Source organism: Amycolatopsis sp. NBC_01488, from assembly GCF_036227105.1.
Classification (GTDB): Bacteria; Actinomycetota; Actinomycetes; order Mycobacteriales; family Pseudonocardiaceae; genus Amycolatopsis.
Window position 1 is genome coordinate 5,920,172 of sequence record NZ_CP109434.1, and the last position, 110,846, is coordinate 6,031,017.

General features: G+C 72.4%; 114 protein-coding genes and 1 pseudogene (2 of these 115 running past the window's edge). 53 read left to right on the plus strand and 62 right to left on the minus strand.

Features of this window, described 5'->3' with window-relative positions:
- From OG738_RS28070 to OG738_RS28080, 3 genes are all read right to left on the minus strand, one after another.
- Window positions 1-8, minus strand: the 5' portion of a protein-coding gene (locus OG738_RS28070) for an AraC family transcriptional regulator (protein WP_329045338.1). The gene continues 868 nt to the left of window position 1, outside the view; 8 of the gene's 876 nt are visible here — the first part of the coding sequence; it begins with the start codon at window positions 6-8; its stop codon lies beyond the left edge, outside the window.
- Window positions 9-175: 167 nt separating this feature from the next.
- Entirely contained in the window at window positions 176-1,069 is an 894-nt protein-coding gene (locus OG738_RS28075; protein WP_329045341.1) for a phosphotransferase, read from the minus strand.
- Window positions 1,066-1,644 (minus strand): response regulator transcription factor, encoded by a 579-nt coding sequence (locus tag OG738_RS28080; protein ID WP_329045343.1) that lies wholly within the window; start codon window positions 1,642-1,644, stop codon window positions 1,066-1,068. Before OG738_RS28080 ends, OG738_RS28075 begins: the two co-directional genes overlap by 4 nt.
- A gap of 38 nt (window positions 1,645-1,682) precedes the next feature.
- On the opposite strand from OG738_RS28080, the gene OG738_RS28085 reads away from it, so the two are divergent.
- Entirely contained in the window at window positions 1,683-2,672 is a 990-nt protein-coding gene (locus OG738_RS28085; RefSeq protein WP_329045345.1) for a histidine kinase, read from the plus strand.
- On the opposite strand, the gene OG738_RS28090 is transcribed toward OG738_RS28085, so the two are convergent.
- The 3 genes from OG738_RS28090 to OG738_RS28100 all read right to left on the minus strand — a co-directional run bounded on the left by OG738_RS28090 (window position 2,614) and on the right by OG738_RS28100 (window position 5,064).
- The gene (locus tag OG738_RS28090; protein ID WP_329045346.1) at window positions 2,614-3,345 is read right to left on the minus strand and encodes a polysaccharide deacetylase family protein; all 732 of its coding nucleotides are present in this window, start codon (window positions 3,343-3,345) and stop codon (window positions 2,614-2,616) included. The two genes, OG738_RS28085 and OG738_RS28090, sit on opposite strands and share 59 nt — an antisense overlap.
- A 76-nt stretch (window positions 3,346-3,421) precedes the next feature.
- A complete protein-coding gene (locus OG738_RS28095; protein ID WP_329045349.1) occupies window positions 3,422-4,228 on the minus strand; it encodes an NAD-dependent epimerase/dehydratase family protein in 807 nt (268 codons plus the stop codon).
- A gap of 26 nt (window positions 4,229-4,254) precedes the next feature.
- Window positions 4,255-5,064: an IclR family transcriptional regulator gene (locus OG738_RS28100; RefSeq protein WP_329045351.1), complete on the minus strand. Its 810-nt coding sequence runs from the start codon at window positions 5,062-5,064 to the stop codon at window positions 4,255-4,257.
- Between the two features lie 157 nt (window positions 5,065-5,221).
- Here OG738_RS28100 and OG738_RS28105 point away from each other — a divergent pair, with 157 nt between their 5' ends.
- From OG738_RS28105 to OG738_RS28135, 7 genes are all read left to right on the plus strand, one after another.
- Window positions 5,222-5,500, plus strand: coding sequence for a hypothetical protein (locus OG738_RS28105; protein WP_329045353.1), 279 nt, complete (start codon window positions 5,222-5,224; stop codon window positions 5,498-5,500).
- Window positions 5,501-5,591: 91 nt separating this feature from the next.
- Entirely contained in the window at window positions 5,592-6,527 is a 936-nt protein-coding gene (locus OG738_RS28110; protein WP_329045355.1) for a 5-dehydro-4-deoxyglucarate dehydratase, read from the plus strand.
- Window positions 6,527-7,783, plus strand: coding sequence for a glucarate dehydratase family protein (locus OG738_RS28115; RefSeq protein ID WP_329045356.1), 1,257 nt, complete (start codon window positions 6,527-6,529; stop codon window positions 7,781-7,783). Before OG738_RS28110 ends, OG738_RS28115 begins: the two co-directional genes overlap by 1 nt.
- 4 nt (window positions 7,784-7,787) lie before the next feature.
- The gene (locus OG738_RS28120) at window positions 7,788-8,921 is read left to right on the plus strand and encodes a hypothetical protein (protein ID WP_329045358.1); all 1,134 of its coding nucleotides are present in this window, start codon (window positions 7,788-7,790) and stop codon (window positions 8,919-8,921) included.
- Window positions 8,922-8,936: 15 nt separating this feature from the next.
- Window positions 8,937-10,391 (plus strand): aldehyde dehydrogenase (NADP(+)), encoded by a 1,455-nt coding sequence (locus tag OG738_RS28125; protein WP_329045359.1) that lies wholly within the window; start codon window positions 8,937-8,939, stop codon window positions 10,389-10,391.
- Window positions 10,392-10,544: 153 nt separating this feature from the next.
- Entirely contained in the window at window positions 10,545-12,920 is a 2,376-nt protein-coding gene (locus tag OG738_RS28130) for a polysaccharide lyase 8 family protein (protein WP_329045360.1), read from the plus strand.
- A 71-nt stretch (window positions 12,921-12,991) separates the two neighbouring features.
- On the plus strand, window positions 12,992-14,473 hold the full coding sequence (locus tag OG738_RS28135) for a flavin-containing monooxygenase (RefSeq protein ID WP_329045361.1): 1,482 nt from the start codon (window positions 12,992-12,994) through the stop codon (window positions 14,471-14,473).
- Here OG738_RS28135 and rpmJ read toward each other — a convergent pair.
- The 6 genes from rpmJ to OG738_RS28165 all read right to left on the minus strand — a co-directional run bounded on the left by rpmJ (window position 14,464) and on the right by OG738_RS28165 (window position 21,815).
- Entirely contained in the window at window positions 14,464-14,586 is a 123-nt protein-coding gene (gene rpmJ, locus OG738_RS28140; RefSeq protein WP_329045362.1) for a 50S ribosomal protein L36, read from the minus strand. The two genes, OG738_RS28135 and rpmJ, sit on opposite strands and share 10 nt — an antisense overlap.
- A 73-nt stretch (window positions 14,587-14,659) precedes the next feature.
- On the minus strand, window positions 14,660-15,829 hold the full coding sequence (locus OG738_RS28145; RefSeq protein WP_329045364.1) for a VWA domain-containing protein: 1,170 nt from the start codon (window positions 15,827-15,829) through the stop codon (window positions 14,660-14,662).
- Complete coding sequence (locus OG738_RS28150) at window positions 15,826-18,006, minus strand: DUF5682 family protein (protein ID WP_329045365.1); 2,181 nt, start codon at window positions 18,004-18,006, stop codon at window positions 15,826-15,828. Before OG738_RS28150 ends, OG738_RS28145 begins: the two co-directional genes overlap by 4 nt.
- Window positions 18,003-19,088, minus strand: coding sequence for an ATP-binding protein (locus OG738_RS28155; protein ID WP_329045366.1), 1,086 nt, complete (start codon window positions 19,086-19,088; stop codon window positions 18,003-18,005). The genes OG738_RS28150 and OG738_RS28155 overlap by 4 nt, the downstream gene beginning before the upstream one ends.
- Window positions 19,085-20,470: a DUF5691 domain-containing protein gene (locus OG738_RS28160; RefSeq protein WP_329045367.1), complete on the minus strand. Its 1,386-nt coding sequence runs from the start codon at window positions 20,468-20,470 to the stop codon at window positions 19,085-19,087. Before OG738_RS28160 ends, OG738_RS28155 begins: the two co-directional genes overlap by 4 nt.
- 40 nt (window positions 20,471-20,510) lie before the next feature.
- Window positions 20,511-21,815 (minus strand): SWIM zinc finger family protein, encoded by a 1,305-nt coding sequence (locus OG738_RS28165; RefSeq protein WP_329045369.1) that lies wholly within the window; start codon window positions 21,813-21,815, stop codon window positions 20,511-20,513.
- A gap of 117 nt (window positions 21,816-21,932) precedes the next feature.
- Here OG738_RS28165 and OG738_RS28170 point away from each other — a divergent pair, with 117 nt between their 5' ends.
- Both OG738_RS28170 and OG738_RS28175 read left to right on the plus strand, forming a co-directional pair.
- Entirely contained in the window at window positions 21,933-22,442 is a 510-nt protein-coding gene (locus OG738_RS28170) for a PadR family transcriptional regulator (protein ID WP_329045370.1), read from the plus strand.
- Entirely contained in the window at window positions 22,442-23,041 is a 600-nt protein-coding gene (locus OG738_RS28175) for a GyrI-like domain-containing protein (RefSeq protein ID WP_329045371.1), read from the plus strand. The genes OG738_RS28170 and OG738_RS28175 overlap by 1 nt, the downstream gene beginning before the upstream one ends.
- A 14-nt stretch (window positions 23,042-23,055) precedes the next feature.
- Here OG738_RS28175 and OG738_RS28180 read toward each other — a convergent pair whose 3' ends face one another.
- Window positions 23,056-25,122, minus strand: coding sequence for an AMP-binding protein (locus OG738_RS28180; protein ID WP_329045373.1), 2,067 nt, complete (start codon window positions 25,120-25,122; stop codon window positions 23,056-23,058).
- Window positions 25,123-25,440: 318 nt separating this feature from the next.
- Window positions 25,441-26,382, minus strand: coding sequence for a helix-turn-helix transcriptional regulator (locus OG738_RS28185; RefSeq protein ID WP_329045374.1), 942 nt, complete (start codon window positions 26,380-26,382; stop codon window positions 25,441-25,443).
- Between the two features lie 83 nt (window positions 26,383-26,465).
- On the opposite strand from OG738_RS28185, the gene OG738_RS28190 reads away from it, so the two are divergent.
- Window positions 26,466-26,858 carry a VOC family protein gene (locus tag OG738_RS28190; RefSeq protein ID WP_329045375.1) on the plus strand — a complete coding sequence of 131 codons (393 nt, stop codon included), beginning with the start codon at window positions 26,466-26,468 and terminating at the stop codon, window positions 26,856-26,858.
- Here OG738_RS28190 and OG738_RS28195 read toward each other — a convergent pair.
- Window positions 26,812-27,252, minus strand: coding sequence for a hypothetical protein (locus OG738_RS28195; protein ID WP_329045376.1), 441 nt, complete (start codon window positions 27,250-27,252; stop codon window positions 26,812-26,814). The genes OG738_RS28190 and OG738_RS28195 overlap by 47 nt on opposite strands.
- An 87-nt stretch (window positions 27,253-27,339) precedes the next feature.
- Here OG738_RS28195 and OG738_RS28200 point away from each other — a divergent pair, with 87 nt between their 5' ends.
- From OG738_RS28200 to OG738_RS28220, 5 genes are read left to right on the plus strand one after another with little or no spacing between them, the layout of a single operon-like run.
- Window positions 27,340-28,206, plus strand: coding sequence for a helix-turn-helix domain-containing protein (locus tag OG738_RS28200; RefSeq protein ID WP_329045377.1), 867 nt, complete (start codon window positions 27,340-27,342; stop codon window positions 28,204-28,206).
- The gene (locus OG738_RS28205) at window positions 28,184-28,369 is read left to right on the plus strand and encodes a DUF397 domain-containing protein (RefSeq protein ID WP_329045378.1); all 186 of its coding nucleotides are present in this window, start codon (window positions 28,184-28,186) and stop codon (window positions 28,367-28,369) included. Before OG738_RS28200 ends, OG738_RS28205 begins: the two co-directional genes overlap by 23 nt.
- A gap of 49 nt (window positions 28,370-28,418) precedes the next feature.
- The gene (locus OG738_RS28210) at window positions 28,419-29,168 is read left to right on the plus strand and encodes a 3-hydroxybutyrate dehydrogenase (RefSeq protein ID WP_329045380.1); all 750 of its coding nucleotides are present in this window, start codon (window positions 28,419-28,421) and stop codon (window positions 29,166-29,168) included.
- A gap of 43 nt (window positions 29,169-29,211) precedes the next feature.
- Window positions 29,212-30,540 carry an MFS transporter gene (locus OG738_RS28215; RefSeq protein WP_329045382.1) on the plus strand — a complete coding sequence of 443 codons (1,329 nt, stop codon included), beginning with the start codon at window positions 29,212-29,214 and terminating at the stop codon, window positions 30,538-30,540.
- A 1-nt stretch (window position 30,541) separates the two neighbouring features.
- Entirely contained in the window at window positions 30,542-32,413 is a 1,872-nt protein-coding gene (locus tag OG738_RS28220; RefSeq protein ID WP_329045383.1) for a helix-turn-helix domain-containing protein, read from the plus strand.
- Window positions 32,414-32,506: 93 nt separating this feature from the next.
- On the opposite strand, the gene OG738_RS28225 is transcribed toward OG738_RS28220, so the two are convergent.
- Window positions 32,507-33,652, minus strand: coding sequence for an MFS transporter (locus OG738_RS28225; RefSeq protein WP_329045384.1), 1,146 nt, complete (start codon window positions 33,650-33,652; stop codon window positions 32,507-32,509).
- 30 nt (window positions 33,653-33,682) lie between these two features.
- Here OG738_RS28225 and OG738_RS28230 point away from each other — a divergent pair, with 30 nt between their 5' ends.
- Window positions 33,683-34,693, plus strand: a complete 1,011-nt coding sequence (locus OG738_RS28230) for a LacI family DNA-binding transcriptional regulator (protein WP_329045386.1) — start codon at window positions 33,683-33,685, stop codon at window positions 34,691-34,693.
- Between the two features lie 22 nt (window positions 34,694-34,715).
- Here OG738_RS28230 and OG738_RS28235 read toward each other — a convergent pair.
- Window positions 34,716-35,105: pseudogene (locus OG738_RS28235) on the minus strand (alcohol dehydrogenase catalytic domain-containing protein); the annotation flags it as partial.
- A 70-nt stretch (window positions 35,106-35,175) separates the two neighbouring features.
- On the opposite strand from OG738_RS28235, the gene OG738_RS28240 reads away from it, so the two are divergent.
- Window positions 35,176-35,745, plus strand: coding sequence for a TetR/AcrR family transcriptional regulator (locus OG738_RS28240; protein ID WP_329045388.1), 570 nt, complete (start codon window positions 35,176-35,178; stop codon window positions 35,743-35,745).
- 42 nt (window positions 35,746-35,787) lie between these two features.
- Here OG738_RS28240 and OG738_RS28245 read toward each other — a convergent pair whose 3' ends face one another.
- Window positions 35,788-36,981: an extracellular catalytic domain type 1 short-chain-length polyhydroxyalkanoate depolymerase gene (locus OG738_RS28245; protein WP_329045390.1), complete on the minus strand. Its 1,194-nt coding sequence runs from the start codon at window positions 36,979-36,981 to the stop codon at window positions 35,788-35,790.
- Between the two features lie 190 nt (window positions 36,982-37,171).
- Between OG738_RS28245 and OG738_RS28250 the strand changes: the two genes are divergently transcribed.
- The 3 genes from OG738_RS28250 (at window position 37,172) to OG738_RS28260 (ending at window position 39,929) form a co-directional block, all read left to right on the plus strand.
- Window positions 37,172-38,512, plus strand: a complete 1,341-nt coding sequence (locus OG738_RS28250; protein WP_329056863.1) for a 3-hydroxybutyrate oligomer hydrolase family protein — start codon at window positions 37,172-37,174, stop codon at window positions 38,510-38,512.
- Window positions 38,513-38,872: 360 nt separating this feature from the next.
- The gene (locus tag OG738_RS28255) at window positions 38,873-39,274 is read left to right on the plus strand and encodes a hypothetical protein (protein ID WP_329045392.1); all 402 of its coding nucleotides are present in this window, start codon (window positions 38,873-38,875) and stop codon (window positions 39,272-39,274) included.
- 70 nt (window positions 39,275-39,344) lie between these two features.
- On the plus strand, window positions 39,345-39,929 hold the full coding sequence (locus OG738_RS28260) for a dihydrofolate reductase family protein (RefSeq protein WP_329045394.1): 585 nt from the start codon (window positions 39,345-39,347) through the stop codon (window positions 39,927-39,929).
- Here OG738_RS28260 and OG738_RS28265 read toward each other — a convergent pair.
- The 3 genes from OG738_RS28265 to OG738_RS28275 are packed head-to-tail and all read right to left on the minus strand — an operon-like array spanning window position 39,904 to window position 43,014.
- Entirely contained in the window at window positions 39,904-40,899 is a 996-nt protein-coding gene (locus OG738_RS28265) for a TolB family protein (RefSeq protein WP_329045395.1), read from the minus strand. The genes OG738_RS28260 and OG738_RS28265 overlap by 26 nt on opposite strands.
- Complete coding sequence (locus OG738_RS28270; protein ID WP_329045397.1) at window positions 40,896-42,137, minus strand: MFS transporter; 1,242 nt, start codon at window positions 42,135-42,137, stop codon at window positions 40,896-40,898. The genes OG738_RS28265 and OG738_RS28270 overlap by 4 nt, the downstream gene beginning before the upstream one ends.
- Before the next feature lie 4 nt (window positions 42,138-42,141).
- On the minus strand, window positions 42,142-43,014 hold the full coding sequence (locus OG738_RS28275) for an alkaline phosphatase family protein (protein ID WP_329045398.1): 873 nt from the start codon (window positions 43,012-43,014) through the stop codon (window positions 42,142-42,144).
- Between the two features lie 236 nt (window positions 43,015-43,250).
- On the opposite strand from OG738_RS28275, the gene OG738_RS28280 reads away from it, so the two are divergent.
- Entirely contained in the window at window positions 43,251-43,517 is a 267-nt protein-coding gene (locus OG738_RS28280; protein ID WP_329045400.1) for a hypothetical protein, read from the plus strand.
- On the plus strand, window positions 43,514-43,963 hold the full coding sequence (locus OG738_RS28285; protein WP_329045402.1) for an FAD:protein FMN transferase: 450 nt from the start codon (window positions 43,514-43,516) through the stop codon (window positions 43,961-43,963). Before OG738_RS28280 ends, OG738_RS28285 begins: the two co-directional genes overlap by 4 nt.
- On the opposite strand, the gene OG738_RS28290 is transcribed toward OG738_RS28285, so the two are convergent.
- Window positions 43,921-45,072: an IS481 family transposase gene (locus OG738_RS28290; RefSeq protein ID WP_329045404.1), complete on the minus strand. Its 1,152-nt coding sequence runs from the start codon at window positions 45,070-45,072 to the stop codon at window positions 43,921-43,923. The two genes, OG738_RS28285 and OG738_RS28290, sit on opposite strands and share 43 nt — an antisense overlap.
- A 173-nt stretch (window positions 45,073-45,245) precedes the next feature.
- Here OG738_RS28290 and OG738_RS28295 point away from each other — a divergent pair, with 173 nt between their 5' ends.
- From OG738_RS28295 to OG738_RS28310, 4 genes are read left to right on the plus strand one after another with little or no spacing between them, the layout of a single operon-like run.
- Complete coding sequence (locus OG738_RS28295; protein ID WP_329045406.1) at window positions 45,246-45,818, plus strand: FAD:protein FMN transferase; 573 nt, start codon at window positions 45,246-45,248, stop codon at window positions 45,816-45,818.
- The gene (locus OG738_RS28300; protein ID WP_329045408.1) at window positions 45,815-46,384 is read left to right on the plus strand and encodes a ferric reductase-like transmembrane domain-containing protein; all 570 of its coding nucleotides are present in this window, start codon (window positions 45,815-45,817) and stop codon (window positions 46,382-46,384) included. The genes OG738_RS28295 and OG738_RS28300 overlap by 4 nt, the downstream gene beginning before the upstream one ends.
- Complete coding sequence (locus OG738_RS28305; RefSeq protein WP_329045409.1) at window positions 46,381-47,511, plus strand: NADH-ubiquinone oxidoreductase-F iron-sulfur binding region domain-containing protein; 1,131 nt, start codon at window positions 46,381-46,383, stop codon at window positions 47,509-47,511. The genes OG738_RS28300 and OG738_RS28305 overlap by 4 nt, the downstream gene beginning before the upstream one ends.
- The gene (locus OG738_RS28310) at window positions 47,508-47,735 is read left to right on the plus strand and encodes a ferredoxin (protein WP_329045411.1); all 228 of its coding nucleotides are present in this window, start codon (window positions 47,508-47,510) and stop codon (window positions 47,733-47,735) included. Before OG738_RS28305 ends, OG738_RS28310 begins: the two co-directional genes overlap by 4 nt.
- Window positions 47,736-47,851: 116 nt before the next feature.
- On the opposite strand, the gene OG738_RS28315 is transcribed toward OG738_RS28310, so the two are convergent.
- The 4 genes from OG738_RS28315 to OG738_RS28330 all read right to left on the minus strand — a co-directional run bounded on the left by OG738_RS28315 (window position 47,852) and on the right by OG738_RS28330 (window position 52,603).
- Window positions 47,852-49,057 carry a glycosyltransferase gene (locus OG738_RS28315; RefSeq protein ID WP_329045413.1) on the minus strand — a complete coding sequence of 402 codons (1,206 nt, stop codon included), beginning with the start codon at window positions 49,055-49,057 and terminating at the stop codon, window positions 47,852-47,854.
- 208 nt (window positions 49,058-49,265) lie between these two features.
- The gene (locus OG738_RS28320; protein WP_329045414.1) at window positions 49,266-49,577 is read right to left on the minus strand and encodes a hypothetical protein; all 312 of its coding nucleotides are present in this window, start codon (window positions 49,575-49,577) and stop codon (window positions 49,266-49,268) included.
- A 234-nt stretch (window positions 49,578-49,811) separates the two neighbouring features.
- Window positions 49,812-51,599: a serine/threonine-protein kinase gene (locus tag OG738_RS28325; RefSeq protein ID WP_329045415.1), complete on the minus strand. Its 1,788-nt coding sequence runs from the start codon at window positions 51,597-51,599 to the stop codon at window positions 49,812-49,814.
- A 44-nt stretch (window positions 51,600-51,643) separates the two neighbouring features.
- Entirely contained in the window at window positions 51,644-52,603 is a 960-nt protein-coding gene (locus tag OG738_RS28330; RefSeq protein WP_329045416.1) for an SDR family NAD(P)-dependent oxidoreductase, read from the minus strand.
- Between the two features lie 105 nt (window positions 52,604-52,708).
- On the opposite strand from OG738_RS28330, the gene OG738_RS28335 reads away from it, so the two are divergent.
- Both OG738_RS28335 and OG738_RS28340 read left to right on the plus strand, forming a co-directional pair.
- Window positions 52,709-53,245 carry a DUF6069 family protein gene (locus OG738_RS28335; RefSeq protein WP_329045418.1) on the plus strand — a complete coding sequence of 179 codons (537 nt, stop codon included), beginning with the start codon at window positions 52,709-52,711 and terminating at the stop codon, window positions 53,243-53,245.
- 2 nt (window positions 53,246-53,247) lie between these two features.
- A complete protein-coding gene (locus tag OG738_RS28340) occupies window positions 53,248-53,664 on the plus strand; it encodes a nitroreductase/quinone reductase family protein (protein WP_329056865.1) in 417 nt (138 codons plus the stop codon).
- Between the two features lie 21 nt (window positions 53,665-53,685).
- On the opposite strand, the gene OG738_RS28345 is transcribed toward OG738_RS28340, so the two are convergent.
- The 6 genes from OG738_RS28345 to OG738_RS28370 all read right to left on the minus strand — a co-directional run bounded on the left by OG738_RS28345 (window position 53,686) and on the right by OG738_RS28370 (window position 59,528).
- Window positions 53,686-54,489, minus strand: coding sequence for an ABC transporter permease (locus OG738_RS28345; RefSeq protein ID WP_329045419.1), 804 nt, complete (start codon window positions 54,487-54,489; stop codon window positions 53,686-53,688).
- Window positions 54,486-55,457 carry an ATP-binding cassette domain-containing protein gene (locus OG738_RS28350; protein ID WP_329045421.1) on the minus strand — a complete coding sequence of 324 codons (972 nt, stop codon included), beginning with the start codon at window positions 55,455-55,457 and terminating at the stop codon, window positions 54,486-54,488. The genes OG738_RS28345 and OG738_RS28350 overlap by 4 nt, the downstream gene beginning before the upstream one ends.
- Window positions 55,458-55,536: 79 nt before the next feature.
- Window positions 55,537-56,046: an OsmC family protein gene (locus OG738_RS28355; protein WP_329045423.1), complete on the minus strand. Its 510-nt coding sequence runs from the start codon at window positions 56,044-56,046 to the stop codon at window positions 55,537-55,539.
- 74 nt (window positions 56,047-56,120) lie between these two features.
- A complete protein-coding gene (locus OG738_RS28360; RefSeq protein ID WP_329045425.1) occupies window positions 56,121-58,397 on the minus strand; it encodes a M4 family metallopeptidase in 2,277 nt (758 codons plus the stop codon).
- Window positions 58,398-58,714: 317 nt separating this feature from the next.
- Window positions 58,715-59,230 carry a peptide-methionine (S)-S-oxide reductase MsrA gene (gene msrA, locus OG738_RS28365; RefSeq protein ID WP_329045426.1) on the minus strand — a complete coding sequence of 172 codons (516 nt, stop codon included), beginning with the start codon at window positions 59,228-59,230 and terminating at the stop codon, window positions 58,715-58,717.
- A 91-nt stretch (window positions 59,231-59,321) separates the two neighbouring features.
- Window positions 59,322-59,528, minus strand: coding sequence for a 4-oxalocrotonate tautomerase family protein (locus OG738_RS28370; RefSeq protein ID WP_329045427.1), 207 nt, complete (start codon window positions 59,526-59,528; stop codon window positions 59,322-59,324).
- A gap of 117 nt (window positions 59,529-59,645) precedes the next feature.
- Here OG738_RS28370 and OG738_RS28375 point away from each other — a divergent pair, with 117 nt between their 5' ends.
- Both OG738_RS28375 and OG738_RS28380 read left to right on the plus strand, forming a co-directional pair.
- Window positions 59,646-60,323 (plus strand): TetR/AcrR family transcriptional regulator, encoded by a 678-nt coding sequence (locus tag OG738_RS28375; RefSeq protein ID WP_329045429.1) that lies wholly within the window; start codon window positions 59,646-59,648, stop codon window positions 60,321-60,323.
- A gap of 132 nt (window positions 60,324-60,455) precedes the next feature.
- On the plus strand, window positions 60,456-60,839 hold the full coding sequence (locus OG738_RS28380; RefSeq protein ID WP_329045431.1) for an STAS domain-containing protein: 384 nt from the start codon (window positions 60,456-60,458) through the stop codon (window positions 60,837-60,839).
- 258 nt (window positions 60,840-61,097) lie between these two features.
- Here OG738_RS28380 and OG738_RS28385 read toward each other — a convergent pair whose 3' ends face one another.
- Together OG738_RS28385 and OG738_RS28390 are read right to left on the minus strand one after the other, a co-directional pair.
- Window positions 61,098-61,403 (minus strand): hypothetical protein, encoded by a 306-nt coding sequence (locus OG738_RS28385; RefSeq protein ID WP_329045432.1) that lies wholly within the window; start codon window positions 61,401-61,403, stop codon window positions 61,098-61,100.
- A 9-nt stretch (window positions 61,404-61,412) separates the two neighbouring features.
- A complete protein-coding gene (locus tag OG738_RS28390; RefSeq protein WP_329045434.1) occupies window positions 61,413-61,649 on the minus strand; it encodes a three-helix bundle dimerization domain-containing protein in 237 nt (78 codons plus the stop codon).
- Between the two features lie 148 nt (window positions 61,650-61,797).
- Between OG738_RS28390 and OG738_RS28395 the strand changes: the two genes are divergently transcribed.
- Both OG738_RS28395 and OG738_RS28400 read left to right on the plus strand, forming a co-directional pair.
- On the plus strand, window positions 61,798-62,721 hold the full coding sequence (locus OG738_RS28395; RefSeq protein WP_329045435.1) for a hypothetical protein: 924 nt from the start codon (window positions 61,798-61,800) through the stop codon (window positions 62,719-62,721).
- Window positions 62,722-62,786: 65 nt separating this feature from the next.
- Window positions 62,787-63,224, plus strand: coding sequence for a L,D-transpeptidase (locus OG738_RS28400; protein ID WP_329045436.1), 438 nt, complete (start codon window positions 62,787-62,789; stop codon window positions 63,222-63,224).
- Here OG738_RS28400 and OG738_RS28405 read toward each other — a convergent pair.
- On the minus strand, window positions 63,179-63,676 hold the full coding sequence (locus OG738_RS28405) for a hypothetical protein (protein WP_329045439.1): 498 nt from the start codon (window positions 63,674-63,676) through the stop codon (window positions 63,179-63,181). The genes OG738_RS28400 and OG738_RS28405 overlap by 46 nt on opposite strands.
- A gap of 11 nt (window positions 63,677-63,687) precedes the next feature.
- Window positions 63,688-64,128, minus strand: a complete 441-nt coding sequence (locus OG738_RS28410; RefSeq protein ID WP_329045440.1) for a hypothetical protein — start codon at window positions 64,126-64,128, stop codon at window positions 63,688-63,690.
- A 111-nt stretch (window positions 64,129-64,239) separates the two neighbouring features.
- On the opposite strand from OG738_RS28410, the gene OG738_RS28415 reads away from it, so the two are divergent.
- A complete protein-coding gene (locus OG738_RS28415) occupies window positions 64,240-65,601 on the plus strand; it encodes an NAD-dependent succinate-semialdehyde dehydrogenase (RefSeq protein ID WP_329045442.1) in 1,362 nt (453 codons plus the stop codon).
- A 67-nt stretch (window positions 65,602-65,668) separates the two neighbouring features.
- Here the strand turns inward: OG738_RS28415 and OG738_RS28420 are convergent, their stop codons facing one another.
- The gene (locus OG738_RS28420; protein ID WP_329045443.1) at window positions 65,669-66,955 is read right to left on the minus strand and encodes an ABC transporter substrate-binding protein; all 1,287 of its coding nucleotides are present in this window, start codon (window positions 66,953-66,955) and stop codon (window positions 65,669-65,671) included.
- Between the two features lie 126 nt (window positions 66,956-67,081).
- On the opposite strand from OG738_RS28420, the gene OG738_RS28425 reads away from it, so the two are divergent.
- The gene (locus OG738_RS28425; RefSeq protein ID WP_329045444.1) at window positions 67,082-68,104 is read left to right on the plus strand and encodes a LacI family DNA-binding transcriptional regulator; all 1,023 of its coding nucleotides are present in this window, start codon (window positions 67,082-67,084) and stop codon (window positions 68,102-68,104) included.
- A gap of 102 nt (window positions 68,105-68,206) precedes the next feature.
- A complete protein-coding gene (locus OG738_RS28430) occupies window positions 68,207-68,575 on the plus strand; it encodes a DUF742 domain-containing protein (RefSeq protein WP_329045447.1) in 369 nt (122 codons plus the stop codon).
- Here OG738_RS28430 and OG738_RS28435 read toward each other — a convergent pair.
- Both OG738_RS28435 and OG738_RS28440 read right to left on the minus strand, forming a co-directional pair.
- Window positions 68,562-69,392, minus strand: coding sequence for an alpha/beta fold hydrolase (locus OG738_RS28435; RefSeq protein WP_329045448.1), 831 nt, complete (start codon window positions 69,390-69,392; stop codon window positions 68,562-68,564). The two genes, OG738_RS28430 and OG738_RS28435, sit on opposite strands and share 14 nt — an antisense overlap.
- 63 nt (window positions 69,393-69,455) lie before the next feature.
- Window positions 69,456-70,061, minus strand: a complete 606-nt coding sequence (locus OG738_RS28440) for a TetR/AcrR family transcriptional regulator (protein WP_329045449.1) — start codon at window positions 70,059-70,061, stop codon at window positions 69,456-69,458.
- A gap of 32 nt (window positions 70,062-70,093) precedes the next feature.
- Between OG738_RS28440 and OG738_RS28445 the strand changes: the two genes are divergently transcribed.
- From OG738_RS28445 to OG738_RS28480, 8 genes are all read left to right on the plus strand, one after another.
- The gene (locus OG738_RS28445; protein WP_329045450.1) at window positions 70,094-70,954 is read left to right on the plus strand and encodes an SDR family NAD(P)-dependent oxidoreductase; all 861 of its coding nucleotides are present in this window, start codon (window positions 70,094-70,096) and stop codon (window positions 70,952-70,954) included.
- A gap of 105 nt (window positions 70,955-71,059) precedes the next feature.
- Window positions 71,060-72,385 carry a purine-cytosine permease family protein gene (locus tag OG738_RS28450; RefSeq protein ID WP_329045452.1) on the plus strand — a complete coding sequence of 442 codons (1,326 nt, stop codon included), beginning with the start codon at window positions 71,060-71,062 and terminating at the stop codon, window positions 72,383-72,385.
- Window positions 72,386-72,404: 19 nt separating this feature from the next.
- Window positions 72,405-73,946 carry a hydantoinase/oxoprolinase family protein gene (locus OG738_RS28455; protein ID WP_329045453.1) on the plus strand — a complete coding sequence of 514 codons (1,542 nt, stop codon included), beginning with the start codon at window positions 72,405-72,407 and terminating at the stop codon, window positions 73,944-73,946.
- Window positions 73,946-75,016, plus strand: coding sequence for a DUF917 domain-containing protein (locus OG738_RS28460; RefSeq protein ID WP_329056867.1), 1,071 nt, complete (start codon window positions 73,946-73,948; stop codon window positions 75,014-75,016). Before OG738_RS28455 ends, OG738_RS28460 begins: the two co-directional genes overlap by 1 nt.
- Window positions 75,013-76,107 carry a DUF917 domain-containing protein gene (locus tag OG738_RS28465; protein WP_329045455.1) on the plus strand — a complete coding sequence of 365 codons (1,095 nt, stop codon included), beginning with the start codon at window positions 75,013-75,015 and terminating at the stop codon, window positions 76,105-76,107. The genes OG738_RS28460 and OG738_RS28465 overlap by 4 nt, the downstream gene beginning before the upstream one ends.
- A 57-nt stretch (window positions 76,108-76,164) precedes the next feature.
- Entirely contained in the window at window positions 76,165-76,455 is a 291-nt protein-coding gene (locus OG738_RS28470) for an SDR family oxidoreductase (protein ID WP_329056869.1), read from the plus strand.
- 21 nt (window positions 76,456-76,476) lie between these two features.
- Window positions 76,477-77,547, plus strand: coding sequence for a DUF917 domain-containing protein (locus OG738_RS28475; RefSeq protein ID WP_329045456.1), 1,071 nt, complete (start codon window positions 76,477-76,479; stop codon window positions 77,545-77,547).
- 234 nt (window positions 77,548-77,781) lie between these two features.
- Window positions 77,782-79,260 carry a helix-turn-helix domain-containing protein gene (locus tag OG738_RS28480; protein ID WP_329045458.1) on the plus strand — a complete coding sequence of 493 codons (1,479 nt, stop codon included), beginning with the start codon at window positions 77,782-77,784 and terminating at the stop codon, window positions 79,258-79,260.
- Here the strand turns inward: OG738_RS28480 and OG738_RS28485 are convergent, their stop codons facing one another.
- The 5 genes from OG738_RS28485 to OG738_RS28505 all read right to left on the minus strand — a co-directional run bounded on the left by OG738_RS28485 (window position 79,261) and on the right by OG738_RS28505 (window position 85,821).
- Window positions 79,261-80,763 (minus strand): WXG100 family type VII secretion target, encoded by a 1,503-nt coding sequence (locus OG738_RS28485; RefSeq protein WP_329045460.1) that lies wholly within the window; start codon window positions 80,761-80,763, stop codon window positions 79,261-79,263.
- Window positions 80,763-81,077, minus strand: a complete 315-nt coding sequence (locus OG738_RS28490) for a hypothetical protein (protein WP_329045461.1) — start codon at window positions 81,075-81,077, stop codon at window positions 80,763-80,765. Before OG738_RS28490 ends, OG738_RS28485 begins: the two co-directional genes overlap by 1 nt.
- On the minus strand, window positions 81,074-81,574 hold the full coding sequence (locus tag OG738_RS28495) for a YbaB/EbfC family nucleoid-associated protein (protein ID WP_329045462.1): 501 nt from the start codon (window positions 81,572-81,574) through the stop codon (window positions 81,074-81,076). The genes OG738_RS28490 and OG738_RS28495 overlap by 4 nt, the downstream gene beginning before the upstream one ends.
- A gap of 398 nt (window positions 81,575-81,972) precedes the next feature.
- A complete protein-coding gene (locus OG738_RS28500) occupies window positions 81,973-82,533 on the minus strand; it encodes a DinB family protein (RefSeq protein ID WP_329045464.1) in 561 nt (186 codons plus the stop codon).
- An 18-nt stretch (window positions 82,534-82,551) separates the two neighbouring features.
- Window positions 82,552-85,821, minus strand: coding sequence for a glucodextranase DOMON-like domain-containing protein (locus OG738_RS28505; protein ID WP_329045465.1), 3,270 nt, complete (start codon window positions 85,819-85,821; stop codon window positions 82,552-82,554).
- Window positions 85,822-85,944: 123 nt separating this feature from the next.
- Between OG738_RS28505 and OG738_RS28510 the strand changes: the two genes are divergently transcribed.
- Window positions 85,945-86,355, plus strand: a complete 411-nt coding sequence (locus OG738_RS28510) for an ATP-binding protein (protein WP_329045467.1) — start codon at window positions 85,945-85,947, stop codon at window positions 86,353-86,355.
- 3 nt (window positions 86,356-86,358) lie between these two features.
- Here OG738_RS28510 and OG738_RS28515 read toward each other — a convergent pair whose 3' ends face one another.
- From OG738_RS28515 to OG738_RS28540, 6 genes are all read right to left on the minus strand, one after another.
- Window positions 86,359-87,078, minus strand: coding sequence for a GAF and ANTAR domain-containing protein (locus tag OG738_RS28515; RefSeq protein WP_329045468.1), 720 nt, complete (start codon window positions 87,076-87,078; stop codon window positions 86,359-86,361).
- A gap of 209 nt (window positions 87,079-87,287) precedes the next feature.
- Window positions 87,288-87,590: an STAS domain-containing protein gene (locus OG738_RS28520; protein ID WP_329045469.1), complete on the minus strand. Its 303-nt coding sequence runs from the start codon at window positions 87,588-87,590 to the stop codon at window positions 87,288-87,290.
- Window positions 87,587-91,657 (minus strand): SpoIIE family protein phosphatase, encoded by a 4,071-nt coding sequence (locus OG738_RS28525; RefSeq protein WP_329045470.1) that lies wholly within the window; start codon window positions 91,655-91,657, stop codon window positions 87,587-87,589. Before OG738_RS28525 ends, OG738_RS28520 begins: the two co-directional genes overlap by 4 nt.
- Before the next feature lie 61 nt (window positions 91,658-91,718).
- Window positions 91,719-92,132 carry an ATP-binding protein gene (locus tag OG738_RS28530; protein ID WP_329045471.1) on the minus strand — a complete coding sequence of 138 codons (414 nt, stop codon included), beginning with the start codon at window positions 92,130-92,132 and terminating at the stop codon, window positions 91,719-91,721.
- Window positions 92,129-93,703: a PP2C family protein-serine/threonine phosphatase gene (locus tag OG738_RS28535; protein WP_329045473.1), complete on the minus strand. Its 1,575-nt coding sequence runs from the start codon at window positions 93,701-93,703 to the stop codon at window positions 92,129-92,131. Before OG738_RS28535 ends, OG738_RS28530 begins: the two co-directional genes overlap by 4 nt.
- Window positions 93,700-94,083 (minus strand): STAS domain-containing protein, encoded by a 384-nt coding sequence (locus OG738_RS28540; protein WP_329045474.1) that lies wholly within the window; start codon window positions 94,081-94,083, stop codon window positions 93,700-93,702. Before OG738_RS28540 ends, OG738_RS28535 begins: the two co-directional genes overlap by 4 nt.
- 168 nt (window positions 94,084-94,251) lie before the next feature.
- On the opposite strand from OG738_RS28540, the gene OG738_RS28545 reads away from it, so the two are divergent.
- Window positions 94,252-94,635, plus strand: coding sequence for an STAS domain-containing protein (locus OG738_RS28545; RefSeq protein WP_329045475.1), 384 nt, complete (start codon window positions 94,252-94,254; stop codon window positions 94,633-94,635).
- 19 nt (window positions 94,636-94,654) lie between these two features.
- Here OG738_RS28545 and OG738_RS28550 read toward each other — a convergent pair whose 3' ends face one another.
- Window positions 94,655-95,875, minus strand: coding sequence for a PP2C family protein-serine/threonine phosphatase (locus tag OG738_RS28550; RefSeq protein ID WP_329045477.1), 1,221 nt, complete (start codon window positions 95,873-95,875; stop codon window positions 94,655-94,657).
- Window positions 95,876-95,958: 83 nt separating this feature from the next.
- On the opposite strand from OG738_RS28550, the gene OG738_RS28555 reads away from it, so the two are divergent.
- Together OG738_RS28555 and OG738_RS28560 are read left to right on the plus strand one after the other, a co-directional pair.
- Window positions 95,959-96,678 carry a histidine phosphatase family protein gene (locus OG738_RS28555; protein WP_329045478.1) on the plus strand — a complete coding sequence of 240 codons (720 nt, stop codon included), beginning with the start codon at window positions 95,959-95,961 and terminating at the stop codon, window positions 96,676-96,678.
- Window positions 96,656-97,525 carry an NAD(P)H-hydrate dehydratase gene (locus OG738_RS28560; RefSeq protein WP_329045480.1) on the plus strand — a complete coding sequence of 290 codons (870 nt, stop codon included), beginning with the start codon at window positions 96,656-96,658 and terminating at the stop codon, window positions 97,523-97,525. Before OG738_RS28555 ends, OG738_RS28560 begins: the two co-directional genes overlap by 23 nt.
- A gap of 3 nt (window positions 97,526-97,528) precedes the next feature.
- Here the strand turns inward: OG738_RS28560 and OG738_RS28565 are convergent, their stop codons facing one another.
- The 3 genes from OG738_RS28565 to OG738_RS28575 are packed head-to-tail and all read right to left on the minus strand — an operon-like array spanning window position 97,529 to window position 99,955.
- Complete coding sequence (locus tag OG738_RS28565) at window positions 97,529-98,248, minus strand: SDR family oxidoreductase (RefSeq protein WP_329045481.1); 720 nt, start codon at window positions 98,246-98,248, stop codon at window positions 97,529-97,531.
- Window positions 98,245-99,090, minus strand: coding sequence for an oxidoreductase (locus OG738_RS28570; RefSeq protein WP_329045482.1), 846 nt, complete (start codon window positions 99,088-99,090; stop codon window positions 98,245-98,247). Before OG738_RS28570 ends, OG738_RS28565 begins: the two co-directional genes overlap by 4 nt.
- A gap of 43 nt (window positions 99,091-99,133) precedes the next feature.
- Window positions 99,134-99,955 (minus strand): helix-turn-helix transcriptional regulator, encoded by an 822-nt coding sequence (locus tag OG738_RS28575; protein WP_329045484.1) that lies wholly within the window; start codon window positions 99,953-99,955, stop codon window positions 99,134-99,136.
- A gap of 207 nt (window positions 99,956-100,162) precedes the next feature.
- Between OG738_RS28575 and OG738_RS28580 the strand changes: the two genes are divergently transcribed.
- Window positions 100,163-102,388, plus strand: a complete 2,226-nt coding sequence (locus tag OG738_RS28580) for an extracellular catalytic domain type 1 short-chain-length polyhydroxyalkanoate depolymerase (RefSeq protein WP_329045486.1) — start codon at window positions 100,163-100,165, stop codon at window positions 102,386-102,388.
- Here the strand turns inward: OG738_RS28580 and OG738_RS28585 are convergent.
- The gene (locus OG738_RS28585; protein ID WP_329045488.1) at window positions 102,385-102,879 is read right to left on the minus strand and encodes a methylated-DNA--[protein]-cysteine S-methyltransferase; all 495 of its coding nucleotides are present in this window, start codon (window positions 102,877-102,879) and stop codon (window positions 102,385-102,387) included. The two genes, OG738_RS28580 and OG738_RS28585, sit on opposite strands and share 4 nt — an antisense overlap.
- A gap of 17 nt (window positions 102,880-102,896) precedes the next feature.
- Entirely contained in the window at window positions 102,897-103,793 is an 897-nt protein-coding gene (locus tag OG738_RS28590; RefSeq protein ID WP_329045489.1) for a glycoside hydrolase family 16 protein, read from the minus strand.
- Window positions 103,794-104,116: 323 nt separating this feature from the next.
- Here OG738_RS28590 and OG738_RS28595 point away from each other — a divergent pair, with 323 nt between their 5' ends.
- Both OG738_RS28595 and OG738_RS28600 read left to right on the plus strand, forming a co-directional pair.
- The gene (locus tag OG738_RS28595; RefSeq protein WP_329045491.1) at window positions 104,117-105,280 is read left to right on the plus strand and encodes a glycoside hydrolase family 64 protein; all 1,164 of its coding nucleotides are present in this window, start codon (window positions 104,117-104,119) and stop codon (window positions 105,278-105,280) included.
- A gap of 43 nt (window positions 105,281-105,323) precedes the next feature.
- Window positions 105,324-105,536: a hypothetical protein gene (locus OG738_RS28600; protein ID WP_329045493.1), complete on the plus strand. Its 213-nt coding sequence runs from the start codon at window positions 105,324-105,326 to the stop codon at window positions 105,534-105,536.
- A gap of 399 nt (window positions 105,537-105,935) precedes the next feature.
- Here the strand turns inward: OG738_RS28600 and OG738_RS28605 are convergent, their stop codons facing one another.
- On the minus strand, window positions 105,936-106,451 hold the full coding sequence (locus OG738_RS28605) for an ATP-binding protein (RefSeq protein WP_329045495.1): 516 nt from the start codon (window positions 106,449-106,451) through the stop codon (window positions 105,936-105,938).
- A 227-nt stretch (window positions 106,452-106,678) separates the two neighbouring features.
- On the opposite strand from OG738_RS28605, the gene rho reads away from it, so the two are divergent.
- The gene (gene rho, locus OG738_RS28610) at window positions 106,679-107,740 is read left to right on the plus strand and encodes a transcription termination factor Rho (protein WP_329045497.1); all 1,062 of its coding nucleotides are present in this window, start codon (window positions 106,679-106,681) and stop codon (window positions 107,738-107,740) included.
- Here the strand turns inward: rho and OG738_RS28615 are convergent.
- From OG738_RS28615 to OG738_RS28635, 5 genes are all read right to left on the minus strand, one after another.
- On the minus strand, window positions 107,737-107,910 hold the full coding sequence (locus OG738_RS28615) for a hypothetical protein (protein WP_329045499.1): 174 nt from the start codon (window positions 107,908-107,910) through the stop codon (window positions 107,737-107,739). The two genes, rho and OG738_RS28615, sit on opposite strands and share 4 nt — an antisense overlap.
- Window positions 107,911-107,939: 29 nt before the next feature.
- Entirely contained in the window at window positions 107,940-108,218 is a 279-nt protein-coding gene (locus tag OG738_RS28620; RefSeq protein WP_329045501.1) for a hypothetical protein, read from the minus strand.
- 339 nt (window positions 108,219-108,557) lie between these two features.
- Window positions 108,558-108,758 (minus strand): DUF3072 domain-containing protein, encoded by a 201-nt coding sequence (locus OG738_RS28625; RefSeq protein WP_329045502.1) that lies wholly within the window; start codon window positions 108,756-108,758, stop codon window positions 108,558-108,560.
- Window positions 108,759-108,824: 66 nt separating this feature from the next.
- Window positions 108,825-109,247: a hypothetical protein gene (locus OG738_RS28630; protein WP_329045504.1), complete on the minus strand. Its 423-nt coding sequence runs from the start codon at window positions 109,245-109,247 to the stop codon at window positions 108,825-108,827.
- A 72-nt stretch (window positions 109,248-109,319) separates the two neighbouring features.
- Window positions 109,320-110,372 (minus strand): C40 family peptidase, encoded by a 1,053-nt coding sequence (locus tag OG738_RS28635; RefSeq protein ID WP_329045505.1) that lies wholly within the window; start codon window positions 110,370-110,372, stop codon window positions 109,320-109,322.
- A gap of 444 nt (window positions 110,373-110,816) precedes the next feature.
- On the opposite strand from OG738_RS28635, the gene OG738_RS28640 reads away from it, so the two are divergent.
- Window positions 110,817-110,846 carry the 5' portion of a peptidoglycan-binding domain-containing protein gene (locus OG738_RS28640; protein WP_329045507.1) on the plus strand. The gene runs 810 nt beyond the window's last position, so the window shows 30 of its 840 coding nt (coding positions 1-30); its start codon is at window positions 110,817-110,819; its stop codon lies off the right edge, out of view.

The window sequence follows — 110,846 nt, forward strand, 5'->3', positions numbered from 1 at the left end:
TCGCCCACGCCTGCCTCCTCGACGTCGAGGCTGCCCGCGATGGTACGCGTACCCAGCCGGACGCCTCGCGTACCCGGACGGACGGCTCGCGTACCTGGGGGACCGCTCGCGCGTCAGATGTCCAGCACCAGCCGCGGCGAGGAAACCCGCGACACGCACGCGTACGGGCGCCAGCTCACGGGTTCGCCCGGCGCAGGCGTTCGGCGGCCTGGGCGCGGACCGCGTCGCCGCACACCGGCGGATCGCCGTGCAGGGCCTCCCAGCGGGCGTTGTGCAGTGCCGGCCAGAGCGACGCCGCCCACGCGATCTCCCGCTCCTGCGCGGTGAACCGGCGGCCGCGGAGGTCCTGGTAGGTAACCAGGAACGCCGCTGAGCTCTCGATCGGGGCGAGCGTGGACGGCGAGTCGCCGGCGAACGTCCCGGAGGCGGCGCCCACGAGGGCCGCCTCCGGCTGCCACGCCAGGCTGTCCCAGTCGTGCACCGCCCAGACGTCGTCGTGCCAGCGGAGGTTCTGCGCCTCGAAGTCCGCGTGGCCCAGCACGCACGGCAGGTCCGCGACCAGCAGCCGCGCCCGGGCCCGGACCGCCGCCGCGACGACGTACGCCGGCACCACGCCCTGGTCCCGCTCGTCGAGGAAGCCGATGGCGGGCCACAACCCGGGATCCCGGTGGTCCCAGCGTGCCCAGCGCGGGTTCGGCAGCGGCGGCGCGACCGGGATCCCGGCCAGCTCGGTCATCAGCCGCGCGAACACCGCCGCGTAGCGCGCGGCGACGTCCGGCGAGTCACCGCGCAGTACCGCCCCGCCGGGCCGGTACTCCTCGGCGTGCACGGCCAGGCCGTCGGCGACGGACACCGCGGTGAGCGGCCGCGGACACGGAAACCCGCGCTCCGCCAGCCGTTCCTGGGCGGCGACGCACGACGCGGCCCGGCCGTCGTGCTCGCGGGCCTTCACCACGACCTCGCGGCCGTCGGCCAGCCGCAGCCCGACCACCTCCGACAGCGAACGGCGCTCGAAGAGCACCTCGACCGGGACGCTCCCGAGGTGCTCCGCGCACCACGACGAAATCACCGGTCCCTGGCCACGAGCGCGGCCTGCGTGCGGCTGGTGACGCCCAGCTTGGCCAGCACGTTCCCGACGTGCACCTTCACCGTCCGCTCGGCCAGCCGCAGCCGCGCCGCGATGTCCCGATTGGACAGTCCTTCGCCGAGCAGCTCCAGCACGTCCCGTTCCCGCGGGGTCAGGATGCCGCCCGCGGTCAGCGCGGCCGCCGCCGCGGGGCTCAGCGCGGTCACGCCCTGGTGCGCGGCCCGGACGGCGGCCGCCAGCTCGTCGCCGCCGGCGTCCTTGAGCACGAACCCGGCCGCACCCGCGGTGAGCGCCTCGCGCATCTCGCGGGGCCGGCCGCCCGTGGTCAGCATGAGCACGCGCGGCGCCGGGGGCCGCAGCCGGCGCAGGACCTCGAGGCCGTCCATGCCGGGCAGGTTGAGGTCGAGCAGCACGACGTCGGCCTCGACGGTCGAGCCGAGCAGCTCCGGGCCGCTCGCGTACTGCGCGACGACGTCGAGGTCCGGTCGCGCGCCCAGGATCAGGGCGATGCCCTCGCGCACCAGCGCGTGGTCGTCGACGACCTGAACCCTGATCATGCTCGGCACTCTAGTGTCCCGAAGTTACTGTCGGGCACATGCGCCAGTCCCTCGTCACGACGGCCGCGGCCGCGGCGGTGTTCTTCGCCGGCGGCGCCTGGAGCCCGCACCAGGGCTGGGTCGCGGCGCTGCTCAGCGCGGTGCAACTCGTCCCGTTGCTGTGGTCACGCCGCGCGCCCGCCGCCGTGCTGGTGGCCGTCACCCTCGCGACGGCCGGGCACCTGCTGCTCGACCACCCGCGCAACACGATGTACGTGCCGGTGCTGCTCGCCCTCTACAGCACGCCGCAGCGCGCGCTCGCCGCCGCGGCGGCGCTCGTGGTCGGTGGCGCCGTGTTGCCGGCGAAGGGGCCGCTCGACGGCACCGTCCTGGCCGTGACGATCTGCGCGGTCGCCTGGCTGCTCGGCGCCGAACGCCGGCGCGCGCTCGCCGACCGGGCCGAACGCGCGGCCCGGCGGCTGCACGACACGCTCGCCCAGACCACGGCCGTGATGCTGGTGCAGGCCGAGACGCTGCGCGCGGTCGGCGACCTGACCGACGCCGACCGCGAACGCCTCGACACGCTGCTGGCGGCGGGCCGCGGCGGGCTGACGCTCGTCCGCCGCACGCTCGACGACCTGCGCGACGACGCCGAACGTGGCCCGGACCTCGCGGAGGTGCTGGCCCGGCTGCGCACCGCGGGCCTGGTCCTCGACCGCGACCCGGTCCTGCCCGCGCTGGCGCGTCCGGTGCGGGAGCTGGCCGAGCGGTTCGTCGCGGAGACGGCGGTGAACGCGCTGCGGCACAACGGCCCCGGCGTCCGGCTGCGGCTCGACGTCGAGGTGCGGGACCGGCTCACGATCACCGCCCGCAACCCGGTGAAAGGAACTCCACGGGCCGGCGAGGGGTACGGGCTGGCGGGGCTGGCAGAGCAGGCCGCGGCGGCCGGGGGAGTGCTGACCCACGGGCCGCGAGACGGCGAGTGGGTCGTCAGCGTCGAGCTGCCAGCAGCTGCGACACGGTCACGAACCGGTAGCCGCGCTGCTTGAGCTGGTCGACGACCGGCCCGATCGCCTGCCGGGTCTGCTCGCGGGAGGCGTACATCGCGTGCAGCAGCACGATCGAGCCGGGCCGGACCTGGCTCACCGTCGCCGCGATGACCGTCGCGGCGTCCGGGGTGCCGTCGGAGTCCGGTTCGACGTCCCAGGTGATCGTGGTGCGGTCGTGCGACGCCAGGTAGTGCGGCAGGGCGAAGAGCTTCTTGCCGTTCGGCGGCCGGAACAGGATCTCGCCGGAGTAGCCCGTGGTGCGGATGAGGGCGTCGGTGGCCTCGACCTCGTCGGCCACCCAGGCGGGGGTCACGCCGATCATCCGGTCGTGGCTGAAGCTGTGGTTGCCGATTTCGTGGCCCGCGGCGGCGATGTCGTGGGCGAGGTCCGGGTGCGCGGCGATCTCGCGGCCGATGAGGAAGAAGGTCGCGGGCACCTGGCGGCTCTTCAGCGTGTCGAGGATCGCTTGGGTCCCGGCGGGGTCCGGGCCGTCGTCGAAGGTGAGCGCGACGACCTTTTCCGTGGTGTCGACGCGGTTCACGAGCGTGCCGAAGAACTGGAAGGTCCGCGAATCCGCGACCTGCAGCAGCACGTACGCACCGGCGATGACGACGACCAGCACGCTCGCCACGACGATCGTCCACTTCCGCGCGCGGCCGGATCTCGAGATCATGCGGCCACCCTGGCGGCGGCCCGGACGACGGGGAAGCCGCGAAGGTACTAGTACCTCCGCGGCTTCCGCAAGATCGTCAGAGCGGGTTGAAGACGCCCAGGGGAGCGGTGCAGAACGGGCCGCCGACGTACTCGGCCGCCGCGCCGGTGGGCGCGGGCTGCGAAGCCAGCTGGTCCGCGTACACCTCGGCGTCGTCGTACGACTTGTAGCCGAGCGCTTCGGCTTCCTTCAGGGAGTAGATCCGGCGCGTGTTGTCCGAGACGCCCCAGATCAGCCGGTAGCCCGGCGACGGCGCGGAGAGGCAGGCTTCGAAGAGCCGGGCGCCGTCGTCGGGGGAGAGCCACGTCGTCAGGCCGCGCGGGCCCAGCGGCAACGGCGTCTCGAAGCACGAGCCGATCCGGATCACGATCACGTCCATGCCGAACCGCGAGTGGTACAGACTGCCCAGCGCCTCGATCGCCGCCTTGCTGACGCCGTAGTACGTGTCCGGGCGCGGGGACGAGTCGGCGGGGAGGTCGGAGTCGTTCCGCCGGAAGCCGACCGCGTGGTTGCTCGACGCCAGGATGACCCGGGAGATCCCCGCCTCCCGCGCGGCTTCCAGCACCGTGTGCGTGCCGTTGACGTTGACGTCGAGGGTCGCTTCCCACGAGTTCTCGCGGCTGTGGCCGCCGAGGTGGATCAGCGCGTCGACGCCTTCGCACGCCGACGCCATCGCCGCCGGGTCGGTCACCGACGCCGTCACGATCTCTTCGGAGGCGTCCGACGCCGTCTGCGGAGCCAGGTCGAGCAGGCGCAGCACGCGGCCTTCGCGCTTGAGGCGGGGGCGCATCAGGGTGCCGACGACCCCCGCCGACCCGGTGATGAGCACACGCTGGTCCGTCATGGAATTCCTCTCGGTAAGGGCGGCGGTCAGCGAATTCCGGCCCGGCGCAGCTGCTGCCCGAGCTCGGCGGTGACTTCGGCGAGCAGCTCGCCGACGCGCTGGGCGTCGGCGTCGGTCACCTGGGAGATCGGCATCGAGCAGCTGATCGCGTCGGTGCCCGGGATCCGGTAGGGGATCACCGCGGCGACGCACCGGACGCCCAGCGTGCCTTCCTCGATCTCGGCGGCGTACCCGCGCTCGCGGGTCGCGGCGCACTCGGCGTGCAGGGCGTCGAGCGTGGTGATCGTGTTCGGGGTCAGCGCGGTCAGCGACGCCGGCATCAGCTTCTCGATCTCGTCGTGCGTCAGCTCGGCCAGCAGCGCCTTGCCCAGTGCCGTCGCGTGCGTGGGCAGCGTGCGCCCGACGCGGGAGACGAGGTGCGTGGACCGCTGCGATTCGCGCGTCTCCAGATAGACGACCTCGGTGCCGTTGCGGCGCGCGAAGTGCGCGGTGAAGCCCGTCTTCTCCCGGATGCGCTCCAGGGCTTCGGTGGCGAACGGGACGACGGCGTCGCGGTCCAGGTAGGCCGTGCCGCAGATCAGGGCCCGGACGCCGAGGCGGTAGCGGGCGGTGTTGGCGTCCGCCTCCAGCCAGCCGGCCTCCAGCAGCGTCCGCAGCAGGCCGTGCAGGGACGAGCGCGGAAAGCCCGTGCGCGCGTGGAGGTCCGAAAGGGACAGCCAGACGTCGTTCGCCGCGAAGGTCTCGATGAGGTCGACGGCCCGGCGTGCGGACTTCACTCCCGACGACTCGGCGGGAGCGCCGTCGACCGCTACCGGGTTGTCCACCTTCTGCGGCATGTGCGCGCCTCCGTCCGGCCGTTGACTTGTGACTCCGGCCATATTAGCGTCCCGAACGACGTTCTTATGGATGAACATAGTCACCATAACAGACTCCGTTCATAGATGTGAACATGGTTGCCGAGGCCTCACCATCGTGGACGCGGAAGGAGCCGCGGTGCCCGCACTCGACCGAACGCGCACCCGCGCGGGGACGACCGTGCCCGGCCGGCGGTCGCCCGACCGCGTCGGCGCCGTGAAGGACTCCTTCGCCGCCGGCGGCCGGCTGCCGACCGGATTCTGCTCGCGCACCGTGGCGATGGTTTCGCTCGCCCGCTCCGTCGGCCTCGGGCCGGCCGCGCCCGAGCGTGGCGCGGTCACCGATGGGATCGTCGACACCGTGAACTCCGACGACGACGTCGACCGCAGGAAGGCGGGCACGACCGTGCCCGCCTGACCGACGCGTGCCGGGTCCGCTTCCGCGCGGGGCGGCCCGGACGCTGGCCACACCCGGCCGCAACCGAAAAAGGACGAGAGAGCAGAAACTGATGGTACAGAACGAGATCGAGCTGGACGGCCTGCTGGCGTTCCCCCTCACCCCGTTCACCGAGGACCTCGAGGTCAACCTCGACGCGCTCGCGGAGAACGTGGAGAGCCACATCGCGGCGGGTGCCGGTGCGCTGTTCGTGGCGTGTGGCACCGGCGAGTTCAGCTCGCTCTCGCCCGCCGAGCACGCCTCGGTGCTCACCCGGTCCCGGGAGGTGGCCGCCGGCCGCGTCCCGGTCTGGGTGGGTGCCGGCGGCGGCGCGGCGTCGGCGCGGGCCGGCGTCGCGGCGGCCCAGGCCGGGGGCGCGGACGGCGTCCTGCTGCTGCCGCCGTACCTCGTTTCCGGGCCGCAGGCGGGGCTGGTCGACTTCGTTCGCTACGCCGTCGGCGACTCGTCGGTGCCGGTGATCGTCTACCACCGCGGCACCGGCGTGTTCGGTGCGCCGGCCGCGGCTTCGCTGCTCGACATTCCCTCGATCGTGGGCCTCAAGGACGGCTACGGCGACGTCGAGGTGATGACGCGGATCGTCACCACGATCCGGTCGCTCGACACCGAGCGGGCCCGGAACTTCCTGTTCTTCAACGGCTTGCCGACCGCGGAGGTCTCCGCCAAGGCGTACGCCTCGATCGGCGTCGCCCGGTACTCCTCGGCAGTGCACTGCTTCGCGCCCGAGATCGCGCACCGCTTCCACCGCGCGCTCGGCGAGGGCGACACCCGCGTGATGGACGCCCTGCTGACCGGCTTCTACCTGCCGCTGGTGGCGCTGCGGGACGAGACGCCCGGCTTCGCCGTGTCCCTGGTCAAGGCCGCCGCCCGGCTGCGCGGCGACAAGGTCGGCCCGGTCCGCCCGCCGCTGGTCGAGCCGACGCCCGAGCAGATCCACCGGCTCGAGAAGGTCGTGGAGGACGGCTTCGTGACGCTGAAGGCGCTGGGCTGATGAAGATCCTCGATGTGGTGCTGACGCCGGTCGCGTTCGCCGACCCGCCGCTGCTCAACGTCATGGGCGTGCACGAGCCGTTCGCGCTGCGCAGCGTCGTGCAGGTGAAGTGCGAGGACGGCCTCGTCGGGCTCGGTGAGTCCTACGGCGACGACGCGTTCCTCGGCGAGGTCCGCAAGGTGCTGCCGCTGCTGCGCGGCCACGACGTGTTCGACCTGCCCGGCCTGCAGCGGCTGGTCGCCCGGGCGCTGTCGGGCACGGTGCTGACCGACGCGCACGGGCTGATCGGCGGGTTCTCCATCCGCAAGACCGTCGCGAGCGTCTACTCGCTGTTCGAGGTCGCGTGCCTGGACGTGCAGGGGCAGTACCTCGGCCGCCCGGTCACCGACCTGCTCGGCGGCAAGGCGCGCGACGCCGTCGAGTTCTCGGCGTACCTGTTCTACAAGTACGGCAAGCACGTCGACGGCCGGGAAGACTCCTGGGGCGAGATCACCACGCCGGAAACCCTGGTGGGCTCGGCGAAGCGGATGATCGACGAGTACGGCTTCCGCTCGATCAAGCTGAAGGGCGGGGTCTTCGAGCCCGGCCAGGAGGTCGACGGGATCCGCGCGCTGGCCGACGCGTTCCCCGGGCACCCGCTGCGGATCGACCCGAACGGCGCGTGGACGCCTCAGACCGGCATCCGGGTGGCGGCCGAACTGGACGGCGTCCTGGAGTACCTCGAAGACCCGACGCCGGGCATCGAGGGCATGGCCCGGGTCGCCGAACAGGCGTCGATGCCCTTGGCCACCAACATGTGCGTGGTGAACTTCGGCGACATCGACCCGGGCTTCCGGGCGCGCGCGATCGGTGTGCTGCTGTCCGATCACCACTTCTGGGGCGGCCTGCGCGCGACGCAGTCGCTCTCGACGACGTGCGAGAGCTTCGGCGTCGGCCTGTCGATGCACTCCAACAGCCACCTCGGCATCAGCCTGGCCGCGATGGTGCAGGTCGCCGCGGCGACGCCGCACCTGACCTACGCCTGCGACACGCACTGGCCGTGGAAAGTGGAGGACGTCATCGAGCCGGGCGTGCTGGCGTTCCGCGACGGCGCCGTGCCCGTGCCGACGACCCCGGGTCTCGGCGTCAAGCTGGACGAGGACGCGCTGGCGCGCCTGCACGAAAACTACGTCCGATGTGGACTGACCAAGCGGGACGACGTGACCTACATGCGCAGGTACGTCGAGGGTTTCGAGCCGAACACGACGAGGTGGTGACCCGGTGAAGGTGACGGGATACGCCTACCCGTGGGACGTCCTGGAGGCCGGGTTCGCCTCGCGCGCCCGGGATCTGGGGGTCGACGAGGTGGCCGTGGCGCTGTCGTACCACAGCGCCCGCGCGGCGACGCCGTGGTCGGCTTCGCGCACGGCCGTCGTGGCTCGGCACGCGGCGTTCTACCGGCCGGTGCGGCCGGACGCGTGGGGCGCGCTTCGACCGTCCACTCCGGACTGGATTTCTGGGGAGGACTCCGGCGGCGACGCCGTCCGGCTGCTCAACGAGGCCGGGATACCGGCCGCCGCCTGGATCGTGCTGACCCACAACTCGCAGCTCGGTTACGAGCACCCGGACGTCGTGGTGCGCAACTGCTTCGGCGAGAGCTATCCGTGGGCGCTGTGCCCCTCGCAGCCCGCCGTGCGCGAGTACGCGGCGAAGCTGACCGCGGAGTCCGTCGCGGGCCTCGAGCTGTCGTCGGTGATCCTCGAGGCCTGCGGTCCGCTCGGCGCGGTGCACCAGCACCAGCACGAGAAGACCGACGGCGTGTGGGCGCCCGCGGTGGCCCGGCTGCTGTCGATCTGCTGCTGCGACGCCTGCGCTTCTTCGTGGGACGTCGATGCGGACACCGTCCGGGCCCAGCTCGTCGAGGAGGTCCGGCGGCTGCTCGCGACCGGCGACCTCGGCGTGACGGCCGATGGGTTGCCGCCATCGTTGACTCACAAGCTTCTGTCCACCAGGCAGAAGGCGACCGACGAACTGCGGGCCGCCGTGCTCGCCCAGCTGCCGCCGGGCGTCCGGATCGTGCTGCACGGCGCGCTCGACCCCTGGGTCACCGGCGCGCTGCCCGGGCTGACGCCGTCCGCGCCGGACGACGTCGACGCGGTCGTCCTGTTCGGCTGGGCCCCGGCCACGGGGGCCGAGGCCGTCTCGGCGGCCCGGGAAGCCCTGCCCGAGCGCGTGGCGATCGGCAGCTACATCACCGCGGTCGCCGCCGCGCCGGTGCCGGACATCGCCGCGTACGCCGGCGAGCTGGCCAAGGCGGGGGCCGCGGAGCTGCACCTGTACCACCTCGGCTTGGCCGGCCCGGGTCGCTGGAGCGACCTGGCCGCGGCCACCGCCGCCGCCCACGAGAGTGATTGAGGAGTTGTTCCACCCATGAGCCAGGCCACTGACGCCGCCACGCTCGAGAAGATCCTGGCGGGGGCCGCTGCGGCCGCCCGTCCTGCCGCCGCGGCCACCCCCGCCGAGCGCGCCCGCTGGCTCGTCGCGGCCGCCGACGCCCTCGACGCCGCCGCGGACGACCTCGTCCCGCTCGCGCACGCCGAGACGCACCTGCCGGCCACCCCGCGGCTGGCCGGTGAGCTGAAGCGCACGACGTTCCAGCTGCGCCTGTTCGGCGAGGTGCTCACCGACGGCGAGTACCTCGGCGCCACCGTCGACCACGCCGACCCGGACTGGCCGATGGGCCCGCGGCCGGACATCCGCCGCGTCAAGACCGCGATCGGGCCGGTGCTGGTGTTCGCGGCCAGCAACTTCCCGTTCGCGTTCAGCGTCGCGGGCGGCGACACCGCGTCCGCGCTCGCCGCGGGCTGCCCGGTGGTCCTCAAGGCCCACCCCGGGCACCCCGAGCTGTCCGCGCTGACCGGCCGGATCGTGCGGGAGGCCCTGATCGGCGCGGGCGCGCCCGACGGCATCTTCGACGTCGTCTTCGGGCAGGACGAAGGCGTCACCGCGTTGAAGGACCCGCGGATCGCGGCGGCGTCGTTCACCGGCTCCATCCCCGGTGGCCGGGCGCTGTTCGACATCGCGAACGCGCGGCCGCGGCCGATCCCGTTCTACGGCGAGCTCGGCAGCGTCAACCCCGTCGTCGTCACCGAGGCCGCCATCGCCGCGCGCGGGGAAGCCGTCGCGAAGGGCTACGCCGGGTCGTTCACCCTCGGTGCCGGCCAGTTCTGCACCAAGCCGGGCCTGCTGTTCCTGCCCGAGGACCACAACCTGACCGAGACGCTGAAGGACGCGCTGGACGGCGCCGCGGCCCAGCCGATGCTCAACGACCGCATCGCCGCCGGCTACGCCGACAAGCTGGCGCAGCTGCGGGAGGTGCCGGGCGTCGACGTCGTGTCGGAGGCGGCGTCCGACTCGCCGGCGTTCACGCCGACGCTGCTCGCCACCAGCGGCAAGCAGTTCCTCGAAGGCGGCGACGCGGTGCACGAAGAGTGCTTCGGGCCGGCGTCGCTGATCGTCACCTACGCCGACCAGGCGGAGCTGCTGCGCCTGCTCGACGTCATCGAACCGGGGCTCACCGCCACGATCCACGGCGAGGAGTCCGATGCGGACTGGCTCCGGCCGGTGCTGCCGGCACTGGCCCGCATCGCCGGCCGGCTGCTGTGGAACGACTGGCCCACCGGCGTCACGGTGAGCTGGGCCCAGCAGCACGGCGGCCCCTACCCGGCCACGACGGCCCCGACCACGACGTCCGTCGGCACCGCGGCGATCGAGCGGTTCCTCCGCCCGATCGCGTGGCAGGGCTTCCCGGACGCCCTGCTGCCCGAACCCCTGCAGGAGGCCAACCCCTGGCAGCTGCCCCGCCGCACCGACGGCTCCCGCTGACCCCGCGGGGGCGCCCCCCGTTTTCCACGCTACCGCCCGGCACCGACAGTTTCGGTACCGGGCGAGCCGAGACCCTGCTTCCGCCGCCGCACAACTGAATCCCGTTCCCCCATCCCGCAAGCCAAGGATGTCTTGATCCTGGGAGGCATTGTCATGCCCGTGAACCGGAGAAACGCCCTGCGCGGCGGCGCCATGGCGGCCGCTTCCACCGTGTTCCTCACCCGTCCCGCGTTCGCTTCGGCCGCCACTCCGGCGGCCGCGGCGGCGCCCGCGTCGAGCGCGGTACCCGCCGCGACCGCGCCGATCGTCGCCGCCTACCGGCAGCTGCAGACCGGCATCAACCGGCCGTCGCCGGAACGCACCGAAGCGCTCGCCAACCTCGGCCGCGTCGCCAAGGCCTACAACGCGAGCATGTCCGTCGCCGGCGGCGGCGCTCCACTGTGGACGGACCTGCCGCTCGGCCCGGGCAGCGACTACACGACGTCGATGTACGCCCGGCTGCGCGCGATCGCCGTCGACTGGGGCACGCCGGGCGGCGCGCTGTCGGGCGACCCGGTGGTGCTCGACCGGATCAAGGCGGCGCTCGAGCTGATCTACGCGAGCCAGTACAACCCGCAGGTCGGCGAGATCGGCAACTGGTACACCTACGAGATCGGCGTCCCGTACTACGTGCTGCACACGCTTTCGGTGGTCGCCGACCAGCTGACCGCCGATCAGCTGGCCCGGTACGTCAGCCCGATCAAGCGGTTCGTCGGCAACCCGAACGTCCGCGCGAACAACACATCGGTCGTCGAGACCGGCGCCAACCGGGCCGACAAGGCCCTGATCTCGATCGTCGCCGGGGCGCTGATCGGCGACACGGCGTGGATCAAGACGGGCATCGACGCGCTCACCGACGTCGCGGGCGGGGGCGCGGCGAGCGTCGTCGCCAAGCTGGACCGCGCGGCCGGCGACGGCTTCCACGTCGACGGCTCGTTCATCCAGCACGACACCATCCCGTACCCCGGCCACTACGGCATCGTCCTGCTCACCGCGCTCGCCGGCGCCATCCACGTCACGCAGGGCACCGAGTACGCCCTGCCGCAGGCATTGAAGGACAAGATCTACGCGCTGGTCGCGGACAGCTACGCGCCCTTCGTCTACGCGGGCGCGCTGATGGAGCCGGTCCGCGGCCGGATGCTCTCCCGGCAGGGCGAGACCGGGCACGACATCGGTCACCAGCTGACCGTCGCGACGCTGGTCCTGGCCCGCACGGCGTCGGGCAAGACGAAGACCGATCTGAACGCCCTCGCCGCGAAGTGGATCAAGGAAGGCACGTACGCGCCGTTCCTGAAGATCCCCGACCCCGAGCGGTTCGCGCCCGGCCCGGACCTGGTGGCGACGCCGGGCATCGAGTTCGCGCAGGACATGCTGGCCTCGGGTGCGCGCCCGGCGCGGGTCGTCGCCACGCACCGCGACTTCGGCCAGCAGGACCGGATGGTGCACGTCACCGACGACTGGTCGGCGTCGCTGGGCGTCAGCTCGACGCGGATCTCGCGCTACGAGTCCATCAACGGCCAGAACCTCAAGGGCTATTACGTCGGCGACGGCGTGCTCTACACCTTCCTGCCGAACGCCAAGGGTCACTACACCGACGCGTACTGGCCGACGGTCGACCCGCTGCTGCTGCCGGGCACGACCGAGAACGACGGCCCGGTCGACCCGAAGTTCGGCGGCGTGCCGGTCGGCCCGAACGCGCACACCGGCGGCGTCCGCTGGGACGACAAGCACGGCGCCTTCGCGATGGACTTCAAGTCCTGGGACGGGTCGCTCGTGGCGAAGAAGTCGTGGTTCTTCACGCCGTCGGGGATCGTGTGCCTCGGCGCGGGCATCACGTCCGGCTCGGAGTACGCGGTACGCACGACGATCGAGAACCGCAACCTCGGCGAAGGCGGCCGTGGCGCACTGCTCGCGGACGGCCGGCTCGTCGGAACGGACCTCGGGAAGGCTTCCGCGCTGCGGCGGCCGCGCTGGGTGCACCTGGAGAACGTCGGCGGGTACGTGCTCCTCGACGACGCGTCGGTGACGGCGCTGCGCGAGGACCGGACCGGCGCGTGGCGCGACATCGACACCGGCGCCAACACCAAGGGCACCACGACGCCGAACACGCGCCGGTACCAGAAGCTGGTGCTGGAGCACGGGGTCAAGCCGACGGACGCGAAGTACGCCTACGCGGTGCTGCCCGGGGCGTCGGTCCTCGGGACGCTCGGCGCGTCCTGGGCGTGGCAGGTGCGGGCCAACACCGCGACGGTCCAGGCGGTCCAGGTCGGCGAGACGCTGCTGGCGAACTTCTTCGCGGCCGGGTCGGTCGACGGCGTGAGCGTGTCCGGGCCCGCGTCAGTCGCGATCGGGCGGTGCGGCTGGGGCCGGCAGCTCGCCGTGTCGGATCCGACGCAGACGCAGGACAGCGTCACGGTGACCGTGCACGGCAAGTCCGTGACGGTGCCGCTCAAGGGCTCCTTCGGCGCGACGAAGGTCGTGCCTTTGTGAGTGGTCCTCCCCGCCGGGCCGGTGCCCCGACCCGGTCCGGCGGGGTCCCCACCTCGGTTAGGCTGGCGTTCATGACCACCGTCGAGCACGTGGACGTCCTGATCGTGGGCGCCGGCCTGTCCGGCGTCGGCGCGGCCTGCCGGCTGCAGGAGCGGCTGCCGGGCAAGACGTACGCCGTGCTCGAGGCGCGTGACACGATCGGCGGCACGTGGGACCTGTTCCGCTACCCCGGTATCCGGTCCGATTCGGACATGTTCACCCTCGGCTACCCGTTCCGGCCGTGGAAGGACCCGAAGGCGATCGCCGACGGCCCGTCGATCCTGGCCTACATCCGTTCGACGGCCGAGGCTTTCGGGGTGACTTCACGGATCCGCTTCGGCCACCGGGTCGTGCGGGCGTCGTGGTCGTCGTCCTCGGCGCGGTGGACGGTCTCGACCGCGCACGGCAAGACGTTCACCTGCCGGTTCCTGTACCTGTGCAGTGGTTACTACTCGTACGAGAGCGGGCACGTCGTCGACTTCCCGGGCCGCTCGGAGTTCGCGGGGGAGATCGTGCACCCGCAGCACTGGCCCTCGTCGCTGGACTACACGGGCAAGCGGGTCGTGGTGATCGGCAGCGGCGCGACGGCGGTGACGCTGGTCCCGGCCATGGCGTCGACTGCCGCCCGCGTGACGATGCTGCAGCGCTCGCCGTCGTACATCGTGGCCCGGCCGGGGCGCGACGCGCTCGCCGACCGGATTCGCGCGCTGCTGCCCGAAAATCTCGCGCACCGCGTGGTGCGGGGCAAGAACGTGGTCATGGGGACGCTGTTCTTCCAGCTGATGCGGCGGCTGCCCGAGCGGGCGTCTTCGGCGCTGCGCAAGCGCGTGGCGGCGCAGCTGCCGGCGTCGATCCCGGTGGACCCGCACTTCGTGCCGTCGTACGACCCGTGGGACCAGCGGCTGTGCCTCGTGCCGGATGCGGACCTGTTCCGCGCGCTGCGCTCGGGCAAGGCCGACATCGTGACGGACCGGATTTCCCGGTTCACGGCGTCCGGCGTGCTCCTGGAGTCGGGCCGCTCTTTGCCCGCGGACGTCATCGTGACGGCGACCGGCCTTCGCCTGGTGGCGTTCGGCGGGATCGCGCTGACGGTCGACGGGCGCGAGATCTCACCCGGCGACCAGCGGGCGTACAAGGGCATGATGTTCGGCGGGATCCCGAACCTGGCGTGGTGCGTGGGGTACACGAACAACTCGTGGACGCTCCGGGCGGACCTGACGTCCCAGTACGTGTGCCGCCTGCTGGCGTACCTGGATCGGCGGGGTTTCGCTTCGTGCACACCGGACCCGGCGTCGGCTTCCTCGGCGGGCCGGCCGCGCCCGATCGTCGACCTGGCGTCGGGGTACATCAAGAGGGCCGCCCCCGGCCTGCCGAAGCAGGGCGAGCGGCGGCCCTGGATGATGCGCCAGAACTACCTGCTGGACCTCGCGGACATGCGGTTCAACCGCGTGGACGACGGGGTGATGCGCTTCGGCCGCGCGGAAGACCTCGCGGCCGCGTCGAGTCAGCCCTGACGAGCCTTCAGGCGCGGGTTGTCCTTGTTGATCACGAACACGCGGGTGCCGCGCCGGATCACCTGGGCACCCGGCTGGCGGGCCAGCGAACGGACCGAACTGCGGACCTTCATGGCGAGCCGTCCTTCCTGCGGGTTCGACCCCGCACCCTCGTCAACCGGACGCCGGTCGGTTTCATTCCGCAACTCAGCTGGTCTCGCGCGCGACCCAGGCCTGCAGGTCGGCACCGCGGACAGCGGCCGCCATCAGCTCCGGGAACTGGTCCGGCGTGCACGCGAACGCCGGGACGCCCAGCTCCGCCAGCGCCGCCGCGTTCTCGTGGTCGTACGACGGCGCGCCCGAGTCGGACAGGGCCAGCAGCGTCACCACCTGGACGCCCGCGCCGACCAGCTCGGCGATCCGGTGGAGCAGCTCGTCCTCGTCGCCGCCCTCGTACAGGTCGCTGATCAGCACGAGCAGCGTCTGCTCGGGCCGGCCGACCAGGCCCTGGCAGTACGCGATCGCCCGGTTGATGTCGGTGCCGCCGCCCAGCTGGGTGCCGAACAGCACGTCGACCGGGTCGGCCAGGTGATCGGTGAGGTCGGCGACCTCGGTGTCGAACGCGACGAACGACGTCTTCAACGCCCGCATCGACGCCAGCACCGCGCCGAACAGCCCCGAGTACACCACCGACTCCGCCATCGACCCCGACTGGTCGACGGCCAGGATGACGTCCCGCTGCACCGACTGCCGGCGCCGGCCGAAGCCGATCAGCCGTTCCGGCACGATCGTGCGCAGCTCGGGGGAGTAGTGCTTGAGGTTCGCGTGGATCGTGCGCGCCCAGTCGACGTCGCCGGGGCGGGGCCGGTGGGTGCGCGACGCCTTGTCCAGCGCGCCCCTGATCGCTGCGCGCGTGCGCTCGGCGAGCCGTTCCTCCAGCTCCTCGACGACCTTGCGGACGACCTCGCGCGCGGTCTCCTTCGTCTCTTCCGGCAGCACGCCGTTGAGCGAGAGCAGGGTCCCGACCAGGTGGACGTCCGGTTCGACCGCCGAAAGCAGCTCTTTTTCCAGCAGCATCCGGGTCAGGCCCAGCCGGTCGACGGCGTCGCGCTGCATCACCTGCACGACGGTGCTCGGGAAGTAGCGCCGGATGTCCCCCAGCCACCGCGCGACCCGCGGCGCCGACGCGCCCAGGTTCGCACTACGCGGCCCACCGGCGGCGTCCTCGTCCGGCTTGTCGTAGAGCGCGGCGAGCACGGAGTCGACCCCACTGTCCTCATCGGACAGTTGCGCGTCGGCCAGCCCGGAGCCGGGGCCTGCGCCTTCGGCGCCCAGCACCAGCCGCCAGCGCCGCGTGCGTTCGGTGTCCGCGCTCATGCTCCCACCCCCAGCAGCGTCGCGAGGACCGGCAGCACGCGCTCCGCTCGGTCCTCGTCCAGTTCTTCGGCGAGCGCGACCACCGCCGCCGGGCCGGTGAGGCCGGCCGCGCGGTGGCCGATTGCTCGCTTCTCCGGTCCGCTGAACGCGCCGAATGTGCGGCGCAGCAACGGGAGCACCTCGGTGAACACGTCGTCGTGGATGGCCGCGAGCCAGGCGTCGATCACCCGCAGCAGGCCCTCGTCGTGCACCAGCAGCAGCGCGCCGCCGTCGAAGAAGCCCTCCACGTACGCCGCGCCCGCCGCGGGGGTGATGCCCGGCGTGAGTGCGCGGCCGAGGCGCAGCTCGATGTCCAGTGCGTCGAGCAGCCCCGCGTCGTGCAGGATCCGGGTGAGCCGGCCGGCCAGCAACGGGGGCAGCGACGGCCGTTCGGCCAGCCGCGCCAGCGCCGCGAGCCAGCGCTCCTTGGCCTCCTCGCCCAGCAGGGACGTCGCGTCGTGCACGCCGTCGACCAGCTGGGCCATCCGGGCCGCCGCGTCGTCGTCGATGCCGTGGGTCGCCGGGGGCAGCCCGGCGCAGATGCGGTCGAGCATGCGGTCGGCGACCGCGCGCAACGCGGCCGTGTCGGTGCCGCGCACGTTCCCGTAGCGGGTCGCCCGGGCCAGTGCGGGCAGCGCCGACATCAGCCGGGCGACGTCCGCGTCCGCCGCCGCCCGCGCGTCGAGTGCCGCCAGCGCTTCGGGCAGCGCCTCCGGGAGGTCGGCCAGCAAGCAGTTCTCGACGGCCGTGGTCACCTCGTCCAGCGGGGGCGTGCCCTCGACGGTGTCGCGGACCGCGGCCGTGGCCGCCGACGGCACGGTGGTGCCGTGCACCGCCGCCGCGACCAGGTCGACCTCGAACGCCGGCTCCCAGCACAGCGCCCACGTCTCCCGGAACGTGCCCTTGTTCCGCCGCGCCGACGCCTCCCGGCTGCCCCATTCGATGCCGAGGATCCGCAGCCGGTGCAGCAGCTTCGACCGGTCGAGCCCGCCGGGCGTGCGCAGGTCGAGGTCGAGTTCCTTGACCATCGGGTCCTTCTTGAGCCGCAAGCGTTTCGCCGTCGCCGTCAGGTCCGCGGCCAGCGGCGGCTGCGGCACCCGGTCGGGCACCTCGCCGAGCCGTTCGCCGACCACCAGCCGCCGCGTGACCAGCTCGACCTGCACCTCGTCACCGCCGCAGAGCACGGACCGGGTGGCTTCGGTGACCTCGGCCAGCCCGGCCGACGACCGCCCGCGCAGCGTGGCCAGCGTTTCGGCCAGCCGGACCGCCTCGATGACGTGCGCGGTCGACACGGGCAGGTCCTCCTCCCGCAGCACCGCCGCGACGCCGGTCAGCCAGCGCGTCGTGACGTCCTCGGCCGTGGTGAAGAGGTGGTGGTACCAGCCGGGCGAGCGGACGCCCGTGCCGTAGCCGCTGGCGGTCGCGAGCCTGCCGTGCGTCCACGGCACCCAGGTGCACGCGACCTTCCGCTTCGGCAGTCCTTTGAGGACGGTCTGGTCGTGCGACGCCGGCGGCAGCGGGTCGGCCAGCGCGGGCACGTGCCACGCACCGCAGACGACGGCGATGTTCTCGAAACCGTCCTTGCGGGTGCGGCGCAGCACCGAGCGCATGTAGGCCTCGCGCCGGGCTTCGTTGCCGCGCGGCGGTTCCTCGTCCTCGCGCACCGCGGTCATCGCGTCCGCGATCACCTCGAACGGGTTTTCGCTGTCCCGCCGGGACTCGACGACGTCGTCCCACCAGCGTTCCGGGTCGTCGTAGCCCCCGGCCGAGGCCAGCAGCGCCAGCGGGTCGACCGGCGCGCCCGCGTGCTCGTCCGGCCCCGCGGCGAAGGTGTTCGCGGCCGGGAGGTCGCAGAACCGCACCGGAATCCCGGCTTCCCGCGCGTAGGCGAGCGCCTGCCACTCCGGGCTGAAGACGGCGAACGGCCAGAACGCCGCGCGCGAGACGTCGTCGGTCGCGTACGCCAGCAGCGCGACCGGCGGCGCCATCGCCGGGTCTTCGGTCAGCTCGACCAGCGCGTCGGCTTCCGGTGGACCCTCGATCAGCACGACGTCGGGCTCCAGTTCGGCGAGCCGCGTCGCCACGGCGCGGGCCGACCCCGGGCCGTGGTGGCGGATGCCGAGGAGATGGGTCGTCACGAAATCTCCTGGCCCGCCCGGTAGAAGTCGGCCCAGCCGTCGCGCTCGCGGACGACCGTCTCGAGGTACTCGATCCAGATCGCGCGGTCGGCCACCGGGTCCTTGACGACGGCGCCGTGGATGCCGGCCGCGATGTCGTGCGGGCGCAGGACGCCGTCGCCGAAGTGCGCCGCCAGCGCGAGGCCACCGGTCAGGACGCTGATCGCCTCGGCCGTCGAGAGCGTGCCGGACGGCGACTTCACCGCCGTGCGGCCGTCTTCGGTGCGGCCGGAGCGCAGCTCGCGGAACACCGTGACCACCCGGCGGATCTCCGCCAGCTCGGCGGCTTCCACGGGCAGCTGCAGCGAGCTGCCCAGCTCGGCAACCCGCCTGCTGACGATCTCGACCTCCGCGTCGGCGCTGTCCGGCAGCGGCAGCACGACGGTGTTGAACCGCCGCCGCAACGCGCTCGACAGCTCGTTGACGCCCTTGTCGCGGTTGTTCGCCGTCGCGATCAGGTTGAAGCCCGGCCGCGCCTGCACCTCGGTGCCCAGCTCCGGGATGGGCAGCGTCTTCTCGGACAGGATCGTGATCAGCGAGTCCTGGACGTCGGCCGGGATGCGGGTCAGCTCTTCGAGGCGGGCGAGCTTGCCGTCGCGCATCGCCCGCAGCACCGGGCTTTCGACCAGCGCGGCGGCGCTCGGGCCCTCGGCGATCAGCCGGGCGTAGTTCCAGCCGTAGCGGATCGACTCCTCCGACGTGCCCGCCGTGCCCTGCACCAGCAGCGTCGAGTCGCCGCTGATCGCGGCGGAGAGGTGCTCGGACACCCATGTCTTCGCCGTGCCGGGGACGCCGAGCAGCAGGAGCGCGCGGTCGGTGGCCAGCGTCGCGACGGCGACCTCGACCAGCCGCCGCGGGCCGACGTACTTCGGCGTGATCACGGTGCCGTCCGGCAGGGTGCCGCCGAGCAGGTACTCGACCACGGCCCACGGCGAGAGGTTCCAGTTGGGCGGCTTGGCCCGGTCGTCGGCGGCGGCCAGCGCGGCCAGCTCGGCGGCGTGGTCCTGCTCGGCGTGCGGCCGGAGGACGGTGGGGGCGGTCATGCGAGCTCCTCGTACATTTCGCGGCGGAAGTTCAGCGTTTCGGTGAGCGCCCGGCGCCACGGACCGGCGTCCATGGTCAGGCGGGTGGTGGCCAGGGGGTGCCGCAGGCATTGCGCGGGGACCGCGCGGGCGATCACGACGGCGGCGTGCGAGACGAGGCGGTGGTCGTCCTGGCGGGCGATCCAGTCGAGCAGGGCGGTGCCGAGCTCCTTCGTCCACGGCCGGGGCAGCTCGTGCACCAGCCGCGCGAACGACTCGACCGGCAGCCGGCTCACCAGGTGCCCGACGGTGGCGGCCTGGCTCGCGGGGCTCAGCACGCCGAGCAGGGGCGGGGTGGTGCGGCCGCCCGGGTCGGCGCCGATCAGGGCCTGCGCCCAGGTTTCGTCGCGCTGGCGCAGGGCCGCGGTGGCCCAGGAGTCGCGCAGCACGCCGGCCGGGCAGCCCTCGACGGTCATCCGCACGACCTCGGCGGGCGGCCCGAACTCGGTCCAGAACGCGAGCGGCGCGGCGGCGGCGAGGGTGCGCAGCCGGACGGTGCCTTCGCCGTGTTCGCCCTGGGGCACCGAGACTTCGAGCACCCGGCCTTTCCGCCGGACGAGGGGTCGTAGCCGGTCGGCCATCGTCTCGCCGTAGCGCGTGCCGGGCAGCCGGCCGAGCAGGTCGGCGGCCCGTTCGCGGACGGCGGCCGCGCGATCGGTGAGAGCGGCTTCGAGGAAGGCTTCGTCCTCGGGGCGCACGTGCTCGGCCAGCACGCCGAGGAAGTCCGACCGGACGTCGGCCGGTTCGCTCTTCCAGGAACCGTGGAGGGCTTCGCGGGCCGCGGCGGGGTCGTCGGCGAGCTTGGTGGCGAGCCAGCGGCGGCGCTGGGCGAGGCTGCCGAACTGCCAGACGTCGCCGGATTCCTCGGGAGGCGCGGAGAGGAAGGCCCAGTCGGGGTTCCGCTGCCCGAGCCACGCCCCGACGGACCCGGCGACGGCGACGAGCGGCCCCCGCAGCGCGACCTTGCTGCGCGCGGCTTCGGCGAGCAGGGGGAGCGTTTCCGGCGGGACGCGGTAGTCCGTGCCGGCGACGATGCCGAGCCACTCCAGGAGCAGGTCGGGATGGCTCGCGGCGAGCAGCCGCGCGAGTCGTTCCCGCGCGAGGGGCGGGACGAAGGTGCGGTCATCGACGGCCGCCATCGGGAGAGGGCGGACGTCGTGGAGCGGCCGGCGCCCGGCGCGCCGGTAGGTGGTGAGCACGGCGGCCGCGGCGAGCAGCTGGTCGGCGGGCTCGGCGCGGTCCGCGATGAGGTCTTGGACCGCGGGCGGCTGGGTGGCGGGGTCGAGCGTGCGCCGGCGGGTGCCGAGGAGCGCGGTGCCGACGAGGTCTTCCCAGGCTTTCACGGCTGCACCTCCTGCTCGTGGTTGCGGTACCGGGGAAAGTTCACAGCCGCACCGCCCGGTCCTCCTGCCAGCACGTCAGCGGCCGGAACCCGGACTGGCCCCACTCGCCCGCCACCGTCACCGGCCTGCCCGCCGACATCGCCAGCAGTGACCACGGGAACGCGTACGGCACCAGCGGCAGCGCGGTACCGTCCTTTTCGGACAGACACCACCCGTCGGCGTGTTCCGCGGGCGTGACGCCCGACAACAGCACCGGCCAGCGCTCCAGCCACGGATCCGCCGCCATCGCCCGCGCGTACGCCGCCAACGCGTCCGAGATCGACCCGCCCTCGGCCATCGGCGCGGGCAGCGGAATGCCGCGCTCGGCCACCAGCGCCCGCAGGGGCGCCGCGCCCGGGTAGAACGCCAGCTCCGCCGTCAGGAAATGCCCGGGCGGCAAGGACGAATCCAGCGGACGGCCCGGTGGCGCGAACGACAACACGAGCGCGTCCCGGCCCGACCGGCGCCCGCGCAACCACGTGCGGCGGGTGAGCAGCCGGTCGTTCTCCTCGTCCGCCGCACCCGTGATCAGCCACTCGTCCGCGACGCGCTCGCCATCCGCGAGGACCCGGGCGGTCTCCACCGAAAAACCCAGCCGCGTGCGGACGGTCTCCGCCAACGGAACGGGCAGCGAGTCCAGCCGGGTCGCCGCGTCCGCCAGCAGGTACAGCAACGACAGCTCGCCGAGCAGCGACTCCGGCCAGTCGCGGCGGCCGACGATCCCCGCCGCCCGGCGCAGGCCGCCCGCCAGGCCGGACGCCTGGGCGTCGACCATTCGCGCGGCGACCGTGCGCAGCTCTTCGCCGCCGCTGCGCTCGAAGCCGGCGAAACCGGCGCCGATCCGGTCGGTCAGCCAGATCTTCAGCTCCGCCACACCGCCTTCGACGCGCGCCGCCCGCTCCGAAACGCGGCGCGCGGCCGCTTCCTCGTCCTTGGGGCCAGCCGACTCCACGCGCTTCTCCGCCCGGCGGGCCCGGTCGGCGCGTTCGGCGAGCCACGTGTGCACCCACTCGGGCGCCGGTGCCGCGTCGATCTGCCCGGCCGCCCACAGCAGCAACAGCCCGAGCGCGTGCTTGCACGGGAACTTCCGGCTGGGACAGGAACACCGGAACGCGGGCTCGTCGAACTCGACGCACGTCTGGTACGGCTTCTTGCCACTGCCCTGGCAGAAGCCCCACACGGCGTCTTCGGACGCACCCGCACCCGACCACTTCGCCGGCGCGGCCAGCGCCCGGCCCGCCTGCTCCGAAGCGGGATCCGGCGCCAGCCCGGCCACGTGTTCCGCGGTCCACGGCACCGCCGTCACCACCTGTCCCCCCACTGTCCGCCCTCGCTTTCCGGTACTCGCTGAAGCATGCCAGCACCCACCGACAATTTCCGGAAGCCTTGACGAACGCGCCTATTCTAGTCCTAGAATACCGCCGTGCTGACCGACGCGGAACTCACGGTGCTCGGCCTCGTGACCGAGCGGCCGAGACACGGCTACGAGCTGGACGAAGTCGTCTCGGAACGCGGCATGCGCGACTGGACCGCCCTCGGCTTCAGCTCGATCTACTACGTGCTCGGCAAACTGCGCGACCGCGGCCTGGTCGCCGAGGTCGCGGGGGAGCGCGCGCACGCCAAGGCCAAGAAGACGTTCACGGCGACCGACGCGGGCCGTCGTGCGTGCGCGGCGGCCGCGGAGGCGGCCATCGCCGAACTGCGCCCGGTGCACCCGCCGGTGCTGGTCGGGCTGGCGAACAGCCCGGCGATCCCGCCCGGCCGCCTCGCGAACGCGCTGGTCCGGCGCGCCGAAGCGGTCGAGGAGCGGCTGGCCGAAGTCCGCCGCGCGGCGGCCGCGCAACCCACGGCTCCGCCGTTCGTCCGGACGATCTTCGACTACTCGATCGGCCAGCTCGAGGCGGAAGCCGAGTGGCTGACGGGAATGCTCTGATGCCCTACGACGTCAAGAAGGACCTGAAGCAGCTGTACGCACCGAAGAACACCGACTGGGCGCTGCTCGACGTGCCCGAGCAGCAGTTCCACGCGATCGACGGCCGCGGCAACCCGAACACCGCCGAGAGCTACCGGAAAGCCGTCGAAGCGCTCTACGCCTTCGCCTACACGATCAAGATGACGGCGAAGCGAGCCGGTGACGACTTCGTCGTCGGACCGCTCGAAGGCCTGTGGTGGGCCGAGGACTACGCCGCGTTCACCGTGCGCGCCAAGGACTCCTGGCAGTGGACCATGCTGGTCTCGCTGCCGCGACACCTCGGCGAGGACGCCGTCGAAGAGGCCCGGGAATCCGTGCGGCGCAAGAAGAAGATCGACGCGTCCGTCCGGCTCGAGAAGCTGCACGAGGGCCGGTGCGCGCAGGTGCTCCACATCGGCTCGTACGACGACGAAGCCCCGCTGCTCGCCCGCCTGCACGGCGAGTTCCTGGAGCGCGAAGGGCTCGAGCCCACCGGCCTGCACCACGAGGTCTACCTCGGCGACCCGCGGCGGACCGAGCCCGCGAAGCTCAGGACCGTGCTGCGTCAGCCGGTCGGCTGAGCCACGGCTTCGCATCAGTACTCGGAGGTCACCGGCCAGCTGTCGTCGTGCAGCAGGCGCTTGAGGATCTTGCCCGTCGCGTTGCGCGGGAGGTCCGGCACGAAGTACACGTCACGCGGCACGGCGAACCGGGCCAGCCGCTGGTGGATGTAGGCGCGGATGTCCTCGGCGTGCAGCGAGGCGCCGCGCCGCGGGACGACGTACGCCGCGAGGCGCTGGCCCCATTCCGCGTCCGCCACCCCGACCACCGCCGCGTCGTGCACGCCCGGCAGCGCCACCAGTGCTTCTTCGACCGGCCGGGGGAACACGTTCTCGCCGCCGGACACGATCATCTCGTCGGCGCGGCCGGTGACGAACAGGCGGCCCGCCGCGTCGAGGAAGCCGACGTCGCCGGTGGCCATCAGGTCCGCCGCGCGCGCCGGGTCCTTGCCGTTCGTGTAGCCGTCGAACAGCATGTCGTTGCCGACGAAGATCTGGCCCTCACCGCCCGGCGGGACGGGCTTGCGGTCCTCGTCGAGGATCGCGACGCGCGTGCCGAGCGGGCAGCGGCCGGCTGTGGTCGGCGCCGCGCGCAGGTCGGCCGGGTCGGCGATGCTCGCCCAGGACACCTCGGTCGAGCCGTAGAAGTTGTAGAGGACATCGCCGAAGGTGTCCATGAACTGCGTGACGAACGCCCCCGACATCGCCGAGCCGCTGCTCGCGACGATCCGCAGCGAAGACAGGTCGTAGCGCCCACGCACACGTTCCGGCAGGTCCATGATGCGCTGCAGCATGATCGGCACCGCGAACAGCGCGTCGCACTTCTGCTCGGCGATCGCCCGCAACGTCTCCTCGGCGTCGAACTTGCGGATCATCGCGAGCGACGCCCGCAGCGCCATGCCGATCTGCATCGCGGCCAGGCCCCAGCTGTGGAACAGCGGTGCGGCGACGAGGATCCGGTCGCCGGCGCGCAGGGGGATCCGGTCGAGGATCGCCGCGGCCGAGCCCAGGCCCTTCGGCGTCGGACGGCGCGCGCCCTTCGGCGTCCCCGTGGTCCCGGAGGTGAGCACGACCAGGCGGCCCGGCCGCTCGACCGGCTTGGGCGGGTCGGCGGGCGCGGCGTGGATCAGCTCGTCGACGGTCGGGTAGCCGGTCTCGGCGTCCGGCCACGTGCTGATCCGGGCGAACTCGCCCGGGACGTTCGCGATGGTCTGCGCGAACTCGTCGTCGGCCAGCACGGCGGCCGGCTCGTGCTCGGCGAGCACGTCCTTGACCGAGGCCGCGGAGAGACCGGTGTTGAGCAGGACGACGTCGGCGCCGAGCTTGCTGGCGGAGACGAACGACTCGACCATCGCGGCGTGGTTGCGGCACATCAGCGCGATCCGGTCGCGTTCGCCGACGCCGAGCTCGCTCAGCGCGTTCGCGAGCCGGTCGCTGCGTTCCTGGACCTGGCGGAAGGTGCGGAGGTTGCGTTCGTCGTGCAGGGCGGGCTCGTCGGGGACGCGGGCCGCGGCGGCCTGGTAGCCGCCGGCGATGGTGGCGCCCCACTGCGCGATCGAGTTGAGCTGGCGGGCGAGCTTGTCCGGCCGGCCGGCGCTGAGGACGCCGGCGCGCAGCAGGACGCTCGTGGTGCGCAGCTTGGTGGCCCGGTTCCCGTCGTGGTCGGCGTCGGGGTCGGACTCGCCGGCCAGGTGCAGGTCGAGGCGCCGGGCGAGGGCGCGGACGTCCTTCTTCACCGACGAAACCAGGTCCAGGTGCGACGGCGGCAGCATCATCCGGATGAACAGCTCGGTCTTGCCGCCGGCCAGGGGTCTCAGCTCGAGGGAGACCCAGGTGCCGTCGTCGGGGACGCCGCACCACACGACGTGCTCGCCCGGCCGGTACACGACGGCCTGGACCTGCGCCTCCATCATCCGCCCGCGTTCGGGGACGATCCGGATCACGCCCTTGGGGCCCCGGCCGCGCGCGGCGGCCTCGTGGATCTCGCACCCGCTGATCTCGGGCACGAACCGCGAGTACCACTCCGGCGATCCGACGATCTGCCACACCACGTCCGGCGTGTGCCCGACCACCGCACTCGCCTCGACCACATCGTCACGCATCTTCGTCTGCCCTCACCGCACGCTTTCGGGGGTCCGGGTGGGGGCGCCCCCGGCCCGGAGCGGAGCTCCGTCTGTCACAGCAGTGTCACCGAACACACGTTCAGATCACGGAGGCGTCACAGTAACAGCAAACGGGTGATTCCGGATACTCCGAACGGCCAGATACCGGGAAGTAACGGACACCCGTAGTAGGTCCTCCTAGTGTCCACTGTGGAGTGATTAACGCCGTTCACCGAGGATAACCGGGCGAGTGGCCGCCCGCAGCGGGGCGCCGGTGTCGTGAAGGACTCATTCGGGACCTGCGAACACGTGAACCACTCATTCAGGACAATCGGGGGCGTAGCGGGCAATCAGCTCGGATCCCAGACGCGCGAGTTCGGCTTTCACGGAGTCCGGCGATTCGACGTCGACGAGCGCGCCCCACCCCGCCAGCTCCTGCGCGATCATGATCGGCGCCGGGGCGGCGACGCGGGCACGGACCCGGTCGCCCGGCAGGTCCGCCAGCAGCGAGCAGTGCCGTCCGAAGCGGTCGCGCAGCACGCCGAAGTACCGGCGCTCGAGCACGACGTCCGCGGTGAGGAGCGATCGCCGCTTCTCCATCTCCTCGACGACCTCGTCCCACACCGCGGCCAGCGCCAGGTCCGACGGCCGATCCACGGCCTCCGAAGTCGCGGCGGCCGCGGCGACCCGGTCCACCCGGAACGTCCGGCGGCCCTCGCCGGTCCCCGCGACCAGGTACCAGACGTCGTCCTTGTCGACCAGGCCCCACGGATCGACGAGCCGCTCGCGCCCGGCGTAGGTGAGGCGGATCCGGCGGCGCGCGATGACGGCGTCGCGCAGCAGTTCGACCATCGGCGGCCGGTCCTTGACGCGCTTTCCCCAGCCCGCCGGGTCGACGAGCACCGCCTCCGCGGCCGCCGACGCGTCCGCGCGGAACGTGCCCGGCAGCGCGCCCAGCAGCTTCCGCAGCGCCGACTTGACCTCGGGTGCCGCCGCCGCGGCCGGACCGGCCAGGAGGAACAGCGCCTGCGCCTCGCTCGCGGTCAGCCCGGACAGGTCGGTCCGGGCGCCCCCGACCAGCTGCCAGCCGCCGCCACGGCCCGGCTGCGGGTACACGGGCACGCCCGCCGTCGAGAGCGCTGCGAGGTCACGGCGGGCCGTCGCGACGGAGATCTCCAGCTCCGCCGCGAGTTCGGCGGCCGTGACGCGGCCGCGTGCCTGCATCAGCAGCAGGGTGGCCACGAGGCGGTCGGCACGCATGGCGGAAGTGTCGCAAACAAAGTGCTCATCCGGTGCGCACTTTCACTCCGCATGCTGGCGCTTCACGATCGAAGGGAGCAGACATGCTGCGAGGAATGGCCACCGTCTCCTACTTCGCCGACGACCACGCGGCCGCGCAGGCCTGGTACACCGAGTTCCTCGGCGTCGAGCCGTACTTCCACCGGCCCGGGTACGCCGAGTTCCGCATTGGTGACCACCAGCACGAACTCGGCCTGATCGACCGGAAGTACGTTCCGGCGAGCATGGGCGGGGCGAGCGGCGAGATCGTCTACTGGCACGTCGACGACCTCGAGGCGACGGTCGCCCGCCTGCACGAGCTGGGCGCGACTGAGTACGAGCCGGTCACCGAGCGGGGGCCCGGGTTCGTGACGGCGTCGGTCGTCGATCCGTTCGGCAACGTCCTCGGCGTCATGACGAACGCGCACTACCTGGCGGTGCTGACGGAACGCTCATGAGGCGGTAGGCCTCCTTGACGCACTTGTCGCACCGCTCGTGCCGGACGGTCTTCTCGGCCGGATCGGTGCCGTAGAACGGGAAGCAGCCCGCGCCACAGCTCGCGAAGTAGATCAGGCCGAGCCGGACCTCGCCGCGGCCGACGTAGTGGGCGAGCCGGCGGCGCGGATCCGGCCCGCACTCGGGGATCCAGCCGTGGGCGGGGAGGCGGGCGGCGGCGATCTCGTCGAGCACGCCCGCCCGGCTGATCAGGTCGGCGCCGAGGCAGGAGAGGCGCTCGCCGAGGTCGCGCAGGCCGTCCGCGCGCAGAGGCGGCCCGGCGAGCCAGGAGACGTCGCCGGGGAGCGTGTCGGCCAGGTCGCGCAGACGGGTCAGCAGAGCGTGGTCCGGGTCCATGACCTGCAGGAAACCTGGCGCGAATTTGTGACACCAGCCGACACCCGGGCCGCGGGAAATGTCGGACCCCGGTGACAGAATGCGGTCATGGCGGCACCCTTCGCGACACCCCGGGCGAGAGCGCTCGGCTTCGGGCTGCGTGAGTCACGGAAAGCCCGGAACCTGGGCGTGCGGGAGCTGGCGAGGTTGATCGGCGTGCTCCCGCAGGAACTGTCCAACTGGGAGTACGGGAAGCGGATTCCCAAGGTGGAGCAGGTGGCGCTGCTGCTGGGGGTCTTGGTGGTGGAGCCGGGGGAGCGGGCGAGGCTGCTGGAGCTGGCCAGGTACGCGCGGGAGCCGAGCTGGCTCGAGAAAGCGGTGCCTGGTGTGGCGCCGAGTGCGGGGACCTACGCCGATTACGAGCGCGCGGCGGAGGCGATGTTCGACTGGGAACCCGCGGTGATTCCGGGGCTCTTCCAGACCCCGGACTACATCCGGGCCTTGATGGGCGGCCAGGGGCAGCCGCCCGAACGGATCGAGCGGGTCGTGCACGCACGGATCGCTCGGCGCCATGTCCTGACGAGGCATCGCCCCCTCGGCTACCACGTGTTGGTCGGCGAGGGCGCACTGCGAGCTGAGGTCGGGGGCAAGCCGGTGATGGTGGAGCAGCTTCGGCACCTGCGGGAAGTCTCGGGGCGCCGGAACATCCGGCTCCAGGTTCTGCCCGTACGAGCGGCTGCGCGGGCGATCTCTCACAACTTCGCGGTACTCGAGTTCGAGGCTCTGCCAACCATCGTTTTCGTCGAACTCCACCAGGCCAGCGCCTACATCTACGATGCTGATCAGGTGGCCGGCTATCGCGCGGCGGCCAAGACCATGGCGGCGCTGGCGATGGATGAGCGCGAGAGCGGCGACTTCATCGGGGAGGTGATCGCCGACCTGGGAGGGCAGCATGTGGCGGAAGTCGAGTTATAGCGCGACTGAGGACAAGTGCGTCGAAGTCGCGCTGGGACCTGCGGCAAAAATCCGTGACACCAAGGACCGCTCCGGCGGCACCCTCGAAATCTCCACCCGATCGTGGGATGCCTTCTTGATCGCCGTGTGTGGATCCGCGCCACAGGATCTTCGCGAGCTGTAGCGCTCGCGCACATAGCTCGCGACCGGGGTCACGCTTACCGTTCCCGTCCATGACCAGCGATCTGGACGGGCGCACCGCCCTCGTCACCGGCGGGGCCGGCGGTATCGGCCTGGCCTGCGTCCGCGCCCTCGCGGCGGCCGGGGCCAAGGTGCACGTCGTCGACATCGACGCGCGGAACGCCGAGGCCGTCGCCGAAGAGGTCGGCGGCTGGGCGCACGCCGCCGACCTCACCGACCCCGAGACGATCCACCACCTGCCCGCCGAGGTCGACATCGTGGTCAACAACGCCGGAATCCAGCACGTCGCGCCGATCCAGGACTTCGCGCCCGAGGCGTTCACGCGCATCCAGGCGCTGATGGTCACCGCTCCCTTCCTGCTCATCCGCCACGCGCTGCCGTCGATGTACGCCCGCGGGTGGGGGCGGATCGTCAACATGTCGAGCGTCCACGGGCTGCGCGCCTCCGCGTTCAAATCCGCGTACGTCGCCGCCAAGCACGGGCTCGAAGGCCTCTCCAAGGTCGCCGCCCTCGAAGGTGCCGAGCACGGCGTCACGAGCAACTGCGTGAACCCCGGGTACGTGCGCACCCCTCTCGTCGACGGGCAGATCGACGCGCAGGCCGCCGAGCACGACATCCCGCGCGAGGACGTCGTCACCGAAGTCCTCCTCCGGCGCGCCGCCATCAAGAAGCTCATCGAAGCCGACGACGTCGCTTCCCTGGTGACGTGGCTGTGCTCGCCGCACGCCGGCCACGTCACCGGGGCGTCCATCCCGTTCGACGGCGGCTGGACAGCAGCGTAAAAGCCGCCTGAAACCCTGTCACCACAAGGAAGTGGAGCCCGCAGTGAGTCAACCGAACCGGTCGGCGATCGCCAAGATCGTCGGCGCGAGCCTGATCGGCACCACCATCGAGTGGTACGACTTCTTCCTCTACACCTCGGCCGCCGCGCTGGTGTTCAACAAGCTGTTCTTCCCGACGGCGAACCCGTTGACCGGCACGCTGCTGGCGTTCCTGACCTACGCCGTCGGGTTCCTCGCCCGCCCGATCGGCGGCCTGGTCTTCGGCCACTACGGCGACCGGCTCGGCCGCAAGAAGCTCCTGATCGTCAGCCTGGCGCTGATGGGCGGCTCGACCTGCCTGATGGGCGTGCTGCCGACGTACGCGAGCGCGGGTGTCGCGGCGCCGATCCTGCTCACGCTGCTTCGCCTCGTCCAGGGCTTCGCGCTGGGTGGGGAGTGGGGCGGCGCCGTCCTGATCGTCTCCGAACACGGCGACGCCCGCCGCCGCGGCTTCTGGGCGAGCTGGCCGCAGTGCGGCGCGCCCGGCGGCAACCTCCTGGCCACCGCCGTCCTGGCGATCCTCTCGGCCACCCAGTCCGACGCGACGTTCATGGCCTGGGGTTGGCGCGTCCCGTTCCTGCTCTCGGGCGTGCTGCTGCTGATCGGGCTCTGGATCCGGCTGGCCGTCGCCGAGTCGCCGGTGTTCCTGGCCGCGCAGAAGCAGGTCGAGAACCGCGCCGAAAAGCACGTCCCGGTCGTGGAGGTCTTCCGCGACAGCCGGCGCCAGGTGCTGATCACGATCGGCGCCCGGATGGCCGAGAACGTCTCGTACTACGTGATCACCGCGTTCATCCTGGTGTACGTCACGACCGGGCTGCACCTGCCGAAGGGCGTCGGCCTGAGTGCGGTGCTGATCGGCTCGGCGGTGCACTTCGTCGCGATCCCGCTGTGGGGCGCGCTGTCCGACCGCGTCGGCCGCCGTCCGGTGTACCTGTTCGGCGCGATCGGGATGGCGTTGTGGGGCTTCGCGTTCTTCGCGCTGCTGGACACGAAGTCGTCGGCGGTGATCGTGCTGGCCGCGACCGTCGGGCTGGTGCTGCACGGCGCGATGTACGGCCCGCAGGCCGCGTTCTTCGCCGAGCAGTTCCCGACGCGGGTGCGCTACACCGGGCTCTCGGTCGGCGGCCAGCTGTCGTCGATCGCCGCGGGCGCCGTCGCCCCGCTGATCGCGGTGGCGCTGTTCTCGGCGTGGGGCAGCACGGTGCCGGTGTCGCTGTACGTCGCGGCGATGTGCCTGATCACGGTGATCGCCCTGCTCGCGGCCCGCGAGACGCGCGGCGAGTCCCTGCACGACGAGGACGTCCAGGCGGAGACGGCGACCGTTTCGCCTTAGCATGACCGCCGTGACCGTACCGACCGATGTGGTGCGCCGGCTGCTCGACCTGCTCGCCTCCGGGGCGAGCAGCGAGCAGCTGGCGCACGTCGTCGTGGCCGCTCGTGCCGAAGGCGCCCTCGGTCCGGCCGACCTGGCCGCCCTGGCCAGCGCGGGCGAGCTGGCGCTGCGGATCCGCGAGACGCTCGCCGAGCACCGGCGGCGCGAGGCCCAGCTCGGCGCGCTGTTCGACACCGCGAGCGAGCTCGCCGCACTGTCCGATCCGGACACCGTGCTGCGCTCGATCGTCCGGCGGGCACGGGCGTTGCTGGGTGTCGACGTCTCGTACCTCTCGCTCAACGACGAGGCCGAGAACCGGACCTACGTGCGGGTCAGCGACGGGTCGGTGTCGGCGGAGTTCCAGCAGATCGTGCTCGGCATGGGGGAGGGCCTCGGCGGCCTGGTGGCGCAGACCGCGCGGCCGTACGCGACGTCGGACTACTTCCACGACGACCGGTTCAAGCACACTCGGCACATCGACTCCGGCGTCAAGGACGAGGGCCTGACCGCGATCCTCGGCGTCCCGCTGGCGATCGGCCCGAAGGTGCTCGGGGTGCTCTTCGCGTCCGACCGCGCGACGCGGGAGTTCTCCGCGGACGAAGTCGCTTTGCTGTCCTCGCTGGCCGACCACGCGGCGATCGCCCTGGACAGCGCGAACCTGCTCGACCAGACGCGCCGGGCCGTCGAGGAGCTCAACGACGCCAACGCGACGATCCGCGCGCACACCGAGGCGATGGAACGCGCCCAGGACGCGCACGACCGGCTGACCGACCTCGTGCTGCGCGGCGGCGACCTGCCGGACGTCGCGGCCGCCGTCGCCGGGGTGCTGCACGGCGACCTCACGGTCTACGACGCCGACCGCAGGCTGCTGGCCGGCTCGGCCGCACCCGCCGCACTCGACCCGGACGCGCTCGCCGCGGCCCGCGCCGCCGGCCGAGCGGTGTCCACAAAGGACACCTGGGTGTGTGCGGTGCAGGCCGGTCCGGAGCTGCTCGGCAGCCTGGTGCTGACCGGCCGCGACGGGCTCTCCGACCCCGACCGGCGGTTGTTCGAACGCGCGGGCGTCGTGACGGCGTTGCTGCTGATGCTGCGGCGGTCGGTGGTGCGGGCCGAGGACGAGGTCCGCGGCGAGCTGCTGACCGACCTGCTCACCGCACCCGACCGCAACCCCCGCGCGCTGCTGGCCCGCGGCCGCCGGCTGGGGATCGACCTGTCGGCCCCGCACGCGGTCCTGGTGGCGCACGCGGACGGCGGTTCACGACGACGTCTGGCGAGCGCGGCGGCCCGGCACGCGACGCTGGTGGGCGTGCACGCGGAGGAGGTCGTCCTGCTCGGCGCGGGCGACCCGGACGAGCTGGCCCGCCGCGTGGCCGCCGACCTCGGCGCGGCGACGGGCCGCCCGGTGACGGTGGGCGCGGCGGGCCCGGCGAGCGGGCCGTCGTCGATCGCTTCGGCCCACGCGGAAGCGGCGCGGTGCGTCCGGGCGCTGCTGGCGCTGGGCCGGACCGGCGAAGGCGCGGCGATGGCGGGGCTGGGATTTCTGGGGCAGCTGCTGGGTGATCATGCGGACTTGGACTTGTTCGTGCGGCAGACGTTGGGACCGGTGCTGGACTACGACGCGCGCCGGGGGACGGAGCTGGTCGCGACGCTGCGGGCGTACTTCGCGAGCGGATCGCAGTTGGCGCGGACGAAGGACGTGTTGCACGTCCACGTGAATACCGTGGTGCAGCGGCTGGAGCGGGTGGCGTCGCTGCTGGGGGAGGAGTGGCAGGCGCCGGACCGCGCGCTGGAGATCCAGCTGGCCCTGCGGGTACACCGGCTACGCGAGGCGTAGAGGGCGGCAGCCGCGGCTCCGCGCTGCGCCCTCGCGCGGACGCCGGCGATCGGCGCGCAAGCCGGCGTTGCGGGTGCGCCGGTTGCGCGAAGCTCAGCCAGATCGCGCGAACGCCGCCGATCGGCGCACCACCATCGCCGACGCGAGGCCGCCCGTCGCCGCGATGATCACCGCCGGCGCCAACACTCCGTGGTCCAACCCCAGTCCGCCCAACGCCGCCCCCGAAGCGATGCCGATCTGGAACGCCACGATGTACACCGCCGACGCCAGGTCCGGCCGGCTCTTCGCCACCCGCAGGACCGCCGCCTGCAGCACCACGCCGATCCCCGCCGCCGGCCCGGCCCACGCCACGATCGCCGCTCCCGCCGCCAGCGGACCCGGCACGACCAGCAGCGCCAGCATGCAAACAGCCAGGCCGCCCGTCGTGACCAGCGCCGTCGCCCGCGGGTGGCCGTCGATGTGACGGCCGATCAAGAGCAAGCCCAGCAACCCCGCCGTTCCGTGGGCGAGCAGCAGCAACGACGTCGACGAACCGGTCAGGTGGACGTACCGCGCGATGATCGCCGTGATGTACGTGAACGCCGCGAAATGCCCGGTCACCACCAGCAGCGTCGTCACGTTCACCGGAAGCAGCGAGCGGTGCGCGAAGCGGCCGTGGAGAGCCGACGCCATCGCGGGCATGGGACCCACGGTGAGCCGGATGACCAGCGCCGTCACCGCCGCGACGGCCGCCACGGTCAGCACCGCGATCCGCCAGCCGAGGGCTGCGCCGAGCCACGAACTCGCCGAAAGCCCGAACAGGAAAGCCACGGAGTTCCCGGCGAACACCACCGCCGTCGCGCGGCCGCTCTGCCCCGGCCCGAGCAGCCGGCCGGCCATGGACGCCACCACCGACCAGAACACGCCGTGCCCCGCGGCCGCCACCAGCCGCGCGGCGACGGCGACGCCGTAGTTCGGCGCGACCGCCAGCACCAGGTTCGACACCACGATCATCCCCAGTGTCACCAGCGCGGTCGTCCGGCGGTCCCAGCGTGCCGTGAGCGCCACCAGCGGCACCACCGAGACCGCCACGACCAGCGCGTACCCGGTCATCAGCAGCCCGATCGCGGAATCCCCGGCATCCAGCCCGGACGCGAGCTGCGGTAGCAGCGCGACCGGCAGGTTCTCCGAGGTCACGGACACGAAACAGGCCGCGCCGAGTGCTCCCAGCGCGAGCCGGGTACGGGGTTCGACGAGCATTGTTTAACGATACACAGATAGGGTGGGCGGATGTCCAGACCCACGATGGCGGACGTCGCGCGCCGCTGCGGCGTCTCGGCGATGACCGTGTCGTACTGCTACAACCAGCCCGAGCGCGTCGCGCCCGAGACGCTGCGCCGGGTCCGCGAGGTCGCCGCCGAGCTCGGCTACCGCGGGCCGGACCCCACCGCGCGCTCCCTGCGCCGCCGCCACAACGGCGCGATCGGCGTCGTGCTCGGCGAACACCTCGCCTACGCCTTCGAAGACCCGCAGGCCCGCCGGTTCCTGGCCGGCGTCGCCGAGGTCTGCCGCGAACGCGGGAGCGGGCTGAACCTCATCCCGACCACCGGCGCGGACGACGACGTCGAGCGCGTGCGGTCGGCGTCCGTCGACGGCTACATCGTCTGGACGACCGTCGACACCGATCCGGTGCTCGACGTCGTGAGCGGGCTCGGCAAGCCGGTCGCGATCCACGGCGGACCTGCCATGGCCGGGGCCCAGGTGGTCAGCATCGACAACCGCGCGTCCGCACGGGAGCTGGCCGCGCGCACGTTCCCCGGCGCCCTCCGGCCGGCCGTGCTGAGCTTCCCCTTCGACCGCCACCGCCGGCCGAGGCTGGAAACCGCGCCCGCGGCGGACGACATCGCGTTCCCCGTCACCCGCGAACGGCTCCTCGGCATCTACGACCACCTCGGCGACCCGAGTGGCCTGCGGGTCGCGGTCGTCGCCCGCAACGACCGCGACGAAGCCGCGAAGCCGGCCGACGCGCTGCTCGACACCGAGCCCGACGCCGTGATCGCCATGAGCGACCAGCTCGCCTTCGCCGTCCTCGACGCGGCGAAGCGCCGCGGCCTGCGGGTGCCCGAAGACCTCGCCGTCGCCGGGTGGGACGACGACCCGGACGCCGCCCGCGCCGGGCTCACGACCATCACGCAGTCGCTCTTCGCCCAGGGCCGCGACTGCGCCCTGATCGCCTTGGGCGACCGGGCCCCGGGCGGGCCCGCCGAGTGGACCGCGACCGTCCGGACGACTACCCGCTGACCGCCACGACCAGCTTGCCTCCGAGCGCGCGGGTGGCCGTCTCGATCCCGGAGCCCGCCGCCCCGGCCTGCTCCCACGGCATCGCCGCCGGTTTCGCGGCCCAGAACGCCAGCACCGCGAACTCGGCGGTCGCCCCGCCGAGCCGGGCGACGTCGACCGCGCCGAACACCTCGTCGCCGATCTCGGCCCCGGGACCGGCCTCGTCCATCACGCCCGCGGCGTCCACGCCCGGGATGTGCGGCAGGGTGATCGGCGAACGCGACTTCCCGGCGCGGATCATCAGGTCGACCGGGGACACTCCGGCCGCCCGCACGCGGATCCGCACCTCGCCCGGGCCGGCGTGCGGCTCCGGAAGCTCCCCGACGGACAGGACCTCGGGCGGGCCGAACCGCTCGAACCGGGTTGCGAACACGATCACTCCTCCACATCGGCCACCCTGACCACGCCTACGCTAGGAGTGATCACCGGCGACGAGCGGGGAAGTGAGAGCCGTGCGGGGCGAACTGACGCGGAAACGCCGGGCCGACGCCGAGGACAACCGCCGCCGCCTCGTCGCGGTCGCGCACACGGCCTTCGCGCGCGACGGCCCGGACCTGCCGGTGCGGGAGATCGCGCGGCGCGCGGGCCTGGCGCCCGCGACCGTCCACCGGCACTTCCCCTCGCGCGACGACCTCCTCGCGGCCGTGCTCGCCGGCCAGGTCGACCGGTGCGCGGGCCGGCTGCGGGCCGCGCTCGCCGACCCGGACAGCCGCCGCGCGCTGACCCGCACGTTCCACCGGTTCGGCGAGTGGCGGGTCGAAGAGCCCGGGCTCGTGGGCGTCCTCGAAGGACCGGAATTCGCCGACCGGCGCCGCGCGCACGCCGAGGCGTTCGCGCGGCTGGTCGAGCGGGCCCGCGCCGACGGCGTTCTGCGACCCCAGGTGTCGCTCGAGGACGTCCGGCTCGCGCTGACGGCGACCGCGTCGGCGCGGACCGGTCCGGAGGCTCGGCGGCTGACCGCGGTGCTGCTGACCGGGCTGTTGACCGGAATTCCGCGCGGCTCGGCCGGCTGACCGAGCCGCCTGGGTACGACCTTCGCCGATGCCGATCTTCCGCTAGCACTGCCCGTCGGCGAGGACCCAGTAGCCCGGTGACGTCTCGCGCAGGGCGTGCGTGGTGAACGTGTTCCACAGGCCCATCGCCTGGTTCGAGCCGTTCGCGTAGGTCTGTCCGCCGCTCTGGTGCGCCCGGCCCGCCTGGGTGTGGGCGTAGTTGCTGGCGTTCACGCAGGTGCCCGCGGGCTGGGTGGTCGTGGTCGGCGGTGCGGTGGTCGTCGTCGTGCCCCCGGATCCCTGGTCCAGCCCGAAGAACACGCCCGTGTAGTAGCTGGAGCAGATGCCCGCGAGGAAGTACGCGCCGGTGCTGCCGCACTGCGTCGGGCCGGTGCCCGGGTCGACCGCCGTGCCGTGACCCATCCCGGCGATCGAGTACAGCTGCACCTGGCCGGCGTAGTTCGTCAACGTCGTGCCGCCGGGCAGCGACTGCGTGCTCGTCGGCGTCTGGGAGACGCCGTGGACGGCCGTCCACTGGTCGCGCAGCTCGGTGCCGTTGACCGGGTAGACGGTGTAGTCGCCGGTGCCCTGCCAGATCGCGACGCGCGGCCACGGCCCGCTGTAGCCGGGGTATTGGGCCTTCGCGCGGGACGCCCACTGCGCCGGGGTCAGGTTCTGGTCGTTCTGCTGGCAGTTCGTCGCTTCGGTGACGCTCGTGGCGCACTGCGCGGGCAGCCCGGCGTCGATGCCGCCGCCGGCGAAGACGTCCGGGTAGGCGGCGAGCAGGTCCGCGGTCATCCCGCCGCCGGCCGACAGCCCGGTGACGAAGACGCGCGAGGTGTCCGAGCCGTGGTCGGCGACCGCCTTGTCCACCATGGACTTGACGGACGCGGCTTCGCCGTTGCCCCGGGTGTCGTCGGCGGTGGAGAACCAGTTGAAGCACTTGAGCGAGTTGTTCGCGGTGGACGTCTGCGGGAACACGACCTCGAAGCGCCACCGGTCGGCCAGCTCGGGCCAGCCGGAGTGGGCGTAGTAGTCGCTCGCGCTCTGCGTGCAGCCGTGCAGGGCGACGACCACCGGGCGGCCGGCCTCGAGCCCCGACGGCGTGTAGGTGTACATCGCGAGCGCGCCCGGATTGGCGCCGAAGTTCGCGACCTGGACGAGGGACGACGGCGGCGGATCGGCGGCGGCCACCCCGACGGTGGTGAGCACGGCGGCGGTGATCGCGGCGAGTCCGGCGAAGGCGAGCTTGCGCATGGGGGAGTCCTTCTCGTCGTTGAGAGGGTTTCCAGCGACGCTAAATCGGTCACGCGGTTCCGGCCATGTGGCCGTCCACCACATCCCCGCGGCGATTCATGGTGACCGGCGGGGTGGCTGCCGCCGGGCGCACGCGCTTGGGTTCTGTTCCATCCGAACCCGGAGGTGGACCGTGCGCAGATGGCTGGTTGTGGTTCTGGCGGGGGCGCTCGCGGCGGCGCTGCCGGCGTCGGCGTCGGCGTCGGCGTCGGCTTCGGCCGGGCGCTGCCGGGTGGGCGTGCCCGGCGCCGAGAAATCCGTGTCGGTGTGCCTGGACGACCTGACGACGACCGGCACGCTGGCGTCCGGGCACACCGTCGAGGCCGACTGGGCCGGGCTGACGTCGGCCGGGCTGCCGACTTACGCCCCGGTCCCCGGCGTCCAGGTCGACGGGTACTTCCCGGACACGTCGACGGCGAACACCAACCACGGCTGGAACCACGACGCGCAGTTCGTGCTGCGCCTGCCTTCGCGGTGGAACGGCGGCCTGGTCGTCTCCGGTTCGCCGGGCGTGCGGCGGCAGTACGCGAACGACCGCGCGATCGGCGACCAGGCGCTGGCCGAGGGCTACGCGTTCGCCGCGACCGACAAGGGCAACACCGGCGCGGCGTTCTACGACGACGGCGTCCGGCCGGGCGACGCGCTGGCCGAGTGGAACACGCGCGTCACGCAGTTGACCGTGGCCGCTCGTTCGGCCGCGGCGCGGTACTACCGCCGTCCGGTCGCGCGGACGCTGGCCGCCGGGCTGTCCAACGGCGGGTACCTCGTGCGGTGGCAGCTGGAGAACCGGCCGGGGCTCTACGACGGGGGCGTCGACTGGGAGGGGACGCTGTGGCGTGCCGACGGACCGAACCTGCTCACGTTCCTGCCGCCCGCGTTGAAGGCGTACCCGGCCTACGCGGCGGGTTCTTCGCAAGCACATCAGTCCATTTTGGACGCCGGCTTCGCGCCGGGGTCGGAGTTCCTGTGGGACTACCACTACCGCGTCTACTGGGACCTGACGCAGCGGATCTACCGGGAGGAGGTCGACCCGGCGTTCGACGGGGCCACTGAGGCCGGAACTCCTTTCTGTGCTTCGGGAACGCCGTCGTGCGACGCGGACTACGCGTATGCCTCCCGGCCCGCGTCGGTGGCGCGGGCGGTGGAGCGGATCTCGCTGACCGGGCGGATCGGCAAGCCGCTGCTCACCCTGCACGGCACGCTCGACACGCTGCTGCCGATCAGCCAGGACTCCGACGTGTACGACAAGATGATCGCTTCGGCCGGCCGCGGGTCGCTGCACCGGTACTACCGGGTGGCCGACGGCAACCACGTCGACGGGCTCGTCGACGCTTACCCGGACCGGCTGCGGCCGCTGGGGCCGTGCTTCCGGACGGCGTTCGACGCGCTGGGCGGGTGGCTGCGCGGGGTCCGTCCACCGGCTTCGGGGACGATCGCGCGTCCGGCCGGGGCGACGCCCGCCGACCTGGCTCGCTCCTGCTCGCTGGGCTGACGCTTGCCGGCGAGCGCCGGCGTCGGTGCCACGAGTGAGGTCGCCAAGCGCATTCCGTGCGTTCGCGGCGGCCCGCACGAGTTTTCGAGAAATAAAGTGAACCGGATGCCGCCGGCGCCCGTACTACTGGGTGAGGGGCTTGTTCCGGCTACCCGAAAACCGGTTCCGACCTGCTGTTTCACCGGCCGGACGGGCCACCCCGTTCGGCCGCTTGCGGGAGCGTTGCCCGTCGTTCATGATGGGGTTCCGGGGTCCGCTAAACATTCGTTCACGTCGAATATCCAGGTGTCGGCCATGCTTCGGAAGAACCGCAAGTCCGGAAGTGAACGCCATGCTGCTACCTGTCACCGGGGCCTCCTGATGGCCGCGGATCTGCCCGGTTTCGCCATCGTCGCCGGCCTGCTGCTCCCGGCGTTCGCCGCCGCGGCGTGGGCCATCGCCCTCGAACGCCGTCCACGCCGCGTGTCGGTCACGCCGGACTCCGAGCCGGACTGGACGGTGGCCGGCATCCAGGCCCGCCTCCGCTTCGAGCAGGCGGCCGTGCGGCTGGCCGAAGCGGGCACGATCGCGTTGCCGACCCTGCCGATCCCGGAGCAGACGGGCCGCGACTCGTCCCCGGACCGGCTGCCGTGGCGGGTGCCGCGCACGATCCCGCCCCCGGGCCCGCCGTCGGGCCGTGTGCTGGTGCCGCGGCTGGCGTTCGCCGCGCCGGACACCGAGCTGATGCGGCGCATCCTCGACGGCCTGCGCCGGCTCGACTGACGTCGCTGTCGATCCGCGGGCCCGCCGTTCGTTCAGGAGGTGACCAGCCACCTGAACGAAAGGACCCCCGATGCGAGCGATCCACGTCACCATGAGCGTCACCCTCGACGGCGTCGTGCAGGGCCTCGGCCGGCCCGACGAGGACACCCGCGGCGGCTTCGCCCACGGCGGCTGGGGCACCCGCTACCAGGACGACGTGCTGGCCCGGGAGATGGGCAAGGGCATGAGCCGCGCCGGTGACCTGCTCTTCGGGCGGCGGACCTGGGAAGACTTCATCGCCGCCTGGGCCGGGCGCGACGACGGCAACCCCTTCACCACCCACCTGGACGCCGCCACCAAGTACGTCGCCTCGACCACCCTGGAAGACGCCGGGGCCTGGCCGAAGTCCGTGCTGCTCGCCGGGGACGCCGAGAAGACCGTCGCCGAGCTGAAGGCGCGGCCCGGGAACGACCTGTCCGTCATCGGCAGCGCCTCGCTCGTGCACGCCCTGCACGCTGCCGGCCTCGTCGACCGCTACACGCTGCTGATCCACCCGCTGACCCTCGGCGCGGGCCGGCGCCTGTTCGAAGGCCCCGCGCCGCTCACCGAGTTCACGCTCACCAGCAGCGTCCCGACGACGAAGGGCGTGCTCATCGCCCAGTACCGGCGTCGCTGAGGGCCGCGGGCGACTCCGCGTCCGGGATCAGCAGGCGAGGCGCGCCCGAGCCGTCGGCCGGGACCGACCAGACGTCCGCGTGGCCCGGCCCGCGGGGAACTCCGTAGCCGATCGTGTGGTCGTCGAGCCACGCCGGCTGATCGTCGACGCTGCGGGTTTCGGCCAGTGGCGTCACCTTCGACGTCGCCAGGTCCACAACGGACAGCCGCCAGCCCTTGGCCGGGTCACCGTCCACTGCGGACTTGAACGCCACGCGCGCCTGGTCCGGCGACAGGGACGGGCACTCGACGTTCTCCCGCAGCGTCCGGATCGTGTGCGCGGCGAAGTCGCCCGCGACGAGGTAGCGGTGCCCGGCCGTCGACATCGTCGCGTAGAAGCGGCGGTCGTCGCGGGTGAACGTGACGCCCCAGAAGTTGAGGTCCGTGGCCTGGTACGGCTTCCCGTCGAGCGTCACCGCGTAGTCCTCCAGCGTCCCGGCCAGATCGCCGGTCACCGTGTCGAGGATGCCGGCGCGAGTGGAGAACATGCCGCCGTTGTACGAGTCGCCGGTGACGAACACCGTCCACGCGAGCATCCGGCCGCTCGCCGACACCCGCGCCCGGTTCGGCAGCCCGACCAGCGGGATCTCCCGCTTCGCCGTCAGCTGCGCGTCGAGCACCACCAGCTGGTAGGTGGTCAGGTCGCCGTCCTGGCGCAGGCAGATCCCGGTGCCGCCGGCGGCGTACACCCGGGCGCACGAGAGCGGCGACACCGTCCGCGCGCCGCCGGGGTCGGTGGCGGACACCGTGGCGACGTGCCCGCGGTCGGCGTCGGCGGTGCTGCGGAACAGCAGCCGCGGGCCGGGGGAGAGGGTCACGACGCCGGTCGCGGCGACGTCGTGGCCGCGCGCGCTGGCGAACCCGACGTACGCGACCGCGGCCCCGGCCAGCACGAGCACGCCGGCGACGGCGATCAGGATCCGCGTCTTCACGAAGCCGCCTTCCGGGGCGAGAGCACCACGAACGTCACGGCGATGGCGACCACCGCCCCGCCCGCGGCGACGCCGATCGCGAGCCCGGCGCCCCAGAACTGCCACGCCAGTCCGAAAAGGACGGACGAGGCGAAGTAGGCGAGCGCTTGGGCCGTCTGCACCAGGGAGATCCCCGTGGTGCGCAACGACTCCGGCAGCAGCGGACCGGCCAGCGCCATCAGGACGCCGTCGGTCGCCGCGTAGAAACCGCCGTACAACGCCAGCGCCAGAACGAAGAGCGGCCAGCCGGACACCGGGCCGGCCAGCAGCAGGTAGACGAGCGCGAGCGCGCCGTAGCCGCCGAGCACCACCGGGAGCCGGCCGACGCGGTCGGCCAGCGCGCCGAGCGGCGCGGCCAGCAGCAGGTAGCTCAGGTTGGTGCCCACCGCGAGCAGCGGGAACCAGCCGGTCGCGATGTCCTCCTTGTGCTGCAACAGCAGGTAGACGAACCCGTCGCCGACCGTGGCGAGCCCGAGCACGGACGCCGCCACCAGCAGCCGCCGGACGCCCGCGCCGCGCAGCAGGGCGGCCGCGGCCCGGGGTGAGACCGGGTTCGCGGGCCGCGGGGTCCGGTGGTCGCGGACGAACAGCACCAGCAGCAGCACACCGATCGCGGCGACGCAGAAGCTGACGACGAACACCGCGTCGAACGCCTCGGGGTCGGTGGCCCCGACCGCGGCCAGCACGGCGAGCGCGACCAGCGGCCCGGCGAAGGCACCCATGCTGTCCATCGCGCGGTGCACGCCGAACGCGCGCCCGAGCAGCGGCTCCGGCGCCGACAGCGTGATCAGCGCGTCCCGCGGCGCCGTCCGCAGGCCCTTGCCGGTGCGGTCGACGGTGATCACGGCCCCGATCGCGGCCGCCGACGCCCCGGCCGCGAGCAGGCCGAGCTTCGCGACCGCGGACAGCGCGTAGCCCACGCCGGCCACGACCTTGCGGCGGCGGACCCGGTCGGCGACATATCCGCCGACGATCCGCAGGAGCGCCGTCGCACCGGTGTAGAGGCCGTCGACCAGGCCGTACGCGGCGGGGCTCAGGTGCAACCCGAGCACGAGGTACACCGGCAGGACGGCGGTGACCATCTCCGAGGAGACGTCGGTGACCAGGCTGACGGCGCCGAGCGCGAAGACGTTCGCGCCGATCGCCGAGAGCTTGCCCTTGGCGGCGTGCTCCCGGCGACCGATGGTGGAGAGGTACACGCGGTTACTGCCAGACGTCGAGGATCGGCGACTTGCTCGCGGCGCCGGCGATGCCCGGCAGGCCGTAGGACGCCTCGATCGTGCGCAGCACGGTGTAGTGGTTGATCGACTCGCTGTAGCTGCCGACCTTGACGTGCGCGCCGGTGAAGCTGGTGAAGATCTGGTTGACCGACGTGCCGCTGTCCTCGTCGAAGGTGACGATCAGCAGGCTGTTGTGCGTCTTGGCCCACTGGGCGTAGGCGTCGAGGTTGTTCTTCAGCCAGGTGTCGCCGGTGCCGATCGAGCAGTCGTGCATGTCGTTGCACATGTTCGGCGTGACGAAGGCGACCGTCGGCAGCTGGGTGAAGTCGGTCGGGAAGCTCGAGTAGCGGACGTTGCTCGCGGCCGGGACGTTCGAGAAGTCGACCCAGCTGTTGTGCTTGCGCATGTAGGTGCCGCTGGAGCAGCCGGTGTAGCCGTCCGAGGGCATCGACTCGGAGTAGCCCTTGAACGTCTTGCCCGCGCCGATCAGCTGCTGGCCGAGGTTGGCCTTCGCGCCGAGGTCGGCCGGGCAGGCGTCGCTGGTCACGCCCTGCGTCGCGCCCGAGAAGAGGGCGACGTAGTTGGGCTGGCTCGGGTGGGTGATGGCGAAGGAGCTGGTGAACTTCGCGCTCTGCGCGGCGAGGGTGTTGAAGTAGGGGGCGCTGGAGCTGCCGTCGATCGAGGAGTACTTCTTGTTCTCGAACATCACGAGGACGACGTGGTCGAACGCCGGCACGGTCGACGCGGTGGGCTGCACCGCGGGCTCGTCCGTCCGGGTGATGACGGTCGCGGTGACGACACCGGCTGTGACCAGGGTGGCGGCGGCGAAGGCGGCGAAGATCCGCTTGCGGATCATGGGTCCTCCAACGGTGGCGGGTGGGGGCGCCTCATGATGCCCACTCCCACGGGCCGGTTCGTGGGCGTGTCGTGGTCCGGTTCGTGAACACCAGGAAACCTCCGGCGGACAAGGGAAAGAGTGGGTTAATGGCTTTCCGGTGTCAACCTCCTAAGGTAGGTGTCCACAATGGACAGCCAGGGACTTGACAGGTCGCTCCCAGGTCGCTCAAAGGAACGGCGCCGAGACTCGGTCGCATGGAACCCACCACGAACGGCGGCGCGGCCCGCCGCGAGCGCGGCAGGCGCAAGGCCGCACTGGTCACGGCGACCGTGGCGGTGCTGGGCGCCGCCACGGCCGGCGCGATCGGCTTCGGCCTTTCGACGGCGTCCGCGTCCAACGGCACGACCACCTCCACCTCCACGTCCACCGGTTCGGCCAGCTCCCAGGACCAGCTCCAGTCCTCGGACGGCAGCGTGAGCTCCGGTTCGGGCAGCGCGCACACGGGCTCGGGTGCGTCGTGACCACGGCGTCGACGTCGTTCCGCGCCCTGGGCACGACGGCGGAGGTGCTGGTCACCGACCCGTCGCGGCTCTCGACCGCGGCGTCGCTCCTGCGGGAGGAACTCGACGCGATCGACCTCGCGTGCAGCCGGTTCCGGGCGGATTCGGAGATCTCGCGGCTGCACGAGCAGGCCGGGCGCCAGGTCCGGGTCAGCGGGTTGCTGGCAGAGGCGTTGGGGGCGGCCTTGCGCGCGGCCCGGCTGACGGGCGGCCTGGTGGACCCGACGGTCGGGGCGGCGGTGCGGGCGCTTGGGTACGACCGCGACTTCGCGCTGGTCGAGGCTGGCGCGGACTTGGGGGTCGTGAGTGAGAAACAGCGTTCTAACGCTGTGCGCTGTCTCAGGACATATCGGACAGATATGTCTCAGGACTTTCCGGACAGTTTCTGGTTGGTGAGGCGTTGGTAGCGTACCGAGCGGTCTAGCGTGAGTTGGCGGGCGACCGTGTCGTCGACCATGACGGTGACGCGGTCGCCTTGCCAGTAGACGGTGGCGGCGTGCCCGGCCCAGGTGCGTCCCAGGACGATGGAGCAGCCGGAGAAGGCGATCACGCCGGTGGCGGAGACGGGGCGGGTGGTGACGCCGCTGGGCCGGCGGGGCCCGGTGGCGGGGGTGGCTTTGGGGCGGGCGTCGTAGCGTTGCTGGGGTGTCTGACCGTCGAGGCTTTGGTGGCGGCGGTTGTTGTACTCCTGTCGGTATTCGTCGAGAAGCTGTTGCAGGGCAGCAAGGTTCTTGGCGGGTGGTCGGGCGGCGAGCCATTTCTGCAAGGTCTGGTGGAGGCGTTCGTTTTTGCCGCAGGTCTGCGGGTGGTGCGGGGTGGAGGCGATGCTGGTGACCCCGAGTTCGGCGAGGTGGCGTTCCAGTTCGACCATCCAGCCGCGGTGGCGGCCGGTGAAGGCGAGCCCGTTGTCGGACAGGAGTTTTACAGGTACGCCGTAGCCGGCGAAGGCGTGTTGTAGCGCGGTCCAGGTGTCGGCGGTGGTTTCGCCGGGGGCGGCGTAGGAGCCGACGTCGAGGCGGGAGTGGTCGTCGAGGATCTGGAGGATGCAGACCTTGGTGCCGTCGGCGAGGTGGTGCTCCATGCCGTCGATCTGCCAGCAGCCGTTGGGGTCGGCGTAGGTGAACCGGCGCCGGGTCCGGGGTTTCTTGCGCGGCTGCGGGACGATCTGGCCGTGGGCGCACAGGATCCGGTGGATCGAGGCCCGCGACGGGACCGGGGTGACCCCGGCGTCCTTCAGCCGCCAGCGGATGGAGATCGGGCCGTTGTCGAGGCCTGCCTCGGCCAGTTCCTTGCGGGCCCGCAGCACCGCCTCGGCCACCGCCGCGCTGAGGGTGCTGGGGCGGTGGTGCGGGGCAGTGCTGCGGCGGGTGAACCCGCTGGCTCCCTCCGTGCGGAACCGGGTTACATACTTGTAGAAGGTGTCCCGGGACACGCCGTGCTCGTGGCAGAACCGCGCCACGTTGATCTTCTCGCCGTGAGCGGCCTGCGCGACCGCGGCGACGAACTCAGGATCCATCGAAAACCCTGTTCTGCCCATCGCCGCATGATCACCACAAAAGCCCTGGTCACCACACCGACAGGCCGATCAGTGTCCGCGATGTCCTGAGACATCAACTGTCGGCGATGTCCTGAGCTGCGGCACAGGGTTAGAACGCTGTTTCTCACTCACGACCAGCCACGGCAGACCCGATGCCCGCGCCGGGGTGGCACCGCGTGCTCTTCGACTCCGCACTCCGCCTGGTCGTCCTCCCGCGCGGCGTGCACCTCGACCTCGGTGCCACCGCGAAGGCCCTCGCCGCCGACCGGGCCGCCCGGCGGATCCACGCCGCTCTCGGGTGCGGGGTCCTCGTCAACCTCGGCGGCGACCTCCGCGTCGCCGGTGCCGAGCCCGCTGGCGGCTGGCAGATCGCGCTCGGCGACGACCACGCCGACGCCGTCACCCGCCCGGACGCGAGCGTCGCACTGAACACCGGCGGGCTGGCCACCTCCGGGACCACCCGGCGGCGCTGGCGCCACGCCGACCGCACCGTGCACCACATCGTCGACCCGCGCACCGGGGACGTCGCGGAACCACTGTGGCGCACCGTTTCCGTCGCCGCGAAGTCCACTGTGGACGCCAACACCGCGAGCACCGCCGCCGTCGTCCTCGGGGCCGACGCGCCGCGCTGGCTCGCGCAACGACGGCTGCCCGCGCGGCTCACCTCCGAGGCCGGCGACGTCGTCACGACTCCGGGCTGGCCCGCCGAAAGGATCGCCGCATGAGCTCCGCCGTCTGGTACTTCAGCCGCGCGACCGGGCTCGTGTCGCTCGTGCTCTTCACCGGCGTCGTCGTCCTCGGCGCGCTCGGGGCGGGCCGGTTCGCGACCCGGGAGTGGCCGCGGTTCACCGTCGCCGCCCTGCACCGGAACCTCGCGCTGACCAGCCTCGCGTTCCTCACCGCGCACATCGCGTCGGCGATCCTGGACGGCTACGTCTCGCTGAGCTGGCTCGACGTCGTCATCCCGTTCGGGTCGGCCTACCAGCCGCTCTGGGTCGGCCTCGGCGCCGTCGCGATCGACCTGCTGCTCGCCATCGTCGTCACCAGCCTCGTCCGCACGCGCATCCCGCCGCGGGCCTGGCGCGCTGTGCACTGGCTGGCCTACCTGTGCTGGCCGGTCGCGCTGGTGCACGGCTTCGGCATGGCCGAAAACGACGCCGCGTACGGCTGGATCGTCGCCCTCGACGTGCTGTGCGTGCTGGCCGTGCTCGGCGGCGTCGCCTTCCGGGCGACGCGCCAGGACGCCGACACCGCGACCCGCAAGCTCTCGCCGCTCGGAGGCACCCGATGACCATCCTGCCGCCCCACCGCCTCGACCTGGCCGGCCACCGGCGCCGCCACGGCGTCCTGCCCTGGGTCGCCTACCACGGCGACGACGGCCGCGACCGGCTGATCGACGCCGTCGCCGCCGCGGACCTGCGCGGCCGCGGCGGCGCGGGCTTCCCGACCGCGGTCAAGCTGCGTTCGGCCCGGGCGCCGCGCTCGGTCGTCGTCGCTAACGGGTGCGAAGGCGACCCGCTCAGTCACAAGGACGCCACGCTGCTGACGCTGTCGCCGCACCTCGTGCTGGACGGCCTGCAGCTCGCCGCGCACGCCGTCGGCGCCGCGGAGACCGTCCTTTGCGTCCACGCGGGGAGCCCGGTGCTGCCGAGCGTCTTCGCGGCGCTCGCCGAACGCGACGACCGCGTGCCGGTACGCGTCGAGGAGATCCCGCGGCGGTACGTCGCCAGTGAGGAGACCGCGCTCGTCCACCACCTGACGTCGGGGGACGCGCGGCCGCTGGGCAAGTCGCCGCGGCCCGACCAACGCGGGGTGCGCGGCCGGCCGACGCTCGTGGACAACGTCGAAACGCTGGCGCAGCTGGCGTTGGTGATCCTCCTGGGCCCGCAGCACTACCGCGCGGCGCGCGCCGACCTGGTCACGGTGACCGGCGCGGTCCGGCGGCCCGGCGTCGTCGAGACGGCTCCCGGCGGCTCACTGGCGACGGTGCTGGCCGCGGCGGGCGGCGAGACCGAACCGGTGCGGGCGGTCCTCGTCGGCGGTTACGGCGGCCAGTGGACGGCGGATTTCACCGCGGGCGTGTCGGGGATTTCGGCGGTGTACGCGCTTCCGGCCCGGGCTTGCGGACTGGAGTACACGGCGAAGGTGCTGGCGTTCCTGGCGGCCGAGTCGGCGAGGCAGTGCGGGCCGTGCATGTTCGGGCTCCCGGCGGTCGCGGCGGACTTCGCGGAGCTGCTGCGCGGCGGCCCCTCGACGGCCCGGCTGGCCCGCAGGCTTCCGTTGCTCACCGGGAGAGGGGCGTGCGCGCACCCGGACGGCGCGGCCCGCCTCGCGGCGAGCGCGCTGCGGGTGTTCGAGGCAGACGTGGCAGCGCACGCGGCCGGTGGCCGGTGCCGGATCCTGGAGCGTGCGGCGTGAAGGTGTCGGTGGATCCGATCGGCTGCCGGGCGCACGGGCTGTGCGCGGACGTGCTGCCGGAGCTGGTGCGGCTGGACGAGTGGGGCTACCCGATCGTGGCATCGGGTTCGGTGCCACCGGAACTGGTGACGGAGGCCCGCCGCGCGGCGGCCGCGTGCCCGGCGCTGGCGTTTCGGCTGCGGAAGGAGGAAAGTCCGGTCGTCGCGTCGCCTCCGCGGCACTGACCTCCCCCGCGTATGCGTCGGCCGATCGCGGTCACCGTCCACTTCTCCACCGCCAGGCGATCCCGTGCCGCCGCCCGCCAGGCCGGTCACCGGCCCGGCGAACGGCGGCCCGCGCCTCAGGCGGACGCGAGCGGCACCGTCGTCAGCAGGTGACGTGCCGCGACGCTCGCGCCGTCCGCGCGGATCTTGCCCGAGAACTCCCGCGCCCGCGTCGCGACTTCGGGCCGGAGTGCGGTGTCGAGCGCCGCGGTCAGCGTCTCGGCCGTCGGCACGCCCGGCTCGGTCGCCGCGCCGAGGCCCAGGTCGCGGACCCGGCCCGCGAAGTAGTGCTGGTCGTACATCTGCGGCACGACCACCTGCGGCGCGCCCGCGCGGGCCGCCGTCGTCGTCGTGCCCGCGCCACCGTGGTGGACGACGGCCGCCACCCGCCTGAACAGCGCCTGCTGGTTGACCTCGCCGATGCCGAGGCAGTCCGGGGCGTCGGCCGCGACGAGGTCCGCCCACCCGCGGGCGACGACCGCCCGGCGTCCGTGCGCCCGCGCCGCCGCGAGCGCGGCCCCGGCGACCTCGGCCGGCGTGCGCATGCTGCCGAACCCGAAGTACACCGGCGGTTCGCCCGCGTCGAGGAACTCCCGCAGCTCGTCCGGCAGCGGCCGCTCGTCCGGCCAGATCCAGGCGCCCGTCTGGACGATCCGCGGATCGCCCGGCTCCGGCCACGGCGCCAGCGCGGCGTCGGCCGCGAGCCACGGCCGGTCACCGAAGACGTGGCCCGGCAGGTCGTCGACCGGCGCCTGCCCGGCCGCCGCCCGGAATTCGTTGACCTTGCCGCCGAAGAAGCTGTTCCAGCGGCGCGCGTCCTCGTCCCAGAGGGCGCGGTTTTCCGCCTTTCCGGGCGACCGCCACGGCATCGGCGGCGGTGCGTGCAGCTCGGACGGCACCGTGATCGGGCAGAAGCTCGCGTAGACGTAGGCGGCGCCCGACCGTTCGGCGATCGAGCGGGTGGCGAACTGCAGCGCGCCGCAGGCGACCAGGACGTCACACCCCTCGGCGGCGACGGAGATCGTCCCGAACTGGGTCGTGACGGTGTCCTCGGTGGACTTCCGGATCTGCTCGGGCGTCGGCTTGCCGCGGTGCGCCGACGCCGTCGAGCGCAGTTCGGGGCCGATCGGCACGACGTCGAAACCCAGCTCCTCGAGCCAGTCCCGGAAGTCCGGCGGCACGCACAGGCGGACGTCCTGCCCGAGCGCTCTCAGCTCCGAGGCCAGCGCCAGCACCGGCTGGACCTCGCCCCGCGAACCGATCGTGGACAGCAGCACACGCATGAAGGATCCCCTCGCAGAAAATGACGAGCCCGGATTGTGGACCCGCACCGGGGTCTTGCCGCAAGCCCCCAGGTCCGCTATATGTTGGGGTGGGGAGGGGAAGCCTCTGGTGAGATGCGCGCCGGTCAGGTCGACCCGGACCAGCGTCGCCAGACGCTCTCAGGCGGCACCTGCGCCGGGCCTGGCGGAACCCGGAAATGATCGGGAGTCAGGAGATTTCGGCGCACGCGTGGGTTTCCACCGGCGTTTCCTCCGTCAGTTCTTCGGCGAAGATGGAATCGATCTTCCGGGCCGCGGTCCGCAGTTTCAGAACGCCCGCGACGAGCAGCAGGAGCGCGGCGGCGGGCACGACGAGCAGCACCGGTGGCCGGCCGGCGCCGAGCACCGCGGCGGTGGAGATCACCGCGCACCCGAGGAAGAGCGTCCTGGCGGCGAAACGCGGCCACGCGGAACGGGGCTTGGCGTGCCGCCCGCGCGGTGTTCCGAAAACCGGCCGCGCGAGGGCAGCGTGGACGCTCATCAAGACCTCCGGAAGTCGGTGAACCGGCCGGATGGGGATTCCCGGCGGTGGTGCCCGGGCCGGAACGAGGCCGGTGCGGACACGTGGGGTGTGTCGGGGCGGAGCGGGTTCCGGTTACCGGTCGTTATTGCTTCGAGTCCGAATTCGGGAAAACAATTCGCGACGGCTTCCGGTCTATTCCGAATGGGTTTGCGCCACTAGGGCCGTTGGGCCCGGATCGGGCAGCCGGAGGTCCTAGTCGTGGCCCGGGCCCTTGCCCTTGTCCTTGCCGTGGGTCTCGGTCTTCGGCGGCTTCCCGGCCTTGGCGCTCTTCGGCGGCGCGACCGGGCTTTCGTGCGTGACGGCCGCCGGTTCGAGATCGGCGGACTCGGTCGCGCCGGGCTCCGGATCCGGCGTCCCCGACCCGGCGAGCGGCGCCGAGGACTGGGCGGACGCGGGCGAGCTGGGCACCGGAGCCTGCGCCGGAGTCCGGGCCCCGGGGTCCTGCGCGGAGAGCACCAGCGCGGAGACGGCGGCGACGGCCGCGGCGGTCGACCCGGCAACGGCGGTGAACCGGCGGCGCCGCGCAGGATCGCTGGTCGCGGACAGCCCCGCGGCGACGAGGATCCTGCGGGGACCGGTGGCTCGGACGCCGGCATCGGCCACGGTGGGCTCCACCAAGCCGCGGCGGCCGGGGTGAACTGCGGAGGACTGGAGTGAGTGGTGGTCGCCGGAGTCACGCCAGCCGGGGTCGCCCGCGGGGGAATTGAGCGGGTCGTGGTGGCTGGGGTCGCCGAAGCCGCGCTCGCCGGGGTTGCTCGCGGCTGGGTTGGGCGCGCTTTGGTGGATCGGGCGGCCGGAGTCGCGTTCGCCCGCTATGGATTCGCGCAGCCCCTGGTCGTCGGGCTCGCTCGCGCCGGGCCAGCGCGAGCCGGGATCGTCTGCGGCGGGGCCGCGTCGGCCGAACCCGCCTGTCTCGAGGCCGCCGGAGCCGAGCTGCGCCGCCCCATCCGCTGCCGCGCGGCGGCGGCCCACTGCGCCGAGCCGACCGCGCTGCACGCGATCTGCCGGTGCCGCCCGATGCCATCGCCGCAAAACTCCCGCCGGGCCGAACGTGCGCCGCCCGGTGGCCCAGGGCAGCGTCGGTGCCGGGGCGTGCAGCAGGTGCCGGACCTCCGCCGCCGTCGGGCGGTCGGCCGGGTCGCGCTGGGTCATCCGGCGCAACGTGTGGGCCAGCGATGGCGGCAGGTCCGGCGGGATCCGCGGCTGGCGGGTCAGGCGTGCCATCGCGGCCTCGACCATCGTGCCCGGGTACTCCCGCCGGCCCGTCACGCACTCCAGCAGGATCAAGCCCAGCGCGTACACGTCCGCGGGCGGCCCGGCCGGTTCGCCGCCGACCTGCTCCGGGGCCAGGTACGCCGCCGTGCCCGGGACGACGCCCGTGCCGGTGATGTGCGTCGTGTCGAGGGCGTGGGCGATGCCGAAGTCGCCGATCAGCGGGCCGTCCGCGGACAGGAACACGTTGGCGGGCTTGAGGTCCCGGTGGACGACCCGCAGCGCGTGCACGTGGGACAGCGCCTCCGCGAGCCCGTCGGCCAGCGACGTCACCTCGGCCGCCGGCATCGGGCCGCCCAGCAGCCGCTCCGCCAGGTTCTCGCCCTCGACCAGCTGCATCACCAGGTACGTCCGGCCGTGGTCGGTGCCGCTGTCGAGCAGCGCCACCACGCCTGGGTGGGTGATGCTGCCCTGGATGCTCATCTCGCGCAGCCGGCGCCGCTGGTCGAGCGCGACCGTGTTCCGGTCGTAGATCTTGACCGCGACCTCCCGCGCGAGCCGCAGGTCGTAGGCCCGGTACACGCGGGCCGTACCGCCGCTGCCGATCAGCCTGCCGACGTCGTACCGCCCGGCCAGCACCGACGGCGGACGTTCGTCGTGGAGGGAACGCGGGTGGGCGCCGAACTCGTCGAGCGCGAAGCGAGCACACGTGACGTCGTCCGCGTCGCCCATCGGCGCGTTCCCCGTTCTGCCGGCTTCGTCGGCCACGGGCGCGATGTACCCCGAACCCGTGACCGGCAAACGTCAGAAGATCACGCGAAAGCGTCCACGCCGGTGAGCTCCGCCGACAGCGTCCACAGGCGACGGGCCTCGTCGCGGTCCACGGCGTACCGGCGGACCCCCGACGCGGCCATGCCCTCCGCGTCGGCGGGGCACAGCTCGGCGACGTCGCAGTCCTCGAGGTACAGGCCGCCGAGCCCGGCCAGCTGCGGTGACGTCGCGGCCCAGACCGTCGTCGCCGCGCCCTGCTCCGGCGTCTTGAACTCCACCAGGAAGTTCCCGGCTTCGTCGATCCAGCCGCGCTCGATCATCTCTTCCCTCGGCAGGTGCCGCTGCAGGGGCGTCATGATGCCGCCGGGGTGCAGGGCGAACGCGCGGACGCCGCGCGAAGCGCCCAGCTCGTCGAGCCGGACGGCGAAGAGCACGTTGGCCGTCTTGGCCTGCCCGTAGGCCGCCCACTTGTCGTAGCCGCGCTCGAACTGGACGTCGTCCCAGCGGATCGGCGAGTAGTGGTGGCCGCGCGAGGACAGCGAGACGACGCGGGCGCCGTCGGCGACCGCCGGCCACAGGCGGTTGACCAGCGCGAAGTGGCCGAGGTGGTTGGTGGCGAACTGGGCCTCCCAGCCGGGGCCGACGCGGGTCTCGGGGCAGGCCATCACGCCCGCGTTGGCGATGAGGAGGTCGATCCGCCGTCCGGTGGCGAGGAAGCGCTCGGCGAAGGCGCGGACGCTGTCGAGGTCGCTCAGGTCCAGCTCGTCGACCTCGACGTTTTCGACGCCGTCGAGGGTCTCTTCGGCGGTCTCGCGGCGGCGGGCCGGGACGACGACGTGCGCGCCGGCGCCGGTGAGCGCGCGGGTGGTTTCCAGGCCGATCCCGGAGTAGCCGCCGGTGACGACGGCGAGCTTGCCGGTGAGGTCGATGCCCGCGACGGCCTCGGCGGCCGTGGTGGTGGCGCCGAAGCCCGATCCGATCTTGTGCTGTGCGGTGGTCATGTCCCCGACCGTACGAGCTGGAGCGCACTCCAGCGCAAATCGCGGACACGGCCGAAAGAGGGGACAATCGGAGGAGAGAGGCGCTGCCGACCTAGGAAGGCTCTGATGGCCGACTACTACGGGAACCAGCCCCAGGACGTCCGCCCGGGGATCGACGCGCGCCGCCTGTGGGCGGGCGGCGTGGCGACGGCGGTGATCGCGGCCCTGCTCGCGGTGGTCGGGTTGCTGATCGCGCGCGGGGTCTTCGAAGTCGAAGTGCTGGCCCCAAAAGGCGAGGGCGTCTGGGGCAACGCGAGCACCACGACGTACGCGCTGGTCGCCGCCGCGGTGGCCCTGCTCGCCACCGGGCTGATGCACCTGCTCAGCGTCGCCACGCCCGCCCCGTCGCAGTTCTTCGGCTGGATCATGGTGCTGGTGACGCTGATCGCGGTGGTCCTGCCGCTGACGCTGACCGTCGCGCCGAGCGCGAAGATCGCCACGGCCGCGATCAACCTCGTCATCGGGCTGGTGATCGCCGCGGTGGTCAACAGCATGGCGGCGAGCGCCCGCACGCTGCACCGGCGCCGCAGCCAGCAGAAACCGGCGCCGACCCGGCAGTGGACGCAGCAGGAGCCTCCGCCGACCCGTTACTACGACCAGTGACGATGGACGTCCGCGAGACGAACCGCCGCGTGATCGACCAGTTCCGGGCGGGCGGCGAGGTCGACGGGATGCACCGGGAGCGGCTGCTGCTGCTCACCACGACGGGCCGCCGCACGGGCGAGACCCGCACGGTCCCGATGATGTACCACCGCGACGGCGAGCGGCTGCTGGTGGTGGCGTCCAACATCGGGGCACCGAAGCACCCGGACTGGTACCTGAACCTCGCGGAGGACCCGCGGGTGACGGTGGAGGTGGACGGCCGGAAGTTCGCGGCGGAAGCGCTGCCGCTGCTGGGCGCGGACTACGTGCGGACGTGGACGGAGCTGGAGAAGCACTACCCGTTCCTGGCCGACCACGCGGCGAAGGCTCGGCAGGCCAAGCGGGTCATCCCGATCGTGGAACTGTCCGAAGAGGACTGACGCAGTCCTCTTCGGACCGTCCTACTTGCTCGCCACCCGCCGGTACTTCGCCGTCGCCAGCGGGGCGAACACCGCGATGATCGCCACGCAGCACAGGATCGCGTACAACGCCGCGTTCTCCGCCGGCCAGCCCGACGGTGGTGCGCCGAAGCGGTTGCCGAACAGGTCGCGCGTGGCGTTGATCACCGCCGTGAACGGGTTCCAGTCCGCGATCGCCTTGAGGAACGGCGGGAGCGTCTGCGTCGGGACGAACGCCGACGAGATGAAGCTCAGCGGGAACATCCAGATCAGGCCGAGGCTCTGCGCCACCTCGACGCTGCGCGCCGCCAGCCCGATCAGCGCGCCCACCCAGGACAGCGCCCACGCGAACATCAGCATCACCAGGTAGCCCAGCAGCGCGTCCCCGAAGCTGCCGCGGATGCGCCAGCCCACGATCAGCCCGCACGCCGACATCACGACCAGCGCCACCACGCTGACCACCAGGTCGGACGTCGTCCGGCCGAGGACCACCGCGATGCGGGACATCGGCAGCGAGCGGAACCGGTCGATGATGCCCTTCTGCAGGTCGTTGGCGAAGCCGATGACGGTGAACGCCGAGTTGAACGCCACCGTCTGGGCGAAGATCCCCGCGATGAGGAACTCGCGGTAGGCCGCGCCGCCCGCTTCGCCGCCGATCGCGTTGCCGAAGACGTAGGCGAACAGCAGCACGAACATGATCGGCTGCAGGGTCGCGGCCATCAGCCAGTCGGGGTTGCGGCGGACGTTCATCAGGTTGCGCCACGTGATGATGCCGCCGTCGGAAATGCCCTTCGCGAGCGTGTTCACTTGGCCACCTCCTCGGCCGGCTCGGCGCCGTGGCCGGTCAGGGACAGGAAGACGTCGTCGAGGGTCGGCCGGTGCAGGGCGACGTCCTGGACGGCGATGCCCTGGCCGTCGAGCCGGCGCAACGCCTCGATGAGCGCCTTCGGCCCGGTGTCGACGAGGATCTCCGCGCGCCGCGTGTGGTCGTCGCCGGACGGCTCGCCGGTGCCCACCTCGCGCAGCACCTCGAGGGTGGCCGGCAGGTCCGCGGCCGAGGCGACGACCAGCTCCAGCCGCTCGCCGCCGATCTGGGCCTTGAGCTCGTCGGCCGTGCCGCGCGCGATCACCCGGCCGTGGTCGATCACCACGATCGAGTCGGCGAGCTGGTCAGCCTCTTCGAGGTACTGGGTGGTCAGCAGCACGGTCGTGCCGTCGGCGACCAGTTCCTTGATGACGCCCCAGGTGTCGAGCCGCCCGCCCGGGTCGAGGCCGGTGGTCGGCTCGTCGAGGACGACGACGGTCGGCTCGGCGACCAGCGCCCCGGCGAGGTCGAGCCGCCGCCGCATGCCGCCCGAATAGCCCTTGGCCGGCCGGTCGGCGGCCTCCTCGAGCGCGAACCGCGCCAGCAGCTCGCGGGCGCGCGAGCGGGCCGCGGACTTCCGCCGTCCGTAGAGCCGTCCGACCATGTAGAGGTTTTCGAAGCCGGTGAGGTTCTCGTCGACGGCCGCGTACTGGCCGGACAGCCCGATCCGCTGCCGCACCTCGTCGGGCTGGGTCAGGACGTCGTAGCCGGCCACGCGCGCCTCGCCGGAGTCCGGCCGCAGCAGCGTCGTCAGGATGCGGACCGTCGTGGTCTTCCCGGCGCCGTTCGGGCCGAGCAGGCCGAGCACGCGCCCGGCCGGGATGTCGAGGTCGACGCCGTCGAGCGCGCGGGTCGAACCGTAGGTCTTGACGAGCCCGCGCACCTGGACGGCGCTGTCCGGTTCCGGCATGGCGGTTCCCCTCTCGGTGACACCGCCAAGCTAGGCCACGCTGTCTGCTTTGTCCTCCGGGTTTCTCCCTGAGGGGAAATTACTTCGCCGCGAGCGTGACGGCGAACTCCGGCGGCGTCCGCAGCGTCTGGAACACCACGCAGTAGCGCTCGGTCAGCTTCTCGAGCGTGGCGAGCTGGTCTTCGGCAGCGTCGGTGTCCAAAGCGAACGACAGCCGGATCGCGCGGAAGCCCACCGGCGCGTCCTTCGCGACGGCGAGGGTGCCGCGGAAGTCGAGATCGCCTTCGGCCCGGACCCGGCCGCCGCGCACTTCGAGGCCCAGCGACGTCGCCACCGCCCGCAGTGTCACGCCGGCGCACGCGACGAGCGCTTCGAGCAGCATGTCGCCGGAGCAGGCGAGGGTGCCGTCGCCGCCGGTCGCCGGGTGCAGCCCGGCTTCGACGACCGCGCGGCCGGTTTCGACCTTGCAGGAGATGCCGAGAGCGGCAAGCTCGGCGTCCGCGTGCAGCGTGACGAGTGCGGTTTCGGGCCGCTCCCGATACTGCTCCTTCAACGGCGTTTGGGTCGCGCGCAGCGTTTCGGCATCCATGCGCCGATTCTGCTCCGGAAAACGAAGAAGCGGGGAGATCGGTCGCCCGGTCTCCCCGCGTCAACGGTCCAGCGTCAGCTCAGGGTGACGGCCACGTCGTCGATGACGAACGAGGTCTGCAGCGAGCTGTCCTCGGTGCCGCTGAAGTTCAGCGCGAGGGTGCCGCCGGCGGCCGACGAGACGTCGATCGTCTTGAGCGCGTACCCGGACGCCTTGTTCAGGTTGGAGTAGCTGCCGAGGGTGGTGCTGCCGTTGGTCACGGTCAGCTTGTCGTAGGCGGTCGTGGTGGTCGTCTCCGCCGTGTCGATGTGCAGGTAGAACGTCAGGCTGGCGTGGCAGCCGGCCGGGATGCTCACCGACTGCGCGACCGACTCGGTGTGCGTGGAGCCGTACCCGTCGAGCCAGGCGCTGTAGGTGCCGCCGTGCGCCGCCTCACCAGAGGAAGCCCACTGGCCGATGGCACCGGTCGTGCCGGTCCAGCTGCCGCTGCCCGATTCGAAGCCGCCGTTGACGATCTTCTGGCCGGAGCAGCCGCCGGTGGTCCCGACGGTCCACGTGAACGACGCCGTGCCGGTCTTGTTCGCCGCGTCCTTCGCCGTCACCGTGACGCTCGAGCTGCCCGCGGTGGTCGCGGTGCCCGAGATCGTGCCGGTGGAGGCGTTGATCGACAGGCCGGCCGGCAGGCCGGTGGCCGACCAGGTGTACGGCGCGGTGCCGCCCGAGGCCGACAGCGGCAGGTTCACCGCGGAGCCGGTCGTGGTCGACTGGTTGCCCGGGTTCGAGACGGTGACCGTGCCGGTCGCCGAGCACGTCGGGTCACCCGACTGCGCCGGCACGCTGATCGCGTCCCACGCCGCCTTGACGGTGTTGAACTCGGTGCAGCTGCCCGGGAACAGGTTCTTCGCCGCGGTCAGCGTCCAGGTGCGGTACTTCAGGTACGAGCTGCCGGTGGTCTTGAGCAGCATCGCGTTGTAGAAGATCTTCACCGCGTTCTGCACGCCGAGGCCGGTGATCGTCGAGCTGTTGCACGTGGGGCTGGTCGGCTGGCCGTTGGTCGGGTTGGTGCCTTCGGCCAGCAGGTAGAACCAGTGGTTGCCGGGGCCGGCGGACGCGTGCACCTCACCGCTGGGGACGGAGCTGTCGTAGCAGTTCTTGTCGCCCAGCGCCGACGGGTTGTACATGTTGCGGATCGGGCCGGAGCCGACCAGGTTGATCTGCTCGCCGACGAGGAAGTCCGGCGTGTCGTACGGCGCCGGCTCGTTCGCGAACCACTCGGTCGAGGCGCCGAAGACGTCCGCGACGAACTCCTGCGTGCCGTTGCCGGAGATGCCGCCCGGGGTGTGGTCGTCGATGCCGTGGCCGTGCTCGTGCGCGACGACGTCGATCGAGCCGATCCACTGGTTCTGCGAGTTGTGACCGATCTGGACCTGGGTGCCGTCGTAGTAGGCGTTCTCGTCGGCCAGGCCGACGCGGATCGGCCAGCCGCCGCCGTTGCCGTCGAAGCTGTTGCGGCCCAGCCACTGCGAGAGCATCTTGTTCTCGGTCTGCGCGGCGAAGAGCGCGTCGACGCAGCCGGTCTCCCGGCTGGTCGCGTTGCCGGTGCCCCAGGAGTCGTCCGGGCCGCTGAAGGTGGTGTTGTTGGCCGCGTCCTGGCAGGACGTGTTGGTGATGGCCGGGTCCTTCATCGTGTACGTGCTGCCCGAGTGCGTGGTGTCGAGGTGCACCGGGTTCGGGCCGTTCCACGCGCTGGTGCCGTCACCGTTCATGACGTGCTCCTGCGTGTGGAGCACCTTGCCGGTGGCGGCGTCGACGATGACGTCGAGCCGGCTCGGCCCTTCGGCGTCGCGGCCGACGACGGTGCTCTTCCACGCGAGGGCGGGCGTGCCGAGCGCGTAGACGACCTGCTGCGCCGGGCTCACGCTGTCCACGGCGGACAGCTGCTGCCGCGCGGTCGCCTCGGCCGCGGCCTTCGTCACCTTCGCGGTGGTCGAGGCGAGGTTGATCGTCTGGTCCTGCGCAACGGAGGTGCCGAGCACCTGGCCCGTCGAGTTGGTCGCCACGACGAAGTCGCCGCCGACGACCGGCAGGCCCTTGTAGCTGCGCTCGTAGGGGATGTACTTGAGCCCGTTGGTGGCGGAAATCGCTTTCTGGGCCAGGAAGACGTCGTCCGAGCTGGCGTGCAGCGCGGCGGGCCTGCCGGCCACGAGACCGGCCGCCGCGCTGACGGCCAGGGTCTGGGCGTCGGGGGTGGCGTTCGGGGTCGTGGGCTGGGCCTGGGCGGCGGTGGTCGTGCACATCGCGGCGATCAGCGCGCCGCTCGCGGCCAAGACGAGGGGACGTCTCAGTTGCATCGAAGGATCTCCTCCGGGCAGGGCGAACCCGGCCCGGTACAGGCCGGGCCGAGAACGGGGGACGGGAAAACGGTGCTGCTTGGCGGAAACCAGAATCCGGCGCCGAAGGCTCGTGAACAAGCGACTAACGTACGGTCTTATCTACTGAACGCAATACTTCTCAAAACAGACATTACTCGCTTTTGGGATCGCCGGGCCTGACTGTCCACTCAGGACTGAGCGGAGATCACCGCCGTTCGGGTGATCTTTCTCGCATCCGAAACGACGAAGGCCCCTTCGCCGGGAATCGGCGAAGGGGCCTTCGTGGTACGAGCGGGTCAGGCGGTCTTCTCGCGCTTCGGGAGCTTCCAGCCCGGGCGCACGAAGTGGCACGTGTACCCGTTCGGGATGCGCTGCAGGTAGTCCTGGTGCTCCGGCTCGGCCTCCCAGAAGTCGCCCACCGGGGCGACCTCGGTGACGACCTTGCCCGGCCAGAGCCCGGAGGCGTCGACGTCGGCGATCGTGTCCTCGGCGACGCGCTTCTGCTCGTCGTTTTCGAAGAAGATCGCCGACCGGTAGCTCAGGCCGATGTCGTTGCCCTGGCGGTTCTTCGTCGTCGGGTCGTGCACCTGGAAGAAGAACTCGAGCAGGTCGCGGAACGTCGTCCGCGCCGGGTCGTAGACCACCTCGATGGCCTCGGCGTGCGTGCCGTGGTTGCGGTAGGTGGCGTTCGGGACGTCGCCGCCGCTGTAACCGACCCGGGTCGAGATCACCCCGGGCTGACGGCGGAACAGCTCCTGCATGCCCCAGAAGCAGCCGCCGGCCAGGACGGCCCTCTCGGTTGACGTGGTCACGGCGTCACTCCTTCTCCTCGTGTGGTGCTGCCACCTGTACAACTTCGGTGGTCAGCCGATGATTCCACGCGGGGATTACGGAAGCCTGACGTCAGCCGGCCTGGAGCTTCGCCAGGGTGAGCACGTCGCCGCCGATGCCCCAGCCGCCGTCGGCGACCTCCTCGACCAGCACCATCGTGTTCGCGCGGGCGCGGTCGCCGTAGATCTCGGCGTACAGGTCGGTGGTGCGGGTGACGAGCAGCTCCTTCTGCTCCGGGGTGAGGGTGCCGGCGGGGACCTTGAAGTTGGCGAACGGCATGTCGTGTCCTTCGTGTTATCGGTGTTGTCGTCCTTGCGTAATCGACGTTAACAGAAGCGGCGAACCGGCGCTACCCCATGCTTGATATCGCTGATACCCGCTGCTAGCGTCCCTCTCGTGGACTCTCGAACGCGGATCCTGGAGGCGGCCGCCGACCTGCTGTCCCGCTCGGCCGACTTCTCCACCCGGGCGGTCTGCGAGGCCGCGGGCGTCGGCGCGCCCGCGCTGTACCGCCAGTTCGGCGACAAGGACGGCCTGCTCGCCGCCGTCGTCGACCGCGGGTTCGAGCAGTACCTCGACGGCAAGCGGGCCGCGAAGCCGTCCGAAGACCCGGTGCGCGACCTGCGCGACGGCTGGGACAACCACGTCGCGTTCGCGCTCGGCCACCCCCACCACTACCGCCTGATGTACTCGGGCCTGTCGACGCCGCCGGGCGCGGCGGCCGAGGCACACGCCCTGCTGCTCGCGGTCCTGGAGCGCTGCGCGGCCGCCGGACGGCTGAAGCTGCCGCCGCCGCTCGCCGCGCAGATGGTGATGGCGGCCAACGCGGGCGTCGCGCTGTCGATGATCACCCGCCCGGAGCTCTACCCGGTCCCCGGGTTTTCGGTGCGGGTGCGGGAAAGCGTGCTCGCGGGCGTCCTCGCCGAGGACCGGCCGGAGGCCGACGGCGTCGCGGCCACGGCGACGGCGCTCGCCGCCCGGCTGCCCGAGACGGTGCCGGGCGACCTGACGGCGGCCGAGGTGACGGTGTTGCGGGAGTGGCTGGCGCGGCTGAGCCTCCACAGTGGACACTGAGCCGGACGGCCCTGCCCGTTGGACCGTCTGCGCGGACGGCGTCTCGGTTTTGCGTTCCGGGGCGCGATGACGGGGCGGTGAGTGGGACGATGGCCCGGGGGCCGCCCCGATCCGGCCCCGGGGAGGCGCTCCATGCGCGACCGGAACCCGGCCGTCGCGGAACGGACCAGCGGCGTGCTGGTCGTCGAGATCCGCGGCGAGCTGGACATCGCCACCGTGGTGCGGTGGACGACGGTGATCGAAGCCGCCATCTGCGAGCTGCCGGAGCCGCACCTGCTGGTGCTCGACCTCGGGTCGCTGGAGTTCCTGTCGGCGCGCGGCGTCCGGGGGCTGCTGGAGGCGATGGAGTGCTGCCAGGAGCGCGGGATCGCCGGCTGCCTGATCATCACCCCGGGCAGCGTCGCCGCCCGGGTGGTGCGCCTGACGGGACTCGCCGACCGGTTCCGGGTGTTCCCGAACCGCCTGACGGCGATCGCCGCCAGCCAGCCGGTCGAGATGCGCTGGCTACCCGGCTGACACCGAGGTACCCAGCTTGCCAACTCGCGTACCGGGATGGACGACTCGCGCGCTTGGGCGGTCGGCTTGCGTACCCGGGCGGTCGGCATGCGCGCCTGGGCAGTCGACTCGTCTACCGAGCCAGTCGGCTCGCGTGCCTGGGCGGTCGGCTTGCGCGCTTGGGCGGTCGGCTCGCGTGCCCAGCCGCACGACAGGGCTCGGTGTCGAGGTTCCGCCGCGTCGTCGGTCCCGGTACGCGGGTCGTCCGGTGCGGTCGGGCTACTCGCCGCGCATCGAGCGGCGGATCTCGGCGAGCCGGTCCTTGGCCGCCTGGTCGCGGTCGGCGATCTTCTTGTCGAGCGCTTCGGCGGTGTTCTCGGTGCCCAGCCCCGCGACGTCGGCGGCGCCCAGCGACGTCGTGTAGCGGTTCTCGATCTTGTCGCGCACGAAGTCGAAGCTGGGCACCCCGCCCTCGCTGTAGTCCGGGTCCGGCAGCGGCGGCGAAGGGATCGCCAGGGCGGCGGTCGGCGTCTCGTCGACGAGTTCGCCGTCCACGACGTTCGGGTCGTCCTGGGGCTTGTCCATCTCCCGACTTTAGCGCCGGTGCCGGCCCGCCGGGTCCGCCAAGGACGCACGGACGGCCCGTTCGACGAGGATCGGGACGAAGGCGTGGATCCGCGCTTCGCCGAAGCGCTGCCGCTCTTGTTCGACGAGGGAGTGGACCGAGCCCCGGTCCAGGCCCGTGTAGTCCTGGCGCAAGCGGTCTTCGACCACGTGCAGCTGCAGGTCGAGTTGTTCGGACGCGATCGTGTCGAGCGTCTGGGTAGTCATGACGGGTTAGTACCGCACCAGAAGAACCCAGGGTGAACGGAAGATGAACGACAGCTGAGAGTCGGCCAGTGGGTAATTCGGCCGTGGGGCGGCGCGGCCCGGTGGGGAATTCTCGACGCGCACAGCCGGTGTCCGGAGGGAGCGAACCATGAGCGCCGGGGCCTACCGCGCCGAAACCACCGAAATGGGGACGGTCGCCAAGGCGGTCGAAGAAGTCGGGTCGTCCTTCCTGTCGACCACCCGTGACCTGGAAGGCCTGGTGCTGGACGCGATGTCGTTCGCCGGCATCGGCAGCGGGGTCGCCGCCGCGAACTCGGCGTTGCACTCTTCGCTGGGCAGCGCGCTGCAGAAGTTCCTGAGCCTGATCACGAACGTGAACCAGAACGTCCAGACGGCCGCGAACGGCTACAACGCGGCCGACTCCGACGTCGCGCAGGCCTACGGTGGCGGCCGGCAGACCGCCCAGACCGCCCAGGGCGGCGGGGGAGCGGCGGCCGCGGCGGCACCGCCGCAGCTCGACCCCCGCGTCGTCGACTCGATCATGCGCTCCGAAGGCGCGACGGGTGAGCAGGGCGGCGTGCCCGAGGCGTACGGCTTCCGGCAGAACATGCACAACGGCTACGACCGGATCATCGCCGCGCGCGAGCAGTACGGCATCGGCAGCGCGGAGGAACGCGCGGTCGTCTCGGACCTGATGACCGCGAACGCGCGCACCGCGGGCGCGCTCAACTTCACCGATCCCGGCGCCCAGGCCGCGGTCATGTCCGGCGCGCACATGCGCGGCGCCGGCGGCGTCCGCGCGATCCTCAACCACATGGCGGGCGACGACATCGTCCGCAGCTCGAACACGATCAGCGACGCGGCGGTCCAGCACGCGCAGGTCCTCACGCCCGAGCAGTTCCAGCAGGAGTTCCACGACGCGCGCATCGAGTACGACCGGCAGATCTACGGCGACACGACCACGCGCCAGGGCGGCCACACGGCGAACTGGTGGGACCGTTACGGCAATGGCCTGACCCAGCGCTATGACCGCGAGCAGAACGAGTTCCTCCAGTTGTCGCAACCTCGATAGCGGTTCGAAGATCGGGAAACGGGGCATCCTACATCGCGTAGCCGAACGACCACGGGAGGCACACGATGAACCGGAGGATGATCGCACTACTGGGCGGGGTCGCCGCGATGGCGGGGACCATGGCTTTCGCCGGTACGGCCGAAGCGGCGTCGACGCCGTGCAGTGCCGAAGCGAAGGCCTGCGTCCAGCGCAGTTCGAATACCGCGTGGCTGACGGACGGCGCCGGCCACGTCACCTACGGCGGGGTCCCGATCACGGTCGGGCTGGCGAAGTACCCGACCCCGCTCGGGACGTTCCACGTGCAGTACAAGGACATCGACCACTACAGCAAGCAGTTCCACGGGCCGATGCCGTACTCGGTGTTCTTCACGACCACCGGCGTGGCGTTCCACCAGGGCAGCCTGAAGGTGAAGTCGCACGGGTGCGTGCACCTTTCGCACGCGTCCGCGGTGACGTTCTACAACGCGCTGCAGCCCGGTGACCTCGTCCAGGTCGTGCCCTGATCCGTCCCTTGTGGACGGTCCAGGAGCGCGCCGGTGACGGCGCCGAAGACCAGGTGGTCCAGGACCTGCGGGACGCGGGGAAGCGTCCGCACGGTCGGGTAGGCCCGGCCGGCGACGCCCAGGTCCAGCGCCGCGATCACCAGTCCGGCCGCCGCGCCCCGCAACGCACCGAGGCGGTGGCGGCGGGCGGTCGCGGCGAGGACCCCGGTCCAGGCGGCCGAGACGAGCACGTGCGCGACCAGCCCGGCGGCGACGCCGGGCCGGTCGCGCCGGCCGGGGAGCAGGGTGCCCGCGGCGCGGGTCGCGGCGAGCACGTCGCGACCGGTGAAGAGGGCATGGGCGGTCGACGGTATCCCGCTCACCACCGCGGCGACCGCTCCCGCACGGAGGGCGCGGCGGATCCCCGCGTTCGTGAACGACACCGCGTCGGATGGCAGGAAAGCGTCGTCCACGACGGTTCAGCTCACTCCGCCGCCAGGTAGGCGGCGACCCGGATCCGCAGCCCGCGGACGTGCGGCAGCGTGATGGTGAACTCCTCCGCGGGCCGGTATCCCGGCCATGGATCACCGTGCGTGCACGGGCCCGCGAAGTAGACAAAGCCGTCTTCGTCGTCGTAGCGCCCTGGTGACCAGCGTGCCGCGTCGCCGGCGCGGCCATCGGCGCACGCGGCCCGGGCGATCCAGTACGCCTCGTGCTTCATGACGCGGCGCAGCTGCGCGGCGAATCCCGGCAGCTCGGGCTCCGGCAGGCCGAGACCGCGGCTGCTCCAGACGCGCGGGGCGCGTTCAGACGCCCGCCCGGGACACCCGAACGTCACCGCGCCGCCCGCGTAGCGGCGGGTCCAGTGGCCGGTTTTCCTTGCCAGGGCGGAGAAAGCGGATCCGCCGGTGAGTTCCAGCGTCATGGGAGAACGATAGTCGATCACCCGGTGACGGGTACCGCCGCGCGGGTGTCGATCACGGATCTCATGGTGTATACAGTATGCAGTAGGCTACCGTGGGCAGAGGAGACCGCCATGTATTCCGTCACCAACCCCGCCACCGGTGAACTCGTGGAGGAGATCCCGAACGCGACCGACGAGGAGGTCCGCGCCGCGATCGATCGCGTCCACGGCGGGTTCGCGGCCTGGCGCGCCCGGCCGATCGCCGAACGGGCCGCGATCGTGCTGCGCGCGGCGGAGCTGTTCGCCGAACGCGCCGACGAGCTGGCCGCGGTCATGACCCTCGAAATGGGCAAGCGGATCAACGAAGGCCGCGGCGAGGTCGGCGTCGTCGTCGACATCTTCCGGTACTACGGCGAGCAGGGCCCGCAGCTGCTGGCCGACGAGCCGATCCCGATCCGGAGCGGCGAGGCCGTGCTGACCAAGGAGCCGATCGGGGCCCTGCTCGGGGTCATGCCGTGGAACTTCCCGGCCTACCAGGTCGCCCGGTTCGTCGCGCCGAACCTGGTGCTGGGCAACACGATCCTGCTCAAGCACGCGTCGATCTGCCCGCGCTCGGCGGCGGCCATCGAGAGCGTGCTGCGGGACGCCGGCGTGCCGTCGGATGCCTACGTGAACGTGTTCGCGTCGAGCCGGCAGGTCCCGTGGATGCTCGCCGACCCGCGCCTGGTCGGCGTCTCGCTGACCGGCAGCGAGCAGGCCGGCATCTCCGTCGCGGCCGAAGCCGGGCGGAACCTCAAGAGGTGCGTCCTGGAGCTGGGCGGGTCCGACCCGCTGATCGTGCTGGACACCGCCGACCTCGACGAGACGGTCAAGGTCACCGCGACCGCCCGGATGCGCAACTGCGGCCAGTCGTGCAACGCGCCCAAGCGGATGATCGTGCTGGGCGAGCTCTACGACGAATTCGTCGACCGGCTCGCCAAGCGCGTCGCGGAGTACTACGTGCCGGGCGACCCGGCCGACCCGTCGACGACACTGCCGCCCCTGGCCACGATCGCGGCGGCCGACGAGGTGGCGGCCCAGGTCGAGACGGCGATCCGCGAAGGCGCGACCCTGCGCGCGGGCGGCCGCCGGGTGCCGGGCCCGGGCGCATACCTCGAGGCGACGGTCCTCACCGACGTGACGCCGGAAATGGCGGCGTACCACGAGGAGATCTTCGGCCCGGTGGTCCTGGTCTTCCGCGCGGAGACGGAGGAGGAGGCGATCGCACTGGCCAACGACACGCCGTTCGGCCTGGGCGCGAGCGTGTTCGGCACGGACCGCGAACGAGCGGTCCGCGTGGCCCGGCAGATCGAGGCGGGGATGGTCTACCTCAACAAGTCGGGTGGGTCGGAGGCGGACCTGCCGTTCGGTGGGATCAAGCGGTCGGGCATCGGACGGGAGCTGGGACCGCTGGGTATCGAAGAGTTCATGAACAAGAAACCCATCCGCCTGTGAGTGGTGGGTGGGGAACGGGGCCAAGTCCGGCCGTTCCCCACCCACGACCCCGCCCCGGCGGGAATGCCTACGGGATGATGCCCTTGGAGTTCAGTGCGTCCGTCAACCGGTCGCGCAGTTCGGTCGCCGTGGCCTGGACGTCGATCTCCGCCGGGGGTGACAGTACCTTCGAGATCACCGTCGAGAGGTTCTGGTACGCCGGGGTCAGCGGGCGGACCGCCGCGTTCGTCAGGGCCGCCTGGATGTCGCCCTTCATCGGGTACTGGTCGGCCATCGTCGGGTTTTCCTTCGCGTCCGGCGGTTTGGCCGGGTCCAGTGGTGCGTTGTCGCGGTAGATCGACGCGATGCTCGGCGGGATACCGTCGACCAGGGCCTGATACTTCTGCGAAGTCGCGTTGCGCAGGCACAGCGCCGCTTCGAACGCCTCCGGCTTGTGCTGCGAGTACGTGGAGACCGCCAGGTTGAACCCGCCGATCGTGACGCGGCTGGGCCGGCCCGCCACCACTGACGGGTACCGCGTCCACTTGAAGTGCGTCAGGTCCTGCGGCTTCTCCTTGGCGTAGGAGGCGTAGACGAACGGCCAGTTCAGCTCGGTCGCCGCCTGGCCGCGCTGGAACGCCTGGCGGATGTCGTCCTCCTTCTGGTTCGTCAGCGACGGGTCCGTGATCCCCGCCGTCGTGAGCTTCTTCAGCAGCTCCAGCGCGCGGACGGCACCGTCGTCCAGCACCACGGACTTGCCGTCGTCGGAGAGGATGTGGCCGCCCGCGGAGGCGACGAGCGTGTTGTAGAAGACGACCAGGCCTTCGTACTGCGCGCCGGTGAACACGACCTGGTACGGCTTCCCGGCGGCCTTCAGCTGCTGCGCCTGCGACATCAGCTCGTCGAACGTCTTCGGCGGCGATGGCGTGATCCGGTCGTCGTACCAGAGCAGCTGGACATTCGTGTTCTTCGTGGCGCCGTAAAGCTTTCCGTTCCACTTGGCGGTGGCCAGCGGCCCGGGCAGCACGTCCCGGGTGGCCGCCGCCGCGTTCGCGCCGGTCCACTCCTGCGCCCAGCCCGCCTCGGCGAACTCCGGCACCCACGTGACGTCGAGGCCGAGCACGTCCAGTGACGTGTCCCCGGCGGCGAGCCGCCGGACCATCTGTTCACGTTGGCCGTCCGCGCCGCGCGGCAGCTTGTTGTAGACGATCTTGTACCGGCCCGCGGCCTCCTGCGTGCACCGGTCGACCACCGTCTGGAGGTGATCCTCCGGCGAGATGTACAGGTTGATCGTGAGGCCGGCGGCCGAGGAGCACGCCGCCAGCGCGGTGGCGGCGAGCAGGGTCGCACCGGTGAGGGGAAGGAGCTGGCGCATGTCGGCCTCCTTGCCGGACAGGCGACGCATTGCAAGCGCTTGCATCGATGATTAGCCTCAATGAAGGGCACTGTCAATGGCAGGGACGCGAACGGTTGCAAGCGCTTGCAACGAATGGGGCAGGAGATGCCGGAGAAGCTCGACGACGTGGCGCGGCTCGCCGGCGTCTCGGCGGCGACCGTGTCGCGGGCCCTGCGCGGGGTGCGCGGGGTCGCCGACGGCACGCGGACCCGGGTGCTCGCGGCCGCCGCGGAGCTCGGGTACGCCATCTCGCCTGCCGCGTCGAGCCTGGCCACCGGCCGGACCGGGACGGTCGGCGTGATCGTGCCCTACGTCGACCGCTGGTACTACGCGCGGATCATCTCCGGCGTCGAGCGGGTGCTGCGCGACGCCGGGACCAGCCTGCTGCTCTACAACCTCGGCGACGACCCGGGCCGTCAGCGGTTCTTCGCGACCCTGCCGGTGCGCCGCCGGGTCGACGCGGTGCTCGTGCTCTCCCTCCCCCTGACCGAGGCGGAACGCGAACTGCTGCTGGGCCTCGACGTCCCGCTCGTCACGATCGGCACCGAGGAGCCCGGCGCGGACTCCGTCGGGATCGACGACCACGCGGCCGCCGTCACGGCCATGCGACACCTCGTCCAGCTGGGTCACCGCGAAATCGCGTTCATCGGCGAGAGCGATCCGATCCCGCTGGGGTTCACGACGCCGTTGCGGCGGCTGGCGGCGTACCGCGAGGTCTACCACGCGGTGTGCGGGGAGGACGGCCGCGAGCCGGAAGCCGCGTTCGAGACCGCCGGCGGGTTCACCGTCGCGGGCGGGGAACGCGCGATGGGCGCCCTGCTCGGCCTGCCCCGCCGGCCGACCGCCGTGTTCGCCGCGTCGGACGAGATGGCGTTCGGCGCGCTGCGGACGCTCCGCCGCGCCGGGCTGCGGGTGCCGGAGGACGTCTCGGTGCTCGGGTTCGACGACCACGACCTGGCCGACCTGCTCGAACTGAGCACGGTCGCGCAGCCCGTCGCCGAGCTGGGCGAGCGGGCCGGGCGGCTCCTCGTGACGCGATTGTCCGGTGGAAAAATCGCGACATCGCCGTCGATTCTTGGGACCCAACTAGTCCTTCGCGGCAGTACCGCTCCGCCCAGAAGGTTCTGACCTGCGCTTTTTCCGGCGTTGCTCTGTTCGGTCGATTGCGGCCTACTCGATCTTTCGGTCAAATAATCGCCGACAAGGATTAATCGCCGTGAGGAGCTGGCTGTGCACTGGGGGTCCGTGCTCGAAGAAGGCGGTGCGGGGATGGTCCGCCCGTACTTCCGCACCCATGGCCGAACACGCCCGACCCGCGACCTGCCGGTCGAGACGCTGGTGTCGATCACCCAGCGCGGGCGGGCCGTGGTGCGGGGGAGCACGCAGGAGGAGACCGAGATCTGCGCGCTGTTGCGCACTTCGCAGTCGGTCGCCGAGGTCGCCGCGCGGCGGCGGATCCCGCTGGGGGTGGCGCGCGTCCTGCTGTCCGATCTGGCGGACCGGGGGATCGTCGCCGTGCACAGCGCCCGGAAGGGGTCGGGGAACCGGCCGAGCCTCGAGCTGATGGAGCGCATCCTCCACGGCCTCAGCCGGCTGTGAACTCCCGGACCAGCCGGGCGAACTCGGCCGGCTGGTCGAGCGGAATCAGCGTGTAGCTGTCGTCGACCTCGACGAGCTTTCCCTTGGGCAGCAACGCGACCAGCCGCGCACCGTGCTCGGGGGGCATCACCCGGTCCTCGTGGGCCCAGACCACCAGTGCCGGCCGGTCGAACGACGGCAGCCGTTCCGCCGCCTCCACCAGGATGTCCGGCGTCTCGGCCGCCGCCCGCAGCACGCGGACCGTGTCGCGGCGGACGGAAGCCTGGCTCAGCAGCGGCCGGATCCAGCCGGCGGACACCGCGTCACCGCGCTTGGTCAGCCAGCCGAACGCGATCGGCAGCCGGCGCACCGCGCGCAGCCGCATCTGCTGCATGAACACCCCGAACAGCCCCGGCGACAGCTTCCCGGCCAGGAAGAGCGTCTTGCCGGTGAGCCCGGGCGGGAAGTTGTCGAACGCGTCGCACGACGCGAGCACCACGCGGCTCACCCGGGATTCGCCCGCCACCATCAGCAGCTGCACCAGCGCGCCTCCGGTGTCGACGCCGACCAGCGTGACGTCCCTCAGGTCGAGGCGCTCGAGGAGTTCCGCGAGCAGGGCCGCGATCCCGGGCAGCGACAGGTCCGCGTCCGGGTGCATCGGGTGCCGGTGCGCGCCCAGCGGCAGCGTCGGGACGACGCAGCGGTGCTCGGGCAGCCCGGTGACCGGGCCGTCCCACAGCGTGCCGTCCATCAGCAGGCCGTGGACGAAGACGACGACCGGACCCGGCCCGCCCGTGTCGGTGTATTCGACGGTTCCCGCGGACAGCTCGACCTGCATCCCGGCCTCCCAGTGAGTTCCCCCGAGCAGAAGTGAACCACGTGGTTCGCAAGCTGTCGAGGCTCAGGAAGCCGTCTCCTCCCGTTCGACCGCGCGCAGCAGCGCCGCGAACCCGGCGGCCGCGCCGGTGCCGTCCGAGCTGGTCAGCAGGTCGACGAGGAAGCCGCGCAGCGTCGCGAGGATCATCGACGCGACTTCGTGTTTCCGCTGGTCCGGCCACTCCACCGGGCAGAACGACACCAGGGTGGGCAGGTACTGCTGGGACGCGCCGTGGCCGAGCGCCGCGTACCGGCCCGGGTCGTACATCGCCAGGCCCATCGCCTGGTCGAGCACGCGCCGCAGCTGCGTCTCCTCGTCGCGCAGGCTCTCCCAGGCCGCGCGGACCCGGCCGGCCAGCGTCGACGACGAGGCGGCGACCGCGGTCAGCGCGTTGCCGATTCGCCGTTCACGCAGGGAGAAGACCACCTGCCGGAGCAGGTCCTCGACGCCGTCGAAGTGGTAAAGCAGCACCTTGTGCGTGGTCCCGGCCGACTTCGCCGCGCGCCGCAGCGAAAAGTCGACGAGACCGTTCTCGGCGACGTCGTCGGTGATCCTCGCCAGCAGCTCCCGGCGCCGGGCCTCGCCGCGGGCCGAACCGGCCGATCGCCGGTAGCCGGTAGCGTTGTCCATGCGGGACAGCTTGGCACGGGGAGGGGACGTTCATGCGGGTGCTGGTGACCGGGGGCAACGCCGGGATCGGCTATTTCGCCGCCGAACAGCTGGCTTCGGCGGGCGCGGAGGTGGTGATCGGCAGCCGCGACCCGGCGAAGGCGGAGGCCGCGAAGACCGCCATCCGCTCGCGAGTCGCCGGGGCGAAGGTCGAGCACGTCCGGCTCGACCTCGCCGACCTGGCGTCGGTCGGCGCCGTCGATCCCGGCGAGCTCGACGCCGTCGTCTGCAACGCCGGGGTCATGCTCGACCACCCGCCCCGCCGCGAGACGCCGGCGGGGCACGAGCTGATGTTCGGCACCAACCACCTCGGCCACTTCGCGCTGGTCGCCCGGCTGATGCCGCGGCTCGCGCCCGACGCGCGCATCGTCACTACGGGCAGCTTCGCGGCGAAGTCCGCGAAGCTCGACTTCGCCGACCTTCAGAGCGAACGCGACTACGTCCCGAAGCGCGCGTACGAGCGCTCGAAGCTGGCCCAGATGGTCTTCGCGCTCGAACTCGACCGGCGGCTGCGCGAAGCCGGCTCGAAACGGCTCAGCGTGGTGGCCCATCCCGGCGGCGCGCTCGACTCGCTGACGCCGTCGCGGCCGCCCGTGCACGTCCGCACCGCGGCGCAGTGGCTGCGCGGCCTCCCGGCCCGGATCGCCTTGCAGGGCAAGGACGCCGGCGCGCGGCCCGCCGTCCGCGCGGTGCTCGGCCCGGACGTCACCGGCGGTCAGCTGTGGGGCCCGCGCGTGTTCGGCCTGCGCGGCCGCCCCCGCCTCGAGGAGCGCTGGGCGAACCTGACCGACGACGCCGCCCGGCGGCTTTGGACCGAAAGTGTCACGCTGACCGAAGTGGACCCACTGGTCTGAATGCACAGTGCTGACGTCGCGGCTGTGCACATCGCACGGTGACGCCACCGGGACCGCTGCCTACGGTGCGGGGAACCGTTCCCCTTCCCGGATTAGGAGGTCGGCGTGGCCTCATCAGTCGGTGTCGATGACTATGCCCTCACCAGAGTGCCGGACCACGCCCGGTACTCGTGGTGGTCGGTCGCCGTCCAGCGGTTCGGCCAGGTGTCCGCCCTGTCCCAGTTCCTGCTCGGAGCCACCGTCGGCTTCGGGATGAGCTTCTGGCCGGCGGTCCTGGCGTTCACGCTCGGCTCGGTCATCCTGGAGCTCATCACGATCCTCGTCGGCGTCATCGGCGTCCGCGAAGGTCTGTCCACGTCCATGATCGCCCGCTGGACCGGCTTCGGCCGCGGCGGCTCGGCGCTCATCGGGCTCGCCATCGGGATCAGCCTCATCGGCTGGTTCGGCATCCAGTCGGCCGTCTCCGCGCAGGGTCTCGTCTCGCTCATCGGCGGCCTGCCGGAATGGGGCTGGGCGCTCGTGTTCGGCCTGCTCGTCACCGCGATCGTGGTGCGCGGCTTCCACTCCATGACCTGGACGGCGTACCTGACCGTGCCGGCCTTCCTGATCCTGGTCGGCTGGTCGATCATCTCCGAGCTGACCCGCCACGACTTCGGCACGCTCGTCTCCTCGGCCGCGCCCGGGCCGTCGCTGAGCCTGCTGCAGGGCACCACGCTGGTGGCGGGCGGCTTCATCGTCGGCGCCGTCATCACCCCGGACATGACCCGCTTCAACCGCACCACCGCCGACGTCGTCAAGCAGACGCTCGTCGGGATCACCCTCGGCGAGTACGTCATCGGCCTGTCCGGCGTGCTGCTCGCGCACGCCGTCGGCACCGCCGGGATCACCACGATCGTGACGTCGTCGGTCGGCTGGATCGGCCTGCTGATCGTCATCGCGGGCACGATGAAGATCAACGACTGGAACCTGTACTCGTCGGGTCTGGGCGTCGTGAACTTCATCGGCACGGTGTCCGGGCGCAAGGCCCACCGCGGCTTGGTGACCGCCGTGCTCGGTGTTGCGGGCAGCCTGCTCGCCGCGGCCGGGATCCTGGCCAAGTTCACCGACTTCCTCACCGTGCTGGGCGTCGCGTTCCCGCCGATCGCCGGGATCATGGTCGCCGAATACTTCGTCGTGAAGAAGTGGCGCGGGGACCTGGAAAGCGCCCGGGCGCGGGGAACCGTGCCCGAGGACGCGCCCGTGTGGGTGCCCGCGACCCTCGTCGTCTGGGTCGCCGCGGCGCTCTTCGGGGAGTTCGTCGAATGGGGCCTGCCGAGCATCAACTCGCTCGTCGTGGGCTTCGTCCTGTACGTCGTCGCCGGGAAGCTCGGCCTGGTGCGGGGGATCGGCAGCAGCCGGACCGCCGACGCCGAGCCCGCCCCGGCCGTCTGAGTCCTTAAGGAGAATCTTCGTGCGCATCGGCATCGACGTCGGCGGCACCAACACCGACGCTGTCCTGCTCGACGGCCGTCAGGTGCTCGCCTCGGTCAAGACCAGCACGACCGCGGACGTCACCTCGGGCATCGTCGCCGCGATCGACGGCCTGCAGCGGCAACGCGCGTTCGATCCGGCGGCGGTGCGGGCGGTGATGATCGGCACCACGCACTTCATCAACGCCCTCGTCGAGGCCCACCGGCTCGCGCCCACCGCGGCCGTGCGGCTCAGCCTGCCGGCCGGGGCGTCGCTGCCGCCGATGGTCGACTGGCCGCAGCGGCTGGTCGACGCGGTGTCCGGGCGCAGCTACCTCGTCCACGGTGGACACGAGTTCGACGGCCGGCACATCGCGGAGCTCGACGAGAGCGAGCTGCGCAAGGCGGCCGACGACATGGGGGAGGCGGGGGTGCGCAGCGTCGCGATCACCTCGGTCTTCTCCCCGGTCAACGCCGAGTTCGAGACCCGCGCGGCCGAGATCATCGGCGCGCAGCTGCCGGACGTCGCGATCTCGCTGTCCCACGAGATCGGCCGGATCGGCTTGCTGGAGCGGGAAAACGCGACGGTGATCAACGCGGCGCTGCGCGAGCTGGCCGCGCACATCGTCGACGGGCTGTCCGCGTCGGTCACCGGCGCGGGCATCACCGCACCGCTGTACCTGAGCCAGAACGACGGCACGCTGATGGACGTCGACTTCGCCCGCCGCTACCCGGTGGCGACCTTCGCGTCGGGTCCGACGAACTCGATGCGCGGCGCGGCCGTGCTGTCCGGTTTGGACACCTGCGCGGTGGTCGACGTCGGCGGCACGACGTCGGACGTAGGCGTGCTGCGGCAAGGGTTTCCGCGCGAGGCGACCACCGACGTCAGCGTCGCGGGCATCCGCACCAACTTCCGGATGCCGGACGTCCTGTCGATCGGCATCGGCGGGGGCAGCCGGGTGCGCGGGAACGTCACCGTGGGCCCGGATTCGGTGGGCTACGAGCTCACGTCCAAGGCGCTGGTCTTCGGCGGCGACACGCTCACCGCGACCGACATCGCGGTCGCGGCGGGCCGCGCCGACATCGGGGACGCGTCGCTCGTGTCGCATTTGGACCGCTCGCTGGTCCGGGCGGCGCTGGACCGCATCGCCGCCGACGTGTCCGATGTGGTCGAACGGATGCGGACGTCCGCCGAGCCGCTGCCGGTGGTCGCGGTCGGCGGTGGCTCGGTGCTGCTGCCGGACGAGCTGGCCGGGTGCGGTGCCGTGCACCGGCCCGAGAACTACGCCGTGGCCAACGCGATCGGCGCAGCCATCGCGCAGATCGGTGGCGAGGTCGACCGCGTCTACGTGATCGAGCCGGGCCGTCGTGAAGCCGTCGTCGAGGAGGCGAAGCAGGAGGCCGTCGACCGCGCGGTCGCCGCCGGGGCGTCACCGGCGTCGGTCGGCATCGTCGACTTCGACGAGGTGCCCATCCCGTACCTGCCCGGCAACGCCACGCGCATCCGCGCCAAGGCCGTCGGCGACCTGCAGCTGGGGGCGTGATGCGCGAGATCACCGAGCACGACCTGGACGACATCGCCCGCGGTGCCGCCATCCTCGGCACCGGGGGCGGGGGCGATCCGTACATCGGCCGGTTGCTCGCGCTCTCGGCCGTGCGCACGCACGGTCCGGTGCCGCTGGTGCCGCTCGCGGAGGTGGGTGACGACGCCGTCGTGCTGCCGGTCGCGATGATGGGCGCGCCAACCGTCATGGTGGAGAAGCTGCCTTCGGCCGAGCAGGTCGGGCTCGCGGCCCGCACCCTCGCCGGCTACCTCGGCAAGGAGCTGACGCACATCGCGTGCGCCGAGGCGGGCGGCGTCAACTCGCTGATCCCGGTCGTCGCGGCCGCGCAGCTCGGCCTCCCGCTGGTCGACGCCGACGGCATGGGGCGCGCGTTCCCCGAGCTGCAGATGGTACTTCCCACACTGTATGGAATCCGTGCCACTCCGATGTCGATCGCCGACGAAAAGGGCAACCGCGGAGTATTGGATACAGTCGACAATCGCTGGGCGGAGCGCCTGGCGCGCTCGGCGACCATCGACATGGGCTGCTCGGCGATGATCAGCAACTACGCGATGACCGGCGGGCAGGCGCGGGAGTCGCTGGTGCCCGGCACGCTCAGCCTGTGCGCCGAACTGGGTGCCCTGGTGCGTTCCGCGCGTGCTTCTCACGAGGATCCCGTCGCGCAGGTCGTTTCCCGGCTGGGTGGGCGGCGGCTGTTCAGCGGCAAGGTCGTCGACGTCGCCCGCCGGACGGTCACCGGGTTCGCCCGCGGTGAGGCCCGGCTGTCCGGAATGGACGGTGACGCCGGCGCCGAACTCGTGCTGCGGTTCCAGAACGAGCACCTGGTGGCCGAGCGCGACGGCGTCGTCGAGGCGTCGGTGCCCGACCTGATCTGCACGCTGGAACGCGAGTCCGGCGAGGCCGTCACGACCGAGGGCCTGCGGTACGGCCAGCGCGTCACGGTCATCGCCGCGCCGGCCGACCCGCGCTGGCACACGCCGGAGGGCATCGCACTGGCCGGGCCGCGGTACTTCGGCTACGACATCGACCCGATCGGAGTCGCCGGGTGAGCTGGACCCTGACCGAAGCCGACCTGCCCGACCTCGCGCGCGGCGCCGCCGTGCTCGGTACCGGCGGGGGCGGCGACCCGTACGTCGGCCGGCTGCTCGTGCGCGAAGCCATCCGGGAGCACGGGCCGATCACGATCCTTGATCCGTCCGAAGTGGACGACGAGGCGCTGGTGATCCCGACCGCGCAGATGGGCGCGCCGACCGTCGTGCACGAGAAGCTGCCCAACGGCGCCGAGCCGGTGCTGGCGCTGCGGACGCTGGAGAAGCACCTCGGCCGGTCCGCGGACGCGACCATGCCGATCGAGTGCGGCGGCATCAACTCGATGATCCCGCTGCTGGTCGGGGCGCGGCTCGGGCTGCCGGTGGTCGACGCCGACGGCATGGGCCGGGCGTTCCCGGAGCTGCAGATGGAGACGTTCGGCGTATACGGTATCCCGGGCTCGCCGATGGCGATCGGTGGGGAGCGCGGCGAGACGACGGTGATCGACACCGGCGCGGACAACCGGCGGATGGAGTGGCTGGCCCGCGGCGTCACCATCCGGCTCGGTGGGGTCGCGCACATCGCCGAGTACGCGATGAGCGGCGCCGACGTGAAGCGAACTGCCGTGCCGCAAACGCTTTCACTGGCGTTGACGGTGGGCCGGACGATCCGGGAAGCGCGCTCCCGCAACGAGGACCCGGTTTCACGGCTGGCCGCCGCGCTGCTCGAGACGCCGTACCAGCACCTGCGCGTGCTGTTCCGCGGCAAGGTGTCCGATGTGGAGCGCCGGACCGAGGCGGGCTTCGCACGCGGACGTGCCGCGGCGGTCTCGTTCGACGGCTCGAGCAAGCTGGAGATCCTGTTCCAGAACGAGAACTTGCTGGCCACAGTGGACGGTTCCGTGCGGTGTCTCGTGCCCGACCTGATCTGCGTGCTGGAATCGGCGACCGCTGAGCCGATCACCACCGAGACGCTGCGGTACGGCCAGCGCGTCACCGTCGTCGGCATCTCGACCCCGCCGCTGATGCGCACTCCGGAGGCCCTGGACACCTTCGGCCCGGGCGCGTTCGGGCTGCCGCACCCGTTCGTCCCCGTCGAGGAGATCGGGTGAGGTGGCCCGGCGTGCTTCGGCGGTGGGCGCTTCGCTGCCCTCGACCGCGTCGACCACCTGGTCACGCCGGGCGCGTCGTACACGGTCGAAGGCGTCGGCCGCGGGCCCGCCGTCGAACTGGCGCCGGTCCGGGTGAACGTCGTCGCGCCGGGCACGATCGACGGCGACCTCTGGGCCGGGCGGCCCGCGGACGTGCGGGAGGCGAGCTTCGCGCAGTACCGCGCGGACACGCTGCTGCACCGCGTCGGGCAGGAGTCCGAAGTGGGCGACGCCGTCCTGTACCTGTTCGGCAGCACGTCCACCACGGGGTCGACGCTCTACCCCGACGGTGGCTACGCGCTGCGCTGAGTTCGTCTACTGTGGTCAGTCATGCGCATCACCGCCGGTGACGTGGCCGCCCTCGAACGCGGGGTGGCCCTGCTCGGGTCCGGTGGTGGCGGGGACACCGTCACCGCCGCCGTGCTGCTGCGCCGGTTGCTCGCCGGCGGCCGGTCGCTCGGCATCTCGTCGGTGGCCGAGCTGGCGCCTTCGGCCCGGGTGGTGCCGATCGGCGTCGTGGGCGCGACGGCGGCGTTCGCCGAAAAGCTGCCGGGCGGCGGCGAGTTCGCCTCGGCGGTGGCGGCGATCGAGCGGTGGACGGCCGAGCGCGCCGACGCGCTGATGTCGATCGAGATCGGCGGCCTCAACGGGCTGCTGCCGCTGGTCGTGGCCGACCAGCTGGGGCTGGGCTACGTCGACGCCGACCTCTCCGGCCGCGGCCTGCCCCGGCTCGACCAGTTCTCGGTGGCGGCGACCGGCCGCGGCGTCGCGCCCGCGGCGCTGGCGGAGCCGGGCGGACAGGTCGTCGTGCTGGCGGCCGGGTCCGACGTGGTGATCGAGCGCGGCACCCGCGCGTTCCTGGCCGGCTCCGGCGGCTGGGCGGCGTTCGCGCTCGCCCCGATCCCGGCCGGCGAGCTGGCCGGCTGTTCGGTCCCCGGGACGACGAGTGGCGCGCTGGCGCTCGGCCGCCGCGTGCTCGCGGCCGGGGAGAGCCCGCCGCGGGACGCGCTCGAAGCGGCGTTGGAAGGTTCGGTGCTGGCCCGCGGGCGCGTCCTCGAGGTGGCGCGCCACCTCGGGCCGGGGCAGCACGGCAGTCCCGGCTTCGGCCGCGGCAGCGTCACGCTGGCCGACCACCGCGACGGCGGACTGCTGCGGCTGGAGATGGAGAACGAGTACCTGCTGGCGTTGCGGGACGGCGCGCCGGTGGCGTCCACACCGGACGTGCTCTCGGTGCTGGACCACCGCACGGGGGTGCCGGTTTCGTGCGACGCGATCCGCACGGGGGTGGAGGTGGACGTGGTCCGCCTGGCGGCGGCGCCGTTCTGGACCGACCCCCGGTGGCTGCCGGTAGTGCGCCCCCGGGCGTACGGCATCGACTGCGACCCGGTGGGGACGGGATGAGGCCGCGGACGACAGCCCGGCGGTGGTCGCCGGGTCCGAGAGGGCGCGACCGGCGGCGGGTTTTCGGGTTGCGGCGAGTGGTTCGGTGCCGGGTCGGCGGCGTGTCGCGCGGCGTGGTGCGCAGGCGGCTGCCGGTGCGAGAGCGGCGCGGCGTGGCGTGGCGTGGTCGCGCGGCATCGAGCCCGGGGTGGCTGTCGTGAGCCGGGCGCGCGCCGTCGGGTCGGCGAGTCCGTCATGACTCTGCGGCGGGTGCTTGCCCTTCCCGGCTGGGCCGAGCACGTCCGGCTGCTCGCCGGCTCGGCTGGGCTCGACCGTCCACTCGCGACGGTTCAGGCCACTTTGGACGCTTCGCACCTTCCCCGGCCCGAGGAGCTGACCGTCGTCGCGCGGCCGGTCGCCGGGACCGACTGGCAGATCGATGCCCTGCTGCGGCGCTGTGCCGATGCCGGCGCCACCGGCGTCCTGCTGCCCGGCACCGAGCCGCTCGCCGCGTCACGGCTGCTCGCCGACCGCCTCGCCGTGCCGTTGCTGACCACCGGTGCGCCGCCGCTGGACCTGCTCGTCGAAGCGCGGCTGCTGCTCGCGGCCCCCGAACTCGACCGGGCGAACCTGCTGCTGGCCACCCACCGCGCCCTCGGGGACCGGCTGCGGCCGCCCGAGGAGGTCGTCACCGTGCTGCGGCGGCTGCTGCGCTCGCCCGTCGCCGTGCTCGACGACCGTGGCGCGCCGCTGGCCGGCGAGGTGACCGGGCGGGTCCGGCTCGACGAGGCCGTTCCACAGCGGACCGACTTGGACGACGGCGTCCTGCTGGCCCACCCCGTGCTGCTGCAGCGGCCGGCGATGTGGCTGGCCGCCGAGCTGCGGGGGACGGAGGCTGCGCGCGCCGACGTCGTGCCGCCCGCGCTCGCCGTGGCCGCCGGGGCGCTGCAGCGGTGGCTGCTCGCCAACCGCCTCGAGCTGGAACGCGACGCGCGCTCGCGCACGGCGTTGCTCGGCGACCTGCTGCGCCTCGACACCGAACCGGGCGCGGACCTGCGCCGGCGCGTCGCGGACGCGGGCTGGCGGCTCGGTGGCTGGCACGTCGGGCTGCACATCGGCGTCCCGGCGGCGATCGACACGGTGGCGCGCACGCAGGAGGTCATCCGGGCGCTGGACGTCGAGGCGGTCGTCGTCGAGCACGGCGACGGCTGGACCGGCTGGGTCACCTTCGACCACGAACCCACCGCGGAACGGGTGCGCTCCCTGGCGACCCGGCTCCAGGCGGCGCACCGGACGCTGCGGCTGGGCGCGCACATGGGCGTCGGACGGCCGCACCCGCGTCCGGAAGGCCTCGCGGCGACCGTCGCGGAGGCCCTCGACGCGGCCCGGCTCGCCGCAACCCGGCCGGAAACGGGAAACTTCCTGCACGTCGACCAGCTCGGCATGGCCCAGCTGCTGCTGGAGTGGACCCGCACGGACACGTTCGAGCCGGCGGCGCGGGCGCTGGTCGCGCCGTTGCGCTCGGTGCCGGGCGACCTGGTCCGGACGCTGTCCGCCTACCTCGACGCGGAATCGTCGATCGCCGAGACCGCCATGGTGCTCGGCGTGCACCGCAACACCGTGGCGGCCCGGATCGCGCGGATCGAGCAGCTGCTGGGGGTGGACCTGTCCCGCCCGGACGAGCGGCTGGCGCTGCACCTCGCGTCCCGGGCGGTGATCCTTTCCGAGGAGTGACTAGCCGTCGTCCCCGCCGCCGGTGACGTTCCCGATGCTGGCCGGCACGCCCTTGATCATGTCGACGACGGTCTTGCCGGCCAGGCCCGACTTGCCGAACCACGGATCGGTCATGATCTTGATGGCCGACTCGAACTTCTCGGCGCCTTCCGGGCCGAACACCTTGCCGAGTTCGTGCACCGAGAAGTTGCTGATCTTGTCGAACTTCTGCATGATCTCCGGCGTCACACCGTCCACTTTGGACAGTTTCGCCTTGATGACGTCGGTCATCTGATCGGTGAACGGCTTGTGCGGCTGGGCCGCCGTGGGGGTGGGATCCGGGTCCGGAGTGGACGAAGACGACGACGGCGCCGGGTCGGGCTTCGGCGGTGCGGGGGTGGGGTCGGGGGTTGCCGAGGACGACGGTGCCGGGTCGGGTTTCGGTGGCACCGGTGCTGGGTCGGGGGTGGCCGAGGCCGGTTTGGGTGCCGGGTCGGGCGTGGCCGAGGAGGAGGGTGCCGGGTCCGGCTTGGGCGGCGTGGGCGTCGGGTCGGGGGTGGCCGACGACGGCTTCGGCGCCGGATCCGGGGTGGCCGAGGACGACGGTGCCGGGTCGGGCTTGGGCGGCGTGGGCGTCGGGTCCGGTGCGGCCGACGACGGTTTCGGTGATGTGGGCGCCGGGTCCGGCTTCGGGAGCGGGGTTGCGCTCGGCTTCGGGGTGGGCGTCGGCGTCAGGCTGCTCGTAGGGGGCTTCACCGCCGCCAGGTCGTCGCCCGCCTTGCCCATCTTCGCCAGGGCCTTCACCAGATCCGCCAGCTTCTTGGCCAGCTGCAGCAGCTTCGTGCCGATCTTGCCCAGTGCCGTGGCCACCGTGCCGATCGTCGTCGTGACGAACAGCGCGATCGACGCGCCGAACGTCACCGGGGCCAGGGCCGCCGCGATCAGGGCGCCCTTGACGATCGTCGCCAGGAGCATCGCGATCAGGTCGCGGAGGATGCCGCGGAACGCGCCGACGATGCCGCCCGCGATCGTCATGTTCTTGCCGGCCTGGTCGAGGTAGCCGCCGAGGGAGGCCAGCTGCTCGGTGACCGCGTCCATGTCCTTCTTGAACTGGTCGGCGGCCTTGCCGGACCAGTCCTTCATGAGCGTGTCGAGCGCCGACTGGTGGTCCGTCGACCACTGCTCCAGCTTCTTCTTCTCGGCCGTGAGCGCCGCGCTGGCCGCCGCGATGCCGATCGGGTCGCCCATCAGGATGTCCAGCGGCCACCGCAGGATCGTGATGTGCTCGATGAGCCAGCCGATCCCGGCGGTGAGCAGGCTGCCGATCGGGTCCAGCACGAGCCCGATGGTCTCCAGCGCCATGCCGGCGGAGCCGATGCCGATCGCGACCTTGTCGTTGTCCTTGACGGCCTTGTCCAGGCCCACCGCGGCCTCGAAGAAGCCGGCGCCGGACGCCGCGTTGTCGCTGTCGAACAGTTCCGAGCCGTGGAGGCTGACGTCCTTGCTCTGGTAGTCGTCGCCCACTATTCGAACCTCACGATCGAGTCGACGGCGTCTTGTTCGCCCGCCTGGTACCGCTTCGCCGCCTCGGCGACCTTGTCGGCGAACTCGCCGATGGTCTTGGCGTAGTCGCCGAACTGGTGGTGGGCCTTGTCGGTCCACGTGCTCGCGCCCGCCGCCATCAGCTGGCACGCCGGGTTGATGCCGAACATGCCCGGGTCGCAGACCATCCCGCCGACGAGGTCGGCGGTGCTCTGCAGGTTGCGCTGCAACTCGTCGAGATGCTTGCCGAAGGTGGCCAGGGGTGCCGAATCGACCCGGAAGCCGCCGCCGCTCACCAGGGGTTCGATTCGTCGTCGGGGTGGTCGTCGGCCGGGGGACGGCGGCGCGGGGCCGGCCCACCGGACGGCGGGGCCGGGGGAGCGGCCGGCGGCGGGGTCGGCTCGGCGCTCTCCGGCGCCGCGAAGTCCCCGTCCGGCGGCGGGTCCGGCGGCAGGAACGACCGGACCATGTCGGTCGACTCGCCGTCGCCGTTGATGGTGGCGAAGGAGTCCGCGACGCTGCGTGCGGTCTGGCGCTGCGCTTCGCGCACCGTGCCCATGATCGCCGCGGTCAGCCTGGCCGGCCCCAGCTCGCACGCGCGGTGCCCGAGCTCCAGGTTCGTGAGCGCGCCGTTCGGCGCGAGCGTCACGGTGACCGCGCCGTCGCGGGAGCGGACCGTGGCGCCGGCCGCGGAAAGCGCTTCACTCAGCGCCGCGGCTTTCGACTGCATGTCCCGGACCTGCCGTTCGAGCAGGAGCTGGAAGTCTTCGCCTGGCCCCAGGTTCGGTTGCACGAAATCGACTCCTCGCGACGCCGGGGTGCGGGGCCGGGCCCCATGATCCGGCCAGGCTAGCGCAAACCGGACGTTCATCCGATGATGGCCGGGGGTATGCCTGGTTTTCTCCCCGATGTTGCCCGCGAATGCCCCGATCGGGGTTGACCCGGACCACGCTCCGGGTTGCACGATCCGGGGACATGACACGACTGGACGACCACCGGGCCGCGGGTCTCCCCGCCGGCGCTGGGCGCGATGACCTTCGGCACCGGCTCCTTCTGCGCCGGCGACGACGCTTCCCGCGAGATCTTCCGCGCCTGCGTCGAGGGCGGCGGCACCTGGCGCGCCTCAACGCCGGGCTGCCCGGCTGACCGCGGCCGTGGTGGCCCTCGTCGGCGAGGGTTTCCGGGTGCGGCTCAGCGACCCGCCGCGACCGCGGCCCGTTCGATTTCCGCGCACCGCGCCGCCCAGAAGGCCGCGTCGCGGGGCGCGGCACCGGTCGTCCCGTCGAGCTGTTCCCGCAGGATGTCCGCGTGCCCGGCGTGGCGGCCGGTTTCGGTGAGCACGTGCACCAGGACGTTGAACAGCAGCACGCCCGGACGCGGCCACCACGGCACGTGACCCGGCGAATCGACGGCCAGGGCGGCGATCGTCGCGTCGGAGTGCGCGCAGGCGCGGCGGTAGCGGTCCACGATCTCCGTGCGCGTCTCCGCCGCGGTCGCCCACATGTCGGTGCCGCGCGCGCCGGCGTCGTCCCACCGCGGCACCGGCTCGGGGAACGGCCGGTCGAACACCTCGCCGAAGTACCGCGCTTCGGTCAGCGTCAGGTGCTTGACCAGGCCGAGCAGGTTCGTGCCCGTCGAGGTCAGGGGACGGCGGACGTCGTACTCGCCGAGCCCCTCGAGCCTCCCGACCAGCACCTCGCGGATTTCCCGCAGATCGTCGTGCAGATACCGTTTCGCGAAGTCGTCGATCACCGTTTCCAGCCTGCCAGCTCACCCCACCGGCACGCCACGTACCGCGACCGGCCCGCGGGTCGGGTCCAGTTCGGCCGTCTGGTCCACTCCGGACGGCGTGAGCACGTCGAACGCCTTCGGGGCCGTCGCCGGGTCCGCCGCGCAGATCGGCGCTGTGCCGCCCGCCGCGCACAGGCCGAACGTGTACTGCCCCGCCGTCGGCGTGAACGGCCGCGCCTGGTCGGGGGAGTTGCCGTCCTGGCCGGTCAGCACCACCGCGAACGTCCAACCCGCGCCCGGTGTCCCGAACGCGGACTTCGCCACGCTCACCGTGATGTACCGCGTCGCCTGCGAAGCCTGCACAGACGGCGTCGCCAGCGAAGCGCCCGAAGCGTCGACGAGCGATGGATCCGCGAAGCCCTGTACCTCGATGCGGCGACTCCACGCGTCCTGCGCGGCGATCGAGTACGCCCGGGTCGGGAACGGCGCCGCGGTCGACGTCGCCGTCGCGGCCGGGTCGTGCGCGTAGATCGTCAGCAACTGCGCGCCCAGCGGCGAGCCGAACGTCGGCGACAGGTCGCGGACCTGCGCGCGGAACACCAGGTTCGGGCCCGCGTCGATGACCTGGAACCGCTGCAGGTCGAACGCGCCCGCGTGGAAGTCGCCCGCCGTCGGGTAGGTGTACGTGCCCGGGCCGTTGTCGTCGCCGTCCGGGTCAGCCGCGTCGAGCAGGACCGTGCCGCTGACGAAGTCCGAGCTGATCGTCTTCTGCGCGTAACCCGTCCCTGAGCCGGCGGTGGCGGCCGCCGTGACGACGTTCGCGCCCAGCGGCGTCGGCACCGTCGCGCCGAACTTCCCGTCCGCGGACGCCCGGACCGACAGCACCGACGTCGTCCCGCTGTCGGTGTTCGAGACGGCGAGGTCGACCTGGCTGCCGCCGGGCGCGGTGCCGGTGACCGCTGCGGTCGCGGCCGACACCGACGCCGGAGCGTCGAGGGTGACCGCCAGCGCGGCGGGCGGGGCGTGCGTGACGTACCGGGCGCGGACGTCGGCGGGCTGTTCGGGCAGCCGGCCGTCGGCCACGGCCCGGGCCAGCCGCACCGACTGCGACTGCGCCCAGCTCAGCGGCGCGACCGAACCGGCGGGCTGCCCGGGGGCGAAGCCGATCGACGCCGTGCGCGGGTCCGCGCCGTAAGGCGACGCCGGGACCGCCGGGTTTTCCCACGTCTGCTCGGGAATCAGCCCGGTGCCGCCGGTCTGCGCCCGCATCGCGCTCAGCAGCGCCGCCGCGCCGGCGCGGTCGCCGGTCTGCACGGCCTGTTCGCCGCGTTCGCCCGCGAGCACCGGCCAGAGGTGCCCGGACCCGGTGTTCGTCGAGGGCCACGGCGCCCCGGTCGGCGCGCAGTTCGTCGGGTCCGGTTCGTAGCAGTCGCCGTAGCCGTCCTCGCTGCCCGCCGCGGAAGTCCCGTAGCGGTACCAGCCCGGGCCGGTCGGCGTGTCCCGTTTGATCACGCGGTCCACCACGCCGAGCGACGCGGTGACGTCCGGGTCGTTCGCCGGCAGCACGCCGAGCCGGGTCAGCTCGAGGAACCCGGCGTCGACGACGGCGCGCTGGTCGGCGTCGACCGAGCCGTTGCCCAGGTTGTAGACCCACTCGGAGTCCGGGTCGCCGTTCTTGGTCAGGCGCAGGAAGTACCGCCCGCCGTACGGGCCGGTGGACGTGACCGTCCAGCCCTTGATGCTGCGCTGGAAGTGGTCCGCGGTGGCCCGGTAGACGCGGGCGCGCGCCGGGTCGCCGTTGCGGTCGGCGATCACGCCCGCCGCGACGAGTCCGGCGATCTCGGCGGCGATCGTCGAGGGGGAGTAGCCGCCCTGCTCCTCCCAGCGCTCCGAGCCGAACGCCGGGTCGTGCGCGACGACGAAGTCCGCGGCCGCGCGGATGTGGTCGGTGTAGAGCGTCCGGTCGCGGTCGAGCCCGGCCTGCAACGCCATCAGGATCGGGTACGCGCTCTCGTCGAGCTGGTCACCACCGGAGTCGGGGGCCTTCTTCCCGTTGAGCATGGAGTTGCGCGGGAACCGGCCGTCGGGTTGCTGCTGGCGGCTGAACAGCCACCGGACACTCGCCCGCGCGGTTTCCCGGTCACCCGCGGCGAGCAGGCCGGAGAAGCTTTCGTAGAGGTCGCGAGCGAAGATCTCGCGGTAGGACCCGAAGTAGACGGGCTTGCCGCCCGGCGCGTCACCCGCCGAGACCGCCTGGCCCCACGGGCTGCCGAGCGACGCGACCACGGCACCGGGGAACGTCTTGTCCTCACTGGCCTTCAGCACGTTGGCCGACTGGTAGTAGGCGTCCGAATCCTTGCCCCGCAAGGGAAGCAGCCCGTCGTCGTAGTCGCGCCAGCCGCGCGCGTAGTCGCGGTAGCTCTGGTCGAACGGCGTCCGGAGGCTCGCGCCCGCGGTCTGGACCGCAGCGCGCGCGTCCGAGCCGAAGCCCAGCGCCAGCACGGCCGGCCGGCGCGGCTGCAGGTCCAGCTGCGCGGTCTGCACGACGTTGCCGTTCACCGCCGTCGACGTCGGATCGGTGAGCCGGTGGTCGCGGTCGAGCTGGGCCAGCCCGTCACCGGCGGTGCCGGCGAAGCCGCTGGAGGTGCTGAGGAACCGGCGGTCGGCGCGCAACGCGGCGGCCAGCGGAGTGGCGTAGTCGCGGGCCGGCGCGCTCGACACCGTGTTCGGGTCGGCGCTGACCAGCGCGCTCGTCGCGGGGTCGACGGTCGCGGTGTCGCCGCCGCCGTTGGCCGGGCCGCCACCGCCGTTGCCGTTGATGCTCGCGTCGAACCGCACGTAGACCTTGAGGTCGTTCCCGGACCCCCGCAGCGGTTCCAGGCGCGTCCGGATGAGCACGCCGGTCCGGGCCGGGTCGGTCAGGTAGTCGGTGACCAGCCGGTAGCTGCCGCTGCGCGGGGTCGACGTCACCTCGCAGGCCATCCCGCCCGCGCTGGTGCGGACCGTGTAGGTCATGTCCCGCGCCTGCAGGTCGGTGAACGTCCGGCCGTCGGTCACGGCGAACTGCAGCGTCTCGACGTTCGTGTTGTCGATCACCGGTGCGTAGACGTCGGACAGCACGCCGCCCGCGACCGTGAACCACGCCTTGCTGGTGGTGTTCCGGGCGGTGCCCAGGCAGTCCTTGCGGGCCAGGCCGAAGTGCGCGAGGGCACCCGGTCCCGGATCCGGGGCAGCGGCGGCTGCCGGTGCGGGAACCAGGGCCGCGGCGAGCACCGCGCACAGCACCACGGACGACGTCGACCGAGTCATCCGCCCATCCGATCACGGCGGCCCGCGGCGCACCAGAGCCGAACGCAGCAGGGAAAGCCGTTACCCGTGATTGAGAAATCCGACCGGTGGGTAGCAAACGAACAGTCCCCCGGGGAGGTGAGCGTGGAAGAGCACGGATCGGACGGCTGGCGGTACCGCGGCACGATTTCGCCACGGACGCTGCCGAGCCTGCGCCGGCACCTCGTGTCGTGGCTGCGCAGACGCGCCGGCGACGAGGTCGGCAGGCAGGCCGACGACGTCGTCCTGGCCTGCTGGGAAGCGATGGCTAACGTGCTGGACCACGCCTACCACGGCCGGCCGGGGCTGATCGACGTCCGGGCGCGGATCGACGAGGACGTCCTGATCGTCACCGTCGCCGACCAGGGCCGCTGGACGTCGGTCACCGAGCGGGCCGACGGTGGGCGCGGCCTGCGCCTGATCCAGGCGCTGGTCGACGGGCTCGACCTCCGCTCGACCGACGACGGCACGGTGATCACGCTGACCTGGCCGTTCCCGGCGCGCCGCACCGCCTGAGGGTCAGCCCGCGAGGCTGTCGACGAACCGGGTCGCGACGTCCCGGAGCTTGACGTTGGAGTTCTGCGACTCCGCGATCAGGCGCTTCATGGCGTCGTCGGCGGTGATCCCGTGCACGGCCATGAGAATGCCCTTGGCCTGCTCGATCACCGCCCGCGAGCCCATCGCCGTCTCCAGCTCGGCGGCTCGCTGCCGCGCCCGGTGGTAGCGGCGGGTCGTGCGCAGCCCGAACGAGACGATGGTGGTGTAGAGCGTGAGCAGCCGGGAGTCGGTCTCGGCGAAGCCGTGGTCGCCGAAGCCGAAGAGGTTGAGCGCGCCGCCGAGGGTGCCGTCCACGCGCAGCGGTGCGGCCAGGTAGCTGCCGACGCCGAGGGCGAGGGCGTGCTCGGTGAAGTCGGGCCACAGCGCCCCGGCCGTGGCGAGCGGCAGCCGGACGATCTCGCGGGTCTCGGCCGCGCGCAGGCACGGGCCCTCGCCCGCCGCGTACTGGACGCGGTCGATCTCGACGGCGCGGTCGTCGGTGGACGCGGCGGTTTCCGGCTCGCCGTCGCGGATCGCGGTGATGCTGGCCATGTCGGCCCCCGGCACCGCCCGGACGGCTTCGCCGCAGACGGCGTCGAGGATCTCGCGTTCGGAGGGCTCGGTCTCCAGCGCGCTCGTGAGGTCCGCCATCGCCGCGGTCAGCTCGTCGAGGTGCTCCGCCGGGATCGGGTCACCGGTCATCGCGATCACCTCCGTCCCGGTTCGTGCGCGAACTTTACCCGCGGGCGGCCCGGCCTCGGCGAGCCAGGAGGCAAGCGGTGGCTCCGGCCCGGCGCTCGCTGCTGAACGTCGTGGGTTGGGCGCCGGGGCCACCTCGCGACGACCGGCAGCACAACCCACCCGACAGTCGTCGCTGGACACCACTTACCCGGTGGGCGGGCGGCCAACCCTCAGCGGATCACCACTTTCGCGACCTGGGCCAGGCCGGAGACCCGCAGGACGCGGTCCAGCAGACGGGGCGCGGTCAGGCGCACGTCGTGGGTGGTGGCCCGGTCGAACAGGGCGGCCACCCCGGCGCTGTCGAGGTAGGTCACCCCGGTCAGGTCGACGGTCAGCGCGGCGCCGTCCGCCAGCTCGCGGTCCAGGGCCGCACCGAACCCGGCCGCGTTGCTCATGTCGATCTCGCCGGTCACGGTCAGGATCCGGTCCCCTTCGTCGCCCGCCGAGGCGACCAGCGTGAGTGCCGTCGTCACGAACCGATCCTCCATTCCAGCGTGACGGTGGTTCCGGTCGCGTCGTGCCGGACCGTGACCGCGTCGGCCAGCGCCTCCATCATCGGCATCCCGCGCCCGCGCAGCACGTGGTTGTCCGGGGGAGGCTGCCTCCAGCGGCCGCGGTCGGCCACGGTGACGACCAGGTGCTCGCCGGCGAAGCGGGCGGTCAGGTGCGCGGTCCCTTCGGCGCCGGGGTAGGCGTGCTCGACGGCGTTCGCGCACGCTTCACCCGCGGCGACGAGCACGTCCTGCGCGAGATCCTCCCCGAGCGAGGCGGTGCCCAGCCACGCGCGCAGCCAGTGGCGCGTCGAGGCGAGGCTGTCCGGGTGCGCCGGGAAGTCCAGCTCCAGCGGGGGCACCGACCGGCGGTAGAGCAGCAGCGCGACGTCGTCCTCGTAGCCGTCCGCCGGCCGGAGCCCGCTCATCAGCGTGGTCGCCAGGTCGGCGAGGCCGGCGTCCCGCGCGCCGTGGGCGACCGAGGTGGCCCGGTCGATGCCGTCGTCCAGCGACTCGCGGCGGCGCTCGACGAGCCCGTCGGTGTAGAGCATCAACAGCGATCCGACCGGGACGACCGCCGTGGCCTCCGGCCGCGCGGCGGGGATGCGGACCGCGAGCGGCACGCTCCCGCCGGCGTCGAGGGACTCCGCCGAGCCGTCGCGGTGCACCAGGGTGGCCGGCGGGTGCCCGGCGCTGCTGTAGGTGAGCGTGCCGGTGGCGGGGTCGAGGACACCGCAGAAGACCGTGGTGCACAAGGCACCCGGCAGCCGGTCGGCGAAGCGGTCGAGCGTGGTCAGGGTGTGCGCCGGGCCGTTGGCCTCCAGCAGCAGCGCGCGGCAGGCGCTGCGCAGCTGGCCCATCACCGCGGCCGCGGCCAGGCCCCGGCCGACGCAGTCGCCGACGACGATGCCGATCCGGTCGCCGCCAAGGGGGACGACGTCGTACCAGTCGCCGCCGACCTCCAGCGGCGGGTTCGCCGGTTCGTAGCGCACCGCGAAGCCGTCGGGCAGCTGGGCCGGGCCCAGGATCGAGCGCTGCAGCGCGATGGCGACCTCGCGCTGCCGGTCGTCGCGGTGGGCGCGGCGCAGGGCGTGCGCCAGCGTCCCGGCCAGCAGCGCCAGCAGCGTCCGGTCCTCGGTGCCGAGCGGACGGCGCGGGTCCGGCTCCACCCACAGCGTCAGCCGGCCGCCGGGGTGGTCCAAGGCCGCGCCCACCCCGTCCCCGGCCGCCGTCGCGTGCATCGCCGGGAGCGAGCGCACCTCGTCGAGCTTCGCCCGCAACGGCGCGGCGAGGTCCGTCCACCGCCGGTCGCCGGGGTCGGTGGAGGTGAGTTCCGGCTCGCCGTCACGCGGCCAGGTCACCGCGAGCACGCGCTCGGCCTGCCACAGCTCGCGCAGCAGGCCCAGCGCGGTGCGGAGCACCTCCGGCACCCCGCTGGCCTCGGCGAGGCGCTGGTTCATCGCGGCCAGCGAGTTCTCCCGCTGCACGGCGTAGCGCTCCGCGGTGACGTCGCGGATCGTGCCGACGAGCCGGCGTTCGCCCTGGTCGTCGTGCAGCTCGTTGTACGTGATCGCGGCCCAGACCCGGTGGCCGTCCCGGTGCCGCAGGGGCAGCACGAAGCTGCCCGACGGCTCGGTCCGCGACCGGTTCAGCGCGGCGGAGACCTGCTGGACGGCGACCGGGTCGTCGTCCGGGCCGGGCACCCAGGGGAACGGCGGCGCGTAGGGCAGCCCGTCGGGCCCGAAGCCGAGCAGCTCGGCGCACGCGGCGTTCATCTCGACGACCCGGCCGTCGCCGTCGCAGACGAAGAACCCCTCCTGCAGGGAGTCGATCATCGCCGCGCGCCACCGGGAGTGCTGCGTCCGCAGCCGGGCCAGCCGGATGGTCGTGCGGACGCGGGCGAGCAGCTCCTGCGCGGCGAACGGCTTGACGAGGTAGTCGTCGGCTCCGGCGGCCAGTCCGTCGACGGCGGCCTCCTGGCCGGCGCGGGCGGACAGCAGCAGCACCGGCACGGCGGCGGTGCGCGGGTCGCGCCGCAGCTCGGCGAGCAGGCCGAGGCCGTCCAGCCGCGGCATCATCACGTCGCTGATGATCAGGTCGGGCGGCGCGCCGGACGCGGCTTCGAGGGCCTCGACGCCGTCGTGCACCGCGGTCACCGCGTAGTCCTCGCGCAGCAGCCGGGTCAGGTAGTCGCGCATGTCGGCGTTGTCGTCGGCGACCAGCACGCGGGCGCCCGTCACCGGCTCGGGTGCGGGCTCCGGTTCGCCGTCCGGCAGCCAGCGCAGGGTCTCCTGGACGTAGGGCTCGATCGTCTCGGGGGCGAGCCCGCCCGCCGACGGGCCCGGGGCGACGTGCTCGGCGGGCAGGTGCCCGGTGCCCAGCGGCAGCCGGATCCGGAACGTCGTGCCGGCGCCGGGCGTGCTCTCGACGGTGACGTCGCCGCCGTGCATGCCGACGAGCTCGCGCACCAGGGCCAGGCCGATCCCGCTGCCCTCGTTCGAGCGCGCCCGTACCGACGGGATGCGGTGGAACCGCTCGAAGAGGCGGGGCAGCTCGTCGGCGTCGATCCCGATCCCGGTGTCGGCCACGGTGACCACGGCGTGCTCACCGTCCACAGTGGTGCGCACCCGGATCTCGCCGTCGAAGGTGTACTTGACCGCGTTGGACAGCAGGTTGAGGACGACCTTCTCCCACATCCCGCGGTCGACGTGCACCGGGCGGCCCAGCGGCGGGCAGTCGACGTCGAACCGCAGCCCGGCCCGTTCGACGGCGGCGCGGAACACGCTCGCCAGCTCCGCGGTGAACCCGGCGAGGTCCGCCGGCTCGAAGCGGGCCTGCATCCGGCCGGCCTCGATCCGGGAGAAGTCGAGCAGGTTGTTCACCAGCCGGCCCAGCCGCAGCGCGTTGCGGTGGATGACGGCGACCTCCTCGCGGGCGCGCTCATCGGCGTCGCCGAGGGTCTTCTCCAGCTCGGCGACGGGACCCAGGATCAACGTGAGCGGAGTCCGGAACTCGTGGCTGATGTTCGCGAAGAACGTGGTCTTCGCCGCGTCCAGCTCGGTGAGCTCCTCGGCGCGCTGCTGCTGGGCCCGGTAGGCGAGCGCGCCGTTGACCAGCGCCGCGGTCTGCTGGGCGACCAGCCCGAGGAACGTCCGGTAGGACTCGTCGAGCGCGCGTCCGGCGCTCGCCGCGAGCACGATCACGCCGGCGGCCGCGGTGCCGGGCGCGCCGGGCAGCGGCAGCACCATCGCTTCGACGGGCGAGGTGGACCAGCCTCCCGGCGGCAGCTCGCCGAACGTCGTCCTCAGGTCCGCGACGGTGCGCGGGGTGCCGTCGGCGAGCACCTCCTCGAGCGGCCAGCCGTCCGCGTGCCCCTCGCCGCCGGGGGTGGCGGCGGCGAGAGCCAGGTCGCCGTCGCCGTCACGGACGTGGATCGCGGCGTAGGGGATGTCGGCGCCGGCCCGGCCGAGCACGCCGGCGACGAGTTCGCAGGCCTCGGTGACGGTGCGGGCGATGCCGGCCTGCGCGCCGAGCTCGCGCAGGGTCGCCATCCGGCGTTCGCCGATCACGCGCTCGGTGGTGTCGGTGACCGCGGTGAACACGGCCCGCACGGCGCCCGCGTCGTCGTGGACCGGGCTGTAGGAATAGGTCCAGTAGGTCTCTTCCCAGTAGCCGTGCCGGTTCATCGGCAGCAGCAGGTCCTCCGACCAGGTCGCCTCGCCGGTCGTCATCACGCTGTCGAGCATCGGGCCGATGATGTGCCAGATCTCGGTCCAGACGTCCGCGCCTGGCTTGTCCAGCGCCGGGTGCTTGCTGCCGAGCAGCGGCAGGTACGCGTCGTTGTAGAGGAATCTCAGGTCCGGCCCCCACCAGACGATCATGGGGAAGCGGGAGGTGAGGCAGATCCGCACGGCCGTGGTCAGGCTCGCGGGCCAGCCGGCGGGCTCGCCCAGCGGGGACGACGCCCAGTCGAACTCCCGCATCCGGGCCGCCATCTGGCTGACTCCCGGGAAGACGGCGCGCTGGCCGGATTCCTCGCCGACGCTCATCACACTCCCGGTTCACGCGGCCCCGGGTGAGCCTACCCGCGCCGGGCGTCCGCCGCCGCGTTCAGCCGCCGGAGAGCCAGGTCATCGTCACCGTCGTGCCGTCCTCGCGGTGCACCTGCGCGCTGTGGTCGGCGAGGCTGTCGATGAGCAGCAGGCCGCGGCCGCGCAGCCCGTTCGTCGCGACCGGGGTGCGCCAGGCGCCGTAGTCGGTGACCGTCACCGTCAGGCGGCCGTTCTGGGTTTCGGCGCGGACATCGACCGGGCCCGCTTCGGCGTCGCGGTAGGCGTGTTCGGCGGAGTTGGCCATCGCTTCGTAGCCCGCGAGGACGACGTCCTCCTGGCGTTCTTCGGTCAGGCCGAGCGTGCGCAGCCAGTCCGCCAGCGCTTCGCGCAGCTCGGGCAGCCGGTCCGCCAGCGCCACCATGCGCCGGTGGAACGTGGCCGGGGGCGCGCCCGGGGGGCGGGGGTCGGTCATGCTCCGTCCTCTCCGCGGTGACGCACGTGGATCAGCGCGATGTCGTCGTCGTGCCGGCCGTGGGTCAGCTCGGCCACGAGCTTGTCCCACGCCGGGCCGAGGTCGGCCGCGGCCAGTACCGCGGGAATGCCCGCCAGGAGCCATTCCACACCCAGGGTGAGGTCGCGCGTGCGGCTTTCGACCAGCCCGTCGGTGTAGAGCACCAGATCCGTGCCGCGCGGGAACCCGGTGCCGCGCTCCGGGAACTCGGAGCCGACGCCGAGCGGCTGCGCCAGCGCCTCGCCGATCTCCTCGAGTTCGCCGTCCGGGCGGACCAGGATCGCCGGCAGGTGGCCGGCGTTCGCGTAGGTCAGCGTGCCGTCGGCCGGCCGGTGCACGGCGTAGAAGCAGGTGACGAAGCTTTCGCCGAACAGCCCGCCGGTCAGTGCGGAGACGTTGCGCAGCACTTCCGACGGCGGCAGCTCGAGCAGCGCGTAGCAGCGGATGGCCGTGCGCACCTGGCCCATCACGGTCGCGGCCGTGACGCCGTGGCCGACGACGTCGCCGATGACGAACGCGGTCGCGCCGGACGGGAGCGCGATGACGTCGAACCAGTCGCCGCCCACCTTGCTCCCGGTCGCCGCGGGCAGGTACCGGGTGAGCACGTCGAGGCCGGGGGTGGCGGGCGCGACCGGCAGCATGCTGCGCGAGAGCTCCGAAGCGAGGTTGCGCTCGCGCTCGTACAGGCGGGCGTTGTCCAGCGCGATGGCCGAGTAGGCGGCGATGCCCTCGGCGAGGTACTCGTGCCGCGCGGTGAACCGGTCCGGCCGCGGGTGGCCGAAGAAGAACCCGCCCAGCACCTCTCCGGTGGTCGGGCTGATCACCGACACGGCCAGGTAGCTGCACACGGGCAGGTGCCCCTCCGGCATCCCGTGGTGGGGCGCGTTCTTCCCGAACCGCGGGTCCCGCGTGATGTCGGGGCTGCGGACGGTCCCGGCGCCGTCGAAGGTCGGCGCGAACACCTCGGTGTTGCGCGGCATGGGAAACCGCTCGAACGCCTCGCGCGGCACGCCGGAAAGCGTGTACAGCGTGTAGGACTCGCCGAACTCGTCGATCAGGTTGTATAAGAACGCCCCGAACTCGGCGCCGGTCGCCCGGGTCGCCGCGTCGGTCGCGTCCTGCACGACCCGGTCGATGTCGAGCTGGGCGGTCAGCTCGCGGCCGGTGGAGTGCAGGGCGTCGAGCATCGCGGCTTCGCCGCGCAGCCGCCGTACGGTGCCCGCGAGGTGGGCGGTCGCGGCGTCGACGGCGGCCGCGACGGCCGACGGCGTCCCGCCGACCTCTTCGGTGGTGTAGACCAGGGTGTCGTGCCCGTCGCCGGTGACGGCGACCGCGCCGGTGACCGCTCGGCCCGGCACCAGGTCCGCCAGCACCGCCCGATCGGTCACGGCGACCGCGACGTGGTCGCCGAGCACCGCGCGCGCCTCGGCCGAGTCGAGCGGGCGGACGTCGGTGACCACCGGGGTTCCCGAGCCGTCGACGAACGCCCGGCGCACGGCGTCGAGCAGCTCGTCGAACCCCGGGGCGGTCATCCGGCGGCCAGCGCCTCGGACAGCGACGGGTAGATGGCGAGCTCGTCGGTCAGCCGGGTCAGTTCCAGCGGGCGCAGGGTGATCCGGCCGGTGGCCACCACCCGCAGCGGCGCGGAAACCGTCCGCCCGCGGTGCGCCCGCACGAGCTCGGCCATGCCGGCCGAGGCCAGGAACGTGACGCCGGTCAGGTCGATGACGAGGACGGCCGGCTCCAGGCGCGCGGCGCGTTCGGCCAGCTGCCGCAGCTTCGGTGCCAGCGCCAGGTCGAGGGCGCCGTCGACCCGCAGCACGGCCGTGCCGTCCCGGTTTTCCAGCGCCACCGTGCCCGCTGAGCTCGCCGCGTCCCCGAGTGTGTTCCCCGTCGCGTCGGTTTCGGCCATGGCGCCCATCCTGCCTGTTCCGGGGCGGTCCGCAAAGCCGAAGGAGCCGCTGACACGGCGGTGGACGCCGGGGACCGGCATGATTGATCCCGGTTGAGCAGACAGCCTTCGTGATCACGCGCGCCCACCGGAGGTTCCGGGGGCACTGCCGAAGGCGAGGAGAACACGATGACGGAGCACATGCACAGTGAGGGCCCGGCCACCGCTGTGCCATTCGGCGAATTCCGGATCGCCCGAACGGAGCAGGGCGACGCGGTCGTCATCGAGGTGGCCGGGGACGTGGACACGACCACCGCGCCGGCCCTCGTGCAGGCCGCCGCAGAGGCGCTGGAGGCGGCACCGCCGCTGCTGGTGGTCGACCTGACCCGGGTGGAGTTCCTCGCCTCACCCGGGCTGACGGCGTTGCTGACCATCCACCGCGACGCCGGAGCCGGCACCGCGGTGCGGATCGTCGCGTCCGGCCGGGCGACCCTGCGCCCGATCCAGCTGACCGGGCTCGAGGACAGCCTCTCGCTGTTCCCGACCCGCGAGGCGGCGCTGACCGCGTCCTGAAGCGCGTCCCGGCCGGGGATCAGCCGGCCGGGACAGCTCGGCGCTGCACGGCCAGCAGGGCGACGTCGTCCTGGGCTGCCCGGTTGCCGATCATCGCCGCCATCAGCTGCGCGCAGACCCGTTCGGGGTCGCCCGCGCGCAGGGTGTCCGCCAGCTGCCGCATCCCGGCGTCCACCGGCCGGTCCCGGCGTTCGACCAGGCCGTCGGTGTAGAACGCGAGCACGCTCTCCGGCGGCAGGTCGATCACCGTCGTGCGCCGCCGGGGCCGTCCGATGGTCAGCCCGATCGGCGGGTCCGGCGGCACGTCCAGCAGCCGGCCCGGTTCGCCGGCCAGTGCCTGCGCGGGCGGCAGGTGACCGGCGAGCGACAGGGCGATGGTCTCGCGGCCCGGTTCGATGATCCCGTAGGCGACGGTGGCCATCGCGCCGTGCTCGAAGTGGTTGGCCTTGCGGTCGAGCTTGGCGAGCACCTCGTCGGGGCTCTCGCAGTCGAGGGCGTACGCGCGCAGGGCGCTGCGCAGCCGTCCCATGATCACGGCGGCCTCCAGCCCGTGGCCGGAGACGTCGCCCATCACGACCCCGAGCCGGTCGCCGGGCAGGACGAACAGGTCGTACCAGTCGCCGCCGAGCCCGGTTTCCGCGCCGGGTACGTACCGCGCGCCGAAGGCCAGGCCAGGCACGTCCGGCAGGTTGCTGGGCAGCAGGCTGCGCTGCAGCGCCATGGTGGCGGAGCGGTTCTCTTCGAGCGCTTCGACCTGGATCGCCATCGCGAGGCGGTCCGCGAGCAGCTGCATCGTCGCGACCTCGGCCTCGGTGAACTCCCGGGACGCGACCGATCCGACGTGGAGCACCCCGACCAGCTCGGCCCCGGCGATCATCGGCACGCCGAGCATCGAGCGCAGCCCTCGTTCCCACAGCAGGGAGTTCACGACGGTGGTTTCGTCGACGTGGTCGAGCACGACGGGCTGCCGCTCGAGCGCCACGCGGCCGGCGAACCCGCTGCCGACCTGCACCCGGACGCCCTGGTGGACCTCTTCTTCGATGCCGGCCGCGGCGAACGCCACGAGCTGGCGGCCGCTGGCCTGGTACCGCAGTACGGTCGCGGTGTCGACCTCCAGCACGTCGCGCAGCCGCTGCAGGGTCTCGGCGAGCAGCTCGGCCAGCCCGAGGTGTTCGGCGGGTACGCCGAGGATCTTCTCCAGCTGCTGCAGCCGGTCGTGCGCGCCGATACTCCGGGACATGGAAAGACCCTAGCCGGGAACTCCTTTGCGCTCCTAACCATCCCGGGTTTCGACGGCGGGTCGCCAGGGGTAATCAGCCGGTCGTGAGCGTCGACTTGGAGTGGGTGGCCGTGCTGCGCCACGGTCAAAGCAGCGGGAACGTGGCCCGGGAAGAGGCGGAGTCGGCGGGCGCGGACGTGATCGACATCGCCGAGCGCGACGCCGACGTGCCGCTGACCGATCTGGGCCGTGAGCAGGCGAAGGCCGCGGGGGAGTTCTTCACCGAGCGCCCACCGGACCTCGTGGTCACCTCGACCTACCGCCGGGCCTGGGACACCGCGCTCCTGGCCGCGCCGGACGGCGTGGCGGTCGTGCCGGACGAACGGCTGCGCGACCGCGAGCTCGGCGTGCTGGACCTGCTGACCTCGCACGGCGTCCGCGAGCGGTGGCCCGACGAGCTGCGGCGCAAGCGGCGGCTGGGCAAGTTCTACTACCGGCCGCCGGGCGGGGAGTCCTGGGCGGACGTCGTCCTGCGGCTGCGGTCCCTGCTGCGCGAGCTGAGCGCGGACCACCCCGGCGAGCGCGTCCTGCTGTCCGCCCACGAGATGACCGTCTACGCCCTGCGCTACCTCCTCGAAGGCCTGCCGGAACCCGACCTGCTGCGCGTCGCCGGCGGCACCGAGGTCCCGAACGGGTCGGTGACGGCCTGGGAGCGTGACCGCGACGGCGCGTTCACCATGGTGCTGGCCCAGGAGGTCGGTCACCTGCACGCCACCGACACCCCGCCGACGGCGGACGACGATGCCGCGCAGCAGCTCTCCTGACCCGGCGCCGATCAGCCCGGCCCTGTTGCGGGACCGGCGGATCGGCACCGGCGACCGCGGCACCGTGCTCGTCGTCGGGGGCGCCCGGACCGTGCCGGGCGCCCCGGCGCTGTCCGGCACCGCCGCCCTGCGCGCCGGCGCGGGCACGCTCCAGCTCGCGGTCAGCGAACGGCACGCGGTCGCGCTCGGCGTGGCGGTGCCCGAGTCGTCGGTGTTCGGCCTGCCGGAGACCGGGTCCGGTGCGATCGCCGGCGACGCCGTCGACCGGCTGGCCGACGTGCTGCCCGGCGCCGGCACCGTCGTGGTCGGTCCCGGGCTCACCGGCGCCGAGGAGACCGAGGATCTGCTGCGGCACCTGGTTCCCGCCATCGCACCGGACGCGCGGGTGGTGCTCGACGCGTTCGCGCTCGGCGCGCTCAGCCGGGCGCCCGAGCTCGCGAAACCGCTGTCCGGCCGGCTCGTGCTGACACCGAACCGGACCGAAGCCGCGTTCCTCGACGACTGCTCCGAAGAGGACGTCGACGACCTCGAAACCGCGGTCCGGATCGCCGAGCGCTACGACGGTGTCGTGCTGCTCTTCGGCGTGGTCGCCGAGCCGGGCGGCCGGACCTGGCGCGACGGCAGCGGCCACGTCGGGCTCGCGACGTCCGGCAGCGGCGACGTCCTGGCCGGGCTGACCGGCGGCTTCCTCGCCCGCGGCGCGGACCTCGACCAGGCCGCCTGCTGGGCGACGCACGTCCACGCCGTGGCCGGGCAGCGGCTGATCCCGGACACCGGGACCACCGGCCTGCTCGCGCGGGAGCTGGTCGACGAGATCCCCCGCGTGATCGCCGAGCTGGAGCGCTGAGCCCTACCGCTGGGCGGTCGGGCGCACGACGATTTCGTTGACGTCGACGCCGTCCGGCTGCCCGATCGCGTACGAGATCGCGCCGGCGATCGTGCCGGGCGCGAGCGGCACCGCGCGGTAGGTGCGCATCGCCTGCCGCGCACCGGGTTCGGTGATCGTGTCGGCCAGCTCGGACTCGACGACGCCCGGCGACACGGTCGTGACGCGGATGCCGGATTCGGCCTCCAGGCGCAGGCCCTCGGTGATCGCGCGGGCGGCGTACTTCGTGGCGCAGTACACCGCGGCCGTCGGCACCACCTGGTGCGCGCCGGTGGAGGCGATGGTCACGAAGTGCCCGCCGCCCTGCCGCCGGAAGTGCGGCAGCGCGGCCGCGATCCCGTGCAGCAGGCCGCGGACGTTGACGTCGAGCATCCGGTCCCACTCGTCGACCAGCAGGGAATCCAGGCGCGACAACGGCATCACGCCGGCGTTGGCGACGAACACGTCGAGCCGGCCGTGCGCTTCGACGGCGGCGTCGGCGAAGGCGGCGACCTCCGCGCGGTCGGTGACGTCGAGGCGGTGCACGTCCGCGGTGCCGCCGGCGTCGTGGATCTCCTTCGCCAGCGCGGTGAGCCGGTCTTCCCGCCGGGCGCCGAGCACGACGTGGTGGCCTTCGCGGGCCAGCCGCAGCGCGGTGGCGTGGCCGATGCCGCTGCCGGCGCCGGTGATGAGGACGGTCTTCACTCGGTTCCTTCCGGGAAGTCGGCGCCGAGGGTGACCTCGCGCCAGGTGTCGAACCCGGCTCGCAGGGTGTCGAGCCGGGCGGTGGCGATGGCGTAGGCGGCCTTGCCGAGCAGCAGCCGCAGGGGCGGCTCGTCGGCGTCGACGGCGGTGAGGATCGCCTCGGCCGCGCGGACCGGGTCGCCCGGCTGGTGGCCGTAGGTCGCGGTGGTCGCGGCCCGGGCGCCGGCCGTCTCGGCGTAGTCGTCGATGCGGGTCGCCGACTGGCGCATCGAGGGGCCGGACCAGTTGGTGCGGAAGGCGGCGGGCTCGACGATCGTCACCTTGATCCCCAGCGGTGCCACTTCGGCGGCCAGCGACTCGGAAAGCCCTTCCACCGCGAACTTCGTCGCGTGGTAGTAGCCGGTGGCGCCGAAGGCGGCGAGCCCGCCGAGGGACGACACGTTCACGACGTGTCCGCTCCGCCGGGCCCGCATACCCGGCAGCACCGCCTTCGTGACGTCGGCGAGGCCGAAGACGTTGGCGTCGAACAGGCGCCGGACCTCGTCGTCCTCGCCCTCCTCGACCGCGGCCAGGTAGCCGTAGCCGGCGTTGTTGACCAGGACGTCGATCCGGCCGAACGCGGTTTCGGCGCGCTTCACCGCGTCGGCGACCTGCGCGGGGTCGGTGACGTCGAGCGGCAGGACCAGCGCGCGATCGCCGTGCCGGCCGGCGAGGTCGGCGACCCGCGCGGGGTCGCGAGCCGTGACGACGGCCCGCAGGCCGCGGTCGAGCACGGTTTCGGCCAGGGCGCGGCCGAGGCCGGTGGAGCAGCCGGTGATGAACCAGACAGCGCTTTCGGGCATGACGAAGTACTCCGTCCACTGTGGAATGACAGAAAGGGGTTTCTCAGCCGGCGGCGAGACTGCCGAGCAGGGCGAGCCCGGCTTCCGATGGACTGCCGGGTTCGGCCTGGTAGACCACCAGCTGCTGGCCGGGCGCGCTGTTCACGGTCAGCGCCTCGTAGCTCAGCACGAGCTCGCCGACCAGGCGGTGGTGGAACCGCTTGGTCTCGTGCGTCTTCTGCCGGATGTCGTGGCGCGCCCACAGCCGGCGGAAGTCCGCGCTCTTGACCGACAGCTCGCCGACCGTCTCGATCAGCTGAGGGTCGTCGGGGTCGATCCCGGCGGCGACGCGCAGGCCGCCGACGGTGTTGACCGCGACGCGCTCCCAGTCCGGGTAGAACTCGCGGGCGTCCGGGTCCAGGAACACCAGCCGGACCAGATCACCGCTGTGGGCGTGCCCGGCGAACAACGCCTCGCCCAGCGCGTTGTGCGCGAGCACCTCGAGGCAGCGGCCGAGCACGAGCGCGGGCGTGTCCGGCCAGCCGTCCATCAGCCGAAGGAGGTTCGGGCTGACCTGCTCCCGCCGCCGTGCGCGCCGGCGGCGGGCCGGCGCCGGCTGCGCCAGCCGGTGCAGGTGGGCGGTGGCGTCCTCGTCGAGGGCCAGCCCGCGGGCCAGCGCGTCGAGGACCTGCGCCGAGGGGTTGCGCTCCCGGCCCTGTTCCAGGCGCACGTAGTAGTCGGTGCTGACGCCGGCCAGCACCGCGACCTCCTCGCGGCGCAGGCCCGCCACCCGCCGCGACCCGCCGGCGGGCAGGCCAAGCTCCGCCGGTCCCACCTGTTCGCGGCGGGCGCGGAGGAACTCTCCGAGCGGGTTTTCCTGGGACATGCTCCAAGGCTAACGCCGATCGGGCCGGGGAGGGTGGCCGCGCCGCACCCACCCTCACGCGCACGTGAGCCGGATCGGCTGCGCAGCAAGGCGGGCGGCAGTGCGAAAGGCCCCGAAACTTTCCGAAAATCGTTGACCGGTCCCGGGTGGCGAACGAACGATTCTCGCAGCTGCGCGCGCCTCATCCTCCCGGAAAGGATTCGTCTGGTGCGAAGACTCCTCACCGCCTTCCTCGCCGCCGTGCTGTCGATCGCGGCGGCCATCGTGCTGGTGGTCACGGCGCAGCCCGCGTCGGCGGCCACGCTGACCAAGGTGACCGGCTTCGGCGACAACCCCAGCAACCTGAACATGTACGCCTACGTCCCGGACCACGTCGCCGCCAAGCCCGCGCTGCTGGTCGCGTTGCACTACTGCACCGGCTCGGCCTCGGCGGTGTTCAACGGCGACGCGCACGACTACGTCACCGCGGCCGACCAGTACGGCTACGTCATCGTGTTCCCGGAAGCCACGCGCAGCGGGCAGTGCTTCGACGTCTCCTCGCCGCAGGCCCTCACCCGCGGCGGCGGCAGCGACCCGGTCGGCATCCTGTCGATGGTCGGCTACGCCGAGCAGCACTACAACGTCGACCCCGCACGGGTCTTCGTCACCGGGTTCTCCTCCGGCGCGATGATGACGAACGTCCTCGCCGCGGAGTACCCGGACGTGTTCGCCGCGGGCTCCGCGTTCATGGGCGTGCCGGCCGGCTGCTTCGGCACCACCGACGGGTCGAGCTGGAACAGCCAGTGCGCCAACGGCCAGATCATCAAGACCGCGCAGCAGTGGGGCGACCAGGCCCGGCAGATGAGCGGCGGGCGCAGCGGCCCGTACCCGCGGATGCAGCTGTGGCACGGCACCGCCGACGACACGCTGCACTACCCGAACTTCGGCGAAGAGATCAAGCAGTGGACGAACCTGCACGGGGTGAGCCAGACGCCGTCGGCCACCGACCAGCCGCAGTCCGGCTGGACGCGCACCCGCTACGGCAGCACCGGAGCGCAGGCGCCGGTCGAGGGGATCAGCGTCCAGGGCGCCGGGCACGTGCTGCCGCAGAACGGGATGGTGGCGTACGCGATCGCGTTCCTGGGCCTGAACAGCGGTTCGGCGGCGACGACGTCCCCGTCGCCGTCCGCGGGGACCACGCTGGGCAGCGCGGCGAGCGGGTCCGGCCGCTACTTCGGCACCGCGGTCTCGGCGAGCAAGCTCTCGGACAGCGTCTACACCGGCATCCTGAGCCGCGAGTTCTCCATGATCACGCCGGAGAACGAGATGAAGATCGACGCCACCGAGCCCGCGCAGAACCAGTTCTCCTACGCCAACGCCGACCGGATCGTCAGCCAGGCGACGAGCCAGGGCGCCCGGATGCGCGGGCACACGCTCGCGTGGCACTCGCAGCAGCCCGGCTGGATGCAGAGCATGGAGGGCTCGGCGTTGCGCTCGGCGATGCTGAACCACATCACCCAGGTCGCGACCCACTACCGCGGCAAGATCTACGCCTGGGACGTCGTCAACGAGGCCTTCGCCGACGGCAGCACCGGAGCCCGGCGTGACTCGAACCTGCAGCGCACCGGCGACGACTGGATCGAGGCGGCGTTCCGCGCCGCGCGGGCGGCCGACCCGGGCGCGAAGCTCTGCTACAACGACTACAACACCGACGACTGGAACCAGGCGAAGACCCAGGCCGTGTACCGCATGATCCAGGACTTCAAGTCCCGCGGCGTGCCGATCGACTGCGTCGGCTTCCAGTCGCACTTCAACAGCGCCAGCCCGGTGCCGTCGAACTACCGGACGACGCTGCAGAACTTCGCCGACCTCGGCGTCGAGGTGCAGATCACCGAGCTGGACATCGAAGGGTCGGGTACCACGCAGGCGGACAACTTCCGCACGGTCACGAACGCCTGTCTCGCGGTGGCGCGGTGCGCCGGGATCACCGTGTGGGGCATCCGCGACACGGACTCGTGGCGGGCGTCCGCGACGCCGCTGCTGTTCGACGGCAACGGCCAGAAGAAGGCGGCCTACACCGCGGTCCTCGACGCGCTGAACGGCGGCGCGACCACGCCGCCGACTACCACGCCCACCACGCCCACCACCACGCCGCCTCCGCCGACGACCACGACCCCGCCGCCGGGTGGCTGCACCGGCACCTACGCCAAGACGGCGGAGTGGAACGTCGGCTTCAACGGCCAGGTGACGGTGACCGGCTCGGACAACTGGGTGCTCACCATCACCTTCCACGCGCCCCAGAAGGTCATCGGCAGCTGGAACTACACCGGCACCTGGGACAGCACCGGGTACGTGCTGACCGCGCGGCCCACCGGGAGCGGCAACGTCATCGGCTTCACCGTGCAGCACGGCGGAAACCTGACGGACCCGACCGTGACCTGCGCGGTGGGCTAGAACAACCGGCCGACCTCGGCCGCGGGCGGTTCCTCCAGGCTCAGGAGGAACCGCTTGCGGGTGAGGCCGCCGGCGTACCCGGTCAGGCCGCCGCTCGTGCCGACCACCCGGTGGCAGGGCACGATGACGCTGATCGGGTTCCAGCCGTTGGCGTTCCCGACCGCCTGCGCGGCGCCGGGGTCGCCCAGTTCGGCGGCCAACTGCCCGTACGTGCGGGTTTCGCCGTACGGGATCTTCGTCAGCAGGGCCCAGACCTGCTTCTCGAACGCCGAGCCGCGCGGCGCGAGCTCGAGGTCGAACTCGCGCCGCGTGCCCGCGAAGTACTCGCCGAGCTGGGCTTTCGCGGCTTCGAAGCCGTCGTCGTCGCGGCGGCCGAGGTCGGTCAGGCGCGGCGTCCGGAGGTGGCCGTCGAAGTAGAGCCCGGCCAGCGCCTCGCCGTCGCCGACCAGGGTCAGCGGACCGATCGGGGACGCGATGACGGCGTGCTTCATGCCGCCCAGCCTACGGGTCAGCCCTGGCTGGTCTTCACCGAGAGCGAGTCGACGCTCATCTCCGCGCCGGGTGTGATGTCCGCACTCGGGGAGGTGCAGCCGCACACCTTGTTCGGGTAGGAGCCGCCGATCGCGACGTCGAAGATGACGAAGAAGCCGTGGTCGACGGCGGCCTTCCAGGTCGCGTCGGACACCTGGTTCTGCTTCACCGAGAACGTCTGGGTGCCGTCGAGGGAAAAGCGCAGTTCCTCGGCCGCGGCGTCGCGGCGGTCCACGACGACGGAGTAGGTGTGGTAGCCGTCCTGGCAGCCCGCGCAGTCCTGCAGGTCGCTGGTGATGCCGTCCGGGTCGTGGCACTCGCCCTGCCACTGTCCACAGTGGAAGGTGGTGGAGTGCTTGCTCAGTGCGTTGACGTCTTCCATGACGTCCAGCTCGCCGATGCTCGGCCAGTTCGTCGCGCCGACCGGGCGGGCGTCGGCGCCCATCGCCCAGAACGCCGGCCAGTAACCGAGGCCGCTCGCGGGGGAGGGCTGCTTGAGCGTCGCGCTGATCTCCAGCTGACCGCCCGCGGGAGCGGCGAAGTCGGTGCGCTGCGTCTCGATCCGGCCCGAGGTCCACTGACCGTTCGCGTCCCGCAGCGGCTTGATCGCCAGGTGGCCTTGGCCGTCGTGGTAGACGTTGGCGGTCGAGTCGGTGGCCGTCTCGAGTTCGCCGGTGCCCCAGTTCGCCGCGCCACCCGGGTAGCCGGTTCCCCTGTCGTAGAGCCAGTCCTGGGTGTTCAGGCCGGTGCCGGCGGCACCGTCGAAGTCGTCCTGGAAGACCGTGGTCCAGGTTTCCTCGGCGTGCGCCGGCGCGGCGGTCAGGACGAAGGACAGGGATGCCAGCACAGCGGTGAGCCGCTTGACGGTGCGCATGAGGTCTCGCTTCCGGAGGGGAATGGGGTCGTCCACGACCTGCGAGGCCCTCCACTGTCACCGCCGTCCGCGCCCGCGTCAAGGGATGTGCCCGGAAGTACCCGGCACGCGGTACCCGTGGGCAGTCCCGGGGGAGTCGCGTTTGGAATTCCTCGGTCCCGGGAACCGCGCGGGCCGGGTGGTGCGGTGGTCTGGACCTTCTTTCGAAGGGTTGCCAGGTAACGAAACCGGAGGCATAGTTTGTTGGCGTCCACAACGAATCCTGCGAACCGCCCTCGGATGTCCTTTCCGGACTCCGCCGTCTCCTCACCGTGGAGGACACCATGATCTCCCGTCGCTCGTTCCTCGGCCTCACGGCGGCAACGCTCGCCACGGCGGTCCCCCTCGCGCGGGCCGCGTCCGCCGCGACGCCGGACACGTTCGGCCTCAAGCTGGTGAACAATTCGGGCTCCGGCACCGTGTACGCCTACGTAACCGGTACGACGCCGGACGGGCGCCTGGTGCTGCTGCGCGCCGACGGCACGCCGTACTACCCGGACTCGCCGTCGGCGCCGACGACCCCGCTGCCGGAGGACTGCGCCATTCCGATCGCTTCGGGCGCGCAGGTCCAGGTGCCCAAGATGGGCGGCGCGCGCATCTACGTCGTCACCGACGCCAAGCTGGACTTCTTCCTCGACCCGGGGCCGAACCTGGTGCACCCGAGCTTCCTGAACTCCGGCGATCCCAACTTCGGGAAGAACTGGTCGTTCAGCGAGTTCACGTTCAACGACACGCAGCTGTTCGCGAACATCAGCTACGTCGACTTCGTGGGCATCCCGATGGGCCTTTCGCTGGCTTCCGGGTCCGGCACGTCGACGGTCGACGGGCTGCCCGCGGGTGCGCTGGACCAGATCGCCTCGGCGCTGACGGGGCTGGGCGGCGAGTGGGCCGGCCTGGTGCAGACGGGCGGCGGCGGGAACCTGCGCGTACTGTCGCCGCACCACCACGCGGCGCAGTTCGGCGGGTACCTCGACGCGTACATCGACCAGGTGTGGCAGAAGTACGCGGGCACGGAACTGGTGGTGGACTCGCAGAACCCGGGCCTGGGCACGTTCACCGGCCGCGTTTCCGGCGATCAGCTGGTGTTCGGCTCGGAATCGTTCGCGAAGCCGTCGACGGCGGACGTGTGGAGCTGCGACAGCGGCCCGTTCGCGCTGGCGGCGGGAGCGAGCGACGCGCGCAAGGCGATCGTCCCGCGCCTGGCGGCGGCCCTGAACCGCACGACGTTGCTGGACAACCCCACCCAGCCGACGGCCGAGGACCCGGCTCGCTTCTACGGCGGCGACGCGACCAACCACTACGCGCGGATCGTCCACTCGAAACTGCCGGACAACCGGGGCTACGCGTTCCCGTACGACGACGTGAGCCCGGGCCCCGACTTCAGCGGCGCGGTCTCCGCGGGCGACCCCCAGGTCCTGACGATCACGATCAACCCGGCGCACGGCTGAGGCAGTGCGAAAACTGTCGGTGGTGACGGCTAGCCTCATGGACATGAACACGGACGACGCGACGGTCCCGGCGGACCAGCTGACCAAGGGCCAGTGGTTCTGGCACGAGCCGGCGCCGGGCCTGCCCGCGTGGCAGCTGCAGGTGACCTCGGCGGAGCTGCTGGAGGACTCCGTCGAGATCTTCACCACTGACGAGGAGAGGGAGTTGGTTTCTTATCCGCGGAACCGGCTGGTGCGGCTGGCCCAGGCTGCTTGAGGTTGTGAGGTAGGGCACTTCGGGGCCGGGGCCGGGAAGGTTGGGGCCAGGGGGCCGAGGGGGCCGGGGGCCGAGGGGGCCGGGCCGAGGGCCGGAAGGTTGGGCCGAGGGGCCGGGAACAATGCGTTGCGCTGACCAACTCTTCGGGGGCTACTGCCGCAGATCGCTGGCTTCGCGGCTGTTGCCGCGAAACGTCGCGGCAAACCCTTGTGTGCAAAGGGTTCCTGACGAGGTGCCACGCGCGCGAGGTTGCGAGCCAGCTCAGCTTCTAGCGACCTGCGCATGCCTTTGCGGCAATCGTCGTGTGCAAGAGTCCTTGCGTAGTGCGATCCTGGCCCCGCGCCCCGCGCCCCGCGCCCCGGCCGCCATTCCAAGCTGCCGCCGAAGGCTCGGCGCTGCTCAGGGCGGGTTCTCGTCCCTCAAGGCCGCCGGGCGCCAGGTCATGTGGATCGTTGTCCCGTGGTCGCCTGTGTCGATGTCGGACTGGTCCGTCACCTTGTCGATCAGCACCAGGCCTCGGCCGCCAGTGGTGCGCAAGCCGGACTGGCGTGGGCGCGTCGCCGGGATTCCGCGGCCTGTGTCCGTCACCGTCACCGTTACCGCGTCGCCGGTGCGGGCGGCCTGGAGGCGGGCCCAGCCGTTGCCTTCCGGGTATGCGTGAGCCGCTACGTTCGCCAGTGCCTCGTACGTGGCCAGCGTGATGTCGTGCGTGCTGCCCGGGTCGAGCGGGAGCTGGCCCAGCCAGTGGGTCAGCTTGCGGCGCAGGACGGCCATCTCGTTCGGCAGCGCGCGCGCGAGTTCTTCGAACGTCGAGGTGACCACGGCGCCCGTGCGCGCCGGTGCCGTGGTCCCGGTTTGGTCGGCGTCGGTGCTCTCGCCCGTGTCGACGCCAGAGTCCGCGGTATGTCGATGCACGATCCACTCCCATCGTCAGCCGTTCGGGCTTCTCTGGTGAGCTACCCACCGTGCCGGGGTCTTACCCGTTGTGCTTTGCGTGATCTCGCGCTACCGTGAAAGTGCTCCTCGCGGACGCTGGCCCCTTGGCCGCCCCGAGGAAGCTCCCGGATCCAGGCCGATCGGCCTTCTTCCTCATTCCCGGCCTCGCCGTTCGCACGGGCCGGCCACCTCATCAGGAGACTTCCATGTCTTACCACGGAATCCTTGACCTGTCAGGGAAAACCCCCTTCGTCCGCACCGGCTACCGGCCGGCCCCGGGCGACATCGCACTCCCGCTTTCCGCCGTCCGCAACCACAAGCTGCGTCCCGGCGACGAAATCACCGGCACCGCCGAGGAAATCACCAGCGTCAACGGTGCCGACCCGGCGACGCCGCGTCCGAGCTTCACCGAGCTGGTCCCGGTGCACCCGGACGAGCGCCTGCTGCTCGAAACCACCCCGGCGCGCCTGCTGCCGCGCGTCATCGACCTCGTCACCCCGCTCGGCAAGGGCCAGCGCGCCCTCGTCGTTTCCCCGCCCAAGGCCGGGAAGACCACGGTGCTGCGTGAGATCGCCCACGGCATCTCGGTCAACCACCCGGAGTGCCGGCTGATGGTCCTGCTGGCCGACGAGCGCCCGGAGGAGGTCACCGAGCTGAGCCGAACCGTGCGCGGCGAAGTGATCGCGTCCACATTCGACCGTCCGCCCGCCGAACACGTGGCGGTGGCGGAACTCGCCGTCGAGCGCGCGAAACGCCTGGTGGAGCGCGGTGAAGACGTCGTGCTGCTGCTCGATTCGCTGACCCGCCTCGGCCGCGCGTACAACCTTTCGGCCCGTCCGTCCGGCCGCACGCTGTCCGGCGGCGTCGACGCGGCCGCGCTGCAGCCGATGAAGCGGATCCTCGGCGCGGCCCGCAACCTCGAGGGCGGCGGATCGCTCACGATCGTCGCGTCGGCACTCGTCGAAACCGGGTCCCTGGCCGACACGGTGTTCTTCGAAGAGCTGAAGAGCACCGGCAACGCCGAGCTGAAACTCGACCGCAAGACGGCCGAGCGTCGCATCTTCCCCGCCGTCGACGTCGCGGCGTCCAGCACCCGCCGCGAAGAACTCCTGGTCACCCCGGGCGAACTCGCCGCGATGCGCGAAGTCCGCCGTGCGTTGCCCGGCCCGCACGCGATCGAGCAGCTGCTCGACCAGCTCCGCAAGACGGGCTCGAACGCCGAATTCCTCCTCCGCGTGACGGGCGCCGCACTGCCGGCCGCGGCCTAGCTTTCGCGGCGTTCCCGGAGTTCACCGATCACTTTCTGCCCGACGCCACGGGCTTCGTCGGCGCTGGCGGGCGGATCACCTTCGCCGGGCTCGTAAAGGTTGTCGTCCGCTCGACCCGGGTCCGACGTGCCGGGCCGCGCGATCTCCGGTTGTTCGTTCGCTTCGGACATCATTGAGTACCTTTCGGCAGCCCACCTCGTCACCGAGGTGGCTGATGAGGGGTGGCGGGCGGGTAGGAGGCTCGTTCGGGCCCGCGGTTCAAGGCCGCGACGAGAAAGCCCAGCCCGACAACGGTGACGACGAGCGGAGCGGCCCCCGGCACGGCGGCCCACCACCCGACCCCACCGGCGGCGACGGCCCACGCCGCGACGAAAGTGCGCTTCGCTGTGAGGGGATAGGGTTTAGGCAGCTCGCGCAGCGCCGCCGCGCCGAGCACGAGAACTCCGGCCAAGCCCACGAGCAGCACGGTCCAGTACACGGAATGTCCTCCTTCGGGGAGTCGGGCATCTGCGCACGGACTACCCGCGTCGAACGCCGCCAAGCCGTGGCGCCGGGCACACCCCGGCCGCGGCCCAAGAATCGCGTTCGGGGCCACGCACGGCACGCATGCACGGGCGCAGGAAGCACGTCCGGTCCGCCCGCGCGACGGCTGTGCTGGGCACCCGTGGCAAACCGGCCACTCCGGAGTCCCGCGCGACGGCTGTGCCGGGCATCCGTGGCAACCAGCCACTCCGGAACCCCGCACGCGTCAACCCGCGACGGCCGGACCCAGCAGCCTCGGCAACCGGCCACCCGTCAGCCCGCGACGGTCACACCCTCAGCTACCCCGCCCCGTCGCACGCTGCAGCTCGTCGATCCGCGCCGACGCTTCGGCCTTCGTCAAGCCGTCCGGCACCTCTTGCCCGGCCTCCTGCGCCAACGTCTGCAGGTAGGACTTCTGCGGCCCGGTCATCGGCTCGTCACCGGTCGTCCAGTCGCTCGGGTCCTTCTCCGGGTTGGGCTCCACCTGGTCCGTCATCACGCCTCCAATCGAACGTGTGTTCGCTTGAATCCGACTCTAGCGCAGGGGTCCGACGATCGCCGGTCACGAGCCGGCCGGCGGGGTGCTCGGCGCGCCCGCCTCGTGGCCCGGCCGCCCGCGGGTCCGCCGGTCGTCCTTCATCTGCTGTTCGTGCAGGTGCCGGCGGCCGCCGGTCAGGGACTCCAGCAGTGCGCGCTCGAGGTCGCGACCGGCCTTGTAGTAGCCGTCGTCGTACTCCTCGACGAGCTGGAACGTCCACCGATCGGGTACCACGTTCAGCCCGATCAGCTCCTCGGAGATCCGCCGCGCCCAGTCCGCGTGGCCGGCCTTCTCCAGGGCGTCCACGGCTTCGCCCAGCGCCAGGTCCGCGCTGCCGGTCAGCTGGTGGAACGAATACAGGTGCCCGCGCGCCCGCTCGATCGTCTCGAGCGCTTCGGTGACCTTGCCGACCGCCGAAACCGTGGCGGCGTCGTAGTTGTCGACCATGCGCGGAAGGTGCCCCGTCCGGGGATTTCTACACCTCCCGGAACGGGGCACACCTGCCCGTAGCGCGCAAACTCAGGCCGTGGGCCGCGTCGCTCCCGCGTACTCGCTCAGCAGCGGCGAGATCTTGACGACGTCGCCGCTCGTGGGTGCGTGCACCATCTTGCCGTCGCCGATGTACATCCCGATGTGGGACACGGGGGAGTAGTAAGCGACCAGGTCGCCCGGCTGCAGCTGGTCGCGCGGCACCGGCGTGCCGAAGCCCGCCTGTGCCGACGACGTCCGGGGCAGCGAGATGCCGGCCTGCTTGTAGGCCCACTGCATCAGGCCCGAGCAGTCGAACGTGCTCGGCCCGGTGGCGCCCCAGACGTACGCGCTGCCCAGCTTGCTCAGCGCCGCGTCGACCGCCTTCTGCGCCGCCGTGGAGGCCGCCTTGACGACCGGCGCCTTGCCGCCGGTGTCCTTCTGCGCGGCCTTGTCGGCGGTGCTGAGGTTCTTGCTCTGCGCCTCGATCTGGTCGATCTGCGCCTGGAGGTTCTTCTTCTTGCCCTCGATGTCCGACGCCAGCTTGGCGGCGGCGTCCCGGGCGTCCTGCGCCCGCTTCGCCGCGTCCGTCGCCGACTTCTCGGCAGCCGCGGCCTTCTCGGCCGCGCCGCTGAGGTTGTCCATCGCGGAGTTCTTGTCGGTCGCGATGACCTCGAGGGCCGCCGAGCGGTCCAGGAAGTCCTGCGTCGACGTGCCGGCCAGCAGCGCCGACAGCTTGTTCAGCTGAACGCCGCTGGTGAACGACGCACCGGCGAACTTGTCGACCTGCGTCTGGTACTTCTGCTTCGCCTCGGTGGCCTGGGCGCCGGCGTCCTTGGCGGCGGTGACGTCGGCGTTGGCCTTGTCGAGCTGGCCCTGCTTGGCGGTCAGGTCGTCCTGGGCCTTGAGCAGGTCCTCGTTGAGCTTCTCGGCCTGGCCCGCGAGGTCGCGGTACTTGGCGAGGGCGTCGGACCCGGCGGGCGGGGCCTGGAGGACGGGGATGGGGGCGGCGGTGGCCGTCGGCTGGGCCATGGTGACGACAGTGATCACCGAGGCCGCGGCGAGGGCACCTGACACCACGCGCTTGACGGGATGCGAACGCATTCTCGCGCGGGTCTCCTTTGCTGATCGGCCGCCGTCGGGCACCGGGGCGAGTCGGGGGCCTCGCCGTGTCCGGCGCGTGCTCGACCGCAACAGGAAGAGCACGCGGTGGGGTCCGGTACCCGGCAGGGGGTATCGGCGGCGATCTCGCGTCGCCGTCTCATCGACGACCGGGGGCCGCGAGATCTCGAACAGGTTACGAAAAGAACACGGGAACGTCCAGGGCTGGCCGGTGACAACTCTCCGTGACGGTGAGAAACACGGCTGGACCAGTGGCAACCAAGCCGGCTGTGGCTGGGATTACATATCGTGACGGCATTCAATTACCCTACCTCCCTAGGGTATCAATGGGCGCTGCTCGGCAGCGGGGGTAGCTTTGTACGGCCCTTGTATCCGGCCGGGTGATCCTGATGATCGTCAAGGAATTCCGACCAGTGGAGGACAGGGATGTTCACGAAGGCCGCCGTCCTGACGGCA

Coding starts and splice junctions, on each gene's coding strand:
- OG738_RS28085 (WP_329045345.1), top strand. CDS start 1,683: ATGCGCCAGTCCCTCGTCACGACGGCCGCGGCCGCGGCGGTGTTCTTC.
- OG738_RS28180 (WP_329045373.1), bottom strand. CDS start 25,122: ATGCGTGACGATGTGGTCGAGGCGAGTGCGGTGGTCGGGCACACGCCG.
- OG738_RS28200 (WP_329045377.1), top strand. CDS start 27,340: ATGGCGGCACCCTTCGCGACACCCCGGGCGAGAGCGCTCGGCTTCGGG.
- OG738_RS28100 (WP_329045351.1), bottom strand. CDS start 5,064: ATGCCGCAGAAGGTGGACAACCCGGTAGCGGTCGACGGCGCTCCCGCC.
- OG738_RS28350 (WP_329045421.1), bottom strand. CDS start 55,457: ATGCCGGAACCGGACAGCGCCGTCCAGGTGCGCGGGCTCGTCAAGACC.
- OG738_RS28230 (WP_329045386.1), top strand. CDS start 33,683: ATGTCCAGACCCACGATGGCGGACGTCGCGCGCCGCTGCGGCGTCTCG.
- OG738_RS28155 (WP_329045366.1), bottom strand. CDS start 19,088: ATGACCGCCCCCACCGTCCTCCGGCCGCACGCCGAGCAGGACCACGCC.
- OG738_RS28480 (WP_329045458.1), top strand. CDS start 77,782: ATGACTCTGCGGCGGGTGCTTGCCCTTCCCGGCTGGGCCGAGCACGTC.
- OG738_RS28125 (WP_329045359.1), top strand. CDS start 8,937: ATGAGCCAGGCCACTGACGCCGCCACGCTCGAGAAGATCCTGGCGGGG.
- OG738_RS28300 (WP_329045408.1), top strand. CDS start 45,815: ATGAGCTCCGCCGTCTGGTACTTCAGCCGCGCGACCGGGCTCGTGTCG.
- OG738_RS28410 (WP_329045440.1), bottom strand. CDS start 64,128: ATGACGCTGGAACTCACCGGCGGATCCGCTTTCTCCGCCCTGGCAAGG.
- OG738_RS28205 (WP_329045378.1), top strand. CDS start 28,184: ATGTGGCGGAAGTCGAGTTATAGCGCGACTGAGGACAAGTGCGTCGAA.
- OG738_RS28400 (WP_329045436.1), top strand. CDS start 62,787: ATGAACCGGAGGATGATCGCACTACTGGGCGGGGTCGCCGCGATGGCG.
- OG738_RS28615 (WP_329045499.1), bottom strand. CDS start 107,910: ATGTCCGAAGCGAACGAACAACCGGAGATCGCGCGGCCCGGCACGTCG.
- OG738_RS28370 (WP_329045427.1), bottom strand. CDS start 59,528: ATGCCGTTCGCCAACTTCAAGGTCCCCGCCGGCACCCTCACCCCGGAG.
- OG738_RS28220 (WP_329045383.1), top strand. CDS start 30,542: ATGACCGCCGTGACCGTACCGACCGATGTGGTGCGCCGGCTGCTCGAC.
- OG738_RS28080 (WP_329045343.1), bottom strand. CDS start 1,644: ATGATCAGGGTTCAGGTCGTCGACGACCACGCGCTGGTGCGCGAGGGC.
- OG738_RS28295 (WP_329045406.1), top strand. CDS start 45,246: ATGCCCGCGCCGGGGTGGCACCGCGTGCTCTTCGACTCCGCACTCCGC.
- OG738_RS28185 (WP_329045374.1), bottom strand. CDS start 26,382: ATGCGTGCCGACCGCCTCGTGGCCACCCTGCTGCTGATGCAGGCACGC.
- OG738_RS28130 (WP_329045360.1), top strand. CDS start 10,545: ATGCCCGTGAACCGGAGAAACGCCCTGCGCGGCGGCGCCATGGCGGCC.
- OG738_RS28390 (WP_329045434.1), bottom strand. CDS start 61,649: ATGACTACCCAGACGCTCGACACGATCGCGTCCGAACAACTCGACCTG.
- OG738_RS28530 (WP_329045471.1), bottom strand. CDS start 92,132: ATGACCGACCCCCGCCCCCCGGGCGCGCCCCCGGCCACGTTCCACCGG.
- OG738_RS28260 (WP_329045394.1), top strand. CDS start 39,345: ATGCGAGCGATCCACGTCACCATGAGCGTCACCCTCGACGGCGTCGTG.
- OG738_RS28545 (WP_329045475.1), top strand. CDS start 94,252: ATGACGGAGCACATGCACAGTGAGGGCCCGGCCACCGCTGTGCCATTC.
- OG738_RS28245 (WP_329045390.1), bottom strand. CDS start 36,981: ATGCGCAAGCTCGCCTTCGCCGGACTCGCCGCGATCACCGCCGCCGTG.
- OG738_RS28360 (WP_329045425.1), bottom strand. CDS start 58,397: ATGCAACTGAGACGTCCCCTCGTCTTGGCCGCGAGCGGCGCGCTGATC.
- OG738_RS28445 (WP_329045450.1), top strand. CDS start 70,094: ATGCGGGTGCTGGTGACCGGGGGCAACGCCGGGATCGGCTATTTCGCC.
- OG738_RS28210 (WP_329045380.1), top strand. CDS start 28,419: ATGACCAGCGATCTGGACGGGCGCACCGCCCTCGTCACCGGCGGGGCC.
- OG738_RS28535 (WP_329045473.1), bottom strand. CDS start 93,703: ATGACCGCCCCGGGGTTCGACGAGCTGCTCGACGCCGTGCGCCGGGCG.
- OG738_RS28225 (WP_329045384.1), bottom strand. CDS start 33,652: ATGCTCGTCGAACCCCGTACCCGGCTCGCGCTGGGAGCACTCGGCGCG.
- OG738_RS28135 (WP_329045361.1), top strand. CDS start 12,992: ATGACCACCGTCGAGCACGTGGACGTCCTGATCGTGGGCGCCGGCCTG.
- OG738_RS28435 (WP_329045448.1), bottom strand. CDS start 69,392: ATGCAGGTCGAGCTGTCCGCGGGAACCGTCGAATACACCGACACGGGC.
- OG738_RS28635 (WP_329045505.1), bottom strand. CDS start 110,372: ATGCGTTCGCATCCCGTCAAGCGCGTGGTGTCAGGTGCCCTCGCCGCG.
- OG738_RS28625 (WP_329045502.1), bottom strand. CDS start 108,758: ATGACGGACCAGGTGGAGCCCAACCCGGAGAAGGACCCGAGCGACTGG.
- OG738_RS28575 (WP_329045484.1), bottom strand. CDS start 99,955: ATGTCCCAGGAAAACCCGCTCGGAGAGTTCCTCCGCGCCCGCCGCGAA.
- OG738_RS28305 (WP_329045409.1), top strand. CDS start 46,381: ATGACCATCCTGCCGCCCCACCGCCTCGACCTGGCCGGCCACCGGCGC.
- OG738_RS28440 (WP_329045449.1), bottom strand. CDS start 70,061: ATGGACAACGCTACCGGCTACCGGCGATCGGCCGGTTCGGCCCGCGGC.
- OG738_RS28540 (WP_329045474.1), bottom strand. CDS start 94,083: ATGGCCGAAACCGACGCGACGGGGAACACACTCGGGGACGCGGCGAGC.
- OG738_RS28550 (WP_329045477.1), bottom strand. CDS start 95,875: ATGTCCCGGAGTATCGGCGCGCACGACCGGCTGCAGCAGCTGGAGAAG.
- OG738_RS28570 (WP_329045482.1), bottom strand. CDS start 99,090: ATGCCCGAAAGCGCTGTCTGGTTCATCACCGGCTGCTCCACCGGCCTC.
- OG738_RS28090 (WP_329045346.1), bottom strand. CDS start 3,345: ATGATCTCGAGATCCGGCCGCGCGCGGAAGTGGACGATCGTCGTGGCG.
- OG738_RS28385 (WP_329045432.1), bottom strand. CDS start 61,403: ATGGACAAGCCCCAGGACGACCCGAACGTCGTGGACGGCGAACTCGTC.
- OG738_RS28515 (WP_329045468.1), bottom strand. CDS start 87,078: ATGACCGGTGACCCGATCCCGGCGGAGCACCTCGACGAGCTGACCGCG.
- OG738_RS28355 (WP_329045423.1), bottom strand. CDS start 56,046: ATGGATGCCGAAACGCTGCGCGCGACCCAAACGCCGTTGAAGGAGCAG.
- OG738_RS28095 (WP_329045349.1), bottom strand. CDS start 4,228: ATGACGGACCAGCGTGTGCTCATCACCGGGTCGGCGGGGGTCGTCGGC.
- OG738_RS28595 (WP_329045491.1), top strand. CDS start 104,117: ATGATCTCCCGTCGCTCGTTCCTCGGCCTCACGGCGGCAACGCTCGCC.
- OG738_RS28280 (WP_329045400.1), top strand. CDS start 43,251: ATGGAACCCACCACGAACGGCGGCGCGGCCCGCCGCGAGCGCGGCAGG.
- OG738_RS28475 (WP_329045456.1), top strand. CDS start 76,477: ATGCGCATCACCGCCGGTGACGTGGCCGCCCTCGAACGCGGGGTGGCC.
- OG738_RS28115 (WP_329045356.1), top strand. CDS start 6,527: ATGAAGATCCTCGATGTGGTGCTGACGCCGGTCGCGTTCGCCGACCCG.
- OG738_RS28585 (WP_329045488.1), bottom strand. CDS start 102,879: ATGAAGCACGCCGTCATCGCGTCCCCGATCGGTCCGCTGACCCTGGTC.
- OG738_RS28255 (WP_329045392.1), top strand. CDS start 38,873: ATGGCCGCGGATCTGCCCGGTTTCGCCATCGTCGCCGGCCTGCTGCTC.
- OG738_RS28315 (WP_329045413.1), bottom strand. CDS start 49,057: ATGCGTGTGCTGCTGTCCACGATCGGTTCGCGGGGCGAGGTCCAGCCG.
- rho (WP_329045497.1), top strand. CDS start 106,679: ATGTCTTACCACGGAATCCTTGACCTGTCAGGGAAAACCCCCTTCGTC.
- OG738_RS28460 (WP_329056867.1), top strand. CDS start 73,946: ATGCGCGAGATCACCGAGCACGACCTGGACGACATCGCCCGCGGTGCC.
- rpmJ (WP_329045362.1), bottom strand. CDS start 14,586: ATGAAGGTCCGCAGTTCGGTCCGTTCGCTGGCCCGCCAGCCGGGTGCC.
- OG738_RS28560 (WP_329045480.1), top strand. CDS start 96,656: ATGCCGCGCAGCAGCTCTCCTGACCCGGCGCCGATCAGCCCGGCCCTG.
- OG738_RS28195 (WP_329045376.1), bottom strand. CDS start 27,252: ATGGACCCGGACCACGCTCTGCTGACCCGTCTGCGCGACCTGGCCGAC.
- OG738_RS28630 (WP_329045504.1), bottom strand. CDS start 109,247: ATGGTCGACAACTACGACGCCGCCACGGTTTCGGCGGTCGGCAAGGTC.
- OG738_RS28525 (WP_329045470.1), bottom strand. CDS start 91,657: ATGAGCGTCGGCGAGGAATCCGGCCAGCGCGCCGTCTTCCCGGGAGTC.
- OG738_RS28335 (WP_329045418.1), top strand. CDS start 52,709: ATGGCCGACTACTACGGGAACCAGCCCCAGGACGTCCGCCCGGGGATC.
- OG738_RS28600 (WP_329045493.1), top strand. CDS start 105,324: ATGAACACGGACGACGCGACGGTCCCGGCGGACCAGCTGACCAAGGGC.
- OG738_RS28340 (WP_329056865.1), top strand. CDS start 53,248: ATGGACGTCCGCGAGACGAACCGCCGCGTGATCGACCAGTTCCGGGCG.
- OG738_RS28290 (WP_329045404.1), bottom strand. CDS start 45,072: ATGGATCCTGAGTTCGTCGCCGCGGTCGCGCAGGCCGCTCACGGCGAG.
- OG738_RS28275 (WP_329045398.1), bottom strand. CDS start 43,014: ATGATCCGCAAGCGGATCTTCGCCGCCTTCGCCGCCGCCACCCTGGTC.
- OG738_RS28320 (WP_329045414.1), bottom strand. CDS start 49,577: ATGAGCGTCCACGCTGCCCTCGCGCGGCCGGTTTTCGGAACACCGCGC.
- OG738_RS28175 (WP_329045371.1), top strand. CDS start 22,442: ATGCCCTACGACGTCAAGAAGGACCTGAAGCAGCTGTACGCACCGAAG.
- OG738_RS28190 (WP_329045375.1), top strand. CDS start 26,466: ATGCTGCGAGGAATGGCCACCGTCTCCTACTTCGCCGACGACCACGCG.
- OG738_RS28330 (WP_329045416.1), bottom strand. CDS start 52,603: ATGACCACCGCACAGCACAAGATCGGATCGGGCTTCGGCGCCACCACC.
- OG738_RS28145 (WP_329045364.1), bottom strand. CDS start 15,829: ATGAGCGCGGACACCGAACGCACGCGGCGCTGGCGGCTGGTGCTGGGC.
- OG738_RS28380 (WP_329045431.1), top strand. CDS start 60,456: ATGCGCGACCGGAACCCGGCCGTCGCGGAACGGACCAGCGGCGTGCTG.
- OG738_RS28395 (WP_329045435.1), top strand. CDS start 61,798: ATGAGCGCCGGGGCCTACCGCGCCGAAACCACCGAAATGGGGACGGTC.
- OG738_RS28425 (WP_329045444.1), top strand. CDS start 67,082: ATGCCGGAGAAGCTCGACGACGTGGCGCGGCTCGCCGGCGTCTCGGCG.
- OG738_RS28590 (WP_329045489.1), bottom strand. CDS start 103,793: ATGCGCACCGTCAAGCGGCTCACCGCTGTGCTGGCATCCCTGTCCTTC.
- OG738_RS28415 (WP_329045442.1), top strand. CDS start 64,240: ATGTATTCCGTCACCAACCCCGCCACCGGTGAACTCGTGGAGGAGATC.
- OG738_RS28420 (WP_329045443.1), bottom strand. CDS start 66,955: ATGCGCCAGCTCCTTCCCCTCACCGGTGCGACCCTGCTCGCCGCCACC.
- OG738_RS28505 (WP_329045465.1), bottom strand. CDS start 85,821: ATGACTCGGTCGACGTCGTCCGTGGTGCTGTGCGCGGTGCTCGCCGCG.
- OG738_RS28110 (WP_329045355.1), top strand. CDS start 5,592: ATGGTACAGAACGAGATCGAGCTGGACGGCCTGCTGGCGTTCCCCCTC.